At 57.7% G+C, this 114,039-nt stretch carries 107 protein-coding genes, 1 tRNA gene, 1 other RNA gene and 1 other annotated feature (1 of these 110 only partly in view); of the genes, 43 read left to right on the top strand and 66 right to left on the bottom strand.

Annotated elements, in window-relative coordinates:
• Nucleotides 1–422 precede the first annotated feature (422 nt).
• From ABLX76_RS07620 to iolE, 3 genes are read right to left on the bottom strand one after another with little or no spacing between them, the layout of a single operon-like run.
• Nucleotides 423–1,454 carry a Gfo/Idh/MocA family oxidoreductase gene (locus ABLX76_RS07620; protein ID WP_072420813.1) on the bottom strand — a complete coding sequence of 344 codons (1,032 nt, stop codon included), beginning with the start codon at nt 1,452–1,454 and terminating at the stop codon, nt 423–425.
• Nucleotides 1,455–1,463: 9 nt separating this feature from the next.
• Complete coding sequence (locus ABLX76_RS07625) at nt 1,464–2,636, bottom strand: Gfo/Idh/MocA family oxidoreductase (protein ID WP_023288684.1); 1,173 nt, start codon at nt 2,634–2,636, stop codon at nt 1,464–1,466.
• Nucleotides 2,633–3,553, bottom strand: coding sequence for a myo-inosose-2 dehydratase (gene iolE, locus ABLX76_RS07630; protein ID WP_064157809.1), 921 nt, complete (start codon nt 3,551–3,553; stop codon nt 2,633–2,635). The genes ABLX76_RS07625 and iolE overlap by 4 nt, the downstream gene beginning before the upstream one ends.
• A gap of 573 nt (nt 3,554–4,126) precedes the next feature.
• Between iolE and ABLX76_RS07635 the strand changes: the two genes are divergently transcribed.
• Nucleotides 4,127–4,552, top strand: coding sequence for a hypothetical protein (locus ABLX76_RS07635; protein WP_064157853.1), 426 nt, complete (start codon nt 4,127–4,129; stop codon nt 4,550–4,552).
• Between the two features lie 76 nt (nt 4,553–4,628).
• On the opposite strand, the gene lysS is transcribed toward ABLX76_RS07635, so the two are convergent.
• From lysS to ABLX76_RS07670, 7 genes are all read right to left on the bottom strand, one after another.
• Nucleotides 4,629–6,146, bottom strand: coding sequence for a lysine--tRNA ligase (gene lysS / locus ABLX76_RS07640; RefSeq protein ID WP_004202393.1), 1,518 nt, complete (start codon nt 6,144–6,146; stop codon nt 4,629–4,631).
• A 338-nt stretch (nt 6,147–6,484) separates the two neighbouring features.
• Entirely contained in the window at nt 6,485–7,960 is a 1,476-nt protein-coding gene (dtpD, locus tag ABLX76_RS07645) for a dipeptide permease DtpD (RefSeq protein WP_101993180.1), read from the bottom strand.
• Between the two features lie 59 nt (nt 7,961–8,019).
• On the bottom strand, nt 8,020–10,167 hold the full coding sequence (gene cadA, locus ABLX76_RS07650) for a lysine decarboxylase CadA (RefSeq protein ID WP_023288680.1): 2,148 nt from the start codon (nt 10,165–10,167) through the stop codon (nt 8,020–8,022).
• Nucleotides 10,168–10,249: 82 nt separating this feature from the next.
• Nucleotides 10,250–11,584 carry a cadaverine/lysine antiporter gene (gene cadB / locus ABLX76_RS07655; protein ID WP_348874378.1) on the bottom strand — a complete coding sequence of 445 codons (1,335 nt, stop codon included), beginning with the start codon at nt 11,582–11,584 and terminating at the stop codon, nt 10,250–10,252.
• A 365-nt stretch (nt 11,585–11,949) separates the two neighbouring features.
• Nucleotides 11,950–13,518 carry a lysine decarboxylation/transport transcriptional activator CadC gene (gene cadC, locus ABLX76_RS07660; RefSeq protein ID WP_348874380.1) on the bottom strand — a complete coding sequence of 523 codons (1,569 nt, stop codon included), beginning with the start codon at nt 13,516–13,518 and terminating at the stop codon, nt 11,950–11,952.
• Nucleotides 13,519–13,808: 290 nt separating this feature from the next.
• Complete coding sequence (locus ABLX76_RS07665) at nt 13,809–14,081, bottom strand: DUF1471 domain-containing protein (protein WP_002892402.1); 273 nt, start codon at nt 14,079–14,081, stop codon at nt 13,809–13,811.
• Between the two features lie 100 nt (nt 14,082–14,181).
• Nucleotides 14,182–15,102: a Kdo(2)-lipid IV(A) acyltransferase gene (locus ABLX76_RS07670; RefSeq protein ID WP_065882796.1), complete on the bottom strand. Its 921-nt coding sequence runs from the start codon at nt 15,100–15,102 to the stop codon at nt 14,182–14,184.
• Nucleotides 15,103–15,610: 508 nt separating this feature from the next.
• Here ABLX76_RS07670 and ABLX76_RS07675 point away from each other — a divergent pair.
• Nucleotides 15,611–16,477, top strand: a complete 867-nt coding sequence (locus ABLX76_RS07675) for a GNAT family N-acetyltransferase (RefSeq protein ID WP_218810298.1) — start codon at nt 15,611–15,613, stop codon at nt 16,475–16,477.
• A gap of 72 nt (nt 16,478–16,549) precedes the next feature.
• On the opposite strand, the gene ABLX76_RS07680 is transcribed toward ABLX76_RS07675, so the two are convergent.
• A complete protein-coding gene (locus tag ABLX76_RS07680; RefSeq protein WP_348874383.1) occupies nt 16,550–17,854 on the bottom strand; it encodes a citrate synthase in 1,305 nt (434 codons plus the stop codon).
• A gap of 45 nt (nt 17,855–17,899) precedes the next feature.
• Nucleotides 17,900–18,040 carry a hypothetical protein gene (locus ABLX76_RS07685; protein ID WP_032428644.1) on the bottom strand — a complete coding sequence of 47 codons (141 nt, stop codon included), beginning with the start codon at nt 18,038–18,040 and terminating at the stop codon, nt 17,900–17,902.
• Between the two features lie 324 nt (nt 18,041–18,364).
• Here ABLX76_RS07685 and ABLX76_RS07690 point away from each other — a divergent pair, with 324 nt between their 5' ends.
• Nucleotides 18,365–18,535, top strand: a complete 171-nt coding sequence (locus tag ABLX76_RS07690; RefSeq protein ID WP_348874385.1) for an ATP-NAD kinase — start codon at nt 18,365–18,367, stop codon at nt 18,533–18,535.
• Nucleotides 18,536–18,613: 78 nt separating this feature from the next.
• On the opposite strand, the gene uraH is transcribed toward ABLX76_RS07690, so the two are convergent.
• From uraH to ABLX76_RS07705, 3 genes are all read right to left on the bottom strand, one after another.
• On the bottom strand, nt 18,614–19,015 hold the full coding sequence (gene uraH, locus ABLX76_RS07695; protein ID WP_086075296.1) for a hydroxyisourate hydrolase: 402 nt from the start codon (nt 19,013–19,015) through the stop codon (nt 18,614–18,616).
• 393 nt (nt 19,016–19,408) lie between these two features.
• Nucleotides 19,409–19,702 (bottom strand): hypothetical protein, encoded by a 294-nt coding sequence (locus ABLX76_RS07700; protein ID WP_101978185.1) that lies wholly within the window; start codon nt 19,700–19,702, stop codon nt 19,409–19,411.
• A gap of 370 nt (nt 19,703–20,072) precedes the next feature.
• Nucleotides 20,073–20,149 (bottom strand) — tRNA-Arg (locus ABLX76_RS07705).
• A 340-nt stretch (nt 20,150–20,489) separates the two neighbouring features.
• Here ABLX76_RS07705 and folD point away from each other — a divergent pair.
• Complete coding sequence (gene folD, locus ABLX76_RS07710) at nt 20,490–21,356, top strand: bifunctional methylenetetrahydrofolate dehydrogenase/methenyltetrahydrofolate cyclohydrolase FolD (protein ID WP_004143017.1); 867 nt, start codon at nt 20,490–20,492, stop codon at nt 21,354–21,356.
• Nucleotide 21,357: 1 nt separating this feature from the next.
• The gene (gene ybcJ / locus ABLX76_RS07715) at nt 21,358–21,570 is read left to right on the top strand and encodes a ribosome-associated protein YbcJ (protein ID WP_004143016.1); all 213 of its coding nucleotides are present in this window, start codon (nt 21,358–21,360) and stop codon (nt 21,568–21,570) included.
• Between the two features lie 45 nt (nt 21,571–21,615).
• Here the strand turns inward: ybcJ and cysS are convergent, their stop codons facing one another.
• Nucleotides 21,616–23,001 carry a cysteine--tRNA ligase gene (gene cysS, locus ABLX76_RS07720; protein WP_348874388.1) on the bottom strand — a complete coding sequence of 462 codons (1,386 nt, stop codon included), beginning with the start codon at nt 22,999–23,001 and terminating at the stop codon, nt 21,616–21,618.
• Nucleotides 23,002–23,176: 175 nt separating this feature from the next.
• Here cysS and ppiB point away from each other — a divergent pair, with 175 nt between their 5' ends.
• The 6 genes from ppiB to mnmH all read left to right on the top strand — a co-directional run bounded on the left by ppiB (nt 23,177) and on the right by mnmH (nt 27,701).
• On the top strand, nt 23,177–23,671 hold the full coding sequence (ppiB, locus tag ABLX76_RS07725; RefSeq protein WP_004151319.1) for a peptidylprolyl isomerase B: 495 nt from the start codon (nt 23,177–23,179) through the stop codon (nt 23,669–23,671).
• A gap of 3 nt (nt 23,672–23,674) precedes the next feature.
• On the top strand, nt 23,675–24,397 hold the full coding sequence (gene lpxH, locus ABLX76_RS07730; protein WP_086075293.1) for a UDP-2,3-diacylglucosamine diphosphatase: 723 nt from the start codon (nt 23,675–23,677) through the stop codon (nt 24,395–24,397).
• 107 nt (nt 24,398–24,504) lie between these two features.
• Complete coding sequence (locus ABLX76_RS07735; protein ID WP_348874390.1) at nt 24,505–24,843, top strand: hypothetical protein; 339 nt, start codon at nt 24,505–24,507, stop codon at nt 24,841–24,843.
• A gap of 96 nt (nt 24,844–24,939) precedes the next feature.
• Nucleotides 24,940–25,449 carry a 5-(carboxyamino)imidazole ribonucleotide mutase gene (purE, locus tag ABLX76_RS07740; protein ID WP_004151322.1) on the top strand — a complete coding sequence of 170 codons (510 nt, stop codon included), beginning with the start codon at nt 24,940–24,942 and terminating at the stop codon, nt 25,447–25,449.
• Entirely contained in the window at nt 25,446–26,513 is a 1,068-nt protein-coding gene (gene purK, locus ABLX76_RS07745) for a 5-(carboxyamino)imidazole ribonucleotide synthase (protein ID WP_348874392.1), read from the top strand. Before purE ends, purK begins: the two co-directional genes overlap by 4 nt.
• Before the next feature lie 111 nt (nt 26,514–26,624).
• Nucleotides 26,625–27,701: a tRNA 2-selenouridine(34) synthase MnmH gene (mnmH, locus tag ABLX76_RS07750; RefSeq protein WP_348874394.1), complete on the top strand. Its 1,077-nt coding sequence runs from the start codon at nt 26,625–26,627 to the stop codon at nt 27,699–27,701.
• Between the two features lie 117 nt (nt 27,702–27,818).
• On the opposite strand, the gene ABLX76_RS07755 is transcribed toward mnmH, so the two are convergent.
• Nucleotides 27,819–28,964: a porin gene (locus ABLX76_RS07755; protein WP_243805484.1), complete on the bottom strand. Its 1,146-nt coding sequence runs from the start codon at nt 28,962–28,964 to the stop codon at nt 27,819–27,821.
• A gap of 91 nt (nt 28,965–29,055) precedes the next feature.
• On the opposite strand from ABLX76_RS07755, the gene ABLX76_RS07760 reads away from it, so the two are divergent.
• Nucleotides 29,056–29,169, top strand: a complete 114-nt coding sequence (locus ABLX76_RS07760; RefSeq protein WP_032428640.1) for a hypothetical protein — start codon at nt 29,056–29,058, stop codon at nt 29,167–29,169.
• Here the strand turns inward: ABLX76_RS07760 and ybbP are convergent.
• Together ybbP and ybbA are read right to left on the bottom strand one after the other, a co-directional pair.
• A complete protein-coding gene (ybbP, locus tag ABLX76_RS07765; protein WP_348874396.1) occupies nt 29,146–31,560 on the bottom strand; it encodes a putative ABC transporter permease subunit YbbP in 2,415 nt (804 codons plus the stop codon). The two genes, ABLX76_RS07760 and ybbP, sit on opposite strands and share 24 nt — an antisense overlap.
• Nucleotides 31,557–32,243: a putative ABC transporter ATP-binding protein YbbA gene (gene ybbA, locus ABLX76_RS07770; protein ID WP_032454210.1), complete on the bottom strand. Its 687-nt coding sequence runs from the start codon at nt 32,241–32,243 to the stop codon at nt 31,557–31,559. The genes ybbP and ybbA overlap by 4 nt, the downstream gene beginning before the upstream one ends.
• On the opposite strand from ybbA, the gene tesA reads away from it, so the two are divergent.
• The 3 genes from tesA to ABLX76_RS07785 are packed head-to-tail and all read left to right on the top strand — an operon-like array spanning nt 32,214 to nt 34,549.
• Nucleotides 32,214–32,837, top strand: a complete 624-nt coding sequence (tesA, locus tag ABLX76_RS07775) for a multifunctional acyl-CoA thioesterase I/protease I/lysophospholipase L1 (RefSeq protein WP_348874441.1) — start codon at nt 32,214–32,216, stop codon at nt 32,835–32,837. The two genes, ybbA and tesA, sit on opposite strands and share 30 nt — an antisense overlap.
• Nucleotides 32,827–33,636, top strand: coding sequence for an SDR family oxidoreductase (locus ABLX76_RS07780; RefSeq protein ID WP_072096484.1), 810 nt, complete (start codon nt 32,827–32,829; stop codon nt 33,634–33,636). The genes tesA and ABLX76_RS07780 overlap by 11 nt, the downstream gene beginning before the upstream one ends.
• Nucleotides 33,637–33,694: 58 nt before the next feature.
• Complete coding sequence (locus ABLX76_RS07785; protein ID WP_023288662.1) at nt 33,695–34,549, top strand: co-chaperone YbbN; 855 nt, start codon at nt 33,695–33,697, stop codon at nt 34,547–34,549.
• A gap of 81 nt (nt 34,550–34,630) precedes the next feature.
• Here the strand turns inward: ABLX76_RS07785 and fetB are convergent, their stop codons facing one another.
• Together fetB and fetA are read right to left on the bottom strand one after the other, a co-directional pair.
• Complete coding sequence (gene fetB, locus ABLX76_RS07790; protein WP_348874398.1) at nt 34,631–35,413, bottom strand: iron export ABC transporter permease subunit FetB; 783 nt, start codon at nt 35,411–35,413, stop codon at nt 34,631–34,633.
• A complete protein-coding gene (gene fetA, locus ABLX76_RS07795) occupies nt 35,400–36,077 on the bottom strand; it encodes an iron ABC transporter ATP-binding protein FetA (protein WP_086075287.1) in 678 nt (225 codons plus the stop codon). The genes fetB and fetA overlap by 14 nt, the downstream gene beginning before the upstream one ends.
• Nucleotides 36,078–36,217: 140 nt before the next feature.
• Here fetA and ABLX76_RS07800 point away from each other — a divergent pair, with 140 nt between their 5' ends.
• Entirely contained in the window at nt 36,218–37,135 is a 918-nt protein-coding gene (locus ABLX76_RS07800) for an SPFH domain-containing protein (protein ID WP_004204723.1), read from the top strand.
• Nucleotides 37,132–37,590, top strand: a complete 459-nt coding sequence (locus ABLX76_RS07805) for an NfeD family protein (protein WP_348874400.1) — start codon at nt 37,132–37,134, stop codon at nt 37,588–37,590. The genes ABLX76_RS07800 and ABLX76_RS07805 overlap by 4 nt, the downstream gene beginning before the upstream one ends.
• Here the strand turns inward: ABLX76_RS07805 and cueR are convergent.
• A complete protein-coding gene (gene cueR, locus ABLX76_RS07810) occupies nt 37,587–37,997 on the bottom strand; it encodes a Cu(I)-responsive transcriptional regulator (RefSeq protein ID WP_004204725.1) in 411 nt (136 codons plus the stop codon). The genes ABLX76_RS07805 and cueR overlap by 4 nt on opposite strands.
• Before the next feature lie 106 nt (nt 37,998–38,103).
• On the opposite strand from cueR, the gene copA reads away from it, so the two are divergent.
• The 3 genes from copA to ybaK all read left to right on the top strand — a co-directional run bounded on the left by copA (nt 38,104) and on the right by ybaK (nt 42,211).
• Nucleotides 38,104–40,605 carry a copper-exporting P-type ATPase CopA gene (gene copA, locus ABLX76_RS07815; RefSeq protein WP_044521405.1) on the top strand — a complete coding sequence of 834 codons (2,502 nt, stop codon included), beginning with the start codon at nt 38,104–38,106 and terminating at the stop codon, nt 40,603–40,605.
• A gap of 130 nt (nt 40,606–40,735) precedes the next feature.
• Nucleotides 40,736–41,530, top strand: a complete 795-nt coding sequence (locus ABLX76_RS07820; RefSeq protein ID WP_023288658.1) for a TraB/GumN family protein — start codon at nt 40,736–40,738, stop codon at nt 41,528–41,530.
• A 201-nt stretch (nt 41,531–41,731) separates the two neighbouring features.
• Nucleotides 41,732–42,211, top strand: coding sequence for a Cys-tRNA(Pro)/Cys-tRNA(Cys) deacylase YbaK (gene ybaK, locus ABLX76_RS07825; RefSeq protein WP_004204728.1), 480 nt, complete (start codon nt 41,732–41,734; stop codon nt 42,209–42,211).
• 89 nt (nt 42,212–42,300) lie between these two features.
• Here the strand turns inward: ybaK and ushA are convergent, their stop codons facing one another.
• Nucleotides 42,301–43,953 carry a bifunctional UDP-sugar hydrolase/5'-nucleotidase UshA gene (gene ushA, locus ABLX76_RS07830; RefSeq protein ID WP_348874401.1) on the bottom strand — a complete coding sequence of 551 codons (1,653 nt, stop codon included), beginning with the start codon at nt 43,951–43,953 and terminating at the stop codon, nt 42,301–42,303.
• 369 nt (nt 43,954–44,322) lie between these two features.
• Between ushA and ABLX76_RS07835 the strand changes: the two genes are divergently transcribed.
• Together ABLX76_RS07835 and ybaL are read left to right on the top strand one after the other, a co-directional pair.
• The gene (locus ABLX76_RS07835; protein WP_348874402.1) at nt 44,323–45,543 is read left to right on the top strand and encodes an MFS transporter; all 1,221 of its coding nucleotides are present in this window, start codon (nt 44,323–44,325) and stop codon (nt 45,541–45,543) included.
• Nucleotides 45,544–45,768: 225 nt separating this feature from the next.
• Nucleotides 45,769–47,445 carry a YbaL family putative K(+) efflux transporter gene (gene ybaL, locus ABLX76_RS07840; protein ID WP_023288655.1) on the top strand — a complete coding sequence of 559 codons (1,677 nt, stop codon included), beginning with the start codon at nt 45,769–45,771 and terminating at the stop codon, nt 47,443–47,445.
• Nucleotides 47,446–47,479: 34 nt separating this feature from the next.
• On the opposite strand, the gene ABLX76_RS07845 is transcribed toward ybaL, so the two are convergent.
• The 9 genes from ABLX76_RS07845 to ABLX76_RS07885 form a co-directional block, all read right to left on the bottom strand.
• The gene (locus tag ABLX76_RS07845; protein WP_023288654.1) at nt 47,480–48,784 is read right to left on the bottom strand and encodes an inosine/guanosine kinase; all 1,305 of its coding nucleotides are present in this window, start codon (nt 48,782–48,784) and stop codon (nt 47,480–47,482) included.
• A gap of 63 nt (nt 48,785–48,847) precedes the next feature.
• Nucleotides 48,848–49,810 carry a ferrochelatase gene (gene hemH / locus ABLX76_RS07850; RefSeq protein WP_023288653.1) on the bottom strand — a complete coding sequence of 321 codons (963 nt, stop codon included), beginning with the start codon at nt 49,808–49,810 and terminating at the stop codon, nt 48,848–48,850.
• A 128-nt stretch (nt 49,811–49,938) separates the two neighbouring features.
• Nucleotides 49,939–50,583 (bottom strand): adenylate kinase, encoded by a 645-nt coding sequence (gene adk / locus ABLX76_RS07855; RefSeq protein ID WP_002892184.1) that lies wholly within the window; start codon nt 50,581–50,583, stop codon nt 49,939–49,941.
• Between the two features lie 222 nt (nt 50,584–50,805).
• A complete protein-coding gene (gene htpG, locus ABLX76_RS07860) occupies nt 50,806–52,680 on the bottom strand; it encodes a molecular chaperone HtpG (RefSeq protein ID WP_348874403.1) in 1,875 nt (624 codons plus the stop codon).
• A 111-nt stretch (nt 52,681–52,791) separates the two neighbouring features.
• Nucleotides 52,792–53,397 carry a recombination mediator RecR gene (gene recR, locus ABLX76_RS07865; RefSeq protein WP_002892177.1) on the bottom strand — a complete coding sequence of 202 codons (606 nt, stop codon included), beginning with the start codon at nt 53,395–53,397 and terminating at the stop codon, nt 52,792–52,794.
• Nucleotides 53,397–53,729 carry a YbaB/EbfC family nucleoid-associated protein gene (locus ABLX76_RS07870; protein ID WP_008805448.1) on the bottom strand — a complete coding sequence of 111 codons (333 nt, stop codon included), beginning with the start codon at nt 53,727–53,729 and terminating at the stop codon, nt 53,397–53,399. Before ABLX76_RS07870 ends, recR begins: the two co-directional genes overlap by 1 nt.
• Nucleotides 53,730–53,786: 57 nt before the next feature.
• On the bottom strand, nt 53,787–55,694 hold the full coding sequence (gene dnaX, locus ABLX76_RS07875; RefSeq protein WP_023288651.1) for a DNA polymerase III subunit gamma/tau: 1,908 nt from the start codon (nt 55,692–55,694) through the stop codon (nt 53,787–53,789).
• Nucleotides 54,390–54,454: a sequence feature (DnaX frameshifting element), on the bottom strand. (Overlaps the previous gene by 65 nt.)
• Nucleotides 55,695–55,786: 92 nt before the next feature.
• Nucleotides 55,787–56,338, bottom strand: coding sequence for an adenine phosphoribosyltransferase (apt, locus tag ABLX76_RS07880; RefSeq protein WP_023288650.1), 552 nt, complete (start codon nt 56,336–56,338; stop codon nt 55,787–55,789).
• A 150-nt stretch (nt 56,339–56,488) separates the two neighbouring features.
• Entirely contained in the window at nt 56,489–56,866 is a 378-nt protein-coding gene (locus ABLX76_RS07885) for a DUF454 family protein (RefSeq protein ID WP_004204740.1), read from the bottom strand.
• 68 nt (nt 56,867–56,934) lie between these two features.
• Here ABLX76_RS07885 and priC point away from each other — a divergent pair, with 68 nt between their 5' ends.
• The 3 genes from priC (at nt 56,935) to ABLX76_RS07900 (ending at nt 58,615) form a co-directional block, all read left to right on the top strand.
• Complete coding sequence (gene priC / locus ABLX76_RS07890; protein WP_048296890.1) at nt 56,935–57,462, top strand: primosomal replication protein N''; 528 nt, start codon at nt 56,935–56,937, stop codon at nt 57,460–57,462.
• A 12-nt stretch (nt 57,463–57,474) separates the two neighbouring features.
• The gene (gene rsmS / locus ABLX76_RS07895; protein ID WP_065882808.1) at nt 57,475–57,648 is read left to right on the top strand and encodes a pleiotropic regulatory protein RsmS; all 174 of its coding nucleotides are present in this window, start codon (nt 57,475–57,477) and stop codon (nt 57,646–57,648) included.
• Nucleotides 57,649–57,715: 67 nt separating this feature from the next.
• Entirely contained in the window at nt 57,716–58,615 is a 900-nt protein-coding gene (locus ABLX76_RS07900; protein ID WP_032454012.1) for an Rpn family recombination-promoting nuclease/putative transposase, read from the top strand.
• 35 nt (nt 58,616–58,650) lie between these two features.
• On the opposite strand, the gene mscK is transcribed toward ABLX76_RS07900, so the two are convergent.
• Both mscK and acrR read right to left on the bottom strand, forming a co-directional pair.
• A complete protein-coding gene (gene mscK, locus ABLX76_RS07905; protein ID WP_348874404.1) occupies nt 58,651–61,998 on the bottom strand; it encodes a mechanosensitive channel MscK in 3,348 nt (1,115 codons plus the stop codon).
• A gap of 129 nt (nt 61,999–62,127) precedes the next feature.
• A complete protein-coding gene (acrR, locus tag ABLX76_RS07910; RefSeq protein WP_023288646.1) occupies nt 62,128–62,778 on the bottom strand; it encodes a multidrug efflux transporter transcriptional repressor AcrR in 651 nt (216 codons plus the stop codon).
• 142 nt (nt 62,779–62,920) lie between these two features.
• Here acrR and acrA point away from each other — a divergent pair, with 142 nt between their 5' ends.
• From acrA to maa, 5 genes are all read left to right on the top strand, one after another.
• The gene (acrA, locus tag ABLX76_RS07915) at nt 62,921–64,114 is read left to right on the top strand and encodes a multidrug efflux RND transporter periplasmic adaptor subunit AcrA (RefSeq protein WP_023288645.1); all 1,194 of its coding nucleotides are present in this window, start codon (nt 62,921–62,923) and stop codon (nt 64,112–64,114) included.
• 22 nt (nt 64,115–64,136) lie between these two features.
• A complete protein-coding gene (gene acrB / locus ABLX76_RS07920) occupies nt 64,137–67,283 on the top strand; it encodes a multidrug efflux RND transporter permease subunit AcrB (RefSeq protein WP_023288644.1) in 3,147 nt (1,048 codons plus the stop codon).
• Between the two features lie 483 nt (nt 67,284–67,766).
• Entirely contained in the window at nt 67,767–68,141 is a 375-nt protein-coding gene (tomB, locus tag ABLX76_RS07925) for an Hha toxicity modulator TomB (RefSeq protein WP_002892066.1), read from the top strand.
• Nucleotides 68,142–68,167: 26 nt separating this feature from the next.
• A complete protein-coding gene (locus ABLX76_RS07930) occupies nt 68,168–68,386 on the top strand; it encodes an HHA domain-containing protein (protein WP_002892050.1) in 219 nt (72 codons plus the stop codon).
• Nucleotides 68,387–68,544: 158 nt separating this feature from the next.
• Nucleotides 68,545–69,111: a maltose O-acetyltransferase gene (gene maa, locus ABLX76_RS07935; RefSeq protein WP_023288643.1), complete on the top strand. Its 567-nt coding sequence runs from the start codon at nt 68,545–68,547 to the stop codon at nt 69,109–69,111.
• Here the strand turns inward: maa and ABLX76_RS07940 are convergent.
• Nucleotides 69,083–69,214 (bottom strand): hypothetical protein, encoded by a 132-nt coding sequence (locus ABLX76_RS07940; protein ID WP_032428629.1) that lies wholly within the window; start codon nt 69,212–69,214, stop codon nt 69,083–69,085. The genes maa and ABLX76_RS07940 overlap by 29 nt on opposite strands.
• 33 nt (nt 69,215–69,247) lie before the next feature.
• On the opposite strand from ABLX76_RS07940, the gene ABLX76_RS07945 reads away from it, so the two are divergent.
• Nucleotides 69,248–69,718 (top strand): YlaC family protein, encoded by a 471-nt coding sequence (locus ABLX76_RS07945; protein WP_023288642.1) that lies wholly within the window; start codon nt 69,248–69,250, stop codon nt 69,716–69,718.
• Here the strand turns inward: ABLX76_RS07945 and ABLX76_RS07950 are convergent.
• On the bottom strand, nt 69,687–71,144 hold the full coding sequence (locus tag ABLX76_RS07950) for a PLP-dependent aminotransferase family protein (RefSeq protein WP_348874405.1): 1,458 nt from the start codon (nt 71,142–71,144) through the stop codon (nt 69,687–69,689). The two genes, ABLX76_RS07945 and ABLX76_RS07950, sit on opposite strands and share 32 nt — an antisense overlap.
• A 100-nt stretch (nt 71,145–71,244) precedes the next feature.
• Here ABLX76_RS07950 and ABLX76_RS07955 point away from each other — a divergent pair, with 100 nt between their 5' ends.
• Nucleotides 71,245–71,943 (top strand): GNAT family protein, encoded by a 699-nt coding sequence (locus ABLX76_RS07955; RefSeq protein WP_348874406.1) that lies wholly within the window; start codon nt 71,245–71,247, stop codon nt 71,941–71,943.
• Here ABLX76_RS07955 and ykgO read toward each other — a convergent pair.
• The 3 genes from ykgO to ABLX76_RS07970 form a co-directional block, all read right to left on the bottom strand.
• Nucleotides 71,940–72,080 carry a type B 50S ribosomal protein L36 gene (gene ykgO, locus ABLX76_RS07960; RefSeq protein ID WP_002892018.1) on the bottom strand — a complete coding sequence of 47 codons (141 nt, stop codon included), beginning with the start codon at nt 72,078–72,080 and terminating at the stop codon, nt 71,940–71,942. The genes ABLX76_RS07955 and ykgO overlap by 4 nt on opposite strands.
• Nucleotides 72,080–72,343 (bottom strand): type B 50S ribosomal protein L31, encoded by a 264-nt coding sequence (locus ABLX76_RS07965; protein ID WP_004204754.1) that lies wholly within the window; start codon nt 72,341–72,343, stop codon nt 72,080–72,082. The genes ykgO and ABLX76_RS07965 overlap by 1 nt, the downstream gene beginning before the upstream one ends.
• Nucleotides 72,344–72,459: 116 nt before the next feature.
• Entirely contained in the window at nt 72,460–73,530 is a 1,071-nt protein-coding gene (locus ABLX76_RS07970; RefSeq protein WP_023288639.1) for a LacI family DNA-binding transcriptional regulator, read from the bottom strand.
• Nucleotides 73,531–73,800: 270 nt separating this feature from the next.
• Here ABLX76_RS07970 and ABLX76_RS07975 point away from each other — a divergent pair, with 270 nt between their 5' ends.
• Nucleotides 73,801–75,072, top strand: coding sequence for a maltoporin (locus ABLX76_RS07975; protein WP_023288638.1), 1,272 nt, complete (start codon nt 73,801–73,803; stop codon nt 75,070–75,072).
• 136 nt (nt 75,073–75,208) lie between these two features.
• On the opposite strand, the gene ABLX76_RS07980 is transcribed toward ABLX76_RS07975, so the two are convergent.
• The 6 genes from ABLX76_RS07980 to ABLX76_RS08005 form a co-directional block, all read right to left on the bottom strand.
• Nucleotides 75,209–75,523, bottom strand: coding sequence for a glucose PTS transporter subunit EIIB (locus ABLX76_RS07980; protein WP_023288637.1), 315 nt, complete (start codon nt 75,521–75,523; stop codon nt 75,209–75,211).
• Between the two features lie 65 nt (nt 75,524–75,588).
• The gene (locus ABLX76_RS07985) at nt 75,589–77,646 is read right to left on the bottom strand and encodes a beta-galactosidase (protein WP_348874407.1); all 2,058 of its coding nucleotides are present in this window, start codon (nt 77,644–77,646) and stop codon (nt 75,589–75,591) included.
• Between the two features lie 30 nt (nt 77,647–77,676).
• Nucleotides 77,677–78,879 (bottom strand): arabinogalactan endo-beta-1,4-galactanase, encoded by a 1,203-nt coding sequence (locus ABLX76_RS07990; protein ID WP_048296878.1) that lies wholly within the window; start codon nt 78,877–78,879, stop codon nt 77,677–77,679.
• 4 nt (nt 78,880–78,883) lie between these two features.
• The gene (locus ABLX76_RS07995; RefSeq protein ID WP_004204761.1) at nt 78,884–79,735 is read right to left on the bottom strand and encodes a sugar ABC transporter permease; all 852 of its coding nucleotides are present in this window, start codon (nt 79,733–79,735) and stop codon (nt 78,884–78,886) included.
• 10 nt (nt 79,736–79,745) lie between these two features.
• The gene (locus ABLX76_RS08000; RefSeq protein ID WP_023288634.1) at nt 79,746–81,053 is read right to left on the bottom strand and encodes a sugar ABC transporter permease; all 1,308 of its coding nucleotides are present in this window, start codon (nt 81,051–81,053) and stop codon (nt 79,746–79,748) included.
• Between the two features lie 62 nt (nt 81,054–81,115).
• Nucleotides 81,116–82,348 (bottom strand): maltodextrin ABC transporter substrate-binding protein, encoded by a 1,233-nt coding sequence (locus ABLX76_RS08005; RefSeq protein WP_044521281.1) that lies wholly within the window; start codon nt 82,346–82,348, stop codon nt 81,116–81,118.
• A gap of 355 nt (nt 82,349–82,703) precedes the next feature.
• On the opposite strand from ABLX76_RS08005, the gene ugpC reads away from it, so the two are divergent.
• A complete protein-coding gene (ugpC, locus tag ABLX76_RS08010) occupies nt 82,704–83,813 on the top strand; it encodes a sn-glycerol-3-phosphate ABC transporter ATP-binding protein UgpC (protein WP_023288632.1) in 1,110 nt (369 codons plus the stop codon).
• Between the two features lie 235 nt (nt 83,814–84,048).
• On the top strand, nt 84,049–85,608 hold the full coding sequence (locus tag ABLX76_RS08015) for an EAL domain-containing protein (RefSeq protein ID WP_348874408.1): 1,560 nt from the start codon (nt 84,049–84,051) through the stop codon (nt 85,606–85,608).
• 62 nt (nt 85,609–85,670) lie between these two features.
• On the opposite strand, the gene ABLX76_RS08020 is transcribed toward ABLX76_RS08015, so the two are convergent.
• Complete coding sequence (locus ABLX76_RS08020; RefSeq protein WP_004204767.1) at nt 85,671–85,943, bottom strand: metal-sensing transcriptional repressor; 273 nt, start codon at nt 85,941–85,943, stop codon at nt 85,671–85,673.
• A 164-nt stretch (nt 85,944–86,107) separates the two neighbouring features.
• On the opposite strand from ABLX76_RS08020, the gene ABLX76_RS08025 reads away from it, so the two are divergent.
• On the top strand, nt 86,108–86,950 hold the full coding sequence (locus ABLX76_RS08025; RefSeq protein ID WP_087776320.1) for a nickel/cobalt efflux protein RcnA: 843 nt from the start codon (nt 86,108–86,110) through the stop codon (nt 86,948–86,950).
• Nucleotides 86,951–86,994: 44 nt separating this feature from the next.
• Here ABLX76_RS08025 and ABLX76_RS08030 read toward each other — a convergent pair whose 3' ends face one another.
• Nucleotides 86,995–87,609 (bottom strand): membrane protein, encoded by a 615-nt coding sequence (locus tag ABLX76_RS08030; RefSeq protein WP_032453862.1) that lies wholly within the window; start codon nt 87,607–87,609, stop codon nt 86,995–86,997.
• Nucleotides 87,610–87,697: 88 nt separating this feature from the next.
• Between ABLX76_RS08030 and ABLX76_RS08035 the strand changes: the two genes are divergently transcribed.
• The gene (locus ABLX76_RS08035; protein WP_348874409.1) at nt 87,698–89,125 is read left to right on the top strand and encodes a PLP-dependent aminotransferase family protein; all 1,428 of its coding nucleotides are present in this window, start codon (nt 87,698–87,700) and stop codon (nt 89,123–89,125) included.
• A gap of 134 nt (nt 89,126–89,259) precedes the next feature.
• On the opposite strand, the gene ABLX76_RS08040 is transcribed toward ABLX76_RS08035, so the two are convergent.
• From ABLX76_RS08040 to ffs, 3 genes are all read right to left on the bottom strand, one after another.
• Nucleotides 89,260–89,475 carry a hypothetical protein gene (locus ABLX76_RS08040; RefSeq protein ID WP_004142688.1) on the bottom strand — a complete coding sequence of 72 codons (216 nt, stop codon included), beginning with the start codon at nt 89,473–89,475 and terminating at the stop codon, nt 89,260–89,262.
• Nucleotides 89,472–89,729 carry a hypothetical protein gene (locus tag ABLX76_RS08045; protein WP_023288627.1) on the bottom strand — a complete coding sequence of 86 codons (258 nt, stop codon included), beginning with the start codon at nt 89,727–89,729 and terminating at the stop codon, nt 89,472–89,474. The genes ABLX76_RS08040 and ABLX76_RS08045 overlap by 4 nt, the downstream gene beginning before the upstream one ends.
• A gap of 309 nt (nt 89,730–90,038) precedes the next feature.
• Nucleotides 90,039–90,135: signal recognition particle sRNA small type (ffs, locus tag ABLX76_RS08050), an RNA gene on the bottom strand.
• A gap of 241 nt (nt 90,136–90,376) precedes the next feature.
• Between ffs and ABLX76_RS08055 the strand changes: the two genes are divergently transcribed.
• A complete protein-coding gene (locus ABLX76_RS08055; protein ID WP_017898905.1) occupies nt 90,377–90,784 on the top strand; it encodes a hypothetical protein in 408 nt (135 codons plus the stop codon).
• A 65-nt stretch (nt 90,785–90,849) separates the two neighbouring features.
• Nucleotides 90,850–91,161, top strand: coding sequence for an MGMT family protein (locus ABLX76_RS08060; protein ID WP_023288626.1), 312 nt, complete (start codon nt 90,850–90,852; stop codon nt 91,159–91,161).
• Nucleotides 91,162–91,197: 36 nt separating this feature from the next.
• Here the strand turns inward: ABLX76_RS08060 and ABLX76_RS08065 are convergent, their stop codons facing one another.
• Nucleotides 91,198–91,689 carry a YbaY family lipoprotein gene (locus ABLX76_RS08065; RefSeq protein ID WP_023288625.1) on the bottom strand — a complete coding sequence of 164 codons (492 nt, stop codon included), beginning with the start codon at nt 91,687–91,689 and terminating at the stop codon, nt 91,198–91,200.
• A gap of 216 nt (nt 91,690–91,905) precedes the next feature.
• Here ABLX76_RS08065 and tesB point away from each other — a divergent pair, with 216 nt between their 5' ends.
• A complete protein-coding gene (gene tesB / locus ABLX76_RS08070) occupies nt 91,906–92,769 on the top strand; it encodes an acyl-CoA thioesterase II (RefSeq protein ID WP_032453859.1) in 864 nt (287 codons plus the stop codon).
• 51 nt (nt 92,770–92,820) lie between these two features.
• Here the strand turns inward: tesB and amtB are convergent, their stop codons facing one another.
• The 5 genes from amtB to ABLX76_RS08095 form a co-directional block, all read right to left on the bottom strand.
• Nucleotides 92,821–94,107, bottom strand: coding sequence for an ammonium transporter AmtB (gene amtB / locus ABLX76_RS08075; protein ID WP_004204781.1), 1,287 nt, complete (start codon nt 94,105–94,107; stop codon nt 92,821–92,823).
• A 33-nt stretch (nt 94,108–94,140) separates the two neighbouring features.
• On the bottom strand, nt 94,141–94,479 hold the full coding sequence (gene glnK / locus ABLX76_RS08080; protein ID WP_002891893.1) for a P-II family nitrogen regulator: 339 nt from the start codon (nt 94,477–94,479) through the stop codon (nt 94,141–94,143).
• A gap of 243 nt (nt 94,480–94,722) precedes the next feature.
• Nucleotides 94,723–96,501 carry a SmdB family multidrug efflux ABC transporter permease/ATP-binding protein gene (locus ABLX76_RS08085; protein ID WP_072413907.1) on the bottom strand — a complete coding sequence of 593 codons (1,779 nt, stop codon included), beginning with the start codon at nt 96,499–96,501 and terminating at the stop codon, nt 94,723–94,725.
• Complete coding sequence (locus ABLX76_RS08090; RefSeq protein ID WP_023288622.1) at nt 96,494–98,266, bottom strand: SmdA family multidrug ABC transporter permease/ATP-binding protein; 1,773 nt, start codon at nt 98,264–98,266, stop codon at nt 96,494–96,496. Before ABLX76_RS08090 ends, ABLX76_RS08085 begins: the two co-directional genes overlap by 8 nt.
• Nucleotides 98,267–98,309: 43 nt before the next feature.
• On the bottom strand, nt 98,310–98,768 hold the full coding sequence (locus ABLX76_RS08095; protein ID WP_048296864.1) for an Lrp/AsnC family transcriptional regulator: 459 nt from the start codon (nt 98,766–98,768) through the stop codon (nt 98,310–98,312).
• A 115-nt stretch (nt 98,769–98,883) separates the two neighbouring features.
• On the opposite strand from ABLX76_RS08095, the gene ABLX76_RS08100 reads away from it, so the two are divergent.
• Nucleotides 98,884–99,936: a PLP-dependent cysteine synthase family protein gene (locus ABLX76_RS08100; RefSeq protein ID WP_023288621.1), complete on the top strand. Its 1,053-nt coding sequence runs from the start codon at nt 98,884–98,886 to the stop codon at nt 99,934–99,936.
• 44 nt (nt 99,937–99,980) lie between these two features.
• Here ABLX76_RS08100 and cof read toward each other — a convergent pair whose 3' ends face one another.
• Nucleotides 99,981–100,799 carry an HMP-PP phosphatase gene (gene cof, locus ABLX76_RS08105; protein ID WP_044521268.1) on the bottom strand — a complete coding sequence of 273 codons (819 nt, stop codon included), beginning with the start codon at nt 100,797–100,799 and terminating at the stop codon, nt 99,981–99,983.
• Between the two features lie 127 nt (nt 100,800–100,926).
• Here cof and ABLX76_RS08110 point away from each other — a divergent pair, with 127 nt between their 5' ends.
• Nucleotides 100,927–102,624 (top strand): SgrR family transcriptional regulator, encoded by a 1,698-nt coding sequence (locus ABLX76_RS08110; RefSeq protein WP_048296861.1) that lies wholly within the window; start codon nt 100,927–100,929, stop codon nt 102,622–102,624.
• 66 nt (nt 102,625–102,690) lie between these two features.
• Nucleotides 102,691–103,392, top strand: a complete 702-nt coding sequence (gene queC, locus ABLX76_RS08115; RefSeq protein WP_023288618.1) for a 7-cyano-7-deazaguanine synthase QueC — start codon at nt 102,691–102,693, stop codon at nt 103,390–103,392.
• Nucleotides 103,393–103,520: 128 nt separating this feature from the next.
• Here the strand turns inward: queC and ABLX76_RS08120 are convergent, their stop codons facing one another.
• The 9 genes from ABLX76_RS08120 to bolA all read right to left on the bottom strand — a co-directional run.
• Complete coding sequence (locus ABLX76_RS08120; protein ID WP_086075206.1) at nt 103,521–103,922, bottom strand: YbgC/FadM family acyl-CoA thioesterase; 402 nt, start codon at nt 103,920–103,922, stop codon at nt 103,521–103,523.
• Between the two features lie 111 nt (nt 103,923–104,033).
• Nucleotides 104,034–104,402, bottom strand: a complete 369-nt coding sequence (locus ABLX76_RS08125; RefSeq protein WP_023288616.1) for a helix-hairpin-helix domain-containing protein — start codon at nt 104,400–104,402, stop codon at nt 104,034–104,036.
• Between the two features lie 148 nt (nt 104,403–104,550).
• A complete protein-coding gene (gene ppiD, locus ABLX76_RS08130) occupies nt 104,551–106,425 on the bottom strand; it encodes a peptidylprolyl isomerase (RefSeq protein ID WP_348874410.1) in 1,875 nt (624 codons plus the stop codon).
• A gap of 214 nt (nt 106,426–106,639) precedes the next feature.
• On the bottom strand, nt 106,640–106,912 hold the full coding sequence (gene hupB, locus ABLX76_RS08135) for a nucleoid-associated protein HU-beta (RefSeq protein ID WP_002444653.1): 273 nt from the start codon (nt 106,910–106,912) through the stop codon (nt 106,640–106,642).
• A 209-nt stretch (nt 106,913–107,121) separates the two neighbouring features.
• Nucleotides 107,122–109,476 carry an endopeptidase La gene (gene lon / locus ABLX76_RS08140; RefSeq protein ID WP_023288614.1) on the bottom strand — a complete coding sequence of 785 codons (2,355 nt, stop codon included), beginning with the start codon at nt 109,474–109,476 and terminating at the stop codon, nt 107,122–107,124.
• A 183-nt stretch (nt 109,477–109,659) separates the two neighbouring features.
• Entirely contained in the window at nt 109,660–110,934 is a 1,275-nt protein-coding gene (gene clpX, locus ABLX76_RS08145; RefSeq protein WP_002891807.1) for an ATP-dependent protease ATP-binding subunit ClpX, read from the bottom strand.
• A 249-nt stretch (nt 110,935–111,183) separates the two neighbouring features.
• On the bottom strand, nt 111,184–111,807 hold the full coding sequence (gene clpP, locus ABLX76_RS08150; protein WP_002891804.1) for an ATP-dependent Clp endopeptidase proteolytic subunit ClpP: 624 nt from the start codon (nt 111,805–111,807) through the stop codon (nt 111,184–111,186).
• A 309-nt stretch (nt 111,808–112,116) separates the two neighbouring features.
• Nucleotides 112,117–113,415 (bottom strand): trigger factor, encoded by a 1,299-nt coding sequence (tig, locus tag ABLX76_RS08155; protein ID WP_023288613.1) that lies wholly within the window; start codon nt 113,413–113,415, stop codon nt 112,117–112,119.
• A gap of 345 nt (nt 113,416–113,760) precedes the next feature.
• Nucleotides 113,761–114,039, bottom strand: partial view of a transcriptional regulator BolA gene (bolA, locus tag ABLX76_RS08160; protein ID WP_002891649.1) — the 3' portion only. 39 nt of this gene lie beyond the right edge of the window; only the last 279 of its 318 coding nucleotides appear in the window; the start codon falls outside the window, past its right edge; it ends in the stop codon at nt 113,761–113,763.

Consider the following 114,039-nt stretch of genomic DNA (forward strand, 5'->3'; position numbering starts at 1 on the left):
GCATGATAACCATCAATATCAAATAGTTGCAGTGACATCCCAGGCCCGCGCAAGCGCCGCGCCGCGGGCAAGGACAGCCGACGCGGAGCCGTTTTATGCCGGGCGGCGGCGACGCCTTGCCCGGCCTACGGGCATGATAACCATCAATATCAAATAGTTGCAGTGACATCCCAGGCCCGCGCAAGCACAGCGCCGCCGGGCAAGAACAGCCGACGCGGAGCCGCTTTTATGCCGGGCGGCGGCGACGCCTTGCCCGGCCTACGGGCATGATAACCATCCATATCACACAGTTGCAGTGACATCCCAGGCCCGCGCAAGCGCCGCGCCGCCGGGCAGCAGATATCCGGTACCGTGCGCGTCCCGGTGCCGGGCAATGGCGTGCACGCTCGCGCTGTCTGCAAAACCAAAGCCCGTCCGGCCCCTTAACGTTCTTCGTTAAACACCGCGCCCACCTGGCGCCGCACCTCATCCATCACCTGCAGATTCTGCAGCACCTGACTGAGCGGCCGCAGCGGCGAGTCCCGCAGCCCCTGACCGATGCACCAGGCAAAATGCTCCGCCTGCCAGAACAGCTGGTCGTAGCGATTGCGCGGCTCTTCCCAGCGCAGCGCCTGCCCGCCCTGGCTGGCGGCGAGCGTGAACCCGCCGGGGGCGTAAAACTGACCGTCGATCGTCAGGGTCGCCTGGCGTCCGGCCACCACCGCCCCGCCCGGCGTGTTGCTGAACAACGTCGTGTTTAACAGCCCCTGCATCCCGTTCCGCCAGCTGAACAGCATTGACGTCTGGCCGTTAAGCCCCTCCGCCGTCGCGTGGCCGCGGGCGACAATCTCCTGCGGCATGCCGCCCACCATCAGCGCAAACGAGGTCAAATAGCTGCCGAGATCCATCATCGGCCCGCCGGCAAGGTCGGCATTAAAGATGCGGTGATCGGTAGTGAAATACTCGCCGTGATCGGCCAGCAGGGTATGCAGGTCGCCGAGTACCCCATCCTCCAGCAGCTGGCGGATCACATCATACTTCGGCGCGTAATCGCACCACATCGCCTCCAGCGCCAGCTTCCCCTGGCGGGCGGCTTCGGCCTGCAGTTCACCTCCTTCGCCGAGGTTGAGCGCGAAGGGCTTCTCTATCAGCACATGTTTGCCCGCCTTCAACGCCTGCATGCCGTCGGGAAAGTGATGGTTGTGCGGCGTCGCAATATAAACCGCATCAATATCCGGACGCGCCAGCATCTCCTCCACCCGGCCGTAAGCCTGGGGGATCCCCCATTCCGCGGCTACCCGGTCGGCCTTCGCCTGGCTGCGGGAGGCAACGGCCACCACCTGCTGCCGGCTCTGGGTTTTCAATGCGTGCACAAAGCGCTCGGCGATCCAGCCCGGACCGATGATGCCCCAGCGCAGGGAGGGAATGCTCTGCGCCGCCGGGCGGCGCGGGGTCGGTAATTGTGAGGGAAACATAGCGGCTCCTTAATCCTTAACCACGTTAACCCAGCGACGGCTGACCATCGAGGCTTCAATCGCCGACAGCACGCGCTGATTCTGTAAACCAAATTCAAAGCTGGGATAGCAGTCGTCGTCCCCACAAATCCCCTGCACCAGGTCATGCACTTCCATCACCTTGACGTCAAAATAGCCCAGCCCGCCGCCGCCAAAATCGAAGCCGAAGAAGCCGGCATAGGCCGGGATCTGGCTCCCGGCATACAGCGTTTTAAAGCCGCGGTCGTGTTTGTCATCGCGGAAGCGATACACCTGCAGTTCGTTAAAGCGCTCCCCGTCCATATACAGCGTGCCTTCGGTGCCGGAGACCTCCCAGAACACGCCGAAGATGCGCCCGGCGGCGATGCGCGAGGCCTCAATCACCCCCGCGGCGCCGCTGTCGAAATTGACCAGGCACTGAACCTGATCGTCATTTTCCACTTCCCGCCACTCGGCATCGGCCGCGACCCGGCTGGCATACCCGGCATCGGTCTGTGGCACCGGACGCTGGCGCAGGCAGGTTTGCGCGCTGGCGGTCACTTCACGGATACCGCCCATCAAAAACTGGGCGACGGACAGGGTATGGGCGCCGAGGTCGCCAAGCGCCCCGCTGCCGCCGAGGGTTTTCGAGCAGCGCCAGGACCAGGGCAGGTTCGGGTCGTTATAAAACCCCTGATCAAAGGTGCCGCGGAAGCGCACCGGTTCGCCAATATCGCCCCGGGCGATAAGCTGCTTTGCCAGCAGCGCCGCCGGGGTTTTAATGTTGTTAAAGGCCACCATGGTCTTCACCCCCGCGCGCCGGGCCGCCTGCGCCATCTCCTGCGCCTGCTGCTCGTTAACCGCCAGCGGTTTCTCGCAATAGACATGTTTACCCGCCGCGATCGCCGCCATCGCCATCGTGTAGTGCAGATGGTTCGGCGAGGTAATATCCACCACGTCCACCAGCGGATCGTTCACCAGTTCGCGCCAGTCACCATAAGCTTTCTCCGCCCCCAGCTTCACCGCATGACGTTCAGCCAAAGCCTGATCCTGATCCGCCAGCGCGTAAAGATAGGGGCGCTTCGGCAGATCGGGATAGAACATGGCCGCGCGACGGTAAGCGTCGGCGTGCGCCTGGCCCATAAAACCGGAGCCGATAAGACCAATATTTAACCGCGCGCTCATGATGCGTGCTCCTCTGATGATGACGGGGACGAAAAGTGGTGCGCCAGCCAGGCGAAGGCGCGGCGGGCGGTGGCAAACGGCGGCGCCATCGCCGGGTCCTGCTCGGCTTCGATAATCAGCCAGCCGCGGTAGTCGCTGTCCCGGGCAAAGTTGAGGATCGGCGCATAGTCGATGCAGCCGTCGCCAGGGATGGTAAACAGCCCGGCGCGCACCGCCTCGTTAAAGCTCAGGTTTTCGCGATACAGACGCCCCAGCACCTGCGGACGGACGTCTTTCAGATGCAGATGGCGGATACGGTGGCCATATTTCTCCAGCACGCGCGGGATATCGACCCCGGCGACGAAGGCGTGTCCGGTATCAAACGCCAGCCCGACGTTGTCATGGGTCTGGGACAAAAACCGCTCCAGCTCGTCGTCGTGCTCCACCAGCATCATCAGATGATGGTGATAGGCCAGCCGGAGGCCGTAGTCCCGCAGCAGCAGGTCGGCAAAGGTATTTAGCTTATGGCAATACGCCGTCAGGCTGACGCGGCTTAACGGCGGCGAGAGCGAGATCGGCTCATCAAGCGGCGTTTCACCGGGCAGTTGCCCGCACTCGCCATAGACCATTACCCTGGCGCCGAGCTGCTGCAGGAGCTGCGCGTGGCCCCGCACCGCCTCCAGCTCCGCTTCCACGCTGCGGTCGGCCAGCAAGCCGCTGTACCAGCCTGACGCCAGGCGCAGGTCAGCCGCCGCCAGCAGAGGCCCCAATGTCTCCGCCTGGCGGGGAAACTTCCGCCCTAACTCAATTCCCTGAAACCCCGCCTCCCGCGCCTCGCGCAGACACGTGTCGAGAGGGATATCGCCGCCTAAATCCTCCAGCACATCGTTGGTCCAGCACAGGGGGCTAATGCCCCACTGCAGGTGCTCTGTCGCCATGTTTATCTCCTTTTCAGCCAGTCGTCTGGTGTGCCGTCACTATAAGCAGGCGACGACCAGCGATGAAAACGGAGAAATGATGGAAATCCATCATTGCCGCGGACGAAATATCCGCTGGCGTGAGTAGCCCTGAAAAATAAATGGAAATAATGCTTGCCGCAGGCTTATTTTGCAGATAAAAATTACTGGCTTAATAACCCGCTTCAGAGGTTATCCCTTTCATTCGAAATATGATGATAGCAATATGAAAAAATCTCAACACCGCAGCGGCGCGGGCTTTAGCCCTGCGCCCAGGCCTGGCCTGCTGTTATTTGCGTAAGTGACAAATAGTCCCTTTTAAAACATCAATTACTTAACATTCTCTCTGCAATAATATGACATGCAGCGGGAAGGTACGGTGATAAATAAGATCAGGGTAATGATGTTTTTACAAATAAATAACCCTTCTTCTTTCTGCTCGTTATTTATCAGGAATGGCTGCGGTTATATTTATTCGGACGCCCCTGGAGAATGCACCAATGTATATCAACCTTTATGACAATGCGCGCCGCTATCGCGATGAGAAACAATAAGATGAATAAGACCTGGCTTTTCACCACCCTCACCCTGGCGCTGGTCGCCGCCGCGCCGGCCCACGCCATTAGCGCGAAATACCGGGAACAGCTTGAACGCTCCGGTTGCACGCAGATGACCGACGGAACCACCTGCGATATTCATAAAACCAAAGCCGAGAATGCCGCCGCCGCGCAGCAGGCCAGCAGCGGCTTCGGCCCCTGGGTGGGCACCTGGTATGTTTATACTGACTATGGCAATAAAATTGATGAGATTACCGTCACCGCTAAAACGGTGAAAACCCATGGTCATCTGGTCGAGGATGCGAAAGCCAGCCAGGGTAAATTGACGTTCCGGGTGAAAAGCTCAGCCTTTACCCTCAACGACGCCTTTAACGGCGTATGGGCAAACGGCAGCCAGCGCGGCACGTTGCAAAAAGTCCTGTAATAACATTGCCCTGCCGACAGGATGGGGATAATGCAGGAAGAACCTCCCGGCGCAGGCCGGGAGGGAGTGCAACGGTTTACTTCTGCGGACGCATCGCCGGGAAGAGGATCACGTCGCGGATGGTGTGGCTGTTGGTAAACAGCATCACCATCCGGTCGATACCGATGCCCAGACCGGCGGTCGGCGGCAGGCCGTACTCCAGCGCGGTGACGTAGTCTTCGTCATAGAACATCGCTTCGTCATCGCCCGCCGCTTTGGCGTTAACCTGATCCTGGAAACGCTGCGCCTGGTCTTCGGCGTCGTTCAGCTCGCTGAAACCGTTACCGATTTCGCGGCCGCCGATGAAGAACTCGAAGCGATCGGTGATTTCCGGGTTGACGTCGTTACGGCGCGCCAGCGGGGAGACTTCCGCCGGGTATTCGGTGATGAAGGTCGGCTGGATGAGGTGCGCTTCCGCCACTTCGTCGAAGATTTCGGTGACGATGCGCCCCAGACCCCAGCTTTTCTCTACCTGAATACCGAGAGATTCCGCCAGCGCTTTCGCCGCGTCGAAGTTATCCAGATCCGCCATGTTGGTTTCCGGACGATGTTTTTTGATCGCCTCGCGCATGGTCAGTTTTTCAAACGGCTTGCCGAAGTCAAACACCTGGTCGCCATATGGCACCTCGGTTTTGCCCAGCACCGTCTGCGCCAGGGTGCGGAACAGCGACTCGGTCAGTTCGATCAGGTCTTTGTAGTCCGCGTACGCCATGTACAGTTCCATCATGGTGAACTCTGGGTTATGGCGTACCGAGATCCCTTCGTTGCGGAAGTTACGGTTGATTTCAAACACGCGTTCGAAGCCGCCGACCACCAGACGTTTCAGATACAGTTCCGGCGCGATGCGCAGGTACATATCGAGATCCAGCGCGTTGTGATGCGTGATAAACGGACGGGCGGAAGCGCCGCCGGGGATCACCTGCATCATCGGGGTTTCCACTTCCATAAAGCCACGGGCTACCATGAACTGACGCATGGTCGCGAGGATCTGCGAGCGGATGCGGAACGTATGGCGCGACTCTTCGTTAGCGATCAGATCCAGATAGCGCTGGCGATAGCGGACTTCCTGATCCTGCAGGCCGTGGAATTTATCCGGCAGCGGGCGCAGGGCTTTGGTCAGCAGGCGCAGCTCGGTGCAGTGGATGGAGAGTTCGCCGGTTTGCGTTTTGAACAGCTTGCCGCGGGCGGCGATGATGTCGCCAAGGTCCCATTTCTTAAACTGTTCGTTGTAGACGCCTTCCGGCAGGTCATCGCGGGCCACGTACAGCTGGATACGGCCGCCGACGTCCTGGAGGGTGACGAAGGAGGCTTTGCCCATCACGCGGCGGGTCATCATCCGGCCGGCCACCGCAACTTCAACGTTCAGGGAAGCGAGTTCATCGTTATCCTTCGCATCGAATTCAGCGTGCAATTGGTCAGAGGTATGATCGCGACGGAAATCGTTGGGGAAAGCTACGCCCTGCTCACGCAGCGCAGCCAGTTTTTCGCGACGAGTTTTCAGTTCATTATTAAGGTCAATGGCCTCATCGGCACCTTGTGCTTGTTGTTCAGACATATGGGTTCCTCATAACCTTGCTTTCAAACTAGCTTCGATAAATTGAACCAGGTCACCCTTCCGCGCGGCCTGTCTCCGGCTTTACACCGAAGAACAAGAGTAACGAATCTGGCTTCTCTTCAAGCTGATCTCACTCAGCTATGCCTTCACTAACGGTATTTTTTATCGTTGGCTTCCGCGCCTGCCAGAATATCCTCCTTCTGCTCACTACGCTGTGCAGGAGCGGCTTTGCGCTCCGCTGTGGATGGAATGCCCCGGTCGCGCTGCGCGTACCGGGGCGATAATTGGCGCTGGCCGATAGCCCGGCGGAGGCGGTTACGCCGCAGCCGGGACGCGCGTCAGGCGCCGCCGCCGGGAAGCTCGCCAGCCGCCGCGCGGCGTTTGCCGACGCTACAGGCTGCGGCAAAGGCGATAACCACCATCACCGCCACGCAGCCGAGGGTCCATTCCCCCATCTGCGAGAAGAAATGCTGATAGGCGGCAATCGCCGTATCGCTGATTTGCGATTCGGTGGTCTGCTGGGCGACCACGCCGGCCAGCCAGTTGGCCACCGCGCCGGTGGCCAGCATATAAATACCGGTCAATACCCCGGTGACGCCGGGCATGTTCAGGCGGGTGATTTGCGCCATCGCGACCGGGTCGATAAACAGTTCGGCAAAACCCATCATCGCCAGTCCAGCGACCATCATGCCCATCGAGGCCTGACCCTCAGCGGCGCCGTGGCGGGCGTTGAGCGCCAGCAGCATAAAGCCGCCGCCCATCAGCAGCAGGCCAAAAGCGAATTTCAACCAGACGCGCAGCACCGAACGCGCGCTGCCTTCCGGGCGCATCAGCCACGCCAGCGCCACGCCGGCCGCCATCACCGCCACCGCGTTAACCGACTGGAACAGCGCCGTCGGCACGTCCCAGTTCAGCAGGCGGCGGTTAACAAAGTGATCGATAAACAGGCTAATCGAGCTTCCCCCCTGCTGCGCCAGCACCCAGAACAGCGTCCCGGCAAGCATCAGCAGGACGATCTGCCACAACGCGCGACGATGCTCCGGGGCTTTGATCATGATCCGCGCCACCATCTGGGCGGCGAACAGGCAGACGACCGCCAGCAGATAGCCGGACCAGTTGTTTTGCAGCAGCAGCGTGAAGAACACCGGCGCCAGGCAGAGCATCACCAGCAGCCAGCCCCAGGTCGGCAGCAGGAATTTCACCGCCCGCAGCGCCGGTTTATCGACGCCGCGGGTATGCCGGAAGTGGCGGCTGCCGCTTAAGAAAATCATCAGGCCGATGAACATCCCGATCCCCGCCAGGGCGAAGCCGATATGCCAGCCGTACCACTGAGCCGCCAGCCCGCAGGCGATGGGCGCGGCGATGGAGCCGACGTTGCCGGCGGCGTACAGCAGCGAGAAGCCGCCGTCGCGACGCGGATCGTCGTGGGCGTAAAGTTCGCCAAGCAGGCAGCTGATATTGGATTTGAACAGGCCGTAGCCGCAGATAATGATCGCCAGCGCGACGTACAGGCTCCATGCGGAGGTCGACTCAACGCCCAGCACCACGTGGCCGAGGGTCATCAACAGCGCCCCGGCAATCACCGCCGTGCGGTTGCCGAGCAGGCGGTCGGCAAGCCAGCCGCCAAGAATAGGGGTAACGTAAACCAGAGAGGCGTAAGCGCTGAACAGGCTGATGGCGTGGCTGTCGTCGAAGCCAAGCTGGTGGGTGAGGTAGAGGATGAGTAAGGCGCGCATGCCGTAAAAGCTGAAGTACTCCCAGATCTGGATCGCAACGATGTAGTAAATCGCGCGCGGCTGTGAGGGTGTTTTCATGTGTTCTCCTTGCAGCGTGAAAAAGGGAAGTGGCAAGCCACTTCCCTGGTGTGCGTCTATTACTTGTTATTCTCTTCTTTCAGCACTTTAACGGTGTAACGACCATCCGCCTGACGATAGGCGCCGTGGATATCGGTTTCGAAGCCCGGATAGTGGGCGCCGATTTCGCACAGCATCTGCAGGAACTCCAGCACCGGACGGCTCTCTTCGGTGATCATTTCACCCGGCATCACCAGCGGCACTCCCGGAGGATACGGCAGGATCATGTTGGCGTTGACGCGGCCGACCATCTCTTCGAGGTACACTTCTTCCGTCTGACCGTGCAGCTCTTTCTGGAACGCGGCATACGGGGTCATCACCATGGATGGCAGCACTTCAAACGCGCGGAACATCAGGTCCGGCAGGTTGTGATGCTCAACCAGTTTGTGAATATTCTGCGCCAGGTCCTGAATACGCATGTTTTCATAGAATTCAGGATCTTCACGGTACAGCGACGGCAGCATGTTTTTCACCCGCAGGTTCAGGTCGAACGCGCGTTTGAAGTCGGTCAGCGCACGCAGCAGGCTCAGCGCTTTGGTTTTGTCGATACCGATGCTGAACAGGAACAGCAGGTTGTACGGACCGGTTTTCTCCACCACGATGCCGTGTTCGTCGAGATACTTCGCCACGATGCTGGCCGGAATACCGAACTCATCCATGGTGCCGTCTTTCTTCATCCCCGGGGTCAGCAGAGTGACTTTGATCGGGTCGAGATACATGTGCTCGTTGTCGATGTTTTTGAAACCGTGCCATGCGCTGTCGGAGCGCAGCGGCCAGCATTCAGGACCGTCGATATGTTCCGGCTGCCATACGTCGAAGAACCAGCCGTCAGACTCGCCTTTCAGACGTTTGATCTCTTTACGGAACTTGATGGAACGTTCGATAGAGCCGTCGATCAGGCGCTTACCGGCGTTGCCTTTCATCATCGCCGCCGCGGTTTCGGTGGACGCCACGATCCCGTAGTGCGGGGAGGTGGTGGTGTGCATCATGTAGGCTTCGTTAAAGGTCTCTTCGTTAACATCGCCTTTCACGTGGATCATCGATGCCTGGGAGAACGCCGCCAGCAGTTTGTGCGTGGACTGGGTTTCGTAAATCACCTTCCCTTCGACGCGGCCGCCGCTCATCCCGCATTTGCCTTCATAGATCGGCGAGAAGTTGGTGTAAGGCACCCATGCGGAGTCAAAGTGGATGGATTTCACATCCAGGGTTTTCTTGATGAAGTCAGTGTTGTACAGCAGACCATCGTAAGTCGAGTTGGTGATAACGGCGTGTACCGGCCAGGTCGCGTTCGGCGTCTCTTTCACACGCTTGGCGATAGTCGCGTGCTGGAATTCGCTCTGCGGGATACCGCCGAGGATGCCGTAGGCGTTACGGGTCGGACGGAAGTAGATCGGCGTAATGTCGCTCATCATCATCAGATGGGTCAGCGATTTGTGGCAGTTACGGTCAATCAGCACGGTGCTGCCGGCCGGCGCGGAGTACATACCGACGATTTTGTTGGCGGTCGAGGTGCCGTTGGTCACCATGTAGCTGCGTTCGGCGTTAAATACGCGAGCGATATACTCTTCCGCTTCTTTGTGCGGGCCGCTGTGGTCCAGCAGGGAACCGAGCTCAGAAACTGAAATCGAGATATCGGATTTCATGGTGTTGGAGCCAAAGAAATCGTAGAAGATGCTGCCTACCGGGCTTTTCTGGAAGGCGGTACCGCCCATGTGGCCCGGGGTACAGAAGGTGTATTTGCCTTCACGCACATATTTGAACAGCGCTTTGGTCAGCGGCGGCAGAATGGTGTCGATGTATTCGTCAGTGTTCTGTTTGATTTTGTTCGCGATATCTTCCGCAGCGCCCAGCGCATATTCGAAGAAGCGAACCTGCATGCGCAGATCGTTCAGGCTAACGTCCAGCGTGGAGTAGGTGTTAGCGAACGCATACAGCGGCATGTACTCGTTCATTTTGCTGATTTCTTCGCACAGCTCGAGATTGTATTTATCCCAGTCGAAGATCACGCCGCACAGACGAGAGTTGTTTTCGATCAGTTTTAATAAGTCGTCACGGTCGTTCGGGTAGACAATGCGGAAGTCCAGGCGTTCGAGAGCACGATGCAGTTCACGGATGGGTTCTTCTTTGAAGTAAACCCCCATGTGATTCATGATTGCAATAACGTTCATAGTCAAATCTCCAGATGTAGAAAGCCCCTCCCGTCGCGCTATGACAGGTGATGGAAGGAGCCTCAGGAAAAAGGGTTACTGATTAGTGCGCGTTAGCGGGCCTGTTGCTATCCGATGCGTTGCTCTGGCGCTGGTGCATTTTGCGGCCGTAGAACATCAGGATAATCAGGCTAACGATAAAGGTGCCGGCCAGTTCGAAGGAGCTTGCGCCCATCAGCGCGATGAAGCAGAACACGCAACCCAGTACCGAACAAATCAGGCTGACGAAGTTACGGATGTTGATGCCTTCGAAACGAATCAGGTCAACACAGGAGTAGAAGTAAGGCAGCATGGTCAGCAGTACCGCGATACCGGTCAGTTCGCCGAACAGGTCAGAGGCTTTACCACCGGCGGAGTTCATCAGGGTAATCAGCACCATCAGCGCGGTCATTTTCACCGCGGCCAGCAGCAGGCCTTTTTTCGGGATACCGTTGCTATCGACTTCGCCATACACTTTCGGGAAGTTGCCATCGTTGGCGGCACGCACACCCGCCTGGCCAACCAGCATCATCCACGAGCCCAGAGAAGTCAGGCAGGCGAAGGCGGTGAAAGCGGATACCATCGGCGCAGCCCAGCCGCCGAGGATGGTGGAGGCGCTAATCGCGAACGGCGCACCGGACGCTGCCATCTGAGAAGCAGGATACATACCGGCGATAACCTGAGTCGCGGCGATGTAGACGATACCGGCCATCGCGGTACCCAGCATGGTGGCCAGCGGCACGGTACGTTTCGGGTTTTTCACCATCCCGGTACTCACGGCGGCGGATTCTACGCCAACGAAGGCCCACAGGCAGAGCAGGATACTTTTGATGACCGCGTGGCTATCGGTGGTGCTGGAGGTGTTCCAGTTCGCCTGATAGGTAGCGACATCAAACCAGTGCCAGCCGACGACCGCGGTCATGACTACCGGAATAAGCACCAGCACCAGACCAATGGTGGTCAGACGGCTGACCCAGGTCCCGCCGAGCATATTAACGAAAGTAAAGATCCACACGATGGCAATACAGGCAATCCCTGCTGGCACCGGGTTATTTAAAATAGGGAAGAACGTAGACAGATAAGAAACTGCGGTAATCCCGATAGCCAGGTTACCAATCCAGTTTGCGTGATAATAAAGTACACCGGTCTGGAAACCGAATGCCGGAGATATTTCCCCTGCGTAAGCAATGGGACCACCCTGCTGCGGGTTTTTAGTGGCCAGTCGGGCATAAACATAAGCCAGAGACATCGCACCAATAATTGAAATTACCCAGCCCCAAATGGCAATACCACCGATGCTGGCCAGGTTCGCAGGTAATAATGCAATACCGCTCCCCATCATATTACCGGCGACGACACCGGTACAGGCAAATAGCCCGATCTTCTTGGCAGAACTCATGGTTGTTTTTCTCCTAAGTTTATTTGGGAGGTACAGATCATGATACAGAACCATTAATTGACCCGACCAACTGCCAACAAGATTACTGATTTGTACGAGATAAGTCCTAAAGATAAAGTGAAATAACAACAAACATCAGACAAATGATATTTTGACCTTTTTCGCTTAACATATAAACATGACAACAGGGTGTCAGAAAAAGATAAACATTGTTGTTTTACATGAACTTAGATGAGATATGACGTGTTACTGAACTGTTATTCAAAGCCTCCTGAATGCTAAATATAAATAACAACAGGAGGCTTCATGAGAAACATAAATTTAACCTCATCACACCAAAAACCTTTCACATGATGAGGGTTTACTTATTCTGAAGAGAGGAAATTATCGAGATACGGAACAACCCGGTTGACCGACGTCTGGAAAACTCCGTTTTCAATCCAGTACAATGTGTCTCCACCGGGTCGTAAATTAAACGCCGTAATGTAAGAATCCGCTGCCAGCCGGTTCTCACCTTTCATCTCATAGACTTTGCCTAACAGCACATAATTCAGCCACGACATCTCTAAATCGATCGCATGGTTAATCGCTGTGTTCGCTTCGTCAACTTTTCCCTTTCCCAGCAAATCCACTGCGTTTATTTGATAATAAATCGCCATATCTTTTATACCCGGCATCTCCCCTACCCGCTCAACTTCGCTGTAGAGGGCTGCCAGCTGTTTATCATCCAGCGGCTGTTGCGAATGGCGTAATACATCCACCAGCGTTTTTTCGGCATACGCGTAAATAAAATCAGGCGCCCGCTTAATCACATCATCCAGCAGGCTGCTGGCCTTGCTTAATGAGTCAACATCGCCCTTCATTAACAGCTGATGCGACTGGTAGAAATAGGTTAACGCCACGCTTTGCGAGGGCTGATATTGCCTGAGCATCGCCTGCATTCGCGCCGGCCACGGCTGCGCCAGCGCGTCCGACAGGCTGTTCATCAGATCGTTCTGGATGGTGAGCTGGTTGTCATTGGTCACAAAATAGCGCTTATCGAGCATCGTCGAGCTGTCGGCGTTATCCACCAGCTGGACCGACATAAAGCATTGCTGCGCCCGGTAGTGGCGCTGATTGACGAATTCAATGGTCAGCGTTTTACCGGAACTGCTCGGCTCATTGATGTTGTAGTCTGTTTTGTCATGCACCATAAAGGTCGAGAAGGTGTTCAGCGAGGTGGTGATCAGGCTGGCCAGGCCGACCGCGTAGGAGTGCTGCGAAGACCAGTTGGTGCAGGAGTTACCATTGACCAGGTGGATATCGATATCGCGCGGGTTGAGTAGCAGGCGCGCCTTGTTGACCGGCGGCCGCGATTCCATGCTCGACAGCGCCACCAGCGCCACGCAGGTGCCCAGCGCCAGCAGAAACAGCCCCCACACCAGGGCGGTGGTGAGCCGTTTACGCACTGACGGCGCGCTGGCACCTGTCGGCGCGGGAGCTGGCACGGCGGGATCGGCGGTGGAGACGGGCGCGTCCGGCGGCGCACCGGCAGCCGGCGGCGCGGGAGCGGCGACCGATGGCGAAGGCGTCAGCGCCTCCATCTGCGGGGTGAGTTCCTCCCCCTCTTCGGTGCACCAGATCACCGGCACCGTGAGCTTATACCCCCGTTTGGGTACCGTCGCGATGTACTCAAGGCTAACGTCGTCGCCGTCTTTGAGCGACTTGCGCAGTTCGGAAATACTCTGCGTGACAACGTGGCTGGTCACAACGTTCCGGGTCCAGACGTTTTCGATAAGCTCGTCCCGGCTAAGCACTTCCCCCGGATGGCGAGCAAAAAAGACCAGGAGGTCGATTAAACGCGGTTCAAGGGTAAGCTGGCGCCCCTTCCTGCTGATTTGGTTTACAGAGGGGGTTACCAGCCATTCACCGACGCGAACAACAGGTTGTAGCATACAAGAAAGCCCCAGACAAAAAGGGAAAGGCGCGATGATAACACATTTGTCCTACCTATTTTTGCCAGGGGTCACTCCCTCAGGCATTAGGCGGGAATTCGCCTTTTAGCGACAATAAAAAGCAATATTTCATTAACATCGTGATCATCAAAACTATATATAGCGATAAAAATGCGTTTTCGCTGTCGCTTAGCCGGTGGAACGCGGGCGGCGGAAAAAAAATAAGCCCGGAGGCGTAACGCGCTCCAGGCTCAGTCAGTGGCGTGCCGCTACGGCAGCGGCACAATCGATTATTTATACACTTCCGCTGTGGCTTCAAAGTTAGGGCCATGCTCACGCGCAGCAGTAATCACGTAGTACTTTCCGCCTTTCTCATCGGCCAGCTTAGAGAGCTGATCGTGCAGATCGGAGGGCGAAGAGAACTCACCGCCGGACGGCCCCACCGAGATCGGTCCGACCTTGGTCAGTTTGAAGTGTTTCACTTCTTCTTTGGTGATCAACTGCGCGGCGGAGGCGCCAAATGCAACGGCTGAAAGGGCTAACGCGACTATCACTTTTTTCATCCTAAAATCTCCTTGGAATAGGCCTTCAGTCAGGCCCTTTCAGTATAGACGGCGATTTACTAAGCGTGCTACCGATGCGCTGATTTTTTGGCCGCAGCGTTTAGTAACGCGGCGGTACCCCTTCCGGGCGGGTCTTAAAACGCCGGTGCAGCCACATATATTGCTCGGGCGCCATCAGGATGCACTGTTCGATAATCTGGTTCATCCACGCCGCCGTCGCCTCGGCGCTTGCCAGCGGCGGCGTGCGCTCCGGCGTCAGGGAGATCAATTCATATCCCCTACCGTTGGGCTTGCGTCGGGGAACAAACGGCACAATCGTCGCCCCGGACATTTTCGCCAGCATCCAGGTGCCGGTGGTGGTCGCCGCCTGCTCGACGGCAAACAGCGGCGCAAAAACACTGCTGGCCGGGCCGTAATCATGATCCGGCGCGTACCAGAGGATCTCCCCCTCTTTTAGCGCCCTGACCATCCCTTTCAGATTTTTTCGATCCAGCATGGTCTTGTTCGAGCGCAAGCGTCCCCAGGTCTGCAGCCAGTCAATCAGCGGGTTATCATTGGGCCGGTAGACGCCGATGCCCGGGGTAAACATGCCATACATCCGCGCCCCCATCTCGAGGGTGAGAAAATGAATGCCGATCAGTAAGATGCCCTGCTTTTGTTCGAGGAGGTCGACCACCTCGTTCACGCCGCTGGTCTCGGTCCAGCGCGCCACCCGGTGCGTCGGCCAGAACCAGGCCATGCCGGTCTCCATCAGCCCCATGCCCAACGATTCAAAGTTTTTCACCAGCAGCGCCTCACGCTCGGCGACGCTCATCGCGGGAAAACAGAGTTCCAGATTACGTCTGGCAATCCGCGCGCGACTTTTCATCACCCGCATTGCCAGCCGCCCGAGCGCCGTGCCCAGTCGGTAGATCACCGGATACGGTAATTGCACCAGCAGCCATAACAAGCCAATTCCCAGCCATAATAGCCAGTAACGCGGGTGCAATAGCGCGCGGGAAAATTTGGGTAAATTTGACATAGTAATCCTGTTAATTCACTCAATAATAGCTGAGCAAAAATCGCGAAATAAAGTAGCGGATCCTGCAGGTTATATTTTTCCAATTCGTGCGGTAATACTCAGTCACAAAGCGCGTTATTATAAGCCGATTCCATGATAATTTCAGCCCTTGCGCTGGGGTTACTCTCGTATTAGACACTTAGCGTAAAATTTCCTGATTTGTGCATAAATAAATAAACCTAACCTCTACGACGCGGCCGATTGCCGATAAAATCGCCAGTGTCTTATCCTCAGCCTCTCGCCCAATGCCTTTTTACTCACGCTTTATTATGGCGATAGCCAACGCAAACAGGCCGTTTCGCCCGGTCTAACATGGTCAGCATGCGGTTATTTGTGACTCGGGCAAAGGTTAAGCATCACCAATGCGGATCCTTTTCCCAGATATGCTACGTTTACAGCGCTCATTCGACGCAAGTGCCTTTGCCGACGTCGTCGCTTTCAGAAGCCATAGTGAGAAGGAACTATGACAATGAATTATCAATTAGTGAAGCAAGTCAGAGAAAATAACACATTAAGAAAAAGCTTCATTGACCTTGCCGTTAAGACTTTCGACCTGTCTTTTGAAGAGTGGTATCAACAAGGTTACTGGACTGACGCCTATATCCCCTACGCCTTTGTCGAACGTAATAAAATTATCGCTAACGCCTCGGCCAACATCATCGATCTGCGCTGGCAGGGCGAACCCCGGCGTTATATTCAGATTGGCACCGTGATGACCGAACCGGACCACCGTAATAAGGGATTAGCCGGTCAGCTTATCCATCACATCCTGCAGGACTGGCAGCAGGAGGCAGACGCCTTCTTTTTATTTGCCAATCCCACCACGGTGGATTTTTACCCCAAATTTGGTTTCACCCGCAGCGAAGAGCATCAATATATTATGCCGGTCTCTCCGCGCGCCGGTGATTTTCGCAAGCTGGATATGGACCGCGCGGACGATGTCACCCTGCTCCGCCATTACTATGAAAAATCCAACCCGTTCTCACCGCTGCGGGTGGAGCACAACTTTGGCCTGCTGATGTTTTACTGCTCCGCCTTTATGAAGCATTTCGTTTACTATTCGGCAAAAAATGAGGCGGTGATTATCGCCATGCAAAACGGCCCGGTGCTGATCTGCTTTGACCTGTTCTGCGACACGGGCAAAAGCCTGTCGACGCTGGTCAACGAGCTGGCCGATGACCATGTTTACCAGGCCATCCTCGGTTTTACCCCCAATGAAGACCGGCTCGGCGAGTACGAGAAGATTGAGGGGGAAGATATCCTCTTTGTCTATGACCACAAGGAAAACCTGTTTAAAGACAGGAAGTTGATGTTTCCTTTACTGGCGCATGCCTGACGGCGCCGCGCCGTCAGGCCGATCAGTTATAGGTCACCACGAAGGTCGCGCTGGCGTTCGCCTCGCCCGCTGTCAACGCGAGCCGGTCGGCGGCTCGCCGCGCCGTGAGACGTAATCCCGATAGTCCTCGCCAACATAAATCTGCCGTGGCCGGTAGATGGTCAGCGGCGCCTGGTGCATCTCGTTCCAGTGCGCCACCCAGCCGACCGTCCGTCCGACCGCGGTGACCACCGCAAACATCGACGAAGGCAGATTCATCGCCTTGAGGATCACCGCGGTATAAAAATCCACGCTCGGCGACAGGCCATTTTCCACAAAGTAGGGGTCGGTCAGCGCCACGTCCTCAAGGGCCATCGCCACCTGCAGCAGACGATCGGACATTCCTACCTCCGCCAGTACCCGATGGCTGGTTTCACGCAGGATATCGGCGCGCGGGTCGCGGTGACGGTAGCGTGAGTTGCCAAAACCGAGGCGGCGAAATGCCTGCGGGTCGCGTTTTGCCTGACGCAGAAACGCCGGAACCTGATCGACGCTTTCAATCTCTTCCAGCATCCGCATGCTCGACTCATTGGCGCCGCCGTGCATCGGTCCCCACAGCGACGCTAGCCCGGCGGCGACGCAGGCGAATAAGTTCGCCCCGGAGGAGCCCGCCGCGCGCACCGTGGTGGTGGAGGCGCACTGCCCGTGATCGGCATGCAGGACCAGGATCTGGTTCATCGCCTGTTCGATGACCGGATTGAGGACGTATTTCTCGGCCGGGATAGCAAACAGCATCTGCAGGAAATTGCCGGCATAGGAGAGATCGTTGCGCGGATACGCGGCGGGTTGTTCAATGGAGTACTTGTAGCTCATGGCGGCGATAGTGGGCATTTTCGACAGCAGCCGCGTGGCGGCCAGCGCCCGGTGCTCCGGATTTTCCACATCCAGGACATCATGATAGAACGCCGCCAGCGCCCCCACCAGGGCGCACATCAGCGCCATCGGGTGCGAATCGCGACGAAAGCCGCTGCACATGCGGGCTATCTGCTCATGCACCAGGGTATGGCGGGTGATGGTTTCGCGAAACGTTTGATAGCTGGCCTCATCCGGCGCGTCGCCCCGCAGCATGATGTACGCCACCTCGAGAAAATCACACTGGCGGGCCAGCTGGTCCACCGGATAGCCGCGGTGCAGCAGCACGCTGTTTTCCGTATCGATCCACGAGATCGCCGACTGGCATCCGGCGGTGTTGGCGAAGCCGGGGTCGTAGCTACAGAATCCGGACTGATTCAGCTCGCGTATGTCGACCCCCACATGGCCCCGGCTTCCCGGCACCTGCGGCAGGGTGATGGGCGTCGGTTGCCCGGCAATAGAAAGCGTTAACGGTGTGGTGCTCATCCTGTCAGTTCCCCCAGCAGCTTATCAGCGACCTGAAGTCATTCTTCAGGCGGAAAGACCAACATAACCAATGTGATGCAGCTTATTCATTGATGTCATCACTATAACGCTGACAAAGAGGATATTTTGCTGGCCTTCCCGGGGAAACAGGCCGTCTTTCCCCACCCCACCGCTGGATAGCGGCACAAATCGCCAAGGATAAAGGCGATCAGCGCTGTCAAAATTTACGCTGAGTAAAGAAAGGATGAAGAGGAGCTACCATGAATTTTGTGCTGTCGATGACCCTCATCTGCATCGCTATCGCCTGGCTGATGATGAGCCTGCTGCCGGTATAGACGCAGCGCTAACCGCCACGCCAGTGGCCTGGATAACGCCTCATTCAATGGATTTCCGCCGTGGTCTTCGCCTCTGAAGTTTCAGCAGAGTCATACAAGAAGTACTGGTCGCATATCAGGCTGTTGCGGTTTCCCGGCGAGGGGTAGGCTAAAGGCCCACTGTTAAGGAGGTGATATGTCTGGACTGATCAACCCACATGCGGCCCCGGAAGAAGCAGCCTATGCGCTGATAATTGAGCTCGTTCGCGCCCAGCGCGTGCCGCAATATGAAGGCGATATTTCCGGCCTGCTGGCGATGTACGACGAAGCCGTTAACCATTTTAAAGAAAAAGAGACCGAGCGTTAGGCGTGGGCGTCGTTGTGCAGGGAAAGGGTGACGCCTGCGGGAGACGCGCAGGCGTTGGCTGGATAACGGCTTGAGTTATCAGCTGCCGCGGTAGGTAGAGTATCCGTACTGACTGAGCAGCAGCGGGATATGCAGTTTTTGATTTTGCTTTGTGACATTGAAAATAACCGGAACCACCGGGAAGAACGTATTCATGTTTTGGCTTTTAAAATAGTCACCGGTTTTAAATGTCACTTTATACACCCCCGGCTCCATATTTTCCGCCTGCGGATAGAGCGATTTAATCCGCCCATCGGCATCCGTTTTGCCGGTGGCGATATGCTGCCAGCTGTCCCCTTGCTGCTTATCCAGCTCAATCTGCACCCCCGGCGAAGGGAGCCCGGTTTGCTGATTAAGAATGTGTACGCTGAGCGTGCCCTCTGGCGCCGCCAGCGCGCTGAAGCTGAGCAGGGAAATTACGGAGGCGATAACTAATTTCATAATCGTGACCTTTTGGGCAAGTGAAAGTGCCCTAACTATAGTCAGCGCGGCGGGGAAAAAAATTAAACTTTTTGTTATCAGATTGCGGTGATGGGGACTGTCCCCATACACAACACGCCGAACCGGTTTTGTCGTGAGAAGAGGAAGTGTCTTATGTGTGAGTAACCCCGTGCTCTGCGTAACAGGATACGGGACACTTAAACTGTCAGAGAGGGGAAATAGATTAGCTCGGGTCAAATATCACAAGGTTAAAGAATATATGCCGTGGCCTCTCCCCCCTCTAACAGAACAGTGCTCACTGAAAATGGCCTGCCGTATTCGAAATAATCATTTAACATTATTTAAACGACTATTCCAGTGGAAGTAATCACCTGGTGCAGATATTAATTATTATCATTGATTCTCTTGTCGCCACGCCTTCACCATCTCCTTTGTTATCTCTTTCTTGTAGCAAATGGGTGAATACCCACCCGCTTTGCTCCAGGCACTGCGGCCACCGCACGAGCTGCCGTTCCGCGCGGTATTGAAGGGACAGGCACAGGTGCCGGGGTAGGATGCGACAGAGTCATCAATAATTCTTTGCCTGACCTGATCATCGCTTAAGGCATTCGATTTGGCGATAGAAATATCTGATGCAAAGACAAACACAACAGCGAATACGGAGATGGTGACGAATTTGATGTTCATTTGGATCTTTCCAGGTCGAAGATGAACATCGAGGGTATGCTTTCAAAAAGCATTGAATATTGATCTTTAGCAACTGTCATTCGCGCCAGCTTAAAATGCGATACCTAGCCCCGGTAGCATAAATTAAAGTTATGAAGAGTGTTAGCCTGTTTATTATTTGCCTGCACACATTTTAATGCAGAGGAAATATTTTTCAGAAAATGAAATTAATCAATAAGGCGACCAGATTACGGAAAATCGCTATCCAGGATAGTAACGTGTGAGACGCTAGCTCCAAGACAATGACGCCATTTTTGCCGCCAGCGACACAAAGACGACACAGAGAGGAAAATAGTCTGGATGAAGATTGGTATAACGTTTTGATTCAAAATGGCACGCCCTACAGGATTCGAACCTGTGACCTACGGCTTAGAAGGCCGTTGCTCTATCCAGCTGAGCTAAGGGCGCCCTGAGAAGCGAGTGCTTCGCGGAGTGAAACGCCTGGAATTATACGGTCCACGTCGGTTGAGTCAATCCATTTTGCCAGGAAACTGCGGGGCTTATACGAGGCTGGCGAAATATCCTCCGCCAACTGTACAAGAAGCATACCACCGGGGCTCTTACGCCAGTAAATCGACTGAGTGGCCAGGCGCAACACACCAATAACCATGCAATGAAAAGGGTCAAAAACTGGCTAAATTTGCCCCAGACAGGATAAAACAGCAAACGAGGACTGACAGCGAGGCCGGCTTCTGACAAAATATCCTCATCCCCCTTTCGTAAAGATACAGATGGAATCCTCTCTCTGATGGCAGCAAAAATTATTGACGGTAAAACGATTGCGCAGCAGGTACGCTCTGAGGTTGCGGAAAAAGTGAAGGCTCGCGTTGCGGCCGGAAAACGCGCCCCTGGGCTGGCCGTCGTGCTGGTCGGCAGCAACCCGGCCTCGCAGATTTATGTCGGCAGCAAGCGCAAAGCATGTGAAGAAGTGGGCTTCGTCTCCCGCTCTTACGATCTCCCGGAAACCACCAGCGAAGCCGAGCTGCTGGAGCTTATCGACACCCTGAATGCCGATAAGACCATCGACGGTATTCTGGTTCAGCTGCCCCTGCCGGCAGGGATCGATAACGTCAAAGTTCTCGAGCGCATCGCGCCGGATAAAGACGTCGATGGCTTCCATCCTTACAACGTTGGCCGCCTGTGCCAGCGGGCGCCGCGCCTGCGTCCGTGCACCCCGCGCGGTATCGTGACGCTGCTGGAGCGCTACAATATCGACACCTACGGCCTGAATGCGGTGGTCATTGGCGCGTCCAATATCGTCGGCCGTCCGATGAGCATGGAGCTGCTGCTGGCCGGCTGCACCACCACCGTCACCCACCGCTTTACCAAAAACCTGCGCCATCATGTCGAAAACGCCGACCTGCTGATCGTCGCGGTGGGTAAACCGGGCTTTATTCCTGGCGAATGGATCAAAGAAGGGGCGATTGTGGTCGATGTCGGCATTAACCGTCTGGAAAGCGGCAAAGTGGTCGGCGACGTGGTGTATGAAGATGCCGCTGAACGCGCATCCTACATCACCCCGGTTCCCGGCGGCGTTGGCCCGATGACCGTCGCCACCCTGATTCAGAACACGCTGCAGGCGTGCGAAGAGTACCACGACGTTGAGGAGGCCTGAGATGGCGACATTTTCCTTAGGAAAACACCCGCACGTTGAGCTGTGCGATCTGCTGAAGCTGGAAGGCTGGAGCGAAAGCGGCGCCCAGGCGAAGATCGCCATCGCCGACGGGCTGGTAAAAGTCGACGGCGCGGTGGAAACCCGCAAACGCTGCAAAATCGTCGCCGGTCAGACGGTGAGCTTTGAAGGCCAGAGCGTAACCGTCACGGCCTGACCGCGAAAAGGAAAACGCCCGCTTAAGCGGGCGTTTTTTTATGACTTACTTCCGGCGCCAGGTGGTGCCCTGTGGGCCATCTTCCAGCACGATCCCCATCTCGTTAAGACGATCGCGCGCCGCATCCGCCGCCGCCCAGTCTTTCGCTTTACGCGCGTCCAGACGCTGCTGGATAAGCGATTCAATTTCCGCTACTTCCGCGTCGTCAGCCTGCGCGCCGCTCTGCAGGAAGGCGTCCGGCTCCTGCTCCAGCAGCCCCAGCACCGACGCAAGCTTACGCAGGTGGGCCGCCATGGCGTTCGCCGCGGCCGTGTCCTCGGTTTTCAGGCGGTTTACTTCGCGCGCCATATCGAACAGCACCGAGTAGGCTTCCGGGGTGTTGAAGTCATCGTCCATCGCCTCGATAAAGCGTGCTTCGAAGGCTTCGCCGCCCGCCGCGTCGACGGATTTGTCGGTACCGCGCAGCGCGGTGTACAGACGCTCCAGCGCCGAGCGCGCCTGCTTGAGGTTCTCTTCGCTGTAGTTCAGCTGGCTGCGATAGTGGCCGGACATCAGGAAGTAGCGAATGGTCTCCGCATCGTAATACTTCAGCACGTCGCGGACGGTAAAGAAGTTGCCCAGCGATTTCGACATCTTCTCGCGGTCGACCATCACCATGCCGGAGTGCATCCAGTAGTTAACGTACTCGCCGTCATGGGCGCAGGTGGACTGAGCGATTTCGTTTTCGTGATGCGGGAACATCAGATCGGAACCGCCGCCGTGGATGTCAAAATGGTTGCCCAGCTGTTTGCAGTTCATCGCCGAGCACTCGATATGCCAGCCCGGACGGCCCGCGCCCCACGGCGACGGCCAGCTTGGCTCGCCCTCTTTCGACATCTTCCACAGAACGAAGTCCATCGGGTTACGCTTGACGTCAACCACGTCGACGCGCGCCCCCGCCTGCAGCTGATCGAGATCCTGACGCGACAGCAAACCGTAGTTCGGGTCCGTCGGCACATCGAACATCACGTCGCCGTTATCCGCCACATAGGCATGGCCTTTGGCGATCAGCTGCTCGGTAATCTCGATGATTTCCGCAATATGATGCGTCGCGCGCGGCTCGCTGTCGGGACGCAAAATATTCAGGGCGTCAAAATCCTTGTGCATTTCGGCGATCATCCGATCGACCAGCGCGACAAAGCTTTCGCCGTTTTCATTAGCGCGCTTAATGATTTTGTCATCGATATCGGTGATATTGCGCACGTACTTCAGCTTATAGCCGAGAAAACGCAGATAACGCGCCACAACGTCAAAGGAGACGAAGGTACGCCCATGGCCGATGTGACAGAGATCGTAAACGGTAATACCACACACGTACATGCCGACTTCCCCGGCATGGATAGGTTTAAATTCCTCTTTCTGGCGCGTCAGTGTATTAAAAATTTTTAACATCGAAGATTCCGTGTAGACGTGTGTGGGTAATGAAGCCTCTATAATACCCATAATTCACACAGGACGCAGCACACATTGCAAGGTGCATCGACCCCCGCGGTTATGCTATAACACCCCCCTATATCTCACCCGACACCGGGTGCTGGCACCACACTCATCGGAACAGGATGCAAAAATGGTTACTTTCCACACCAATCATGGCGATATCGTAATCAAAACGTTTGACGACAAAGCGCCGGAAACAGTTAAAAACTTCCTGGACTACTGCCGCGAAGGTTTCTACGACAACACCATTTTCCACCGTGTTATCAACGGCTTCATGATTCAGGGCGGCGGTTTTGAACCTGGCATGAAACAAAAAGCGACCAAATCTCCGATTCAGAACGAAGCGAACAACGGTCTGAAAAACACCCGCGGCACGCTGGCGATGGCCCGTACTCAGGCGCCGCACTCTGCAACCGCGCAGTTCTTCATCAACGTGGTTGACAACGACTTCCTGAACTTCTCCGGCGAAAGCCTGCAGGGCTGGGGCTACTGCGTCTTCGCGGAAGTGGTTGAAGGCATGGACGTGGTTGACAAAATCAAAGCGGTTGCCACCGGCCGCAGCGGCATGCACCAGGATGTGCCGAAAGACGATGTGATCATCAAAAGCGTCACCGTCAGCGAGTAATTCGTGGCGACACTTTTTATTGCAGATTTGCACCTGCAAACAGAAGAACCGGCGATCACCGCCGGTTTTCTGCGTTTTTTACAGGGGGAAGTCCGTCAGGCGGACGCCCTGTATATCCTTGGCGATCTGTTCGAGGCATGGATCGGCGATGACGATCCGAACCCGTTGCATCAGCAAATCGCTACGGCAATCAAAGCCGTCGTCGACGCCGGCGTGCCCTGCTACTTCATTCACGGCAACCGCGATTTTCTCGTCGGCCAGCGCTTCGCCCGCCAGAGCGGGATGATCCTGCTCGCCGAAGAAGAGCGACTGGACCTCTATGGCCGTGAAGTCTTGATTATGCATGGCGACACGCTGTGCACCGATGACCCGGGCTATCTGGCGTTTCGCGCGAAAGTCCACACCCCGTGGATCCAGCGCCTGTTCCTCGCCCTGCCGCTGTTTATCCGCCGCCGTATTGCCGCCCGCATGCGCGCCGACAGCAAAGCCGCCAACAGCAGCAAATCAATGGAAATTATGGATGTGAATCCGCAGGCGGTGGTTGACGCGATGGAGCGGCATCACGTGCAGTGGCTGATCCACGGCCATACCCATCGCCCGGCGGTCCATGACCTGATGGCCAACGGCCAGCCCGCATGGCGCGTGGTGCTTGGCGCCTGGCACAGCGAAGGATCGATGGTCAAGGTGACACCGGACGACGTCGAACTGATCCACTTCCCGTTCTAATTCCTGCGCGAGCATAATTCCGAAACCGCCTTTTGCCCGGGCGGAGGTATGCGCCTCCCGGCATTCCGCATGCTAGTCTTCCTCGACATCACTCTCAAGGAACGAGCATGAACAGGAAAAAGTGGAGCCAGCCGCTGATCTGGGGAATGATCCTCGCGCTCCTCAATCCGTTAGGGATAAGCTATATCGCCTTAATCGGCGTCGCTCTCGGCAACACGCTGACGTTTGTCTGGTGCGCCCTTCTGGCGTGGGCCATCTATTTCTATGCCATTTATTTGCTCTGCACCCGCCCTCACGAGAGCCGGTCAGTACAGATCTTTTTACTGATGATGGGCACCCTGATGCTCCCCTGGGGGCTCGTGCTGCTTATCACCTGTATCATGAATGAGAGAAGTGTCGATAAGCCGCGATCGCCGTCCTCGATAAGCGAGACAAAAGACGGCTAACCATGCACACGCAACCGTTTTCCTTGCCGGCAGTTCATGCTATTCTCTGTGGCCTCTAAAGCAGTGTGAAACACACCCACAGGAGTTTTAAGACGCATGTCTTCCCGCAATAATTCGGCGCGTATCGCCATCGTGATGGGGTCCAAAAGCGACTGGGCTACCATGCAGTTTACCGCAGAAATCCTTGATGCCCTGAACGTTCCGTACCATGTCGAAGTGGTCTCCGCCCATCGCACGCCCGATAAGCTGTTCAGCTTCGCTGAAAGCGCCGAAAGCCACGGTTATCAGGTGATTATTGCAGGGGCAGGCGGCGCGGCGCATCTGCCGGGCATGATTGCGGCGAAAACCCTGGTGCCGGTGCTCGGCGTACCGGTTCAGAGCGCGGCCTTAAGCGGTGTCGACAGCCTCTACTCCATTGTGCAGATGCCGCGCGGTATTCCGGTCGGTACCCTGGCCATCGGCAAAGCCGGGGCTGCAAACGCCGGTCTGCTCGCCGCGCAGATCCTCGCCCAGCATGATGCTGAACTCCACCAGCGCCTGAGCGCCTGGCGTCAGGCGCAAACCGATGAAGTGCTGGATAACCCGGACCCGCGGGGTGCGGCATGAAACAGGTATGCGTGCTCGGTAACGGCCAGTTAGGCCGTATGCTGCGCCAGGCCGGCGAGCCGCTGGGTATCGCCGTCTGGCCGGTGGGGCTGGAAGCCGACCCGGAAGCGGTGCCGTTCCAGCAGAGCGTCATCACCGCAGAAATTGAACGCTGGCCGGAAACCGCCCTCACCCGCGAGCTGGCCCGCCACCCGGCGTTTGTCAACCGCGACGTCTTCCCGATTATCGCCGATCGCCTGACGCAAAAGCAGCTGTTCGATAAGCTGGGCCTCGCCACTGCCCCGTGGCAGCTGCTGGCGGATAAAAGCGAGTGGCCGGCGGTGTTTGCCCGCCTTGGCGAACTGGCGATTGTTAAGCGTCGCGTTGGCGGCTACGACGGCCGCGGCCAGTGGCGTCTGCGGGAAAACGAGATCGATCAGCTGCCGGACGATAACTACGGCGAGTGCATCGTCGAGCAGGGGATTAACTTCTCCGGCGAAGTGTCGCTGGTAGGCGCCCGCGCCCAGGACGGCAGCACCGTCTTCTACCCGCTGACCCGCAACCTGCATCAGGACGGTATTCTGCGCGCCAGCGTCGCCTTCCCGCAGGCCAATGCCCGCCAGCAGGAGCAAGCGGAAAGCATGCTGACGGCGATCATGAACGAGCTGAACTACGTCGGCGTGATGGCGATGGAGTGCTTCGTCACCGCCGAGGGGCTGCTGATCAACGAGCTGGCGCCGCGCGTACACAACAGCGGCCACTGGACGCAAAATGGCGCCTCCATCAGCCAGTTTGAGCTGCATCTGCGAGCAATGACCGACCTTCCGCTGCCGCCGCCGGTGGTTAACAGCCCGTCGGTGATGATCAACCTGATCGGCACCGATCTCAATTACGACTGGCTGAAGCTGCCGCTGGTCCACCTGCACTGGTACGATAAAGATGTGCGCCAGGGTCGTAAAGTCGGCCACCTGAACCTGACCGACAGCGATACAGACCGTCTGAGCGCGACGCTGGAAGCGTTGAAGCCGCTGCTGCCAGCGGAATACGCCAGCGGTATCGTCTGGGCGCAGGCGCAGCTCAGCTAAGCCCTTCGTGCCGGGGATTTGATCTATCCCCTTCCCCGGCACACCTTGAGGCGCGTACAATCCCCCCCTTGCTGTAAAGCCCATTTCTGTTTTGACTTCAGAGGATACCCCATGACCAATGGGACGGATTATCGCGCCATTCTCGCCAGCGATACGCCACTGATTGACGTGCGCGCCCCGGTGGAGTTTAGCCAAAGCGCGATGCCGGCGGCGATCAACCTGCCGCTGATGAATGATGAAGAACGCGCCGCGGTTGGCACCTGCTACAAGCGCCAGGGGCCGGAAGCGGCGCTGGCGCTCGGCCATAAGCTGGTCCAGGGCGACCTGCGCGCCAGCCGGATCCAGGCCTGGCTGGAAGCGTGCGCCCGTTACCCGCACGGTTTCCTGTGCTGCGCTCGCGGCGGCCAGCGCTCGCATATCGTCCAGCAGTGGCTGAAAGAAGCTGGTGTGGATTACCCCCTGATCGTCGGCGGCTATAAAGCGCTGCGCCAGGCGGCGATCCAGGCCATCGACGCGCTGGTACAGCGACCGATCGTGCTGATTGGCGGCTGCACCGGCAACGGCAAAACCCAGCTGGTTTGCTCGCGCCCGGACGGTATCGATCTGGAAGGCCATGCCCACCACCGCGGCTCTTCGTTTGGCCGCACGCTACAGCCGCAGCATCCGCAGGCCACCTTTGAAAACCATTTGGCGGTTAGCCTGCTCAAAAAAGCCGAACAGCAGACGCGCTGGGTGCTGGAAGATGAAGGCCACATGATCGGCGCCAACCATCTGCCGGAGTGCCTGCGCATCCGCATGGCGCAATCGCCGCTGGCGGTGGTGGAAGATCCGTTTGACGTTCGCCTCGAACGGCTGCGCGAGGAGTATTTCGATCGCATGTATCGCGACTTTATCGCCGCCTATGGCGAAGAGAAAGGCTGGCAGGCATATGGCGAGTATCTGCATCACGGCCTGTTCGCCATCCGCCGTCGCCTGGGACTGCAGCGTTTTGCTCAGCTCACTGAACGCCTCGATGAGGCGCTGGCGCAGCAGCAGCGCACCACCAGCACCGAGTCGCACTTCGCCTGGCTGGTGCCGCTGCTGGAAGAATACTACGACCCGATGTATCGCTATCAGTTGGGGAAAAAAGCCGGGAAGATTATTTTTCGCGGCAACTGGCAGGAGGTCGCTGCCTGGCTGGCGGAGTAATCACACCCTCTCTTGTCCCGGCTTGCGGCGTAAACGCCTTAGCCGGGCTACGGGTCCGCAGACGGCGGTGAACCTGTAGCCCCGGTAAGCGCAGCGTCACCGGGGAATGGTTACCGCTTAGAAGTCGTAGCGCAGACGCACCAGGTTCATATCGCCCAGGTTGTCGGTGCTGGAGGTAAACACGTGCTCGTAGTCAACGCGGAAACCATAATCCAGCTGGAAGCTGATCCCCAGACCGTTATCAATACGCTGGTAGTTACGGCCGTTCACATATTCCAGGCGGTCGCCCATAAAGTACGGCTGAATAGATTTAACGGCATATTGATTGATCGGGAATTTATAGCCCGCAAAATATTCAATCCCCCAGGCGTCGCCGGCGAAGTAATTATGGACATCGGTTTTTTTGGTAGTGAGGAAGTTCTGATACCAGCCGCCGCCGAAGGAGAAAGTCCAGTTATCCGGGGTCCAGCTCAGCGCGGTACCGACGATGTTCTGGTCATAGGTTTTGCTGTCGGAACTTGACGGGTCGCGCATTTCGGCGCGGGTGTAGTTCCACGCGGTCCCCCAGGTCAGATCCTTCATGATGTGGTAGTCCGCGCCAATAGAACCGCCGCCTTTACGTTTATAGCGCAGACCATTACCCGGCAGGTATTCGCTGTCTTCGAACAGATAGGAGCCGTAAAGATCGACATCGCCAACGGTTTTCTTATATTTCAGCATATTACGTGAACGATAAGAACCATCATAATCGCCGTTAATACCGTTGCCCGGCGCCTGGGCAATCATATCGTAGTCCCAGATATCGGTTTTCACCCCGACCACATCATAGTAAATACTGTTTTGCTGACCGTAGGTTAACGTCCCCCAGGTATCGCTTTTCAGGCCGGTATACAGCATGCGGCGGGTGGTATTGTTCGCCCCTTCCGCGTAGTGATTATCCCAGTCGAACAGCGCCGGAATATTCACCCCCAGCTCGTAGTAGCTGATCCAGCTAATATCATCGAACAGATAGTAGTCCGCGGCGAAACGAAAGCGGGTGCCGCCGTCAAAACCGTTGCGCTTATAGGAGCCTTTATCCCCGTCGCCGGTCATCATATTGAACTGCGGGCGGATACTTCCGCCGACGGTAAAGTTAAGCCGGCTTAACGGATCCCCCGCCTGCGGATCCTGTTTTAGCAGGGTGATCTCCGCGTGGGCAGCCAATGACGTTAACGCTAATGCTGCGCCGATCGAGATCGCCAGCGTTTTTATTGTGTGTGCCATAGTTTTTCCTTGATTAATAAGCAACCTTATATTTTCCAGTTGAATATTAACCGCGAATCAGCACAGCGTGTTGCTGGGTTTTTAATGTTTCGTGCGCTTAAAAATCAATGGTTTATCAATTTGTGCGCTTAAAATAAAAGCGCCGCCAAAAACGGCGGCGCATCATCAACATGTAATATTCTTACTGGCTAAACTGACGGAATAGCGCTTTCCCTTTTAATAAACGCAGCCCCAGCCCGCCGCCGCACAGGGATAACAACACCGCTCCCGTCAGCGGCAGCATCACCCACAGCCGCCAGTCCGGCGCCCAGGGAAAATCAAAGACTTTAGTCTGCAGCATCGCCAGCGCCACTTCGGCGCCTATCGCCGCCACCAGGCCGGAGACCAGCCCCAACAGGGCAAACTCCGCCCACAGCGTGGCGCGCAGCAGCGATTTCCCGGCCCCCAGCGTGCGCCAGACCACCAGCTCCTGATGACGCTGACGCATACCGACCTGCACCTGCGCCAGCAACAGCAGCACGCCGCAGGCCGTCACAAGGCCTACCATCACCTCCAGCGCCCGGCTGACCTGGGAGAGCACCTGGCCGACCTGGCGCAGGATAGCGCCAATATCCAGCAGACTGACGGTGGGAAACTCGCGGTTCAGCTGGGTCAACATCGCAGGACCGTTATCCCAGCGGAAGCTGGTGAGCCAGCTCTGCGGCTGCCCGTCCAGCGCCCCGGTGGGGAAAATAAAGAAGAAGTTTGGCCGCAGGCTCTCCCAGTCGACTATGCGCACGCTGCTCACCTTCGCGCTGAACTCCTGCGTATCGCCGGTAAAGGTCACCGTATCGCCGATTGTCACTCCCAATCGCTGCGCCAGCCCCTCCTCAATCGATACCTCGCGCTGCTTCGGCGGCCAGCTGCCGGCCACCAGCGGATTATGATCCGGACGCTGTTCGCTCCAGGTGAGATTAAGCTCGCGATTCAGCGCTTCGTCTTTATTCCCGTCCGTGGACTGGCCGTTGATCTGCGTCAGACGAGCCCGGACGATCGGATAGAATTCCGCCGCCCGCGTCTGATGTTCGGCGAGGAAGGTCTTCACCGGCATTATCTGCTCAGGGGCGATATTGATCAGGAAGTAGTTCGGGCTCTCCGGGGGCAGCTGCTGCTGCCAGCGGTCGAGCAGATCGCCGCGCAGCACCAGCAGGAGCGCCAGCAGCATAAACGACAGGGAAAACGCCGCCAGCTGGCTGAGGGTCGACCACGGCTGGCGAAGCAGGCGATTCACCGCCAGACGCAGCGGCAAGGCTCTGAGCGTCAGGCGTTTGAGCAGCCACAGCAATCCCCAGCCCACCAGGCCGCACAGCAGCGCCAGCACTACCGCCCCGGCCAGCACTGACCACAGCAGCGGACTGCCGCCCATCAGCCACGCCAGCAGGCCCACCACCACGGCGCTGACCGTCGGGATCCAGATCTTCAGCGGCCAGACGCTGGCCACCACGTCCTGGCGCAGCACTCGCAGCGGCAGGGTCGCCAGCAGCAGCCGATACGGCCGCAGGCCCACCAGCAGGGAAATCACGCCGGTCGCGCCCACCGCCCACAGCCACGGCCAGCCGCTGGCCGGCGGGAGCGCGGCGGGCAGAACCGGTTTGAGCACCAGCAGCAGCAGGCGCTCCAGCGCCAGCCCCGCCACCCCGCCGGTTATCACCGACAGCGCCAGCAGCAGCAGCCACTGACCGACAATCAGCTTGCGCAGCTGCGCCCGTCCGGCGCCCAGCGTCTTGAGTATGGCGACCAGATCGTAGCGGCTGCGGCAGTAGTGGCCCATCGCCACGGCCACCGCCGCGACGGCCAGCAGCAGCGTCAACAGCGCGGATAACAACAGGAATTGCTGCGAGCGTTCGAGGGATTTGCCCAGCGCGCTGTCGTCCTGTTCAAGACCAATCCAGCGATGCTCCGGGCCGAGTTTCGGCAGCAGCCACTGCTCATAACGGGCCAGCTGTTCAGCGTCGCCGGCGAACTTATATCGCCATGCGACGCGACTGCCGGGCTGCACGGCGCCGGTTTTTGCCACGTCGGCCATATTCATCATCAGCCGCGGCGCCATCTGGAAGGGGTTAAACCCCGCATCCGGCTCCTGAATCACTTCCCCGGCAATGCGCAGCGTGGCGTCGCCAACGTCAATCGTATCGCCGTTTTTCAGGTTCAGCAGCGCCATGAGCCTTGGCGCCAGCAGGACGCTGCCCGCCCGGGGCTTCAGCCCCGGCGGCTGCGTCTCGAGAGTGCCATACAGCGGATAGCGGTCATCCACTGCCTTGACGTCCGCCAGCTGCGGCGTATCGCCCGCAAAGGTCATGGTGGCGAAGCTCAGCTGTTCGCCGACGCTCAGCCCTGACTTCCGCGCTTGCGCGATCCACTCAGCGGGCACCTCGCGCGAACTGCGCAGCGTCCGGTCGCCCGCCATAAACTCACGGCTTTGCTGACTGAGACCTTTCTCCATTCGATCGCTTATCGACCCCAAGGCCAGCACGCAAGCCACGGCGAGGCTTAACGCCAGCCAGACGATCAGCAGCGACGGCGAGCGCCATTCGCGCCAGAACCAGCGGGCGATCATGCTTCCTCCCGCAGCTGGCCATCCACCAGGCGCAGACGGCGGTCGCAGCGCGCCGCCAGCAGCGGATCGTGAGTGACGAGGATCAGGGTGGTGCCGTGTTCGCGATTAAGCGAGAACAGCAGATCGGCAATTTTGTCCCCGGTCTGGCGATCGAGGTTGCCGGTGGGCTCATCGGCGAACAGAATGGCCGGACGCCCATTGAAGGCCCGGGCCAGCGCCACCCGCTGCTGTTCGCCGCCGGAGAGCTGCGCCGGCAGGTGGTGCAGGCGTTTGCCAAGCCCCAGCTGCTCAAGCAGCGCCCGGGCATCGCCCCGGCTCTGGCTATCGCTGGCGCCGCGCAGCAGCGCCGGCAGCTCGACGTTCTCCAGGGCGTTGAGCGTTGGGATCAGCATAAACGACTGAAATACAAAACCGACGTGCTGCGCCCGCAGCGCCGCCCGCGCCTCCTCATCCATTCGATGCAGCGGTTTGCCCAGCATCGATACTTCCCCGCTGCTGCCATCGTCCAGGCCGGCGAGGATCGCCAACAGGGTCGATTTACCGGAGCCCGACTCGCCGATCAGGGCGATGGTCTGCCGCGGTTTGACAACCAGCTCAACTCCGGTAAGGATGGTGAGCTGATGCTCCCCCTGACCGACGGACTTCTTAAGATGATGAACTTCAAGTATGTTTTCCGCTGGCATGTGCCTTTCCTGTTTTTGTTCCTGTTTACCTGCCGCGCGATGGCGGCGGACACGCTGCTGATCCTCGGCGACAGCCTGAGCGCTGGCTATCGGATGGCGGCCAACACCGCGTGGCCTGCGCTGCTCAATGATAAGTGGCAGGCGAAAACGCCGGTGGTGAACGCCAGCATCAGCGGCGATACCTCCCAGCAGGGACTGGCCCGTCTGCCAGCGCTGCTTAAGCAGCATCAGCCGCGCTGGGTGCTGGTTGAGCTCGGCGGCAACGACGGGCTGCGCGGCTTTCCGCCGCAGCAGACCGAGCAGACGCTGCGCACCATCATTCAGACGATCAAAGCGGCCAACGCCGAGCCGCTGCTGATGCAAATTCACCTGCCGGCGAACTATGGCCGCCGCTATAATGAAGCCTTCGGCGCGATTTACCCGGCCCTGGCCAAAGAGTTCGCTATTCCTCTCCTGCCCTTTTTTATGGAGGAGGTGTATCTGAAACCCCAGTGGATGCAGGACGACGGCATTCACCCGAATCGCGACGCGCAGCCGTTTATCGCCGACTGGATGGCGAACCGGCTGGCTCCCTTAGTTAATCATGACTCCTGAACGCCAGGGGTCGCTGACAGGTAAAGTTATGCAAAAAACGGTTTTAGTGACAGGCTGTTCCAGCGGAATTGGTCTGGAAAGCGCGCTGGATTTAACCCGCGAGGGCTTTCGCGTGCTGGCGGCCTGCCGCAAAGCGGAGGACGTGGCGCGAATGCAGGAGCTGGGGCTAACCGGTATTTTGCTCGATCTGGACGACCCGCAGAGCGTGGAGCGCGCGGCGGCGGAGGTGATTGCGCTGACCGATAATCGTCTCTACGGCCTGTTCAATAACGCCGGATACGGCGTCTATGGCCCGCTGAACACCATCAGCCGCCAGCAGATGGAACAGCAGTTTTCCGCCAACTTTTTTGGCGCCCATCAGCTCACCATGCTGCTGCTGCCGGCGATGACCCCGCACGGCGAAGGGCGCATCGTGATGACCTCCTCGGTGATGGGGCTTATCGCCAGCCCCGGCCGCGGCGCCTACGCCGCCAGCAAATATGCCCTTGAGGCATGGTCCGATGCGCTGCGCATGGAGCTGCGCCACAGCGGTATTCAGGTCAGCCTGATTGAACCGGGCCCGATCCGCACCCGCTTTACCGATAACGTCAACCAGACGCAAAGCGACAAGCCCGTTGAAAACCCGGGCATCGCCGCCCGTTTTACCCTCGGGCCGGAGGCGGTGGTGGAAAAAGTACGCCACGCTTTTACCAGCGATAAGCCGAAGCTGCGCTACCCGGTCACCCTGGTCACCCACGCGGTGGCGCTGCTCAAACGCCTGCTGCCAGCCCGCGCGATGGACAAAATTATCCACGGCTGAGTTGAAGCGCGGAATGCCGCCCCCATGTAAAACAGAAATCGACTAACGAGAAATGCCCATGTCCGAACAGAATATTGTCAACATTAGCGAAGCGAACCTGCAGCAGACGCTACAGCAGTCTATGAACGTCCCGGTGCTGTTTTACTTCTGGTCTGCCCGCAGCCAGCACTGCGAACAGCTGACCCCGGTTCTTGAGCGTCTGGCCGCGCAATACAATGGCCAGTTTACGCTGGCGAAGGTCGATTGCGACGCTGAGCAGATGCTCGCTTCACAGTTTGGTCTGCGCGCCATCCCTACGGTTTATCTGTTCCAGAACGGCCAGCCGGTGGACGGTTTTGAAGGCCCGCAGCCGGAAGAAGCGATCCGCGCCCTGCTGGATAAAGTCCTGCCCCGCGAAGAGGAGCTGAAAGCTCAGCAGGCGCTGGCCCTGATGCAGGAAGAAAAATACGCCGATGCCCTGCCGCTGCTGAAGGAAGCCTGGCAGCTGTCGAATCAGGAGAGCCAGATTGGCCTGCTGCTGGCGGAAACGCTGATTGCCCTGCACCGTTCCGATGAAGCGGAAAGCGTGCTGAAAACCATCCCGCTGCAGGATCAGGATACCCACTATCAGGGTCTGGTGGCGCAGATTGAGCTGCTCAAACAGGCCGCCGACACGCCGGAAATCCAGCAGCTGCAGCAGCAGGTGGAACAGAATCCGGAGGATGCGCTGCTGGCCTCCCAGCTGGCGCTACAGCTGCATCAGGTCGGGCGTAACGAAGAAGCGCTGGCGCTGCTGTTCAGCCATCTGCAGAAGGATTTAGGCGCCGGCGACGGCCAGGCGCGCAAGATGCTGCAGGAGATCCTCGCCGCCCTCGGTACCGGCGATGCGCTGGCCGCCAAATACCGCCGTCAGCTCTATTCGCTGCTGTACTAATTCGTTGCCTGCCCCGGATAGCGCTGCGCTATCCGGGCTATGCGAACGAGGCGCAACGTAGCCTTAGCAACCCGGGATCGTTCACGGGCGTTTTTTCAGCTGCGTCACCACCAGCTGATGGCGGGCGTTGAAGAACTTCCGGTAGGTCAAATAGCCGGCGATAATCGTCGACAGGCTGGCGGTCGACAGCAGCATAAAAGTTACCATGATCTGGTACTTAATCGCCTTCACCGGGTCAATACCGGCAAAAATTAGTCCCGACATCATCCCTGGCAAACTCACCAGGCCGACCGTTTTCGCTGAATCGACGGTGGGAATCAATGACGCGCGGATGCTGTCGCGGATCAGCCGCGCCGAGGCCATCTTCGGCGTCGCGCCGAGGCTGAGCTTCTCCTGAATCTGCTGCTGCTCGCTGCTGAAGCGCTGGCCCATATTGTTGTAGCACAGCCCCACCGCCACCATGGCGTTCCCGGCCACCATCCCGGCAATCGGGATCACCTGCATCGGCACGAAGGCTATCGAGCCAGAGAACACCAGCACCGCCAGCGTCAGCCCGGCGCCGGTGGTGATGGCGATAAATGACGAGACAAACGCCTTATCGATATATTTACTGCGCTTTTTGGCATTCCACGCCGCGTTAAAGCAGATAAACAGCACCATCAACAGCGTCAGAACCGCATGGTTGACGTTAAAGATATATTTCAGCACATAGCCGACGATAATCAGCTGCACGATCGCCCGGCCGATGCTCCAGAGAATATCTTTTTCCAGCGCCAGCTTTTCCCGATAGCTCACCAGAATAGCGATCAGCACCAGCACCATCGACAGCGCCAGCGATTCGTTCGTAATGTTATGCCCGTTCATGCTGTGCCTCCCGCATGTTTCCGCCGGCAGGTTGCAGCGTAATTACTTCATCGGCATGCGAAATTTCATTGCGATCGTGGGTGACCCATAGAACAGCGACCTGTTTTTCCGTCGCGTAGCCATGAATAATGTCATTCACATTCTGTTTATTACTGTCATCCAGCGCGCTGGTAATTTCGTCCAGCAGCAGCACGCGCGGCAGAAATTGTAAATTGCGGATCAGCGATACGCGCTGCTTTTCACCGCCCGACAGTTCGTTAATCGATTTTTCCAGCATATTTTCGCCAAGACCAAAGCGCTGCAGATCGGCCACCAGCGCCTGCGGATCCGGTTGTTTATTACGGATCTGCCACGGAAAAATCAGGTTATCGTAGACTGAATCCCCGAACAGCGCCGGCGTCTGCGCACAATAAGAGACCTGCTGGCGATACCTTTCCGGCGACAGCGTCGCGACATCGGCATCATCGAAAAACAGACGTCCGGAGGTCGGGCTGAGCAGCGAGGCGATAATTTTCAGCAAGGTGCTTTTCCCGCAGCCGGAAGGCCCGGTAATCAACTTGAATTCCCCGGGTCTGAGCTGAAGGTTGATATTATGTAAAATAACTGCGTCGTCGGTCTTAAATCCCACATCCTCGAGACGCAAAAGCGCGTTATTTTCCTTCATGAGTCTTCCTGATTATTTTCTGAAACACCGCTAGTTTACCCCACTTTCCTTTCTCCAGGATGAGGAGAAAGATATACTCAATTTAAACATGCGCTATTTCCTTGTAGCGCCCCACCAGGCAACAAGACAGGAGGTTTTTGATGCTGATTTTTATTCCTATCCTTATTTTCGTCGCGCTGGTCATTGTGGCCGCGGCGGTGAAAATCGTCCCGCAGGGCTACCAGTGGACGGTGGAGCGCTTCGGGCGTTTTACCCAGACGCTGCAGCCGGGATTAAGCTTAGTCGTGCCGTTTATGGACCGCATCGGCCGCAAAGTGAACATGATGGAGCAGGTGCTCGACATCCCGTCACAGGAGGTGATCTCCCGGGATAACGCCAACGTCACTATCGACGCCGTTTGCTTTATTCAGGTGGTTGACGCGCCGAAGGCCGCCTACGAGGTCAGCAATCTTGAGCAGGCGATCGTCAACCTGACGATGACCAACATCCGTACCGTGCTCGGCTCGATGGAGCTGGACGAAATGCTCTCCCAGCGCGACAGCATTAACACCCGCCTGCTGCATATCGTTGACGACGCCACCAACCCGTGGGGGGTGAAAATCACCCGCGTCGAAATTCGCGACGTTCGCCCACCGGCGGAACTTATCGCCTCGATGAACGCCCAGATGAAAGCCGAACGAACCAAGCGCGCTTATATTCTCGAGGCCGAAGGGGTGCGTCAGGCGGAAATACTGAAAGCGGAAGGGGAAAAGCAGTCGCAGATCCTCAAGGCGGAGGGCGAGCGGCAGTCCGCGTTCCTGCAGGCGGAGGCCCGCGAGCGTTCCGCTGAAGCGGAAGCCCGCGCCACCCAGATGGTCTCCTCGGCGATCGCCTCAGGCGATATTCAGGCGATCAACTACTTCGTGGCGCAGAAATACACCGATGCGCTGCAGCAGATTGGCGCCGCCAACAACAGTAAAGTGGTGCTGATGCCGCTGGATGCCAGCAGCCTGATGGGATCGATCGCCGGGATCAGCGAGCTGATCAAAGAAGGCGCTGGCGATCGGAAAAAATCATGATCGACCTGATCCTCGCCCCCCCCCATCTGTTCTGGCTAAGCCTCGGCGGGCTGCTGCTGGCGGCCGAGATGCTGGGCGGCAGCGGATACCTGCTATGGAGCGGCGTCGCCGGCGTGGTGACCGGCGCCCTGACCTGGCTCCTGCCGCTGAGCTGGGAATGGCAAGGCACGCTGTTTGCCGTCCTCACCCTGCTGGCGGCGTGGCTGTGGTCGAAGTGGCTGCGCAAGCGCGTCAAACTGCAGCATTCTGCCGATGCTCAACTCAACCAGCGCGGGCTACAGCTGATTGGCCGCCGTCTGACGCTGGATACCCCCCTGGTAAACGGCCGCGGCCACGTGCGCGTGGGCGACAGCTCCTGGCCGGTGATGGCTGACGAGGACCTCGCCGCGGGCAGCAAGGTCGAAGTGGTCGCCGTGGAAGGGATTACGCTGCGGATCAGACCCGTTGTTCGTTAAGCCTGCGCCTTGCGATGACAGCAGCCGGAAAGATTATCGATAATCGGGCACTCCGCGCTGTCGTCGCCGGGGCAGGATTCAGCCAGCGCCAGCAGGTGCGCGCGCATATTTTGCAGCTCGCGGATATGGTTCTCGATATCCGCCACTTTCTCCAGCGTGCGTTTTTTCACATCGGCGCTGTGCCGTGACGGGTCGTTGAATAGCGCCACCAGCTCGCGGCACTCTTCCAGATTAAACCCCACCTGCCGCGCCTGACGCAGCAGCGTGAGCTCATCGAGATGCTGCTGACCGTAGGTGCGGTAGCCGTTTTCGCTCCGCAACGGCGGCGTCACCAGCCCCTTCTCTTCGTAAAAACGAATCGCTTTGCTGGTTAAACCGGTTTTTTTCGCCACATCGCTGATATTCATTTTTTCTCCTTGACCTTCCCCTTGCTGGAAGGTTTAACCTTCTTAATACTCGATGAAAGAGTGGTTCTGGTCAATCGTTGACCGGAAAATTATTCAGGAGTTATTTATGTCTAACACTATCGACCTGACGCTGGATGGCCTCTCCTGCGGCCACTGCGTTAAACGCGTGAAAGAGAGTCTGGAGCAGCGTCCTGACGTTGAGCAAGCGGAAGTCACCCTCACTGAAGCCCATGTGACGGGCAGCGCCAGCGCACAAGCGCTGATTGAAACCGTTAAACAAGCCGGATACGGCGCGGAGCTCAGCCACCCAAAGGCTAAACCGCTGGCAGAATCATCAATCCCGTCGGAAGCACTGACAGCGGCCACTCCTGAGCTTCCGGCAGCCCATGACGAAGATGACAGTCAACAGCTGCTGATCAACGGCATGAGCTGCGCCAGCTGCGTCTCCCGGGTACAGAACGCGCTTGCCGCGGTGCCGGGCGTCTCACAGGCGCGGGTTAACCTGGCGGAACGCACGGCGCTGGTGATGGGCAGTGCGTCCGCCGCAGAATTAGTGCAGGCGGTGGAGAAAGCGGGCTACGGCGCGGAGGCAATCGAGGACGATCTGGAACGCCGCGAACGGCAGCAGGAAACCGCCATCGCCACCATGAAACGTTTTCGCTGGCAGGCGATTGTCGCCCTGCTGGTCGGCGTGCCGGTGATGGTCTGGGGCATGATCGGCGATAACATGATGGTCAGCGACGACAACCGTTCGCTGTGGCTGGTCATCGGCCTCGTCACCCTGGCGGTGATGGTCTTCGCCGGCGGCCACTTCTACCGCAGCGCGTGGAAAAGCCTGAAAAACGGCACCGCCACCATGGATACGCTGGTGGCGCTCGGTACCGGCGTCGCCTGGCTGTACTCGATGAGCGTCAACCTGTGGCCACAGTGGTTCCCGATGGAAGCCCGCCATCTCTATTACGAAGCCAGCGCAATGATTATCGGCCTGATTAACCTCGGCCATATGCTGGAGGCCCGCGCCCGCCAGCGCTCCTCAAAAGCGCTGGAAAAACTGCTCGACCTGACGCCGCCTTCGGCGCGGGTCGTTACGCCCGAGGGCGAGAAAGATCTGCCGCTCGCTGAAGTTCAGGCCGGCATGACGCTGCGCCTGACGACCGGCGACCGCGTCCCGGTCGACGGCGTGATAAGCCAGGGGGAAGCCTGGTTTGATGAAGCGATGCTCACCGGCGAACCGGTACCGCAGCAAAAAGGCGACGGCGACGCCATTCACGCCGGCACCGTAGTGCAGGACGGCAGCGTGCTGTTCACCGCCAGCGCCGTCGGCAGCCAGACAACGCTGGCACGTATTATCCGCATGGTACGCCAGGCGCAGAGCAGCAAGCCGGAGATCGGCCAGCTGGCGGATAAAATCTCCGCGGTGTTTGTCCCGGCGGTGGTCGCCATTGCGCTGATTAGCGCTGCGATCTGGTACTTCTTCGGCCCGGCGCCGCAGATCGTCTATACCCTGGTGATCGCCACCACGGTACTGATTATCGCCTGTCCGTGCGCCTTAGGCCTGGCGACGCCGATGTCGATTATCTCCGGCGTTGGCCGGGCGGCGGAATACGGCGTGCTGGTGCGCGACGCCGATGCTCTGCAGCGCGCCAGTGAACTCGACACCCTGGTGTTCGATAAAACCGGCACCCTGACCGAAGGCAAGCCGCAGGTGGTGGCGGTGAAAACTTTCGCAGACGTTGATGAGATGACCGCGCTGCGTCTTGCCGCCGCGCTCGAGCAGGGTTCAAGCCATCCGCTGGCGCGAGCGATCCTTGATAAAGCCGGAGACAGCCCGTTGCCGGAAGTGAGCGGCTTCCGCACCCTGCGCGGCCTTGGCGTCAGCGGCGAAGCGGAAGGCCATCGCCTGCTGCTCGGTAACCAGGCGCTGCTCAACGAGCAACATATCGCCACCGGCGATATAGAAAGCGAGATGATGGCGCAGGCCTCGCGCGGGGCTACGCCGGTGCTGCTGGCGGTAGATGGTCAGGCGGCCGCGCTGTTCGCCATCCGTGACCCGCTACGCGAAGACAGCGTCGACGCTCTGGCGCGCCTGCATCGTCAGGGCTACCGCCTGGTGATGCTCACCGGAGATAACCCCACTACCGCGAATGCTATCGCCAAAGAAGCCGGCATTGATGAAGTGATTGCCGGCGTGCTACCGGACGGTAAAGCCGACGCCATTAAGCGTCTGCAGAGCCAGGGGCACAAAGTGGCGATGGTGGGCGATGGGATTAACGACGCCCCGGCGCTGGCGCAGGCGGATGTCGGGATCGCCATGGGCGGCGGCAGCGATGTCGCCATTGAAACGGCGGCGATCACCCTGATGCGCCATAGTCTTCACGGCGTGGCCGATGCGCTGGCGATTTCGAAGGCGACCTTACGCAATATGAAGCAGAACCTGCTGGGGGCCTTTGTCTACAACTCGCTGGGCATCCCGATTGCCGCCGGGATCCTCTGGCCGCTGACCGGCACGTTGCTCAATCCGGTGGTCGCCGGCGCGGCGATGGCGCTGTCGTCGATTACCGTGGTGAGTAACGCTAACCGCCTGCTGCGCTTTAAACCAAAAGCATAAGCGCTGTCCAGGAAAGCGGGCGCTGAAAGGGTCGGCGCCCGCTTTTTTACCGGGACAAGAAAAGCCCGCCGGAAGGGTGACGTGTATCACCATATGCGCTAGCATGAATGCCTCACACTTCGGAGCGCGTATGGGCCTGTTAAACCGGATAAAAATGCTGTGGCGAGCCGCCGTCGGCTCGTCTTATTCCTGGCCTGCGATGGATATCGTCCTGCCCGGCGAACGCTATCTGCACCTCGTCGGCAGCATCCATATGGGCACCCGCGATATGGCGCCGCCGCCAGCGAAGCTGCTGAAAAAAATACGCCAGGCCGATGCGTTAATCGTTGAGGCCGATATCAGCGGCAATGAAACCCCGTTTAGCCATCTCCCCGCTTATCCGCCGCTGGCGGAGCGCCTGAGCGACGCGCAGCTGAGCGAGCTACAGACGCGAGCCGGAGAACTCGGCCTGTCGGTCGCGCTATTCGACAGCCAGCCGCTGTGGCAGGTGGCGATGGTTCTGCAGGCCACCCAGGCGCAGAAGCTGGGGCTGCGGCCGGATTACGGTATCGATTATCAGTTGCTGATGGCCGCCCGCGAGAGCAACATAGCGGTGATGGAGCTGGAAGGCGCCGACAGCCAGATCGCGCTGCTGCGCGACCTGCCCGATGGCGGAATGGCGCTGCTGGAGGATACGCTGACCCACTGGCGCACCAACGCCCGTTTACTGCAGGTCATGATCGGCTGGTGGCTGGAGCAACCGCCGTCGCGCGGCGCGGTATCGCTGCCGACGACCTTCAGCCAGTCTTTATATGATGTGCTGATGCACCAGCGCAATCTCGCCTGGCGCGAGACGCTGCTGGCCCTGCCGCCGGGGCGCTACGTGGTCGCCGTCGGCGCGCTGCATCTGTATGGCGAAGGGAATCTGCCGGATATGCTGACATAAAAAAATGGCCAATATTGCTATTGGCCCGTCAAAGAGGAATTTCATCATTATTATTATCCCGGGATTTGCATCCCGGATCGTCTGATTGTCGCTCAAAGTGACCATCACTGCCAACACTATTGCGCAAGATGGTACTATTTTTTAGACAACCTGCGGGCGTATTCTGACGTCACGCAAAACCGGTTGGTAAGAAGGATAGCTATGACTCCCGCCGTTAAATTACTCGAAAAAAACAAAATCCCCTTTCAGATCCACAGTTACGATCACGATCCCAATGAGACCAACTTCGGTGATGAAGTGGTGCGCAAGCTCGGCCTCAATGCCGACCAGGTTTACAAGACCCTGCTGGTCGCCGTAAATGGCGATATGAAGCATCTGGCGGTCGCCGTCACCCCGGTCGCCGGGCAGCTGGATTTGAAGAAAGTGGCGAAAGCGCTGGGCGCCAAGAAAGTCGACATGGCCGACCCGATGGTGGCGCAGCGTATCACCGGCTATCTGGTGGGCGGTATCAGTCCGCTGGGGCAGAAGAAGCGCCTGCCGACGGTGATTGACGCCCCGGCGCAGGAATTTGCCACCATTTACATTTCCGGCGGCAAACGCGGGCTGGATATTGAGCTGGCGGCCAGCGATCTGGCGCAGCTGCTGGATGCGAAGTTCGCCGATATCGCCCGCCGCGATTGATGACGCGCCCCGTGCCCGGTAAGCGCAGCGCCACCGGGAAAGCGCCCGGATAGCGACGCAGCGCGCTTTATCCGGGCTTCCCCTCAGGGTTACTGCCAGCTCACCTCGCCTTTCGGCTCATAGGCGGCGGCATCCAGCGGCGAGTTCTTCTCGATATACTCTTTCAGCACTTCGGCATCGATAAAGCCGGTATTCACATACCCGGGTTTATCGGCGATGTTCGGATAGCCATCGCCGCCGGTGGCGTTAAAGCTCAGCGTCGCCATCCGGTAGGTCTTCGCCGGATCCACCGGTTCGCCTTTGATTTTCAGATCGTTCAACTTGCCGTCTTTGGCCACAAAGCTGACGTTCGCAAACTGCGGATAGGCGCCGGAATCCGGCTTCATCTGCGCGACGGCGGTCAGGTAATCCACCACCTCTTTGCCGCTCATATCGACATAGGTCAGCACATTGCCGAACGGCTGGACCTTCATCACATCCTTGTAGGTGATATCGCCCGCCTCGATGGAGTCGCGGATCCCGCCGCCGCTCATCACCGCGAAATCCGCGTTACTGCGCGCCATCTGCGCCGCCAGCAGCAGGTGGCCCATATTGGTCTGTACGAAGCGCACTTTACTGCGATCGCCCTCCAGATGACCATTCACGCTGCCGATCTTGACCTGCAGTTGCGCCTTACCTTTGTTCTGGAACGGCGTCAGCAGCGACATCATCTGCGGGTTCTCCGCGATCTGCGGCGTATACAGCACCCGCTCGCTTTGGCCGTTATCGTATGTCACTTTTTTCTTCAGGTTGACCGGGATCAGCTGATAGTGCACCAGCTTTATCTCACCGTTGCGGAACTCAAAATCGGCGCGGCCGACGTATTTGCCCCACTCATGCGCCTGGACGATCCAGATACCGTTCTGGCGATCCGGGGCGCACGGCGTCCCTGGCACATAGTCGACCTGTTTTTTATTTTCCGACGCCATGCACACCGGATCCTGTGAGTGACCGCCGACGATCATCGCCAGCGAGCCCGCGGGTAAACTGCGGGCCATCTCGACATCCCCCGGCGCGTTAGACCCGTGGTTGCCGTTGTCATAGTGGCCCATATGGGTGGTGGCCAGGATCACGTCCGGCTTTTCATTCTGCTGCAGCTCCTGGATCACCAGCTTCGCCTCTTCCGCCGGTTTGCGGAATTCGATATCGGTGAAATATTCCGGATTGCCAATCTTGGCCGTATCGTCAGTGGTTAAGCCAATTACCGCGATTTTTAACCCGCCGCGTTTAAACAGCGCCCAGGGTTTGAACAGCCGTTCGCCGGTGCTTTTCTGATAAATATTGGCCGACAGGAACGGAAACTTCGCCCACTTTTCCTGCTGGCGCAGCACGCTCAGCGGATTATCAAACTCATGGTTCCCCACCGCCATCGCGTCGTAGCCGATCAAGTTCATGCCGCGAAAATCGGGCTCTGCATCCTGTAAATCAGACTCCGGCACCCCGGTATTGATATCCCCGCCGGACAGCAGCAGAACGCTACCGCCTTCGGCCGCCACCTCTTTACGAATACCGTCCACCAGCGTTTTTTGCGCCGCCAGGCCATATTCGCCGTAGTCATTGCGCCAGAAATGGCCGTGGTGATCGTTGGTGTGCAGGATGGTAATTTTATAGGTTTTATCCTGCTCATAGGCCTGCGCGGACAGGCTGCCCAGCGATAAAGCGGCGAATAACGCCAGCGCCACGCTGTGTTTGAAATAATGCATGCTTCACTCCCTGACTTAATCCCAAGTGCCGAAAGTATAGCGAGTTAGCCGCGTTGACAAATATGTTTTCAGAATTGCGACTTCCTTCAAACCTTATCAACAGGTATGTTAGTCGGATAATAATTCTACCCGTCATACTTCAAGTTGCATGTGCGTTGGCAATAACTCGGCCCATCCCTGGGCCTCGCCCTTACGGGCGCAGTGAACTGCGTTCAAATTCGTTCCTGACGAATTTGTCCTCGCTCACCCCAGTCACTTACGAGAGTAAGCTCCTGGGGATTCGCTGCGTCGCCGCCTGCCTGCAACTCGAATTATTTAGGGTAACAACCTGCATTCTCTACAACAAATCGAACTCGCTGAAGTGAACCTATGACAACCAACCAATCCGCTCAGACCTTACCCAGTACCGACGCGCCGCCGCAAAAAGCGCGCACCTCGTTTGGCATCTTAGGCGCGATCAGCCTGTCCCATTTGCTTAACGATATGATCCAGTCGCTCATACTCGCTATCTACCCGCTGCTGCAAGCCGAGTTCTCCCTTACCTTCGTGCAGATTGGGATGATCACCCTCACCTTCCAGCTCACCTCATCGCTGTTCCAGCCGGTGATTGGCTACATCACCGATAAACGATCGATGCCGTGGTCGCTGCCGGTGGGCATGTGCTTTACCCTCTGCGGTTTGATCCTGCTGGCGCTGGCCGGTAGCTTCGGTATGGTGCTGCTGGCCGCCGCGCTGGTGGGTACCGGCTCCTCGGTTTTCCATCCGGAATCATCCCGCGTGGCACGGATGGCCTCCGGCGGCCGTCACGGCCTGGCCCAGTCGCTGTTCCAGGTCGGCGGCAACTTCGGCAGTTCGCTTGGCCCGCTGCTGGCGGCGGTGATCATCGCCCCGTATGGTAAAGGCAACGTCGCCTGGTTCGTGCTGGCCGCCCTGCTGGCTATCGTCGTGCTGTCGCAAATCAGCCGCTGGTACGCCGCGCAGCACCGGATGAATAAGGGCAAACCGAAGCCGGCGATCGTCAATCCGCTGCCGCGCAATAAGGTGATTCTGGCGGTAGGTATTCTGCTGATGCTGATTTTCTCGAAATACTTCTATATGGCGAGCATCAGCAGCTATTACACCTTTTATCTGATGCATAAGTTCGGCTTATCGGTGCAAAACGCCCAGCTGCATCTGTTTGCCTTCCTGTTCGCGGTGGCCGCCGGGACGGTGATTGGCGGGCCCGTTGGCGATAAGATTGGACGAAAATATGTTATTTGGGGCTCTATCCTCGGCGTGGCGCCTTTCACCCTTGTTTTACCCTATGCCAACCTGGAATGGACCGGGATTTTAACGGTGATCATTGGTTTTATCCTCGCCTCGGCCTTCTCCGCTATTCTGGTCTATGCACAGGAGCTGCTGCCGGGACGTATCGGCATGGTTTCAGGCCTGTTTTTCGGCTTCGCCTTTGGTATGGGCGGCCTTGGCGCCGCGGTCCTGGGCCTGCTGGCGGACCATACCAGCATCGACCTGGTGTATAAAATCTGCGCCTTCCTGCCGCTGCTGGGATTCCTGACGATATTTCTTCCTGATAACCGGCAAAAAGCCTGATTAACCGGCGGCCAAAGTGTAACGCTGGCCGCCGTTACCCCTTGCGCCATCGGCCTGATGCGCGCATTCCTCCCTCGATTTTCCCTTCTGTGCCTTTTTATCCCCTAATTGCATTTTTTTGCACAATTCAAGAATTATTCATAAACAAAGTGAACGTTTTTGTCATAAACTATTACGCGGACAGGGTAGCAAAATGGACCGATTTACCACTGGAAAGGAGACGGAATGCACCACGCAACACCGCTAATCACCACCATTGTCGGCGGCCTCGTGCTCGCCTTTATTCTCGGCATGATTGCCAATAAGCTACGTATTTCTCCTCTGGTGGGATATCTCTTAGCGGGCGTGCTGTCCGGACCTTTCACCCCTGGCTTTGTTGCTGACACCAAACTGGCTCCGGAACTGGCGGAGCTCGGCGTGATCCTGCTGATGTTCGGCGTCGGCCTGCATTTCTCCCTCAAGGATCTGATGGCGGTAAAGTCGATCGCCATTCCCGGGGCCATCGCCCAGATAGCCGTGGCGACGCTGTTGGGTATGGCGCTCTCCGCCGCCCTTGGCTGGTCGCTGATGACCGGCATCGTCTTTGGTCTGTGCCTCTCCACCGCCAGTACCGTGGTGCTGCTGCGCGCCCTGGAGGAACGACAGCTGATTGACAGTCAGCGCGGGCAGATCGCCATCGGCTGGCTGATTGTGGAAGACCTGGTGATGGTCCTGACGCTGGTCCTGCTGCCGGCGGTGGCCGGTATGGCGGAGAAAGGCAACCTCGGCTTCGCTTCCCTGGCCCTCGACCTCGGGATCACCATTGGCAAAGTGGTGGCCTTTATCGCCATTATGATGCTGGTCGGCCGGCGGCTGGTGCCGTGGATCATGTCGCGCAGCGCGGCCACCGGCTCGCGCGAGCTGTTCACCCTGTCGGTGCTGGCTCTGGCGCTGGGCATCGCCTTCGGCGCCGTGGAGCTGTTTGATGTCTCCTTCGCCCTCGGCGCCTTCTTTGCGGGTATGGTGCTTAACGAATCCGAGCTAAGCCACCGCGCCGCTCATGACACCCTGCCGCTGCGCGACGCCTTCGCGGTGCTGTTCTTTGTCTCCGTCGGCATGCTGTTTGACCCGATGGTGCTGGTCCAGCAGCCGCTGGCGGTGCTGGCGACGCTGGCGATCATTATCTTTGGTAAATCCGCAGCCGCCTTTTTCCTCGTGCGTATGTTTGGCCATTCGCCGCGTACCGCACTGACCATTGCCGCCAGCCTGGCGCAGATTGGTGAGTTTGCCTTTATTCTCGCCGGCCTGGGGATGGCGCTTAACCTGCTGCCGCAGGCCGGGCAAAACCTGGTACTGGCCGGAGCGATCATCTCGATTATGCTCAACCCGGTACTGTTCACTCTGCTGGAGAAATATCTCGATAAAACCGAAACCCTCGACGAGCAGACCCTGGAAGAGGTGCTGGAAGACGAGAAGCAGGTGCCGGTCGATATCTGCAACCACGCGCTGCTGGTCGGTTTTGGCCGCGTCGGCAGCCTGCTGGGCGAGAAGCTGATGGCCCAGGGGATCCCGCTGGTGGTGGTTGAAACCTCGCGCACCCGCGTGGATGAGCTACGCGAGCGCGGGATCAGCGCGGTGCTGGGCAATGCCGCCAATGAAGAGATCATGGAGCTGGCGCATCTCGACTGCGCCCGCTGGCTGCTGCTGACCATTCCCAACGGCTATGAGGCCGGCGAGATTGTCGCTTCCGCACGGGAAAAATGTCCGCATATAGAGATTATCGCCCGCGCCCATTATGATGACGAAGTGGATTACATTATCGACCGTGGGGCCAATCAGGTGGTGATGGGCGAGCGGGAAATTGCCCGCGCCATGCTGCAGCTTCTGGAAACGCCACCCGCCGGTGAAGTGGTCACCGGCTGATGTTCTGCCCTCTCCCGTCGGGAGAGGGACTCGCTTACCGATCCCAGTACGCCTCTTCCAGGCTGTCCTCACGTTCCGGCAGGCCGCGGGTTAAGCGCGGCGAGTGCTGGTTCAGCACCTGATAGCTCACGCGGTTGGCATATTTACACACCTGCGCCAACGAGGAGTAGGTCAGCCATTTGCATTTGTGTTTGCTGGAGTTGGGGACGTTATTGCGATGGTAGTTATTGGCGGTGATGTCATGCAGCAGCGCCGCCAGCGCGCCGTCCCCTGCGCCGTTGGTGTTCATGATCTTCTCCGGGCCGCCCATATACGGCGCAATGTGCGAATAAATCCGCAGCGGATTGACGCAGTCCTGGTGACGCATCGCGCGACTGAATTCGAACTGGTTAAATTCCGGGATCGCCCCCGGCAGCAGCGGATGCTGGGTCTTACGCTTCGCCTCTTCTTCAGTGAAGCCCGCCATATACAGCCCCGCCGGTCCGGCGGTGCACAGCACCAGGTCGACCCAGTCCAGCGCTTTATCCGCCGCCGTCAGCGGATCGGCAAAGCCGGTCAGTGCTTCCCCTTCCTCTTCATTCATCGCCAGAATCGAGACATGCTCCTGCAGGAACTGCTGCCACCACGCCGGGTTATCGGCAATCACGTATTTGGTTCCAAGAGTTAACACCACCGGCACATCATGCTTTTTGGCATACTCGATGGCTTTCATCGTCGCGTCCGGCATCGGCTCGCCCGGCTTGCAGCGTACCAGGTAGGAGGTCAGCACCAGCGCCGAGGCGCCGGCGATCACCGCTTCCGGAATGCTTTCCGGGCGCAGCTTGTTCATATGACCCGGGCTGATGGCGAAGGTGCGCTCGCCGCTGTCGCTGATCAGGGTGAAGCAGCGGCCAATGGCGCCGTCGACGCCCTGCAGATAGTTCAGATCGGTACGGCTGGAGGTATTGCACAGGTAGCGATAGGCATAGCCGCCGATTTCGATATTGCTGCACATGACGCCAAGCAACACCGAGCGATCGTCCGCCAGCACCGAGTAGTTGTGCATGGTATTGCCGATCGTGCCGCCGGCAAACTGATGGGTAATAAGATTATTGCGCACCAGCTCCTGGTACAGCGCCTCGGCGACGTCATCTTCAATCACCAGCGAGTGGCCCGCGCTCAGGCCGTAGCGCACGATAAACGCCTCATCCACTTTCGCTTCGATATCCACCAGCGTCTGGTCGATACCCACCACCCAGGAGACGCTGGATTCATTCTCCGGCTGAATTTGCTGCAGCAGCGGGTCGCGGGCGTTAACGGGAAAATAGTGTTTGGATTTGCGTTTACCGGGAAATTTCATAGTGGCGCTTAAATAACAGGGAACAAGCGGGAAATAGTAGCATATTCCCCGCCCTGCGCGCGATCAGCGATAAGGCGCCGTCAGGTTGACCATCATCTCAATATGCGCGGCGTCCGCGTTAAGCGCCGGAATGTATTCATATTGCTTTCCGCCCGCTTCGAGGAATATTTCCCGGTTCTGGACGGCGATCTCTTCCAGCGTTTCGAGACAGTCGGCGGCAAACCCCGGGCACAGCACCTGAATATGCTTCGTCCCTTTCTCGCCGAGCATCTTCAGCGTCTCATCGGTGTACGGCGTCAGCCAGGGTTCCCGACCAAAGCGCGACTGGAAGGTCATCATCACCCGCTCCGGCGGCAGCCCCAGCGCGGAGACCAGTTCCCGCGTGGTATCGCGACAGCGCTGAGGATAATCATCCCCCTGATTGGCATAGCGCTGCGGGATCCCATGATAGGAGAGCAGCAGCAGATCCGGTTCCCCATGAACGGCAAACGAGGCGCGCACGCTGGCCGCCAGGGCATGGATATAGTCCGGGTGCCCGGCGTAATCGCGAATAAACGAGATACCGGGAATGGCGCGTTTCTTCGCGAGGATCCGCGCCAGCTCATCCCAGACGGCAGCCACCGTCGAGCAGGAATATTGCGGATACAGCGGCAGCACTACGATGTGCCCCACCCCCTGCGCCAGTAAATCATCCACCGCGCTGGCCAGCGACGGCGATCCATAGCTCATGCCCAGCGCCACCGGGGTATCCGGCAGTCTGGCGGCCAGCGCCTGCTGCTGGCGACGGCTGTATACCATCAGCGGCGACCCCTCTTCCATCCAGACGGACTGATAGAGTTTAGCCACGCGGGGAGAGCGAATCGGCAGTATGACGCCGCGCAGCAGCGGCCACCATAGCAGACGAGACGTATCCACCACCCGTTTGTCGCTGAGGAATTGTCGCAGATAGCGCTTCACCGCACCGGGGGTGGGCGCATCGGGAGTGCCTAAATTGGCCAGCAAGATACCTGTTTTCGTCTGATGCATTACCGCCTCTTAACCATTTGAATCGCAGCCAATTGTAGCTGAAATGGCGCTAAACGGAACCAATCATAGCAAAAGGTAGGAATGAGAGAAGTTCTCATCCTGCCGCAGCAGGATGAGAAAAGGCTTTATCAGCCGAGGATTTTTTCCAGTTCGGCGCGCACGTCAGCCACCGCTTTGGTGCCGTCGACTTTGGCGTATTTGGTGTTGCCCGCCTGCGCTTCTTTGGTGTAGTAGCCGATCAGCGGCGCCGTCATCTGATGATATTCCACCAGACGCTTACGCACGGTCTCTTCCTGGTCGTCTTTACGGGTGGTCAGCTCTTCGCCGGTCACGTCGTCTTTGCCTTCCACCTTCGGCGGATTAAATTTGATGTGGTATACGCGACCGGATGCCGCGTGAACGCGACGGCCAACGATGCGGTCGACGATCAGTTCGTCCGGCACATCGAATTCCAGCACGTAATCAACGGTAATGCCCGCTTCTTTCATGGCGTCAGCCTGCGGAATAGTGCGCGGGAAGCCGTCCAGCAGGAAGCCGTTACGGCAATCTTCCTGGGCGATACGCTCTTTAACCAGCGCGATAACCAGCTCATCGGTCACCAGCTTGCCGGCGTCCATGATGTCTTTCGCTTGCTTACCGAGCTCGGAGCCGGATTTTACCGCAGCGCGCAGCATATCGCCGGTGGAGATTTGCGGAATACCGTATTTCTCCATGATGAACTGAGCCTGAGTTCCTTTACCCGCGCCCGGAGCGCCAAGCAGAATAATACGCATTACGAAAATCCCCTCAAAAGTCGATTCAATTTTTCAAAAACGCTAAACCATACCACCAGAACGGCGATGGCTCAAGGAAGGCGGTGCGGCTGAAACGGTTAATGGTGAGATATTTTATGCCATCCAATGTGAAATGCCCCGCCGGAGCAAATCGCTCAGACGGGGCATTTATCCCGTTCCCGGCGTCGCGTCGCTCGGCCGGGCTACTCGTTCAGGTTCGCGTCAGGAAGCCAGCAGCTGGTTCATACGGCGGATAAACTGGTTCGGATCTTCCAGCGTGCCGCGCTCGGCCAGCAGCGCCTGATCCAGCAGCAGTTCCACCCATTCGCCGAACTGCGCGTCATCCTGGGTATCGGCTGCGCGTTTCACCAGCTGATGCGCCGGGTTCAGTTCGAAGATGTATTTCACTTCCGGCGCCGCCTGGCCCGCAGCCGCGAACAGCTTCGCCATCTGGGTGCTCATCTCGTCGGCATCGGTGGTGACAATCGCCGGGGTATCGGTCAGACGATGGGTCAGACGCACCTCTTTGACCCGGTCGCCAAGCAGGTTTTTCACACGCTCAACGAACGGCTCCAGCGCTTTTTCGGCTTCTTTGGTGGACTCGTCCACTTCGTCCGCCAGTTTGTCCAGCGACTCGTCGGCTTTAGCGACAGACTGGAACGCTTTGCCGTCGAATTCGGTCAGGTAGCTCATCATCCACTCGTCGATGCGATCGGAGAGCAGCAGCACTTCGATCCCTTTCTTACGCAGCAGTTCGAGGTGTGGGCTGCTTTTCGCCGCCGCATAGCTGTCGGCTGTGATGTAGTAGATCTTCTCCTGACCGTCTTTCATACGCGAGACGTACTCTTCCAGCGACACGGTCTGCGCGGAGGAGTCGGTATGGGTGGTCGCGAAGCGCAGCAGTTTGGCGATCGCCTCCTGGTTGCTCGGTTCTTCCGCCGGGCCCTCTTTCAACACCAGGCCGAACTGTTTCCAGAAAGTCTGATATTTTTCGGCGTCGTCTTTCGCCAGCTTATCCAGCATCTGCAGCGCGCGTTTGGTCAGCGCGGTGCGCAGGTTACGGGTCACGCTGCTGTCCTGCAGGATTTCACGGGAGACGTTCAGCGGCAGATCGTTGGAGTCTATCAGGCCGCGTACGAAGCGCAGGTAGTTCGGCATAAACTGCTCGGCGTCGTCCATAATGAACACGCGCTGGACGTACAGCTTCAGGCCGTGTTTATGATCGCGGTTCCACATATCCCACGGCGCCTGCGACGGGATATACAGCAGGCTGGTGTACTCCTGCTTACCTTCCACGCGGTTGTGGCTCCAGGTCAGCGGGTCGCTGTAGTCATGGGCAATGTGCTTATAGAACTCTTTGTACTCGTCGTCGTTAACTTCAGACTTGCTGCGGGTCCACAGGGCCTGCGCCTTGTTGATTTTTTCCCAGCTGATAACGGTTTCGCCGTCTTTCTCTTCCTGTTTTTCAATCTCAACCGGCAGCGCGATGTGGTCGGAATACTTGCTGATGATGGAGCGCACGCGCCAGTCGTTGAGGAAATCGTCCTCACCTTCGCGCAGATGCAGGGTGATTTCGGTCCCGCGATCGGCTTTGGTGATGTCGGCCACGGTATATTCCCCTTCGCCGGCGGATTCCCAGAACACGCCGTTTTCAGGTTTATCGCCTGCCGCACGGGTGCGCACGGTCACTTTATCCGCCACGATGAAGGCCGAATAGAAGCCGACGCCGAACTGGCCAATCAGCTGGCTATCTTTTGCCTGGTCGGAACCCATGGATTCCAGGAACGCTTTGGTGCCGGATTTGGCGATGGTGCCGAGATGATCGATAACCTCTTCCCGGTTCATGCCGATACCGTTATCGGCGATGGTCAGGGTACGGTTGTCTTTATCAAACGAAACCCGCACGCGCAGCTCGCCGTCTCCCTCATACAAATCCGGCTGCGACAGCGCGCGGAAACGCAGCTTATCGGCCGCATCAGAGGCGTTGGAAATCAGCTCACGCAGAAAGATTTCTTTGTTGGAATAGAGGGAATGGATCATCAGGTGCAGAAGCTGTTTTACTTCTGACTGAAAACCACGAGTTTCTTGTCCTTTCATCTGATTCAACCTCAACAATGCCATTTTAAATGGGTAAAAAACCGTTGAGTGGGAGATGGGGACAGCGGGGAAATTTTTCAAGCGGAGGCGGCGATGGCCGCCTCCATTTGTTCAGAAAGTAATCTTGTGGCGACCGGCCAGCGAGTGGGACAGCGTGGTGCCGTCGACCATCTCCAGCTCGCCGCCCACCGGCACGCCGTGGGCGATTCGGCTGGCGTCGACGCCATACTGCGCGCACAGCTCTGCGATGTAGTTGGCCGTCGCCTCGCCCTCAACGGTCGGGTTGGTGGCAAGGATCACCTCGGTGATCGACTCCGCCTCCAGCCGTTGTTCCAGGCGATCGAGCCCGATGTCGTCAGGCCCGATGCCGTCGAGCGGCGACAGGTGCCCCATCAGCACGAAGTAGCGGCCGGAATACTGCCCGGTCTGCTCAATGGCGTAGATGTCCGCCGGACTCTCCACCACGCAGATTTGGCCGTTTTCCTGGCGACGCGGGTTGCTGCAGATATTGCACACCTCCTGCTCGGTGAAGGTGCGGCAATCGGCGCAGTGGCCGATCTCCGACATCGCGCGCGTCAGCGCCTGCGCCAGACGCATCCCGCCGCTGCGATCGCGCTGCAGCAGGGTAAACGCCATGCGCTGCGCGGACTTCGGGCCGACGCCCGGCAGACAGCGCAGCGCTTCCATAAGCTGAGTTAACAGCGGGCTGGTTTGCATCAGAACGGCATCTTGAAGCCTGGCGGCAGCTGCATACCGGCAGAGACGGAAGCCATCTTCTCTTTCTGGGTCTCTTCGATACGGCGCGCGGCGTCATTGAACGCGGCAGCCACCAGATCTTCCAGCATCTCTTTGTCATCTTCCAGCAGGCTTGGGTCGATCTCCACGCGGCGGCAGTTGTGCGCGCCGTTGATGGTCACTTTCACCAGACCCGCGCCGGACTCGCCGGTCACTTCCAGCTGAGCGATCTCTTCCTGCATCTTCTGCATTTTGTCTTGCATCTGCTGGGCCTGCTTCATCAGGTTACCCAGGCCGCCTTTTCCACCAAACATAGGCTTCTCTCTCAGTCAGTCATCATTAAAGGTACTGACTGCAAGTCAAACTTGCAGTCAAATGGGGCGGATACTCTCTTCATCCAGATCGGCGTCGAAGAAACGACGCAGGGTCTGAATGTTATTATCCGCAATAATCGCGTCGCGCGCCTGCGCGAGCTTCTCTTCATAAATAGCCTGCCGCCACTCCAGCGGCGTGCGCATCGCGGGATTATCGTCTTCCACGATGGTCAATTCAACCGGCGTACCGTACAACACCCCCAGCGCTTCAGCCAGCTTTTGCTGCGCGCCGGCGGAATTGAGGTGGCGCTGACTGGGGCGCAGATGCAGACAGACGCGATTGCCCTCCTGCTCTTTCCACGCGTTGAGCGCCACCTGCTCGACCAGCTTCGGTACCGCCAGCTGGCTCACTTCCGCCGCCCAGCTGTCGCGCTCGACCGCTTCAACGGCAAGCTTAGCCGCCAGCTCCGGCGTTTTTTCATGCTCCAGCGCTTTTTTCAGCGCTTTAGGCGTGGCGACTTCGACTTTGGTCTCTTCAACCACCGTCGTCGCCTTCCAGCGATAGGCCTCTTTCTTCGCCGGGGCCTGCTCCAGCGCCGCCGCGGCCGGACGAGCCTGGACGCGCTCGGTAATCGAACTCAGTCGCTCCAGCGCAGCGTTATTCACCGGCCGCGCGCGGGAAGCGGCTGCCGGTTCACTCTTTTTTGGGGTGGTTGCTCCCTGGCTGCGCTGCAGGTGGCTGCGGGCCGCCAGCACCTGGCTGGTGGTCGGCGGCAAACTCTGCGGCGGCTGCGGCGGCGGCGCTGCGGGGGAAACCGGCTGGCGCGGCGCGGGCGCGGCGGCCTGTGCCGGCTGCACCTCCGGCTCGGGCAGCGGCTTACGCGGATGAAACGCCAGGGCGCGCAGCAGCGTCATTTCGACGCCCATCCGCCGGTCCGGGGCATAGGGCAGCTCTTTGCGGCCAATCAGCAGCGTTTGGTAGTAGAGCTGAACGTCGCCCGGCGGTACGGTGCGCGCCAGTTCGCGCATTCGCACTTCGACCGCGGCCATGTCGGCGCCCAGCGCCGAAGGGGACAGCTGAACCATGGCGATGCGGTGCAGCAGGCTCTGCATCTCCACCAGCAGCGCCTCCCATTCAACGCCGCGCGCGGCGGCGTCATTGACGCCCGCCATGACCCGCTCGCCATCGGCGGCGACCAGGGCTTCAATCAGCGACAGCGCCTGATCGTCATCGAGGGTGCCGAGCATGGCGCTCACCGACGCCGCCGTCAGTTGCCCTTCTCCACTGGCAATAGCCTGATCGGTCAGACTTAAGGCATCACGCAGGCTGCCGTCGGCGGCGCGCGACAGGAGCTGCAGCGCGCGGGGCTCGGAGGCAATCTGCTCTTCGCCAAGAATATGCTCCAGCTGATGGCGGATCTGTTCAACGTCCAGCGCCTTCAGGTGGAACTGCAGGCAGCGGGATAAGATCGTCACCGGCAGCTTCTGCGGATCCGTCGTCGCCAGCAGGAATTTGACGTGCGCCGGCGGCTCCTCCAGCGTCTTTAATAACGCGTTGAAGCTGTGGCGCGACAGCATATGGACTTCGTCGATGAGATAGACCTTAAAGCGGCCGCGGGCCGGCGCGTACTGGACGTTATCCAGCAGGTCGCGAGTATCTTCGACTTTGGTTCGCGAGGCGGCGTCAATCTCAATCAGATCGACAAAGCGCCCCTGTTCTATTTCCCGGCAGTTATCGCACACGCCGCAGGGGGTGGCGGTGATGCCGGTTTCACAGTTTAACCCTTTCGCCAGCAGGCGGGCGATGGAAGTCTTACCGACCCCGCGGGTACCGGAAAAGAGATAAGCGTGATGAATGCGCCCTAACGACAAGCCGTTCGCCAGTGCGGTCAGCACATGTTCCTGGCCGACGACGTCAGCAAAGGTTTGTGGGCGCCATTTACGGGCTAAGACCTGATAACTCATGGGCTGGCTCTGAAACGCTGGAAGGTGAAATCACGAAGGGGTCATGCTATCACAGCCCCGCCCGATCGGCGAGGCTATGTGGAGGGATTTGCTTAGTGGCCCGGGAACGGCACCAGACTGTAGCAGTGGACCCCCAGCTTCTCCAGGCGCTGTTCGCCGCCCAGATCGAAGAGATTGATAATGAAAGCGGCATCCTGTACTTCGCCGCCGAGACGGCGGATCAGTTTGACCGTCGCGTCGATGGTTCCGCCGGTCGCCAGCAGATCGTCCACCACCAGCACTTTGTCGCCCGGTTTGATGGCGTCAACGTGGATCTCCAGCTGATCGGTGCCGTACTCCAGCTCATAGCTCTCAGCGATGGTTTCACGCGGCAACTTACGCGGCTTGCGTACCGGAACAAAGCCCACGCCCAGCGCCAGCGCAACCGGTGCGCCGAAAAGGAAGCCACGCGCCTCAGTCCCTACCACTTTGGTAATTCCCGCGTCTTTGTAGCGCTCGGTCAGCAGTTCAATGCTGAGCGCGTAAGCTTTCGGGTCTTCCAGTAAACTGGTGACATCGCGGAAAAGAATGCCAGGTTTTGGATAATCCTCGATACTCTGGATGCTGTTCTTCAGATATTCAAGCTGCTGTGCAGTTGCGGTCATAAGTGTATGCCTGATTGAAACGGTGTTACCCACGGGCGTGCAAAAGGGGCCAAAGAAACATTTGTTTAACCTTTGACCAGGCTTACCCGCGCTCGAAAACGCCAGAATTTACTGGCTGTCAGCAACAATTGCAACAGGCATTATTGCGCATCAGTGCTTTTGTTGCTTTGCGTCAACCACCGGAATGCGCCACATAAAGATCAGCAGACAGGCCAGAATGACCAACAGCATAATGCGCACCCACGTAAGCTTAACCAGCCACAGTGAAATAGCAAAAGTCGCCACGATCATGGCAATGGCGCGCGGTTTGGCGCCACGGGGCATGGCGCGGTACTGCTGCCAGTGGCGAAGATAGCCGCCGAACCATGAGCGATACAGCAGCCACTGGTGAAAGCGTGGCGATGAGCGGGCAAAGCACCAGGCGGCGAGCAGAATAAACGGCGTCGTCGGCAGCAACGGTAAGAAGACGCCCAGCGTACCCAGCGCTACCGCCAGCCAGCCGATAATGGTTAAAATAACAGGTGGCATAATGCGAATCGTTATCAACAGATACGGCTACTGTAGCACAGTTGGCTGATGGAAAATGGAGGGGGTGGGTGAAAACAGCTCAACTTTTACAAACGCTGAACAATCAGCTCAGCGAGCTGGCCGCGCTGGTGGCGCCGCTGGCGGAGCACGCGACCCTCAGCCCGCGCTTTGACCGTCAGCTCTTCCACACCCGCAGCACGCTGATGCAGGCCTATCTGGCGGAAGCCCAACACAACTTCAGCCAGCTCCGCCAGGCTGTCGAGCGCCAGCAGCTGCCGCAGGTAGCTTGGATCGCCGAGCGGCTGGCGGCGCAAATCGCCGCGCTGCGTCGCGAAACCGCCACCTGGTCGCTGCGCAGTTGGGACCATGCCTCGCCAACGCTGAGCCGCTGGCAGCGCCGTCGCCTGCAGCATCAGGAGTATGAGCGCCGCCTGCTGGCGATGCGCGACCAACGCCAGCGCCAGCTGACGCAGGCTACCAGCCTTGACGAACAGCAGCGGCTGGCCAGCGAAGTCGAGGTCTACAGCGGACGGCTGGCGCGCTGTCGACAGGCGCTGGACAAGATTGAAAACGTACTGGCGCGGCTGACGCGCTAACAGGAGAGTCCGATGTCGCTGGAAAATGCCCCCGATGAGGTCAAACTGGCCGTCGATTTAATCATGTTGCTGGAGTCGCATCAGATCCCAGCGCAAACGGTGCTGGACGCGCTGGAAATTGTCAGGCGGGATTATGCAAACAAGTTAAAAAACACGGAAAGCGCCTCGCAAACGCCGCAGAAGTAAGATGTTGCCCACGACGACGTGCTGGCAGAGTGCTCCTCTGCGCATGACGCCGATGGAGGCAATATTGATGGAAAAGGTCAGTCAAACCCCGCACGATGCGGTTTTTCGCCAGATGCTGATGCATCAGGCGGTGGCGAAGGATTTCCTGCAGCTGTATCTGCCCGCGCCGTTTCTGGCAATTTGCGAGCTGGATTCACTGCAGCTGGTCTCCGGTAGCTTTGTTGAAGAGGACCTGCGCGCCAGCTATTCCGATATCCTTTACTCACTGCGCACCCGCCACGGACCGGGCTATGTTTACGCGCTGATTGAGCATCAGAGTACCCCGGACAAGCTGATGGCGTTTCGCCTGCTGCGCTACGCGCTGGCCGCCATGCAGCGTCATCTGGACGCTGGCCACGACACGCTGCCGCTGGTGGTGCCAATTCTTTTTTATCACGGCAAGGTCAGCCCCTGGCCCTGGCCCCGCAACTGGCAACAGCTATTCGCCGAACCGGCGCTGGCGAAGGCGCTCTATAGCGGTGATTTTCCGCTGGTGGACCTCACCGTTATGCCAGATAATCAGATCGTCCGTCATCGGCGTATGGCCATGCTGGAGCTGTTGCAAAAGCATATCCGCCATCGCGATCTGGCCGAGCTGCAGGTGCCGCTGATTGCGCTGATGACGCAAGGCTATCTGACAGAAGCGCAGTTAAATACGCTGCTGCGCTATATGTTGCAGGCGGGTACCACGGAACATCCGGGGGCGCTGATCCGCGCGCTGGCGGCGCAGTCGCCCAGACATAAGGAGCTGATGATGACCATTGCCGAATGGCTGGAAGAGAAAGGCCGTAAACAGGGGCAGCAGGAGGGCGAGCAGGAAGCCACTCGCAGCATCGCCGCCAGAATGCTGGCGCGCGGCCTCGAACGTCAAATCGTGCGGGAACTCACCGGGCTTAGCGACGAAGAGCTCGCCGCGCTGACGCCCTGATGCAGCAGGGGCGGCTTTGCGCCGCCCCTTTTCAGTTAAGACGCGACGGAGGGAGCTAAATCGTCACCCTTTCCGTCCCGCTTCACTTCCGTGACCTCGTCGCCCTTTTCATTTCGCAGATGGACTTCCAGCTGGTTAAAGGCAATGTTGATGTCATTCTCCCGGCACAGACGGTCGATGGCGCGGTTGAGCTCATCCACCGTGTAGCTGCGATCGCGCAGTTCACGGACATACAGACGCAGTTCATGATCCAGGGTACTGGCCCCGAAGGTGGTGAAGAAGACCGCTGGCGCTGGCTCCTGCATCACTTTCGGATGATCGTGCGCGACCTTCAGCAGCACCTCCTTCACCTTATCCAGATCGGAACCGTAGGCGACGCCGAGGCGGATCACCACGCGGGTCACGGTGTCGGAGAGCGACCAGTTGATCAAGCGCTCGGTAACGAACGCCTTGTTCGGGATGATCACCTCTTTGCGATCGAAGTCGGTGATGGTGGTGGCGCGAATACGGATTTTGCTTACCGTACCGGAGAAGGTGCCGATAGTCACCGTATCCCCAATGCGCACCGGACGTTCGAACAGAATAATCAGGCCGGAGACGAAGTTACCGAAGATCTCCTGCAGACCAAAACCTAAACCAACCGACAGCGCGGCCGCCAGCCACTGCAGTTTATCCCATGAGACGCCCAGCGACCCGAATACCGTCATCGCCCCGATGGCGATAATCGCATAGTTAAGAATGGTGGTGATGGCGTAGGAAGTCCCCTGGCGCATGTTGAGCCGCGACAGGACCAGCACCTCCAGCAGCCCCGGCAGGTTGCGGATCAGCGCCCAGGCAACCATCGACGCCACAATGGCAAACAGCAGGCTGCCCATCGTGACGCTGCGCACCACGCTGGCCCCTGCCTCGGTGCCGTTGTAATGCCAGAGGGTAATGCTGTCGAGATAGGCGAAAACGGTGATCAAATCCGACCAAATCGCCCAGAACATGACCGCGAACAGCGCGATCATCACCAGCATGGTGATGCGTAACGTCTGCTGGTTGACCTGCTCGAGGGCGATAGTCGGCTCCTCCTGCGGCTCGGCGCCTTCCGCGCCCTCCTTCACCAGATGCTGACGGCGCGCCAGCGCCCGGCGCCAGGCGATGCGCCGCGCCGCCACGCTCAGGCCGCGCAGTACAGTCTGGTACAGCAGGTTCCAGATCATGACCAGATAGACGGTCTCGATCCAGCGTCCCGCCAGGCGCAGCGTGGTGTAGAAGTAGCCGGTCGCCGTTAGCACCATCAGGGCCACCGGAACGATAGACAGCACTGTGATCGTCAGCAGGCGCAGGCTGTGCGACTCTTTATCGCGCCAGCTTTCCCGGCACATCGGCCAGACCAGCACCGCTATCAGCAGTAAGTTGAAGAAAATCACCAGCTGCCCCAGCACGTCGTCCATCAGGTTCAGCGGCGACAGCTCGGAAATCACCGACCAGAAATTCAGCGGCAGCAGCGCCAGGCTGACGCGAACAATCTGCCGCCGCCAGTGGCTGGTCAATTGCGCCGGCATATTAAAGTGGCTGACCGCTACGCCGTTCTTTTCCAGCACTTTCCAGCACAGGCCAAACACCAGCCAGAACATCGCCAGCTTTTTACTGTACGCCCACAGCAGAGCACTGATATTGAGCTGCATGGTGAGTAAGATCAGGCCAATCGCCAGAATCACCAGCACCACCGGTAAGGCGCGGATCAGGTCGATAAGGATCGCCTTCGGCGTATGCAGTTGGGTATCATTTCGCAGCTGGCCTACCTGGGAGGCAAGCTTTGCCTGATAATCCTTGAGCCACTGCAAACGCCAGCGGATCAGGCCGGCAATCAGCAGCAGCGGTAATCCGGCAAGAAAAGCGACAAACGCCGCTGGCCACGCTTTTTCCCAGTTCACGGTGATTTTCATCGCCTTAAACTGACCTTTCAGCGCTTCCGGGAAGGCCTTAATCCACTCCCAGTCCATCGGTTTATTGCTGTTCACCCAGAAAATTTGCTGGGTCAGAATTTCTTTCAGGCTGCTCGAGACGCTCATCAACTGCTGCTGGTTGATCTGCAGGTTGATGGCAATCATCAGCTGATTCCCCAGCTGTTTATTGAACTGGTCGAGCAGCTCCCGGCGCATGTCGATCACTTCCAGCAGCGCGGCGTGCACTTCATCGTTTACTTCATCGCTGTGCCCCTCTTCCAGCTTAGCGACATAGGCATCGCTCTGGAACAGCGCGTCGCGTTTCTGATTCACCTCGAACTGTTCGAGCCGCAGATCGGCAATGCGATTGGTCATATCCTGCAGCTCATCCGCCGACGGCAGCGTCTGCTGCTGCTGGTAGAGAATGCGCGACAGCAGCAGGCTGCCCTTGAGCACGGAAATTTGCTCTTTAATATCCCGCTCAGACTGCAGGGCGCGGTCGAGCCAGTTCTTCACCTGAATATTGCGCTGCACCAGCTGGTTGCCATTCTCCGTCGCCTGAATCAGTTTCTCGCTCAGCTGGTGGTTGATATCCAGCTCCTGCTTGACCAGCGGGTTGGCCTGAATACGCGCCGTTTCGTCGGGCGTGACCGCCTCCTGGGCGGTTTTCTCAGTCAGCGTCAGCCGCTTGCTGTTCACCGCCTCCTGCAGCAGCTGCAGCTGATGCTCCAGCCGGTTGCTCCAGGCGGTGACGTAGTCACGCTGCTTCTGCAGGGTATCCTGCAGCACCGTATTGCCTTCGAGGCTCTTGCGCTGCTGCTCGATCTGCGCGTTAAGCAACGCCTGCTGGGCCTGCAGCAGCACCTGCTGGGTCGGACGCAGAGTCTCATCCCCCACCGAGGTGCCATTCAGACGATTGCGGATCTGCTGCAGCTGCTGGGAGGCTTTGTACATTGCATTTTGCACGCGTTCCGGCTGCGTTTGCAGGGAAACCAACTGGCTGTTGTAGGTCGCCAGGTCGTTTTGCGCATTCTGCAGATCGTCCAGCGTTTGGGTGACGCGCGATTCCAGCTGACGCAGGGAGAGCGTGCTCAGCGTTTTGCGCGTCGCGTCGTCGTTCGGGACATCACTCAGATTGTTAAGGCTGTCCACCGCCTGGCGCAGCTTCGCCGGGGCTTGCTCGACCTGCTGGCGGAGCTGCGTCGTCTCGCTCTTGATGCGATCGATTTTATCCAGCGTTTCCAGGGTCTGGGTCAAATCCTGCTGGACCAGTTTGTCCTGCGGAGTCAGTTCTTTTTGCTTGTTTAATGTATTGAGCTGACTCTGCACTTCCGCCCGGTCAGGGAGGTCCGCGGCGCGGCCCTGAACTGGACTGAAAAGACCAATAAAACAGAGCAGCATAATGATAAAGATGAACGTGGCGCGTTGCCTGGAGATCGTGTGCAGCATAGTTAATATGAATGAATGCAAATGCCGGAGAATACCGGGGGTCGTCGCAAGCGCGAAGAATAGCACTTCTCATCGCTGGCGAATAGCGGCGAACGGCGCTAAAAATTCACGTCCCCCCGCGCGCGACGTTTACGCTGACAGGTTCTCCGGGCCGCGCAGCGTGGGGCAGAACTGATACATCTCCAGCAGGATGGCGACATAGTCGCGCGCTTCCGCATGCAGGTCGAACGAGTCGGGGGCAAACAGCCAGTTCTCCATCAGGCCGGAAAGATAGCTGCGCATTAAAATCGCCGCTCGCCGGGTGAGTAAATTGGCGGGCAACAGCTTCGCGGCGATGCACTCTTTCAAGGTCTGCTCGATGCGTTCGTAGCTCGCCAGGGATAACTGCCGCTGGGCCTGCTGCACCACGGTCATTTCACCGACGAATTCACACTTATGGAAGATAATCTCCATCATCAACCGACGGCGCTCCTCTGTCACCGTCGCTTCAAGAACATAGACTAATATCTCCCTGATAACTGAGAGTGGATCGTTAGGGAATTTTGCCCGATACTCAATTTCGAGATCGCTAATACTGGCGTCTGACAGCTCCCAAATTTCGTTGAATAAATCTGATTTATTCTTGAAATGCCAGTAGATAGCCCCCCTCGTTACACCCGCAGCTTTTGCAATTGTTGCCAACGAGGTAGATGATACGCCTTGCTGCGAAAACAGACGCAGAGCAACATCCAGAATCAGTTGCCGGGTTTCACGTGCCTGTTGTTTGGTTTTTCGTGCCATAGGTTAATGACTTTACAGAGGTTACGTTTACATACATTTGTGAATGTATGTACCATAGCACGACCATAATAGAAAGACTGTAGTGGGTTTGTGGTTGTTTGAGCCACTGAACATTTTGAAATTGGACACTCGAGGTTTACATATGAACAAAAACAGAGGGTTAACGCCTCTGGCGGTCGTTCTGATGCTCTCAGGCAGCTTAGCGCTAACAGGATGTGACGATAAACCGGCTCAACAGGGAGCCCAGCACATGCCGGAAGTCGGTATTGTGACGCTCAAATCCGCACCTCTACAAATGACCACCGAACTGCCAGGCCGCACCAGCGCCTATCGCATTGCGGAAGTCCGCCCTCAGGTCAGTGGCATTATTTTGAAACGTAACTTCGTCGAAGGTAGCGATATCCAGGCCGGCGTCTCCCTGTATCAGATCGATCCAGCCACCTATCAGGCCAGCTATGACAGCGCCAAAGGCGACCTGGCAAAAGCCCAGGCGGCGGCAAACATGGATCAACTGACGGTCAAGCGTTATCAGAAACTGTTAGGCACTAAGTATATCAGTCAACAAGACTACGATACCGCCGTCGCAACGGCGCAGCAGAGCAATGCGGCCGTGGTCGCGGCGAAAGCGGCCGTGGAAACCGCGCGCATCAATCTGGCCTACACCAAAGTCACCTCGCCGATCAGCGGCCGCATTGGTAAATCCGCGGTGACCGAAGGGGCGCTGGTGCAGAATGGTCAGTCAACCGCTCTGGCAACCGTTCAGCAGCTGGATCCGATCTATGTTGACGTCACCCAGTCTAGCAATGATTTCCTGCGCCTGAAACAGGAGCTGGCCGATGGCCGTCTGAAACAGGAAAACGGTAAAGCGAAAGTGGAGCTGGTGACTAACGACGGTCTTAAGTATCCGCAGTCCGGCACCCTGGAGTTCTCGGATGTGACCGTCGACCAGACCACCGGCTCTATCACGCTGCGCGCCATTTTCCCCAACCCGGATCACACCCTGTTACCGGGGATGTTTGTCCGCGCGCGTCTGGAAGAAGGGGTTAACCCTGACGCCCTGCTGGTGCCGCAACAGGGCGTGACCCGTACGCCGCGCGGTGACGCCAGCGTCATGGTTGTGGGTGAAGGCGATAAGGTCGAAGTCCGCCAGGTCACTGCTTCTCAAGCGATTGGCGATAAATGGCTGGTCACTGACGGTCTGAAATCCGGCGATCGCGTTATTGTCACCGGCCTGCAAAAAATCAAACCAGGCGTGCAGGTAAAAGCGCAGGAAGTAGCTTCTGATGATAAACAGCAAGCCGCAGGCAACGCGCCATCAGAACAAACCAAGTCTTAACTTAAACAGGAGCCGTTAAGACATGCCTAATTTCTTTATCGATCGCCCCATATTTGCATGGGTGATCGCCATCATCATCATGCTGGCTGGGGGATTATCGATCCTCAAATTGCCGGTGGCGCAATATCCGACGATTGCGCCGCCAGCAATTTCCATTACCGCCATGTACCCCGGTGCTGACGCCGAAACCGTGCAGAACACCGTGACTCAGGTTATCGAACAGAATATGAACGGTATCGATCACCTGATGTACATGTCCTCGAATGGCGACTCCACCGGTACGGCGACCATCACCCTGACCTTCGAATCCGGTACCGATCCGGACATCGCCCAGGTTCAGGTTCAGAACAAGCTGGCCCTGGCCACCCCTCTGCTGCCGCAAGAAGTACAGCAGCAAGGGATCAGCGTTGAGAAAGCGTCCAGCAGCTTCCTGATGGTTGTCGGCGTCATTAACACCAACGGCACCATGAACCAGGACGACATTTCGGACTACGTGGCGGCCAACATGAAGGACCCGATCAGCCGTACCAGCGGCGTCGGCGACGTTCAGCTGTTCGGTTCCCAGTACGCGATGCGTATCTGGATGGATCCGAATAAACTGAATAACTTCCAGCTCACGCCGGTGGACGTGATCAGCGCGCTGAAAGCGCAGAACGCCCAGGTAGCCGCTGGTCAGTTAGGCGGTACGCCGCCGGTGAAAGGCCAGCAGCTCAACGCCTCCATCGTCGCACAGACGCGTCTGACCAATACGGAAGAGTTTGGCAACATTCTGCTGAAGGTGAACCAGGATGGTTCCCAGGTTCGTCTGCGTGATGTCGCCAAAATTGAACTGGGTGGCGAAAGCTATGACGTGGTGGCGAAGTATAACGGCCAGCCTGCGTCCGGTCTGGGTATTAAACTGGCTACCGGCGCGAACGCGCTGGATACCGCCAACGCGATCCGCGCTGAACTGGCGAAGATGGAGCCGTTTTTCCCGTCGGGGATGAAAATCGTTTACCCGTATGACACCACCCCGTTCGTGAAAATCTCTATTCACGAAGTGGTTAAAACGCTGGTGGAAGCGATCATCCTGGTCTTCCTGGTGATGTATCTGTTCCTGCAGAACTTCCGCGCCACCCTGATCCCGACCATCGCGGTGCCGGTGGTCCTGTTAGGGACCTTCGCGGTGCTGGCGGCGTTTGGCTTCTCGATAAACACCCTGACGATGTTCGGGATGGTGCTCGCCATCGGCCTGCTGGTGGATGACGCCATCGTGGTGGTCGAGAACGTCGAGCGCGTCATGGCCGAAGAAGGCCTGCCGCCGAAAGAAGCGACGCGTAAATCGATGGGGCAGATTCAGGGCGCGCTGGTAGGTATCGCCATGGTGCTGTCGGCGGTATTTATCCCGATGGCGTTCTTCGGCGGCTCAACCGGGGCCATCTATCGCCAGTTCTCCATCACCATCGTTTCCGCGATGGCGCTATCGGTACTGGTCGCGCTGATCCTGACGCCGGCGCTGTGCGCCACGATGCTGAAGCCTATTCAGAAAGGCAGCCATGGCGCGACCACGGGTTTCTTCGGCTGGTTTAACCGCATGTTCGATAAGAGCACGCACCATTACACCGACAGCGTAGGCAACATTCTGCGCAGCACCGGTCGTTATCTGGTGCTGTATCTGATCATCGTGGTGGGTATGGCGTGGCTGTTCGTTCGTCTGCCGAGCTCGTTCCTGCCGGACGAAGACCAGGGGGTGTTCCTGAGTATGGCCCAGCTGCCTGCCGGCGCCACCCAGGAGCGCACGCAGAAAGTGCTGGATGAGATGACGAATTACTATCTCACCAAAGAGAAGGACAACGTGGAATCCGTGTTTGCGGTTAACGGCTTCGGCTTCGCCGGCCGCGGCCAGAACACCGGTATCGCGTTCGTCTCGCTGAAAGACTGGAGTCAGCGTCCAGGCGATGAAAACAAAGTTGAAGCGATCACCGGTCGGGCGATGGGCTACTTCTCGCAGATTAAAGACGCGATGGTCTTCGCCTTTAACCTGCCGGCTATCGTTGAACTGGGTACCGCGACCGGCTTTGACTTCCAGCTGATTGACCAGGGCGGCCTGGGACACGAAAAACTGACCCAGGCACGTAACCAGCTGTTTGGCATGGTGGCGCAGCATCCTGACGTGCTGACCGGCGTGCGTCCTAACGGTCTGGAAGATACACCGCAGTTCAAAGTCGATATCGATCAGGAAAAAGCCCAGGCGCTGGGCGTCTCCATCAGCGACATTAACACCACGCTGGGCGCCGCCTGGGGCGGAAGCTATGTCAACGACTTCATCGACCGCGGCCGCGTGAAGAAAGTGTACATCATGTCCGAAGCGAAATACCGTATGCTGCCGGAAGACATCGGCAAGTGGTATGTTCGCGGTAGTGATGGCCAGATGGTGCCGTTCTCCGCCTTCTCCACCTCGCGTTGGGAATACGGTTCGCCGCGTCTGGAACGCTACAACGGTCTGCCATCAATGGAAATTCTTGGCCAGGCAGCGCCAGGCAAGAGTACCGGTGAGGCGATGAGCCTGATGGAAGAGCTGGCGGGTAAACTGCCGTCGGGTATTGGCTACGACTGGACCGGGATGTCTTATCAGGAGCGGCTGTCCGGTAACCAGGCCCCTGCCCTGTATGCCATCTCGCTGATTGTCGTCTTCCTGTGTCTGGCAGCGCTGTATGAGAGCTGGTCGATTCCGTTCTCGGTCATGCTGGTCGTACCGTTGGGTGTGGTCGGTGCGCTGTTAGCCGCCACCTTCCGCGGTTTAACCAATGACGTTTACTTCCAGGTTGGCCTGTTGACCACCATCGGCCTGTCGGCGAAGAACGCGATACTGATCGTTGAATTCGCCAAGGACCTGATGGAGAAAGAGGGCAAAGGGCTGATTGAGGCGACGCTTGAAGCGGTACGTATGCGTCTGCGTCCAATCCTGATGACCTCCCTGGCGTTTATCCTTGGGGTTATGCCGCTGGTTATCAGCTCCGGAGCGGGCTCCGGTGCGCAGAACGCCGTAGGTACAGGCGTAATGGGCGGGATGGTGACCGCGACGATCCTGGCAATCTTCTTCGTGCCGGTGTTCTTTGTGGTGGTGCGACGCCGCTTTAGTAAGAAATCGGAAGATATTGAGCACAGCCATCAGGTTGAGCATCATTAATCTGCACTGATGAACAAAGGGCCGCTACTGCGGCCCTTTTTTTGATCATTACCCACAGGGCACATATTGCCATTGTTTATTTTTCGCGCTGCCTTTAATATATATTGATGTGTTCCCGGCTATATCTATCACGCTGTTTAGCCCTTAGGATCTTCTTACGCTCATTTACCAGGAATAATCCTAATATCATCATCACGGCCGGCGGTTTCTGAACGCGACGACTGCCTGCCTTAAGCCAATGATTGATAAGGCATCTCTATTTTTCAGGTTGCGCGCCCGGGCCGGAGAAATTAATTCGTCTCTTTTTAAGATAATTTCTCTCTGATAATTGTAATTTTTCGTAATAGCACGATGAAATCTGTTGGAGAGTGGATTATAGTTAAATCAGCAGGATTACTCAGTTAGTGTCAGGTCAGTTAGTCGTGTTCATCCCACAACGGTGTTTGTTAGTCGTCGTTTAAACCACTCAAAAGGGGATGCGTTATGGACGAATACTCGCCAAAAAGACATGATATCGCACAACTACGCTTTCTCTGCGAAACGCTGTATCATGACTGCCTTGCAAACCTGGAAGAGAGCAACCATGGCTGGGTCAACGACCCGACATCGGCTGTCAATCTCCAGTTAAATGAACTGATCGAGCACATTGCCACATTCGCCCTTAATTATAAAATTAAGTACGCTGAGGATAATAAGCTGATCGCTCAGGTTGACGAATATCTGGACGATACATTTACGTTGTTCAGTAACTACGGCATTAACTCTACGGATTTGCAAAAGTGGAAAAAATCCGGTAATCGGTTATTTCGTTGTTTTGTCAACGCCAGCCGGGAAAATCCGGCCAGTCTTTCGTGTTAGGATTATTACAATCAAAAGGTGGAATTATGTCTGATAAGCCATTAACTAAAACAGACTATTTGATGCGCTTACGCCGTTGCCAGACAATTGACACGCTGGAGCGCGTCATTGAAAAAAACAAATATGAACTTTCTGATAATGAGCTGGCGGTATTTTACTCAGCCGCCGATCATCGTCTGGCTGAACTGACCATGAATAAGCTGTACGATAAGATCCCGACGTCCGTCTGGAAATTTATCCGCTAATTACCGCGCCCGACGCGGTCTGCTGACCGGGCGGTCATCGCCAGCCTCAGCAGGGTATCTTTGTGATAGTCATCACATCATTTAGCCAACAGCAAACCTGTAACCGGTTTCTTTTTTATACTGCTTTGGCCATCTAACGTCAGGTATAAGGAAGACCAATGAGTGAAGAAAAACGCAAAATGATCGCCGGTGAGCTCTATTTATCTGGCGACCCAACGCTACGCGCCGATCGCCTGCGCGCCAGACAGCTGCTGCACCGTTATAATCATTCCGCCCCGGATGCGCAGGAAGAACGTCAGCGTATTCTCGCCGAGCTGCTCGGTCGCGCTGGCGATGCGTATATCGAGCCAAGCTTTCGCTGCGACTACGGCTACAATATCTTTCTCGGCGCCGGTTTTTACGCCAATTTTGACTGCGTGATGCTGGACGTCTGCCCTATCCATATTGGCGATAACTGCATGCTGGCCCCGGGCGTCCATATCTATACCGCCACCCATCCGCTGGATGCTGAGGCCCGAAACAGCGGCCAGGAATATGGCAAACCGGTGACCATTGGCCACAATGTGTGGATTGGCGGTCGGGCGGTGATCAATCCCGGGGTGACCATTGGCGATAATGCGGTCATCGCGTCCGGAGCGGTGGTCACTAAAGACGTCCCCGCCAGTACCGTTGTCGGCGGCAACCCGGCGCAGATCATCAAGCGCCTTCCGCCGCCAAATGCGTAACTGTTATGCTTTTCTGTAACTGATCTGTTACTTTCTCCGCAGAATACTGCAACATAAAATAGCCTTCAGGCTGAGCCTGCCACGCCCGAGCCACCGGGCGCACGGGGCAGGCTTATTGCAGAATTCGGGGACCAAGATGACAGAAATACAACGCCTGCTAACTCACACCATTGACGAACTGAACGTGCAGGAAAAACGCGATAATCGCCCGCGTTTTAGCATCAGTTTTATCCGTAACCATCCGGGCCTGTTTGTTGCCATGTATGCCGCGTTTCTGGCGACGCTGGTGGTGATGCTGCGCTCTGAAACGCTGGTGGATTCGGTCTGGTTGTTGGTGGTGCTGTTCATCCTGTTCAACGCTTTTTTCTTCTTTGACGTCTATCCACGCTATCGTTACGAAGATATCGACGTCCTCGACTTTCGCGTGTGTTACAACGGCGAATGGTACAACACCCGCTTTGTCCCCCGACAGCTGATCGACCGTATCCTGCAGTCGCCGGACGTCGATAGCGAGCAGAAGGCGCAGCTTAAAAAAATGGTCGACACCAAAGGCGATCTCTCCTTTTACGATGTCTTTACGCTGACCCGAGCCGGTACTGCGCAATAAGACGATTCAGCGTCCGCAGCGCCAGCGGATAGCGGGAAGCAGAAGTATTGCCATACCCCAGCACCAGCCCGCTCCGCCCCCGCCGTGGGTCGAGATAGAAATGACTTAGCGCAGCGGGCGCCAGCTGAAACTGACGCGCCTGCTGCGCTATCGCGCGATCGTCGATCCCCTCGATGGCCAGCGTCAGATGGAGCCCCCCTTCCCCACCAAGGACTTCGCACGGCACGGTGATCGCTTGCGCCAGCGCCTCGCGCAGTTGCTGCTGACGTTTGCGGTACAGACGACGCATCGCCGCCAGATGACGCGCATAGTGCCCCTTCTCGATAAAGCTGGCCAGCGCCCGCTGTTCAGCGCGGTGTCCCCCGCGCAGCAGCGCGCCAATGGCCTCCTGAGCGGCATCCGCCAGCGCGGGCGGCATTACCATAAAACCGATACGCAGCGCCGGAAAAAGGGTTTTGCTGAAGGTGCCGAGATAGACCACCGGGGCATCCGGGACCATTCCCAGCATCGCCGGGATCGGCTCTCCGCTGTGGCGAAACTCGCTGTCGTAGTCATCCTCCACAATCCACGCGCCGTGCCGATGGGCATACTCCACCAGCGCCAGACGCCGCGCGGCGCTCATAACGCTCCCAAGGGGATACTGATGAGAGGGAGAAGTGAAAATCAGCCGGGGTGGCTCTGCCGCGCCGTTGGCCATACACATCCCTTCATGATCGACGGCCATCCCGCAGACCTGCAGCCCCGCCCGCTGGAAACCACTCCTGGCGCCCAGGTATCCCGGCTCTTCCTGCCACACGGTGTCGCCCGGGTTGGTCAACAGCGAGGCGCATAAGTTGACCCCTTCCAGCGCCCCCTCGGTGATGACGATCTGCCGGATATCGCACTGAATACCTCGGGAGAGCGCCAGATGGCGAGCGATCGCCTCCCGCAGTTGGGGATCGCCCGCGGCCTCACCGTAACCCAGCAGCGTGCTGCCCTCGTCGCGCAATGCTTTATCCATTAATCGCCGCCACAGCGGCAGCGGGAAATAGTTCACCGCCGGCATGCCAGGCGTAAACGGCAGCGCCGGCGAGTCACGGCGCATAGCGGCTGGCAGTCCCTGCAGCCGCTCAGACAGCACAACGGGAGGCGCGTTTACCTCCTGCCGGCGGCTGGCGGCGAGCGGCACAACCTGCGTCCCCTGACGGCTTCGCGTCAGGTATCCCTCCAGCGTCAGCTGCTCCAGTGCGGCATTCACCGTATTGCGCGATAGATGCAGTCGACCGGCAATCACGCGCGATCCTGGCAAACGGCAGCTGGCTGCCAGAGTTCCCTGCAGGATGGCATGGCGCAAAGTGTGGTAAAGGGCGCGCTGCAGGGTTTCGTCCGTTCGCTGCCGCATCCCCTGCGTCACCAATCCATAAAACGCATCGTCCGGTATGTTCATGTCACCTCCTCGTGGATCCATAAGAACATACTCTGGTGGCACTTTTTATGGAACCAGCCAGCGCGTACCCTGCCTGTACATCCCCAATAAGGAAACCGCAATGTGTGAATACAATCAGTTTGGACAGGCGCTCGGCGCCGCGCTGCCCGACTGGCAACCCCGCCCCTGGCCAACGCGGCAGGTACTTCAGGGCAGCCGCTGTCGGCTCGAACCGCTCACCCTCGCCCACGCCAGCGATCTGTTTGCTGCCCACCAGCTGGCGCCCGACGCCCGCAGCTGGACGTGGCTGCTGCGCGAACCGGAAACCAGTCTGGCTAAATTTAGCGCCTGGGTGGCGCAGGTTGCGATGCTGACAGATCCTATCCATTTCGCCGTCGTTGACCAGCAGCGCGGGACGGCGGTCGGGTCGCTGGCGTTAATGCGCATCGATGCCAACCACGGCGTGGTCGAGGTGGGGCATGTCCATTTCTCTCCGTTGCTGAGCCGAACGGCTATGGCCACCGAAGCGCACTGGCTGTTGATGCAGTATGTTTTCGGGACGCTCGGCTACCGTCGCTATGAATGGAAATGCAATAGCCTCAATACGCCGTCAGGCCGGGCGGCAAGGCGACTGGGATTTCAGTACGAAGGACGTTTTCGTCAGGCGCTGGTGAGCAAAGGACACAACCGGGACACGGACTGGTTTTCAGTGATTGATGGCGAATGGCCGCAGCTGGATAGCGCCATGCGCCAATGGCTGGCCGCCGACAATTTTACCGCCGACGGCCAGCAGCGCCGTCCCCTGGAAAGCTTCCGTTAACGACGTTTTTTGCGCCCCTGCACCGCTTTAAAGCGGGGGTTGCTCTTACAGATCACGTACAGCCGCCCTTTGCGTTTGACCAGCTGGCAATCCGGGTGGCGCTGTTTGGCGCTGCGTAATGAGTTAACGACCTGCATCATGCCTTCCTTTTTGCATCAATAAAGCCGCCGAAGCGCTGGCGGAAACGGGCCGCGCTACCCTCGCTGGCGAACGTTTTTTGTTTGCCGGTGTAGTAAGGATGCGATTTCGATGAGACATCGATCGTCACATACGGATACGTCTCACCGTCGAGCTCAATCACGCGTTCGGTGCGGATGGTTGAGCCAACTTTAAAATATTCATTGGCGCTGGTGTCGTGAAACACCACCGTGCGATAGGGAGGATGGATATGGGCTTTCATGATGACCTCGTTATTATGTTATAACATAACAATTAAGTTACGCCGTTCCACGACAAAGATCAACCATGGTTATAGCAGGGGTAATAACAAAGAGGCGAGTTTCCTCGCCTTTGGCTTCAGGGCGCCAGACGGTGAGCGATTGCGCGAAGTTGCTCCGCGATAGCCTGCAGATCTTTCCCCTGCTCAACTCTGGCGCCGCTGGAATGGCGAATCACCAGGCGCGCCGGCAGGATGGATGAGGTATGCGCCGCGCCGCTGGTACTGGCGAGGATCCGCCGCACCGCCTCTTTACCCTGCAGGTCGAGGTCCAGCGATACCGTACTCAATGCCGGATAGAAAAAGGAGCTTTCGTAGGTATCGTCATAGCCAATCACCGATTTCTCTCCCGGCACCGCCACCTGATGCTGATGGAAGGCGCTGAGCACCCCCAGCGCCATCTGGTCATTGCCCACCAGCACAGCGCTGAAGTTCGGCGTTTCACGCAGCATCTGCAGCGCGCCGGCGTAGCCGCTTTGCGCATCCCAGTTGCCGTGCAGGACGGTCACCGGCTTCAGACCGTAGCCATCCAGGGTCTCCAGCCAGCTTTTCAGCCGCAGTTTGGCCGATACGGAGCTGTCCGGCCCCGCCAGCAGCGCGATCTCCCGATGCCCCATCTCGTAGAGATATTTGACGCTGGCCCGGGTGCCGTCCGCCGGGTTAAACGAAACGTTAAACACGGAGCTGTAGGGATCAACATCGAGAAACAGGCAGACGATATCATCGTTGTCAGCGGCGATTTTCTGCGCCTGTTCGGTCTCCAGCGGCACGTTGATAATGACCTTATCCACCCGCTGAGACTTCAGCTCATTGATGGAATCCTGGATGCTTTGGTTGACGCTCTCATCGATCATCGAAATCAGGACCTGGTAACCTTCCAGATTGGCATAGCGTTTTACCGCCGCCGCTACCTGGGAGGGGGCATGCCAGGCCAGCGAAATCGTCACCAGCCCCACCGTCTGGCTCTCCTTCCCCACCAGCTGCTGCGCCAGCCGGTTGGGCACATAGCGTAGAGCCTCTATCGATTTCTCCACCTTGCGGCGCGTCGCTTCGGATACATTGGCAGATTTGTTGAGTACCCTGGACACGGTCTGGTAAGAGACACCCGCATGACGTGCGACGTCTTCCAGAGTAGCGCTTTTAGACTTCATGGTCCGGTTCCTTATGTTGTTATCCCATGATTGTAACAGGGGCCATTTGAAAAAACGCTCACCGCCACTTCTCACCGCAAAATTAGACCACAAAAAGTATTACGTTCACAACTTGGTTAATTGTGAATCACCTCACTCATCACAACAAAAACCAGCGTTATTATTTGCAGTTAGTCACACAATAATCATATCTCGTTTGCCTGAAGTTACATTTAGGCATTTTATGACATCAGTTATGTGAACGTAATACAAAACAATAAGAGGATAGAGATGAATACGACACTGCGCGCCCTTTCTACAGCATTAGCCGCTGCGCTAATCACCCCTTCCGCCTTTGCGGCTACCGCTGCGATCCCGACCGTTGATTTTCATGGCTATTTGCGCGCCGGGGTTGGGGTCTCCGGCGACGGTAGCGAAGCGGAATGGCAAAAGAACAAGCTGGGCCGGTTGGGGAACGAATCGGATACCTATGGCGAACTGGAATTGGGCTCCGAGGTCTACAAAAAAGATGATGTCAGTTTCTATCTCGACAGCATGGTCAGCATGGTCTCCGATGGCTCTAACGATAATGAAACCACGTTGAACGATGACGCGCAGTTCGGCTTACGTCAGCTGAATCTGCAGATCAAAGGGCTGATCCCGGGCGATCCGAATGCGGTGATCTGGGGCGGCAAACGTTACTATCAGCGTCACGATCTGCACATCATCGATACCAAATACTGGAACATTTCCGGCTCCGGGGCCGGGGTGGAAAACTACACCCTTGGCCCGGGCGCCGTCTCGCTGGCGTGGATCCGCGGCGATGCCAACGACGTTGACTATCGCGTCGATGGCGACAGCAACGTCAATATCAACTATATCGATTTACGCTATGCGGGATGGAAGCCGTGGTCCGGGTCGTGGACCGAATTCGGCATCGACTACGCCATGCCGAACACCACCAAAAAACAGGACAGCTACGGCGGGCTGTACGATGCCGAAAATGGCGTGATGCTAACCGGTGAAATCAGTCAGGATATGCTGGGCGGCTATAACAAAACCGTGCTGCAGTATGCCAACAAAGGGCTGGCGCAGAATATGGTCTCCCAGGGCGGCGGCTGGTACGATATGTGGAACTACGTGAATGACGCCACCGGCTATCGCGTGATTAACACCGGTCTGATCCCCATTACCGAGAAGTTCTCCATCAACCACGTTCTGACCTGGGGCTCGGCGGATGATATTACCGACTACACCGACAAAACGCGGATGCTGTCGCTGGTCGCCCGCGGGCAGTATCAGTTCACCGACTACGTGCGCCTGATTGGCGAAGTCGGCGGTTTCTATCAGAAAGACAGCTACAACAATGGCACCAGTTACAAACAGGCCGGTGAGAAATATACCATTGCGCTGGGCCTGGCGGACGGGCCGGACTTTATGTCACGTCCGGAATTACGTATTTTCGCGTCGTATCTGAATGATTCCGAAGATGGTAAACCATTTGAAGACCAGACGGCGAATAATACCTGGAATTTCGGCGTGCAGGTTGAAGCCTGGTGGTAATATCGCTCTGGTAAGAAAAATACGTTATTGATATCTCCAACGCTAAGGTCATTAATTACCCTCCGGTAATCATTATTGCCACTGCTGTCTTTGTCTTATTTTCGGGATAACCTATTTTCAGGTTATCCCATTTTATTTATTTCCGCGCGGCAAAATGGTCATCCAGCAATTGACGTAGCGCATCGGACTGCTTACCGAAAATAGCATGAACCTGCTGACCAAGAATAATGACGCCCAGCGCGCCCTGCTGCTGTAATGCGTCAGAGTCCACGGCCGCCAGATGACGAACCGTTACCCGCAGACGGGTAATACAGGCGTCCACTTGGGTAATATTCGCTTCACCGCCGAAGGCCTGAATCAGCGCCTCGATTTGCTGTTTTTCCGCTTCGCTTAACGGCTGTGCCGGACGCGCAGGCGAGAAATAGTGCAGGAAAGATTTTAAACTCACCATCATAAACTCCAGGGTAATAGATAAAAAAAAGCCTGCTCGGCAGAGCAGGCGTGGAGAAAAAAGGATTACGCGTGGCGACGGAGAATACGGCAATCCCATGCTGACAGGGTCAGCGGGTCCGACACCGCCGCGTCGGTCAGGCAATCCCGATACCCTGGCGGCAGGCCCAGGGTATGGCTTTGCGCGCTGTAGTTCTGCAGGAAGACAAATGTACTCTCACCGTCGGTGCGCGCGGTGGCCACCACTCCGGGCGGTAAATCCGCCGCGATCGCCCGCGGCAGCGCCAGCTCCTTGCTCAGGGCGGCAAAGAAGTCGCGCTGGAAGGCCAAATCGTTGCGGGAGGCCACATGCCAGGCTTTACCTTTCCCGAAGCCGTTCACCGTCACCGCTGGCCTTCCGGCATAAAAATCATCCCGGTAGGTGGCCAGCGTCTGCGCGCTTTCGGTATGGATCAGTTCACAGAGATGGCGCACCTGATAGGGGCCCTGAAGACCGCACTGATTCCCGGCCAGGCCCTGCACCAGATTAAACTCGCCGTCATTCAGACAATCGATCTCCTCCGCCCAGATGCCCAGAAGATTGCGCAGCGGGCCCGGGAAGCCGCCGAGATAGCAGAGATCGGACTCGTTGACGATGCCGGTCCAGTAGGTGGTCAGCAGATGGCCGCCGCTGGCGACGAACGCCTCCGCCCGCCCGGCAAAGCCGTCGCGCACCATGTATAACATCGGGGCAATCACCAGCCGGTACGGCGTTAAATCAGCGTCGGCGTCAATCACATCGACGGCGATGCCCTGCTCCCAGAACGGACGGTAGTGCTCATTGACCGTCTTCTCATACTCCATACCCAGATTGCGCGGCCCCTGGGCGTCATCAAGCGCCCAGCGGTTCTGCTGGTCGAAGATAATCGCCACTTTCGCCTCGGTGCGACACCCCCTCACCGCCGGCAGCTTGCTGAGGATCTCGCCGAGCTGGCTGACTTCACGGCCAATGCGGGTATCAATATGCCCAACGTGGTCGACCACCGCGCCGTGGAATTTCTCAACCGAACCACGGCTCTTGCGCCACTGGAAATACTGCACCGAGTCGGCGCCATGCGCCACCGCCTGCAGCGAAGAGAGAATATGCATCCCCGGTTTCTTCAGTTTGCTGGTCGGCTGCCAGTTGGTGGCGCCCGGCGTGGACTCCATCAGCACAAACGGCTGGCCGCCCTTCAGGCTGCGCATCATGTCGTGATACATCGCGGTATAACAGGCCAGCGCGGTTTCGTCTTTGTCGCGGTGCCACATCGGATAGCTGTCCCAGGAGATAAAGTCCAGCACCTCCGCCAGCTGCCAGTAGTCGTAATCGTAAAAATACTCCATAAAGTTGGTGGTCACCGGCAGGGCGGCATTCGCCGCCTTCAGCGGGGCGATTTCATGGCGGCAGAAATCGGTCACCTGGGCGGTATTAAAGCGATGCCAGTCCAGATTCAGGCCGTGGATCGACACCTCGCCCTGCGGCGCAGGCGATTCAATCTGCGACCAGTCGCTGTAGGTATGGCTCCAGAAAGTGCTCCACCAGGCCTGGTTGAGATTCTCCAGGGTCTGGTACCGCGCCTTCAGCCAGTCGCGAAAGCGAGTCTGGCAGCGCTCGCAATGACATTCGCCGCCATATTCATTGGAAATATGCCAGCCCAGCACCGCCGGATGCGCAGAATAGCGCTCCGCCAACAGAGTATTGATTTTAAGGGTCTTCTCACGATAAACCGGCGATGACATACAGTGGTTGTGACGGCCGCCGTGCAGGGCTGGCACCCGATCGCGCCCCACCCGCAGAACCTGCGGATAGCGCTGTGACATCCACGCCGGACGCGCGCCGCTCGGCGTGGCCAGAAAAACATGAATGCCGGCGGCATACAGTTTATCGAGGATAGTATCCAGCCAGGCGAAATCAAATACCCCTTCGCGCGGCTCAAGTTTCGCCCAGCTAAATATTCCCACCGACATCACATTACATTTTGCCTGCTGCATCATGGCAATGTCTTTATCAATAATATCGGGGTCATTCTCCCATTGTTCCGGGTTATAATCTGCGCCATGCAGCAGCGTATTAACCTTTGGATGTAAAGGTGCAAATTTATTCATAATAAACTTCCTGAAAAGAACGACAAAAAATTAATTAAATACTTTTACCGACGGCAATACTTTTCCCTGGCAATCAAATAGCGCCTGATTTTCACGCGCATTGCCCTCTTTCCATTCGTCATGGATATATTTCATCCCCGCCGGGGTGGCCCAGGTATTTCCCGGAACGGCAATCCACGTGGGCTCCCAGTAAAAAATCCCTTTGCCGCGCTGGTCGGGAACATCGATGACCGCCTGCATCAGATCGTGGATATAGCGATATTGTCCCTGCACGCTGGCGGGATATCCCCCGTCCTTTTCCTCTTTGGCCTGGAAACTATTTTCCGCGTTATCGCAATTGGCCAGGGTATAGGCATAGGCCGCCTCGACGACAATAACGTCTTTGTTATAGCGTTTGCTGATGTCATCCATATTGGCCTTCAGGGCGCTGATCGGCCCGTTCCAGTAGGTGTACATCGACAAACCGATCACGTCATACGGCACATGGCGTTTCTCTATTTCGTCAAACCACCAGCGGAAGGTATCGTTTTTGGTCCCTTCAGCCAGATGCAGCATGATTTTCACCTGCTCGCCGTTGTGCAGGTTCGCCTTCAGGCCATCAATGGCCGCGTTCAGCAGACCAGCCAGCCGGTCGAACTCTCCGCCCCCCTGCCCCCAGCTTTTCCCTTCCGGCCACAGCATACCGCCATTGATCTCATTGCCGATCTGCACCATATCCGGCAGGACGCCCGCCTGCTTAAAGCGGGCGATGGTATCCCGGGTATAGTCATGAATCGCCGTTTTCAGCTGCGGGTAATCCATCTTTTCCCAGGCCTTCGGTTTGAACTGCTTGCCGGGATCGGTCCAGAAATCGCTGTAATGAAAGTCGAGCAGCAGCTTCATTCCCTGGGCTTTCGCGCGTTTCGCCAGCGCCAGGGTCGTGGCCAGATCGTTATTCCCGCCGCCATAGCCCTCGCCGCTTGCCGATTGCGGATCCACCCACAGGCGGAGGCGAACATAGTTGACGCCGTTCTCTTTCAGAATGGCGATCGGATCCTTACGCTGGTTATTCTGGTCGTAGAAGGTCGCCCCGTGCTTTTCAGCATCCAGCAGCGTGGAGATATCCGCGCCTTTAATAAAGTCCGCCGGCATGCCCTGAAAGGCGCGGGTTTCAAGCGCGTCCGCCGCCAGCGAAGGGGGGGAAAAACTGCATGCCAGACAAACCGCAAGCCATGCGGGTGTAAATCTTTTCATGTGCTTATCCTTTAGTACTGCCCGAGGTCAGGCCGGAGACGAAGTATTTTTGTAACGCCAGATAGAGGATCGCGACCGGCACGGCAATCAGCACCGCCCCCGCCGCGTAGGTGGTGTAGCTGGCCCCCATTTTTTGCGCCACCAGGTTATACAGACCGATAGGCAGGGTGTATTTATCCGGGGTACGCAGGATGGTGCTGGAGAGGATGAAATCCCCCAGCGGGCCGGTGAAGGAGAACAGCGCCACCACCGCGAGGATCGGCCTCGACAACGGCATGATGATCTCGATAAAGATGCGAAAGCTGCTGGCGCCGTCCATGCGGGCGGACTCATCCAGATCTTTTGGGATCGCGTCGAGATACCCCTTCATCAGCCAGGTGTTCATCGGGATCATTCCCCCGACGTAGATCAGCACCAGCGCCAAATGGCTGTTAATCAGGCCAAGCAGTTGCGACAGCACAAAGATGGCAATCAGCGCGGAAAACTGCGGGATCATCTGCAGCAGCAGGAACAGCATCAGCCCGTTCTGCCGCCCTTTAAAGCGGAAGCGGGAGAAGGCGTAGGCGGTAAAGCTGACGCTAATCAGGGTCAGCACCATAGTCAGGAAGCTGATTTTCATCGAGTTCCAGTACCAGGTAAGGTAATTCACATTGCCATTGAACAGATCGGCATAGTGCTGGAACGACAGATTTTCCGGAATGATCGAGGTACTCAGCAGGCTATTGCCGGCGTTCAGCGACGCCCCGACGGTCCAGACCAGCGGATAGATAATCACCACCGAGACCAGGATAACCACCAGCCAGGTGAGAGAGAGTCGGATCCACTTTTCGCGTTTAATACTGGGTGATTGAGCCATGTTGCTTCCCTTACGCCATGTCGTCATTTTTGAAGGATTTGGTGGCGCGGAACTGCCACAGCGCCAGGCCGACGACGAAGATCGACAGCAGGATAGTGATGGTCGCCGCGATGGCGTACTGCGACGAGGACATCGTCAGCTTATAGATCCACGACACCAGAATATCCGTCCCGCCGGCGTTAGATCCCGCCACCGCAGGGCCGCCGTTGTTAAACAGATAAATGATGTTGAAATTATTAAAGTTGAAGGTGTACTGGGTGATGATGATCGGCGCGATCGCGTACAGCACCAGCGGCAAGGTGATGGTGCGCAGGCGGGTAAAGGCGCTGGCGCCGTCCATCGTCGCCGCTTCATACAGATCGTCCGGGATCGCCTGCAGCACGCCGGTGGTCATGGCAAAGACAAACGGGAAGCCAAGCCAGGTCTGCATCATGATCAGCGCAGTTTTGGTCCAGAACGGGTCGGTCAGCCATGCCTTTGGACTGATGCCGAAGAATGACAGGATCGCGTTGTTAATCACCCCGAAGGAGTCATTGAACATCCCGGCAAAGACGAGGATGGTGACAAACCCCGGCACCGCCCACGGCAAAATAAAGATAGTGCGGATCAGCGGCTTAAAGCGCAGATCTTTTTGGTTCACCAGAATCGCCAACAGCACGCCCACCGTACACTGCAGGGTGGTCGCCAGCAGCGTCCACACCACGGTCCACTGCAGCACATCCAGGAAGGTGGAGCGCCAGATGGAGAGGGTGAAAATATTGACGAAGTTTTTCAGGCCCACCCAGTCCACCAGCTTCGCCGGCGGCGTGTGGTACAGGTTATAGTTGGTGAAGGCGATGGCGAAACCAAACAGAATGGGAAAGATCACCACAAAGACCAGCAGAATAAAGCCTGGCGTGATCATCAGGTACGGGAAGCCGTCGCTCAGCAGCATCTGGTACTGCTTACGCACGCTGTTCAGCGCGCCCCCCTCATCGCGTTTTTTGCCGTTCAGCCACGCGTCCCGCAGCGAGAGAAAATAGATCAGCACGCCAAAAGCGACGATCAGCACGCTGATAATCCCCTCCGCTAACAGGAAGATAGAGTTATCCCGGGGCACCTCTTCACCCAGGGTATAGAGCCCCCACAGCCCCTCGCGCAGGAAGTCATAAAAAATACCCAGAAAGCTGCTCAACAACACCAGGAAGACCAGCCCCTTCAGCCACTGGCGATGATAAAACTGGCCGAAACCCGGCACGATTGCCAGCAGCAGGCCGCACCACGCATGGCGCCCGGGCCCGCGCGCGTCGCTATAATTTTCGCTGGAATGGATGCTCACACTCGACTCCTTCTACAAACGGGAGGTCCCCCTCCCGCTCGGTGACTTCACGTGACGGTAAATTACTGATTGCTGGCCTGCATCGCTTCGATCTGCATCTTGATCTGTTTCACCGCGTTATCGAGCGCGGCCTGCGGCGCCTGCTTGCCGGTGAGGCTCAGTTCAAGCGCGGCATTAGCCGGCCCCCACACTTCCCCCATCTCCGGAATGCCCGGCATGGCCATCGCCCGCGCCGACTGTACGGCGACGGCGCTGGCCTTTTCGTCATTTTTAATCACCGGGTCGTCAATCATCGCCTTCAGCGGCGGGATTTCGCCGGTGGCGACATAGCGGGCTTTTACATACTGCGGCTGGTTGATGAACTCGATAAACTGTTGCGCCAGCGCCTTGTCTTTACTCCAGGTCGATACCACGTAGCCCTTAACGCCGAGGAAGGAGCTCATCGGCTTGCCGTCCGGCAGGGTCGGCAGCGGCACCACGCCATAGTTGATACCGGCGGCTTCATACGGCTGGAAGGCCCAGGGGCCGTTGATCACCGCTGCCGCTTTTTTCTCGGTAAACAGCGAATCAATGGCGTTCAGCCCGTTATCGCCGAGGATCCCTGCAGGGAAAGCCTTCTCGGCATAGAATTTTTTCAGGAAGGTCACGGCTTCCACGGCGCCGGGAGTATTGAGCCCCACCTGCTGCGGGTTGAAACCGCCGCCGTCGTTCTTCGCGAAGATATAGCCGCCCATCGGGCCAATGGCTCCCCAGCTGTAGTAGATCTGATCAAACTTCGCCAGCAGGCCGTATTTGTTCTGCTCGCGCTGGGTCTTCGAGTAGTCCAGCCAGGCCTGCAGGCTGTCCAGCGGCTTGTCGATCAGGTCCTTGTTGTAGATAAGCACCAGGGTTTCCACCGCTTTCGGGATGCCGTACAGCGCGTTGTCCATGCGGAAGGCATTGATAGAGGCTGGCGTAAAGGCATCCTGTTTCGCCTGCTCGACGTTGAGCGGCGAGAGAAGCCCCTGAACGACGGCGCCGCCGAGCTGGTCATTCGGGATCACCAGCACGTCCGGCCCAATGCCCGCCGGGCCGTCGAGGCGCAGCTTTTCCAGCTGCTGGGCATAAGGCATCTCCTGCAGATTGACCTTCACGTTGTACTGCTTCTCAAAATCGCTGACCGCGGTTTTGATGCCAGTGGATTTTTTAATGTCTTCCCAAACGTTGAGCTGCCCGGCGGCCTGCGCCTGCAGGCTGGTAAGTTGCCCCGCCGCGAGGGTGGTAAGGATCAGTGCAGCAAGCGTGTTCTTTTTCATTATCAACCTCATGTGAAGGTATAACAATTTATTGGTTTTTATTTGAATTACGTCTGTCAGCTAGAAAAAAAAATCATTTCAAACTGCGTTGTTAGATAGAAAACAGACGCTGATTCGCTTTTGTTATACGCTACGCTTTGATTGGGGATAAAACTACCATAAGCTGCCAGTTGTGTGATCATCCTTGCAGAAATGAAACGCCGCTGTATGGCGCAAAAAACGCGGAAGTTATAGTCAGGACATGATTTTAGCGCTGTTGAATATCGTCACGCTGTTTTGTTACACGTAATACAAATTTAATCAACTCAGCGACACGCCAACGGCAAACAACGGCTACTCACTTCGGGGAATGTGGATGTCCAATATACGACTGAGGAATGTCACCAAAAGGTTCGGCAGCACGGTGACGCTGCACCAGGTCAATCTCGATATTGAAGATGGCGAGTTTGCGGTCTTCGTCGGCCCTTCCGGCTGTGGAAAATCGACGCTGTTACGTATGATTGCCGGGCTGGAAGAGGTTAGCGACGGGGAAGTGCTGATCGGCGATGAGGTGATGAACGATGTGGTCCCCGCCCGCCGCGGCGTGGCGATGGTTTTTCAGTCCTATGCGCTCTACCCGCACATGACGGTGGCGGAGAATATGGGCTACGGGCTGAAGGTGAATAAAGTGCCGAAAGCGGAGATCCGTCGCCAGGTGGAAATGGTGGCCAAAACGCTGCAGCTCTCTCACCTGCTGGACCGTAAACCGAAGCAGCTCTCCGGCGGCCAGCGGCAGCGCGTAGCCATAGGCCGCGCTATCGTGCGTAATCCCCGGGTGTTTATGTTCGATGAGCCGCTTTCTAACCTCGACGCGGAACTGCGCGTCGATATGCGCCTGCATATTGCCCGCCTGCACCAGGAGCTGAAGACCACCATGGTGTATGTCACGCACGATCAGGTGGAGGCGATGACTCTCGCTGATAAAATCGTGGTTATGAACTACGGAAAGGTTGAACAAATGGGTTCGCCGATGGCGCTGTACTACAATCCGGTCAACAAATTCGTCGCCGGTTTTATCGGCTCGCCAAAGATGAACTTTTTACCCGCCACCGTCAGCGACTGGCAGCCAGAGCGTTTAACGGTCACCCTCGCCCAGGATCATCAGCTCACCCTGAACGTTGCCACCCAACCGCTTAACCCCGGCGCCGCGGTAACGCTGGGGATCCGGCCAGAGCATCTCACGCCTGAAGTCTCCACCGGTACCGTGGTGGAGTTTCAATGTGAAGTGGTGGAACGTCTGGGCAACAATACCTACTTGTTCGGCCAGTGCTATGGTCACGATAACGTCAAGGTTCTGCTGCCCGGCGACGTCCATTTCCGCCCGTGGCAGAAGATTAATCTGGCCTTCGATGACCGCTTCTGCATGGTGTTTGATGAGAACGATCTGCGCATCAGCGCCGATATCACGGCGCCAGACGCGCATTAAGCCAACATATTGCTGTCATCTGCGCAGCGTATGCTGCGACTGAATGCCGGAATACATCCTGCCCGGCATTCACACCCTCATTTTTATTCTGCTGCATCGGAATCATCCTTCTCTCCCGGCATCGCAGGCTATTGTGATGCCGGTTTTTTTCCCCGCACAGCGCGATTTCTCCCACTGCGCCCGGTTTATCTTTCGCATATACTGATGACACCCGGCGAACGATAAGGACACAGGCATGAGGACCCGGCATCTGATGGCGCTGTTTACAGGGGTGCTGATACTGGCCATCATCCTGCCCATCTCGCTCAGCATCTGGCAGGCGGCGCGGCAGGCCAAAATGCAGTTCTATCGTGAACTGGATGATTATTCCAACCGCATCGTCGCCCGCACGCTGCAGGTCGCCGATCAGGCCCGGGAAGCGCTGCGGGAGGCCGATGCACATACAGCCTCGTCCTGTAGCCCTGAACATCTGCTCATGCTCCGCCGGATCGCCTATACCCACCGCTACGTTCAGGAAGTGCTCTGGCTGCAGGATTCCGTGCCGCAATGCTCCTCGCTGGAAGACCATAGCGTCGCGGTGACCTTCCCGCCACCGGACCACATTGCCTCCGACGGCTATCGCACCTGGCTGACCTCGATTAACGATCTTGGCCTCAATCACCAGATGACGGCCATGGCCAGCCAGCAGCATATGGTAATGATCGATCCCATCTCCTTCATTGATGTGGCGCCCGTCAGCGAGGAGAAGATCCATAGCATGCTGTTTGGTTTGGACCATCTGAAAATGGTGATCAGCAGCCAGCCGCTGCCGGCGAAGGCCTGGCAACGGATTAAAGACCCGCACCTGAATATGCTTAACCTGGATAATACGGTCTACCGGATCCAGCGCATTCCCGAGCTGGGATCCGGCATTGTGACCTGGTCATCCACCCTGCCCCTGCAGCAGCACATACGGCAGCAGTTGATCTTCTGGCTCCCGGCCGGCATCTTCACCAGCCTGCTTGCCACCTGGCTGCTGCTGCGCCTGCTGAGACACCTGCGTTCACCGCGTAACAGTATGCTGGACGCCCTCCATTCCCAGGCGATTCAGGTTCACTATCAGCCGATTATTTCATTGCAGGACGGGAAAATCGCCGGAGCCGAAGCGCTGGCGCGCTGGCAGCAACCCGACGGTACCTATTTATCGCCGGATATCTTTATTCCCCTGGCCGAGCAGACCGGACTGATCACCCAGCTGACGGAAGATATCGTCAGGAAAATTTTCGCCGATCTGGGCCCCTGGCTGAGGCAGCGGCCGGAAGTGCATATCTCCATCAACCTGTCGGTGGATGACTTACGCTCTCCCACCCTGCCCACGCTGTTACACGATCAGCTGCAGCACTGGGGGATCGCCGCCGAACAGATCATCCTTGAGATCACCGAGCGCGGGTTTGTCGACCCGGAGACCACCATGCCGGTGATCGCTCACTACCGTCAGGCTGGCCATCGGATCTCGATTGACGATTTCGGTACCGGCTACTCCAGTCTGAGCTATCTGCAGAAGCTGGACGTCGACACGCTGAAAATCGATAAATCCTTTGTCGATACCCTCGAGTACCGGCCGCTGACGCCGCACATTATTGAAATGGCCAAGGCGCTCAATCTGACCACCGTCGCCGAAGGGGTGGAAACCGAAAGCCAGCGCGACTGGCTGCGACAGCATGGCGTTCAGTACGCCCAGGGGTGGCTGTACAGCAAAGCGCTGCCAAAAGAGTCATTTATTCAGTGGGCGGAAGATAATCTCCATGCGCATTAAGCGGCAGGCAGCCTGCGCAGAAGGTCAGCGGGCGCGGCCTCTTCGCCGCCCTCTGCCGGAGGCTACTTCAGATAGGATTTAATCACCTGCATCACCGTCTCCAGATCCGCTTCACGCTGCGTCTCATCTGGCTCTTTCACCACATGGTCGGTCAGATGCCCCTGGATAACCTGCAGCATCATGCCATTGACCGCGCCGCGGATCGCCGCCAGCTGCTGTAGCACCTCAGCGCACTCATGCTCGCGATTAAGCATTTTCTCTAATGCGGTACTCTGCCCCTGAATTTTCTTCAGCCGGGTCAGTAACTTCTTTTTGTCTCTCACTGTGTGTGACATTGCGCGATCCACCGTTTTATTCTGCCGTCATTGCCCGACCTTCGACGCCGGCAACGCCTGCCAGCATAGCATGATCCCTTTTATCAGCCTCTTTTTCTACTGGGGAGTAGTATTTTACTACTGGGGGGGAGTAGCATAGAGCCACTTTTGGCAAGGATCCCGATATGAACGATTTCACTTCCCTTCTGCAGCAGGGCAATGCCTGGCTGTTTATTCCCAGCGCGATACTGCTCGGCGCGCTGCACGGCCTTGAACCCGGCCACTCAAAAACGATGATGGCCGCCTTTATCGTGGCGGTACGGGGAACCTTAAAGCAGGCGGTTCTGTTGGGGCTGGCGGCGACGGTCTCGCATACCGCGGTGGTCTGGCTGATCGCCATGGCCGGCCTGTGGTTTGGCCGCGGCTGGAACGCCCAGACTTCTGAGCCCTGGTTTCAGCTGATCTCGGGGGTTGTCATTGTGTTGATTGCCTGCTGGATGCTCTGGCGCACCTGGCGCGAATCGCGGCCCCACGCCCACCCCCATCATCATCAGCACGGGCACGACCATGACCATCACCATGACCATCATCATCATGAACATCATGACCACCATCATTCTCACTCCCCTGGCGCGCCGCTGGTGGCGGAGGAGTGGCAGGACGCGCATCAGCGGGCCCATGCTCAGGAGATTAACCGGCGCTTCGATGGCCGCCAGGTGACGACCGGGCAGATTGTGATGTTTGGCCTGACCGGCGGGCTGATCCCCTGCCCGGCGTCCATTACCGTGCTGCTTATCTGTTTACAGCTGAAGAAATTCTCGCTGGGCGCCACGCTGGTACTCGGCTTTAGCGTCGGTCTGGCGCTGACGCTGGTGGCTTCCGGGGCTATCGCCGCCCTGAGCATGAAACATGCCACCCGCCGCTGGCCGTGGCTTAACGACATCTCGCGCAAAGCGCCCTGGATCTCAGGCTTACTGATTATTGTGGTGGGGATCTACATGATGCTTCATGGCCTGAGTGGCCTGTAAACCACAATGCGCCCTCTTCTTGACGACGAGGGCGCGGGTTCCCTTCAGGAGACGCTCTCCCGGGGAGTGCTGACCGCCCGGCGGCGGACGGGCTGGCTGAACCACGGCAGGCACAGCTGGATCAGCGGCCCAATCGACAGCGCGTAAATGACGGTTCCGACGCCAAACTTGCCCCCCAGCAGACAGCCAATCAGCAGTACGGAGAGCTCGATCGCCGTACGGATACCGCGCAATGACCAGCCGGTACGAGCGTGCAGGCCGGTCATCAGGCCATCGCGCGGTCCCGGGCCAAAGCCCGCGCCAATGTACATCCCGGTGGCGATAGCGTTCATCACAATCGCCACCACCAGCAGCGCACTGCGCGCCACCAGCGACTCCAGCGGAGGCAGGACGGCCAGCGTGGCGTCCGCCGCCAGCCCCAGCACGATAACATTACTCACCGTGCCGAGCCCCGGCATCTGCCGAATCGGGATCCATAGCAGCAGCACCGCGGCGCCGGTCAGGATAATCACGGTCCCGAAACTGATCCCCAGCTGTTTAGCCACCCCAAGATGAAAAACGTCCCACGGATCGGCGCCGAGATTAGCATGCACGAAGAGCGCCGTGGACACGCCGTAGAGCACCAGACCGATATATAACTGCAGCAGGCGACGAAGCATATTTTTTCCTCAACATCATTGCGAATGCCCTCATCATCAGCAAAAATGGACTGATAATTAATGGCCAGTTTTGGAAAAGTGGATCGCTATGTCAGCCCGACGCTTTGGAACACAGTCCCTGGTACGCCTGCTTGGCAACTGGCAGGAGTCCAGTTCCCGCACACCGCTATGGCGCCAGCTGGCGGAAGCGCTCCGCCTGCTGATCCTCGATGGCCGTCTGACGCTACAGACGCGCCTGCCCGGCGAGCGCGAGCTGGCGGCGGCCCTCAACGTCAGCCGGACGACCATCGCCAGCGCCCTCGGTCAGCTGCGGGAGGAGGGGTTTCTCCATAGCCGCCAGGGGAGCGGGTCGCGCATTGTCCTGCCGGAACGCCCTGCCGATCTGCCGCCGCCCTCTGCGACCCCCTCGACGATCAATCTCTCTACCGCTGCCCTCAGCGCCGGTCCGGAGCTCCATCAGGCCTTCCAGCACGCCATGACCCTGCTGCCGCCCTATCTCACCCAGACCGGCTACGATCAGCAGGGGCTCCCGGTGCTGCGGGAAGCGATTGCCCGGCGCTACAGCGAACGTGGCCTGCCGACGCGGCCCGATGAAGTGATGGTGGTCAACGGCGCGCTCAGCGCCTTCGCGCTGATCCTGCGTCTGTTCACCGGCCCCGGTGACCGGGTGGTCATTGACGCCCCGACCTATCCAATGGCCATCAGCGCCATTCAGGGCGCCTCCTGCCGGCCCGTCGGGGTCGCACTCCCCCAGCAGGGATGGGACTGTGATGGATTAGCGGCGACCATTGCGCAGACCGCGCCGCGTGTGGCATGGCTGATGCCGGATTTTCACAACCCTACCGGGCGCTGTATGGATGCCCCTACCCGCCAGCGGGTCGCGGACATCGCGGCCAGGACGCGAACAACGCTGGTGATCGATGAGACCATGGTCGACCTCTGGTATAACGCCCCGCCCCCGCCGCCGCTGGCCTGCTTTAATCCCGACGCCGCGGTGATCACTATCGGTTCGGCCGGGAAAAGTTTCTGGGGGGGACTGCGCATCGGCTGGGTCCGCGCCAGCGCGCGAACGATCGCCTCGCTGATTCAGGCCCGCGACTCTCTGGACCTGGGTACGCCGCTGCTGGAGCAGTTGGCCTGCAGCTGGCTGCTGGCAAACGCCGCCACACTGCTGCCGCCGCGACGGGAGATGCTGCAGGCGCGCCGGGACATGTGCGAAGTGCTGATGAAAGAGTATTTTCCCCGCTGGCGCTTTACGCCACCGGAAGGCGGACTCTCTTTTTGGGTGGAACTCCCTGACATGCTGGCCACCCTGTTCTCTGCGCGGGCGGAAAGCCAGGGGATCCATATCGGCACCGGGACGCGGTTTGGTCTGGAGGGCGCGTTCGATCGCTATTTACGTCTGCCGTTTACCTTGCCGGACGAAGCATTACGCCAGGCCTTCTCCACGCTACAACCATTGTGGCATAGCCTTGCAGAACAGCGGGAAAATACGCGTTTGCGGAAAATAATATAAGAAAATATCGACGGGCTGGCTTCAGCCCGTCAAAAGTCCGTCATCCATGAGGTATATGAGATGTTTTTATAAAATTGCCTGAGTATCCTGTCATCTGGTTATGGCAACCCGGTGACGGAAATAAGGCAATTTCATTAATGCTGGCGCGGAATAGGAAACCCTTTCAGGGAAATAATAAAGCCATCTTCATCTTTTTTAATTTTAGCGCCGGTGTCACACCAGTCGGATGCAATGCGAAAGAACTCATCACTACCGATATTCCAGTTCAGGCGAACGTGTTTTACGTATCCTGAGCGCAACATATCGCAGGCTTCGCTATAGTTGCTGGCTGTAGAGAATTGTTGTTTCATTTTTTCTTCTTCAGAAGTTTTCTTAATGCTTTGATTTCTTTAGGGGTTAATGGCGTCGCCTCCTCTTCGGTATGCTGGCTGTCAATGTCCTCTTCCGTCACCCCCGCCTCACCTGCTGATGCCTCCAGCTGAAAAGCCAGCTGCAGCAGCTTTTCCGTTGCCGTACCCAGGTTCTCGTTATTCACTTCCGCATAATGACGCAACTTCTCTTTTAACTCAGCGTCAATTTTTACATTCAAAACCACTGTGGTCATAGCTACGCTTCCCGTGCAATAAAATCATCATAATTAATACACGAAGTTAACATGCTGATCCAGAAATATATTTTATAGCATGGATCTGGCAACAAATTCCCAGTAATAAGATGCTCTTTATTTATGACACGAAAATGACATTAATATTGCAGTAGCATTTCAGATTTATGACAAGTCAATATTATGGAATAAAAACGGGTTGTTTTAGCAACAAAAAATAATATGTGATCTGTATCAGGTATTAAATATAGCAGGAATACAGACCGGGAAAATATAAGGGATATATCATGAGGGCGAGATGGGTGGGGGCCCTGCCAGCTACATCCCGGCACACACGTCGTCTGCTCTGGCTGCTTCCTTCCGGACCTGACCTGGTAAACAGAGTAGCGTTGCGGGAGAACCAACAGAGCCCCCATTGAGAGCGTTGTTACCCAACGCGCTGGCGCATTATCCCTGCTGACCTGGTGAATTGCAAGCGCGCCCCGACTGCCTGCTGGTTTATTGCGCAATAACGCGAATAAAACCAGTCACTCACGCTCAATCTGTGAGAGTGAGAGCGTGCGCTCAGCACACTGCCGGGATATCCACCATACTTATCCACCTTATGTTCTCTTTTATCATCAGCGCATTGTCTCTACGGTAATCGAATGACTGACTCATCACCACAGACCATCACTCTGCCTTTGCCCGCCATTGAAGGGATGACCATCGCCTTTCAGGGGGTGAATTATCTGCGCCCTGAAAAAATGCTCGACTTCGTGACTATCAGTCAGGCGCCGGTGCGGGCGGTCACGCCGCTGGCGCTGCTCTATTCCACCGTCGGCGTGCTGCGTCAGGTGGAACTGCGCAAGCTACCGGTCTACATCAGCGGTCGGGTGGTCTACCCCATCTCGTCGCTGACCATGCCGGGCCTGCGCGCGAAGCTGATCATCAACGCCACCTCGCAGCGGTTAAAATTCCTGGAGAGCCTCATCGCCAGTTCACCTTCCGACAATGTCCATGGCATGCAGATCCTCGGCCTGGCCCTGACGTTCACCGTCGAACAGCCCGCCTGATATGCAGGCTGTACAGCCTGCAGATCAGCGCTTATGCTGGCGTTTTTCGGGTAACAGGACTGAATATGGATCCGCTCGATACATTTCCCCAACGTGTCTGGCACATTGTGGCGTCAATACCGGAAGGGTATGTCACGACCTATGGCGATGTCGCCAGGCTGGCCGGTTCTCCGCGCGCGGCGCGCCAGGTGGGCGGTGTGCTGAAGCGTCTGCCGGAAGGGTCCACTCTGCCCTGGCATCGGGTGGTCAATCGCCATGGCGATATCTCCCTCACCGGCCCCGATCTGCAGCGGCAGCGTCAGGCATTGCTGGCCGAAGGGGTACAGGTCTCCGGCAGCGGCCATATCGATCTCCAGCACTATCGCTGGGTTTACTGAAGACAAAAAAAGCCCCCATCCGGGGGCTCATCGAGCTTACTGTGCGACAGGTACGGCGGTCTGCTGAACCGGAACCAGCGTCAGGTCGGCATGGGTGCCCCCCTGATTGATCACCGTCTGCACGGTATCGGTAATGAACATCAGCTGGCCATTAACCGTAATCGCTGCACTCAACAGAATGCGGGCGTTCGGTTGAATATCTGCCGGGTTGTAAGGCAGGGCAAAGTTAAATGGCGCCTGCTTGCCTTCGGTACGCACCGCTTTTTGCGACAATACGCGGGCTGGCGCATCTGCCAGAGAAGCATCCGACAGGGTCACCGTCAGCACCGCATCCGGCGGTAATGCGATTCTCTGGCGGATATTAATCGTCCCCGTGACGCTCGGCTGCTGCTGCGCCACGCTCAGCGTCGCAATACCGTAAGGGTCGGGTGCGGCTGCCTGAGCGGAAGAACTGGTGGAGTGGTGATTAGCACAGGCGGTCAGCGTCGCGGCGACGGCTAAGGCACTAAACATATAGGCAAATTTCATGATGTTCTCCTTATCATCCCTTTATACCCAGGAGGATGTTCCGCCGCTTCGCCGGCAGGAACTTTCGTGTCGTCAATAAGTGTGGCACAGATCTCAGATTTCTTCCTGTTGACCGGTTGTTATTCAGATTATTACACCCATCGGACCACTTGCGATTCCAGGTTATACTTTGCCACATTACGCGCACGGCGCCGCCATTGTTAATTGAGGATAAGTATGAGTCAGGCACTCTCTAACCTGCTGGCATTATTAGATCTGGAAAAAATTGAGGAAGGGTTGTTCCGTGGACAGAGCGAAGACCTGGGATTGCGCCAGGTTTTTGGCGGCCAGGTGGTGGGCCAGGCGCTGTATGCCGCAAAAGAGACCGTGCCCGTTGAACGTCTGGTGCATTCGTTTCACAGCTACTTTCTGCGCCCCGGCGACAGTCAAAAACCGATCGTCTACGATGTGGAGGTCCTGCGCGACGGCAACAGCTTTAGCGCCCGCCGGGTCGCCGCTATCCAGAACGGGAAGCCGATCTTCTATATGACCGCCTCCTTCCAGGCGCCAGAGCACGGCTATGAGCATCAGAAAGCGATGCCGGACGCCCCCTCCCCTGACGGACTGCCTTCGGAAACCGACATCGCCCGCAAGCTGGCGCATCTCCTGCCGCCGCAGGTGAAAGACAAATTCCTCTGCGATAAGCCGCTGGAGATCCGCCCGGTGGAATTTCATAACCCGATGAAAGGCCATATCGCCGAGCCGGCGCGCCAGGTCTGGCTGCGCGCCAACGGCGCCGTTCCCGACGATCTGCGCATTCATCAGTATCTGCTGGGCTATGCCTCGGACTTTAACTTCCTGCCGGTGGCGCTGCAGCCGCACGGCGTTGGTTTCCTTGAGCCCGGCATGCAGGTCGCCACCATCGACCACTCAATGTGGTTCCATCGGCCGTTTAATATCAATGAGTGGCTGCTGTACAGCGTTGAAAGCACCTCGGCCTCCAGCGCCCGCGGCTTCGTTCGCGGCGAGTTTTACACGCAGGATGGCACGCTGGTTGCCTCAACGGTCCAGGAAGGGGTAATGCGCAACCGCAACGCATAAAAAAAGCCTCCCTGACGGGAGGCTTTTTGCTACATGGAGAAGGGTTTTCTGTCAGGCGTTGTAGGCGTTTTCGCCATGGCTGTTGACGTCCAGCCCTTCGCGCTCCTGCTCTTCCGGTACGCGCAGCCCTACGGTCATATCCGCCACTTTGTAGCCGATGAAAGCGACGACGCCGGACCAGACCACGGTAATGCCGATACTTTCCAGCTGCACCAGCAGCTGATGGCCCATGGTGACGCCTTCCGCATAACCGACGCCGCCCAGAGAAGTCGCCGCGAAGATACCGGTCAGGATACAGCCGACGATGCCGCAGACGCCGTGGACGCCGAAGACGTCGCAAGGGTCATCCACACGCAGCCAGCGTTTCAGCGCAGTCACGCCCCAGATACCCGCCAGGCCAGAGGCGATACCGACGATCAGCGCGCCGCCGACACCGATATAACCACACGCCGGCGTAACGCCAACCAGACCGGCAATTGCCCCGGAGCAGGCGCCCAGCAGTGAAGGTTTGCCGCGCAGAGCCCATTCGCCAAAGGTCCACGCCAGGATAGCCGCGGCGGTCGCCACGACGGTGTTAACGAACGCCAGGGCCGCGATTTCATTCGCTGCGCTGGCAGAGCCGGCGTTGAAGCCGAACCAGCCCACATAGAGGATAGCGGTGCCGGTGAACACCATCGGCAGGTTATGCGGTTTGAACGCTTCTTTGCCGAAGCCCACGCGTTTGCCCATCATATAGGCGCCCACCAGCCCGGCGACCGCGGCGTTGATGTGCACAACGGTGCCGCCGGCGAAATCCAGCGCGCCATGGGTCGCCAGCAGACCGCCGCCCCAGACCATATGCGCAATCGGCACGTAGGAGAGCGTCATCCACACCACCACGAAAATCAGCACCGCGGAGAAACGGATACGTTCAGCCAGCGCGCCGACGATCAGCCCGACGGTGATGCAGGCGAACGAGCCCTGGAAGGCGACGTGGATATACTGATAGAAGGTGCCCATCAGCGCTTTCAGTTCAATATTTTTCAGCATTACCCAGTCAAAGCTGCCGAAGAAGCTGCCGCCTGTGCCGAAGGCCAGGGTATAGCCATAAATGACCCACAGTACGCAGACGAGGCCAAAGGTGACAATCACCTGCGTCAACATGGAAAGAACGTTCTTACCGCGGATCAGCCCGCCGTAAAACAGCGCAATCCCCGGGATAGTCATAAACAGAACCAGCGCGGTGCAAATCATCATAAACGCATTATCGGCTTTGTCCGCCACCGCAGGCGCGGCCATCGCCAGCCCCGGAAGAAGGGCTAACGCCCCCAGACCCGATTTCATTGTTGCCATTTTCATTGTTTCGTTCCCCATCACTGTGTGGTCTGGAAATTACAGTGCCGCTTCGTCAGCTTCGCCGGTACGGATGCGAATGACGCGCTGCAATTCAGCGACAAAAATTTTGCCGTCGCCAATTTTTCCGGTGTAAGCCGCTTTGCTGATGACATCGATAACTTCATCCAGCTGATCGTCGGCGATCGCCACATCAATCTTCACTTTTGGCAGAAAGTTGACGCTATACTCGGCGCCGCGGTAGAGCTCCGCATGACCTTTCTGACGGCCAAATCCTTTGACTTCAGTGACCGTCAGGCCCTGAATGCCGATGGAAGACAAGGCTTCACGCACGTCTTCCAGTTTGAATGGTTTGATTACCACGGTAACCAGCTTCATAAGTCCCCTCCAGTCAGTATTCGGTAATGGCCGCAGCTAACACGATGGATATAAAGCAAGGGCTATGCCAGAAATGAAAAAAGGCCGCTGAGCGGCCCTTTGATGGCAAAAAACAGGCGAGAGGTCAGGCATTAGCCTGCGTAAAGGCGTTTAACGGGCAAAAATGCACCACGGCGGTGCATTTGATGTAACGTTTTTGCACCACGACAGGCCGACCCGCCTTCGCTGCCTGCTGGTGGTGCATCAGGCGCTGAGCGACTCTTCTCTGGCGCTGGCCGCCAGCTCTTCACCAGCCAGCTGTAGCTGATACATCTGCCAGTAGCGGCCTTTCGCCGCCAGCAGCTGCTGATGGTTGCCCCGCTCGACGGCCTGACCGCGATGCAGGACCAGAATGGTATCCGCCTCAACGATGGTCGACAGACGATGGGCGATAACCACCAGGGTGGTATGCTGGCGAACCTTCGCCAGCGCCTGCTGGATCGCCTGCTCGGTGCCGGAGTCGATGTTCGCCGTCGCCTCATCCAGAATCAGAACCTGCGGGGTCTCCACCAGCACGCGCGCCAGCGCCAGCAGCTGCTTCTGTCCGACGGAGAGATTATTGCCCTGCTCGCCCAGCTGGGTGTACAGGCCGTCGCGCATGCTGCGCGCCACCGCCGCCAGCTGCACCGCCTCCAGCGCTTCCCAGACCTGTGTTTCGCTGATGTCCCGGCCCAGCGCGACGTTGGCGTAGAAGGTATCCGCCAGCACCACCGGATCCTGTTGCACCATCGCGATGCCCCGACGCAACGCGCTGTGGCTGAGAGAAGAGAGCGGCCGGCCATCGATGCGGATCTCCCCGTGGGTTAACGGGTAATAGCCCATCATCAGACTGGCGAGGGTACTCTTCCCACTGCCGGTATGCCCGACCAGCGCCACAAAACTGCGGGAAGGTATATCCAGCGTGATATCCTGGAGGACCAGACGATCCCCGCGGTAGGCAAAGGAGAGATGGTCGATTTCCACCCGACCGCTGCTCAGCGGCGCGTCATCGGCGCCCCACGCCTGGCGCGGACGGTCCATCAGTTCGAAAACGCGTTCGCCGGCGACCACCGCCTGCTGCAGCATCGACTGCTGGGTGGTCAGCTCAATGAGCGGCTCGTTGAGGCGTCCGAGATAGCTGATAAACGCGTACAGCACCCCGACCTCAATCGTGCCCGCCGCGCTAAAGCCGAACAGCATCAGCAGCCCGCACAGCACCAGCGAGGAAAAGAGGCTCAGCAGCGGACGCAGCAGAAAACCGTCCAGGCGCAGCGTCTGCATCCGCGCCAGGTAGTGGGCGTAGCTGGCCTCGCGCATCCGTTCGCCAAAACGCGCCTGCTGGCGGAACTGCTGGATGACCCCCATGCCGTTGATCACTTCGTTAAAGCCATCGTTGATGTCGGCAAGCCAGGCGCGCACCCGGCGCACGATCGGCGTGCTATAGCGCTGATAAATGATCATCACGATCAGCACCGCCGGGAAAATCGCGATCGCCACCAGCGCCATCCGCCAGTCGAGGCTAAACATCGCCACCAGCATCGCGCCGATCAGCGCCGCGCTGCGCAGCACCGTTGCCACTACCGTCACATACAGGTCACGAATGACTTCGGTATCGTTGGTCACGCGTGAGATCAGCTGCCCGACCGGCTGAGTATCAAACTCGCTGAGCGGCTGATGCAGGGCGGCATCCATCACATCGCTGCGTAACTGCTGGACCACGCCGACCGCGGCGCGGTTAAACAGCAGCGACTGGTTATAATGCAGTAGCGCCGCCAGCAGCTGCAGACCGATATAGGCTGCCGCCAGGCCTGCCACCAGCTTCAGCGGCAGAGTCTGTTTCGCCACCATATTGTCAATGAAATAGCTGATAAGCAGCGGGCCGCTCACCTCCGCCGCCGCCGCGATCCACATCATCGCCACCGCGATGGCCAGCGGCTTACGCCACGGTGAACCATAGGCCAGCAGGCGTTTAAGCGTCGGCCAGAGTTCGGTAAAGCTACGCATCCAGGGCCTCCTCTTGCTCCTGGGGAACCTCGTCGAGCGCGGCTTCCAGCTGCTGATACCGATACATGTCGCGGTACCAGCCGGGCTGCACCGCCAGCGCCTCATGGCGGCCGCGCTGGGCGACATGCCCATGCTGCAGCACCAGGATTTCGCTGGCCTCAGTCAGCGCCGACAGGCGGTGGGCGCTGATGATCACCGTCCGCCCCTCTCCCCACTGGCGCAGGTTATGCAGGATCTGGTGTTCGGTGCGGCCATCCACCGCGGATAAAGCATCATCAAGGATCAGAATTTCGGCCTCCAGCAGCAGGGCGCGGGCAATCGAGATGCGCTGTTTCTGGCCGCCGGAGAGCATCACGCCGCGCTCGCCCACTTCGGTATCGTACCCCTGGGGCAGACGCAGAATGTCGTCATGCACGCTGGCCAGCCGCGCCACCCGCTCAATCTGTTCCGGCGTCGCGTCCGGTTTTCCCAGCGCGATATTATTGGCGACGGTATCGGAGAATAAAAACGGCGTCTGATTGACCACCGCCAGCCGCTCGCGCCAGCTGTCGAGCTGCAGACGCGGTAGCGGCAGATCGTGAAAGCGGATCTCGCCGCTGGTGACGTCAAAATGGCGCTGCAGCAGGGCCAGAATGGTGCTTTTGCCAGCGCCCGTCGGCCCGCAGATGCCCAGCATTTGCCCCGGCTGCAGGGTAAAATTAACCTGTTCCAGCGAAGGTTTGCTCGCCTGCGGATAGATGAAATCGCGGATAGCGACCTGCAGGACGCCGCGGCCAGCCGGTACCGTCTCGGTCCCGTCGTCCACCGCCGGCGCCTCTTCGAGCATGGTGCGAATACGACCATAGGCCGCGCTACCGCGCTCCACGATGTTAAACATCCACGCCAGCGCCAGCATCGGCCAGATCATCAGACCAAGGTACATCACAAAGCTGGTGAGCTGACCCAGCGTCAGGCTACCGTGGATCACCATCCAGCTGCCGCCGCCGATGGCCAGCAGATTCGCCGCCCCGATGGCGATATAGATAGTAGGGTCGAAGCGAGCGTCAATGCGCGCCACGCGCATATTTTTCGCTCCGGTATCGGCCGCATCGGCGGCAAACTGCGCCGACTGGCGATCCTCCAGCCCGAACGCCTTAATCATGCGGATGCTGGTCAGACTCTCCTGCGTGCGATCGTTGAGGCTGGAAAAGGCCGCCTGGGCAACGCGAAAACGTTCGTGAAGGGCATCGCCGTTGCGTTTGATCGCCAGGGCCATCAGCGGCATCGGCAGCAGCGCCAGCAGGGTGAGCTGCCAGCTAATCTGCGTCGACATCACAATCAACACCGCACAGCCCATCACCAGGGAATCCACCAGGGTTAACACCCCTTCACCGGCGGCAAACACCACCCGGTCCACGTCGTTGGTGGCGCGGGCGATCAGATCCCCGGTGCGATGGCGCAAATAGAACGCCGGATGCTGGCGGCTCAGCTGCCGGTAAAAGTCTTCCCGCAGTTCAACCGCCAGCTGGTAAGAGGCGCCGAACAGCAGCACGCGCCAGACATAGCGCAGCAGGTAAACCATCACCGCGATCAGCACCAGCGCGCCGATCCACATCCACACCTTCTCCGCGGTGTAATGTTGTTGCGTCACGCCGTCGACCACAATGCCCACCACCTTCGGCGGAACAAGCTGCAGGACGGCAATAATGGCCAGCAGGGCAATGGCGCCAAGATAGCGGCGCCACTCCCGGCGGAAATACCAGCTGAGTTGTGCAAATAATCGCAAGCAGTAAGATCCTGATTTTGTTATGGGTTACGGCGCAATACCGTTATTCGACAGGCAAGGCGGTGGTGTATTTTATCTGTTCCATGGCAAAACTCGAAGTGACATCCGACAGCCCCGGCACGCTGTTCACCAAACGTTTATAAAAGTCGTCATAGCGCTTCATATCGGCCACCTGCACCCGCAGCAGATAGTCATACTCCCCCGCCATCCGCCAGAAGCCGAGCACTTCAGCCATCTGCGTCACTTCGCTCACAAAATGGCAATACCAGTCGCTGCTGTGATGTTGGGTCTTGATCAGGACAAACGCCGTCAGCCCCAGCCCCACCTTTTCCGCATCCAGTAAGGCGACGCGCCCGCGGAGAATACCGTCATCCTCGAGTCGTTTCAGGCGTTTCCAGCAAGGGGTCGTGGTCAGATTAACGGCATCAGCCAGCGCCTGCAAAGAGAGGGTGCAATCTTCCTGCAGCAGCGCCAGCAGCTTACGGTCAATTTTATCTAACATAAGGCCACCAGAGAGAATAATTTACTCCCGCAATTGTAATTGAAAGGCTAAATAGCAACAATTTTTCCCGCACAATCCGCTAAGCTGGGCACAAAATGACAAACAGGAATCCGAGATGAATAGCGCCTGGGTAAAACACGCCATTAGTGAAATTAACGCCGACTATCAGCGTTCCGCCGATACACACCTGATTCGCCTGGCGCTGCCTGGTTTTCCCGGGATCCCGATTTATCTGAAGGATGAAAGTACGCATCCGACCGGTAGCCTCAAACATCGTCTGGCGCGGTCGCTGTTTCTCTATGGCCTGTGCAACGGCTGGATCAAAGAAGGCACCACGATTATCGAATCGTCTTCGGGTTCGACCGCGGTTTCTGAAGCCTATTTCGCCCGCCTGCTGGGGCTGCCGTTTATCGCCGTGATGCCCTCCTGCACCGCCAGACGCAAAATCGAACAGATCGAGTTCTACGGCGGACGCTGCCATTTTGTGCAGAACGCCTGCGAAATCTACGCGGCTTCCGAAACGCTGGCGCGCGAGTTGAACGGTCACTATATGGATCAGTTTACCTTCGCCGAGCGGGCCACCGACTGGCGCGGCAATAACAATATCGCCGACAGTATTTTCCGCCAGATGAGCCATGAGCCGCACCCGCAGCCATCGTGGATCGTGATGAGCGCCGGCACCGGCGGCACCTCAGCGACCATTGGCCGCTATATTCGCAGCCAGGGCTACGAGACGCAGCTGATGGTTGTCGACCCGCAAAATTCGGTGTTCCTCGATTACTGGCAGACTCGCGACGCCAGCCTGCGCAGCCCGGTCGGCAGCAAAATTGAAGGCATTGGCCGCCCGCGCGTCGAACCATCGTTTATACCCGACGTTGTCGATGAGATGCTGCGCGTGCCGGATGCGGCGAGCGTGGCCACTGCTTTGTGGCTGGAAACGCAGCTTGGACGGAAAGTCGGCGCCTCGACCGGAACCAATATGTGGGGGGTGCTGCAGCTGGCCGCGCGGATGCGCGAGGAAGGACGCACGGGTTCCCTCGTGACCCTGCTGTGCGACAGCGGCGAGCGTTATCTGGAAAGCTATTACAACCCACAGTGGGTGGCGGCCAACATCGGCGATATCGCCCCCTGGCAGGCGGAGCTCGCCCGGCTGGTCGGCAGAACATAAAAAAAGCCAGATAGAATGCTATCTGGCTTGCTGGAAGGGTCTCTCTATTCGGGGGAATAAGGAAGATCAGGATTATCCAGCCAATGCGTTAAAAAATGGGAGACCGCCTGATGCCGGCAGTCGCCGATAACCGGGAGATGCGGCAGCTCGGCTTTCAGCTGCGGCATCGCGTTGCCCATGATGAACCCCCGCCCGACGCTGCGAAGCATCTCGCGATCGTTCATCGCATCGCCGAAGGCCATGCACTCCTGTAGGGTGAGGCCCAGGTGCTGGCTCAGCCTCGCCAGCGCCGCGCCTTTATTGCAGCCAACCGGCAGCACTTCCAGACAGTCCATCGCCGAGAAGCAGAGAAACGCGCGCTGGCCCAGCGCCTCATTCAGTTGGATCCGCAGGCGGCGCAGATCGTCATGATCGCCGCAGAAGCAGATCTTGGTGACATGATGCGCCGACATACGTTTCGGATCGCACAGTTGATAGCGAAACCCGCTAAAGACATGCGCCTTCAGCAGCTCAGGCCTTGCCTGGCCGGTGAACCAACCGCCGTCATTAAACACGTGCATGCTGGCCCGGGTATCCCATCGACTATGCAGCACTTCTTCCGCTACCTCGGGATTGAGATCCTGGCGGTACAGCTCCTCCCCTTCCAGCGAGTGGATGCGCGTCCCGTTGCCCGTGATCAGAAAGGCGTCCAGGGAAAACTCACCCATCACATGGTGCATCTCCAGCGCATGGCGGCCGGTGGCGAACGTCAGGGTGATATCGCGTTCCCGCAGCCGTTTCAGCGCGGTGAGCGTCTTTTCTCCGAGACGATGGTCCGGCATCAGCAAGGTGCCGTCCATATCAAATGCTGCCAGTTTTGCCATGGTATTTTCCCCAATGTGTGATGGGCTTCGCTTGTGCTGCAGTATCACCTGGGATATACGGAAGTAATAGTGAATAGATAATATAAATTGTTCCGGGTTTATTACGGCCCGGTGGACGACAGCGCTTATGCGACTCTTACACCGTTTAAATCAGTACCAGCGGCTGTGGCAACCCTCAGCCGGGGCGCCGCAGCAGGTCACCGTCGGCGAACTGGCGGAACGCTGTTTTTGCAGCGAACGCCACGTCCGTACCCTGCTGCGTCAGGCGCAAGAGGCCGGATGGTTAAGCTGGCAGGCCCGCTCCGGGCGCGGCAAGCGCGGACTGCTCTCTTTTTACAAAACGCCGGAACGTTTGCGCAATGAGATGATGGAGCTGGCGCTGCATAAAGGTCAGCAGCAAAACGCGCTGGAGCTGGCGCAGCTGGCCCCGGTGGAGCTGAAAGCCCTGCTCCACCCCTTTCTGGGCGGTCAGTGGCAAAATAATACCCCGACGCTGCGTATTCCATACTATCGCCCGCTGGAGCCGCTACGCCCCGGCTTTCTGCCCGGACGCGCCGAGCAGCATCTGGCCGGGCAGATCTATGCCGGGCTGACGCGCTTCGACGAAGGCGACACTATGCCGATCGGCGATCTGGCGCACCACTGGCAGGTCTCCCCTGACGGCCTGCGCTGGCAGTTTTATATCCGCTCCACGCTGTGCTGGCACAACGGCGATGCGGTGGAAACCGCACAGCTGCGGCAGCGCTTACTGCTGCTGCTGGATCTGCCCGCCTTGAGGACCCTCTTCGCCAGTATCAGCCGCATCGATGTCACTCACGCCCAGTGCCTAACCATCACGCTGCATCGTCCTGACTACTGGCTGCCGTTCCGCCTCGCCAGCTATTGCAGCGTGCTGGCCCATCCTGACGATCCGGCCATCGGCTGCGGACCGTTCCGCCTGAAGCGGTTTAGTCCGGAACTCGTCCGCCTGGAGAACCATCCCCGCTACCATCTGCGGCATCCGCTGATCCAGGCGGTGGAGTACTGGATCACCCCCCAGCTCTTCGATCGCGATCTCGGCACCAGCTGCCGCCACCCGGTGCAGATCACGATTGGCGATCGCGAAGAGCTCCATAACCTGCGCCAGGTCAGCAACAGCATCAGTCTTGGCTTCTGCTATCTGACCCTGCGTCACAGCCCTCGGCTTAGCAAAGCGCAGGCCCAGCGGCTGGTATCGATAATTCACCGCTCATCGTTGCTGGAAACGCTGCCGCTCGACGAGGATCTGATTACGCCAAGCCATGAGGTGTTGCCGGGATGGTCCATCCCGCAGGGGCCGGAAAACAGCGCGGTGCCGCTGCCGGCCAGGCTCACGCTGCTCTACCATCTGCCGGTCGAACTCCACGCCATGGCCGAACAGCTGAGACAGCGGCTGGCTGTGCTGGGCTGCGAGCTGACGCTTCTGTTTCATGACGCCAAAAACTGGGAGGGCTGCCAGCATCTGGGGCAGGCCGACCTGATGATGGGCGACCGCCTGATCGGCGAAGCGCCAGAGTATGCCCTGGAGCAGTGGCTGCGCTGCGATATGCTGTGGCCCAATTTGCTGACCGGGGCGCAATATGCCCATCTGCAGGCGACATTAGACGCGGTACAGGCGCAGCCGGAAGCCCGCAGCCGCAACGATGCGCTGCGCAACGTATTCAACAACCTGATGGAAGACGCCATCATGACGCCGCTGTTTAAATACAACTATCGGATCAGCGCCCCGCCGGGTGTCAATGGCTTGCGCCTCAACGCCCGCGGCTGGTTCGACTTCGCCAGCGCCTGGCTGCCGGCGTCGACGTGAGAGAGCTGGTGGTGGCGGGCGTCTGGCGCTACCATATCGCCTTTACTCATTAAGTCAGGAATTGCCATGAAACGCGCCGTAGTTGTCTTCAGCGGAGGACAAGATTCAACCACCTGTCTGGTGCAGGCTCTGCAACAGTATGATGAAGTGCATTGCGTCACTTTTGATTATGGCCAACGCCACCGCGCGGAAATCGACGTTGCGCGCGAACTCGCCCTGAAACTTGGCGCCGTCGCGCATAAAGTGCTGGACGTTACCCTGCTCAATGAACTGGCGGTCAGCAGCCTGACCCGCGATAACATTCCGGTACCGGACTATCAGCCTGATGCCGAGGGCATTCCCAATACTTTTGTCCCGGGGCGCAATATTCTGTTTTTAACCCTGACGGCAATCTACGCCTATCAGGTAAAAGCCGACGCTATCATCACCGGCGTGTGCGAGACCGATTTCTCCGGCTACCCGGACTGCCGCGATGAGTTTGTCAAAGCGCTGCACCACGCCGTCAGCCTTGGGATGGCGAAAGACATTCGCTTTGAAACCCCGCTGATGTGGCTGAACAAAGCCGAGACCTGGGCGCTGGCCGACTACTGGGGTCAGTTGGATCTGGTGCGCCGGGAAACCCTCACCTGCTACAACGGCATTAAGGGCGATGGTTGCGGCCAGTGCGCCGCCTGCAACCTGCGCGCTAACGGGCTCAACCAGTATCTGGCCGATAAGGTCGGGGTAATGGCGGTGATGAAGCAAAAAACCGGCTTGACACAGGCATAGCCTCCGAAGAGGTATCTGCCCGAAGCTTCAGTTCAAATTCCCCGGTGGCGCTACGCATACCGGGGCAAGGGGTTGATCACCTTCCGGAGGTCGAGGCGCGCCATCACCCGGCACGCACGCGACGGTTGTCAGCGCAAGTTCATCTGGTCGAGTTTCTCACGCAGTTCCCCTTCCAGCGGCAGCGCCTTCTGGGTTTTCAAATCAATACAGACGAAGGTGATCAGCGCATCGGCCACCACCTCGCCATTGGGGTTGAGGGTGACCACCTGGCTGAGCGTGCCGCTTTTGCCGTTGAGTTGCTCCAGTTTGCTGCGCACCGTCAGCACATCGCCCAGGACCGCCGGACGGCGGTAGTTGATATTAATATTCACCACCACGAAGGCGATGTTTTTCTCGGTCATCCACTGAAACGCCGGACTATTTTCCAGACCGTCCCAGCGGGCCTCCTCAAGGAACTCCAGGTAGCGTGCGTTATTCACATGCTGGTAGACGTCCAGATGATAGCCGCGAACTTTAATTTGTGTCTGCATAGCATCAATGCCTTTCTGTTATTGTTGTTTATGAGGTAAGAGGTCACACCACTTAATGCAACCTCTTTATCCTGGCAAAAAATCACCGCTGTGCAAGCGCTGGCATAAAATTTACAGCGTCAGATGGGCTAAATTCCGCTCCACCAGCGCACTGCCCATCCCCGGGACCTGCTTCAGGTCATCAAGGGTTTTGAATGGCCCATACTCCTCACGGTAGCTGACAATCGCCTGGGCTTTTTTCAACCCCACGCCATTCAGAGCCTGCGCCAGCTGCTCGGCGCTGGCGTGGTTAATGCTGACTTTGGTCGCCCCGTTGTCGGCCTCGCCGGGTTCCGCTTTCGCTTTCGCCGAAGAGGACGCCGGGACATGCTCTTTGGTTACCACCGCTTTGCCGCTGGCGGGGGCGGCCAGCGCGCCCTGTGCGCCTACCGCGAAAACCAGAACGCCCGCGGCCATCAGTGCTTTTATTCCATATTTCATGCTGATATCTCCTTGTGTGTAGACAGCAAGGCTACGATAGCGTCAGTGCGGATGGACGACAAAAGGCAAATCACAGAAATGGAAAGGGCCGCGAAAGCGGCCCCTGAGGATTACATGGTGTTGCGTATTTTTGCGAAACGACGCGAAATTACTGCTGCTGGTCGATGCTGTCGCCCAGCTTAATTTTCGCCGCCTTGCGCAGGTTGCTCATCAGCGCTTCGAAAGCGATTTGGGCATTGTTCTGGGTAATCCCCTGAACCATAGCCTTCTTCTGCTCTTCCGGCATGCTGCCTGCTTTCACTTCATCCAGCGCCACCAGCACCACATCGCCTTGCATGTTGCTGCCAACGCCATAGACCGGTTTGCCCTGCTGCGGCAGCGGCAGAGTGAATGCCAGCTGGCTCAGCGGATCCTGGCCGGTACGGGAAAGCGTCTGCGGCGCGCCAAAGCTCAGGCCAGCCGCCTTCATCGCCTCATCGCCTTTGCCGTCTTTCAGCGCCGCCAGCAGCTTATCGGCATCCAGCTTCGCCTGCTGTTCCGCTTTATTGTGCTTAACGATATCGCTGACCTGCGCCTTCACTTCGGCCAGCGGTTTCACCGCCTCGGCTTTGTGCTCGCTGATACGCAGAACAAAAGCGCGATCGCCATCAACGGTAATGATGTCAGAGTTGCTGCCCGGCGCGCCGTTCGCACCGACCAGACCGCCGTTGAAGATAGCGTCAGCGACCGGTTTAAAGTTCAGCTCTTCCGGCAGGTTATCGCGGCCAAACCAGCCGGTTTCCACCACCTGCACTCCGGCGACCTGCGCCGCGCCCGCCAGCGATTCATTATCGTTGCTGGCCGCATCGCTCACCTTCTGCTGCAGCGCATAGTAAGCATCCAGCGCTTTCTCCTGCTTCACTTTCGCCGCAATGTCATTGCGCACGTCAGCCAGCGGCTTGACCTGCGCCGGCTGGACGTCGTCCAGACGGGCCACCAGGAAGCCAACCGAGGATTTGATCACTCCGGAGAGCTGGCCTTTCTCTTTCAGGCCGGCCTCTTTCAGCTCAGGCACGGTAGAGGCATCTTCCATCCACCCCATATCGCCGCCGTTGCGGGCAGAAATAATATCGGTCGATTTTTCTTTTGCCAGCGTGGCGAAATCAGCGCCTTTTTGCAGCTCGGCCAGCACCGCTTTCGCGTCGGCTTCAGTTTTAGTCTGAATCACGCTGTAGCGATTACGCTGCGGCTGAGTGAACTGATCTTTATGCTGGTCATACCATGACTGGATTTCTTCGTCAGAGGCGTTTTCCTGCATGCTGGCGGCATCCATCTTGATGTAGCTCACGCGGAACTGCTCCGACGCCATAAAACGGGCCTGATTCTGCTGCCAGAAAGCGTTGATTTCCTCATCGCTGGCGGTCTGTTTTGCCGCCAGGGCGTTGACGTTGATGGTCGCTTCGCGGACGACACGCTGCTGAGACACCAGCGCCGCCAGCTGATCGGACTCACCCGGCAGCATGAAATCGGTACCCGCAATGGCGTTAATCAGCTGCTGCGTGGTCAGCTGGTTACGCAGCGCCTGGGCGTACTGATCGGTGGTCATTCCCATCTGGGCGACAATACCACTGAAACGCTGGTTGTCGAACTTACCGTTCGTCTGGAACGCCTGGGTCTGGAAGATCGCCTGCTTCACCTGCTCATCGCTGATGCTGAGGCCCAGCTCGCGGGCATACTGATCCAGAAGCGACTCATCGATCAGGCGGTTCAGCACCTGCTGGCGCATGGTTTTCATGTAGTTTTCGTTCGCCGCCAGCTCGGAGAACTGGTCGCCAAGCTGCTGCTGCATACGGTTACGTTCGCTGGCGACGGCGTTTTCAAACTGCCCACGGCCAATCTCCTGGCCATTCACTTTTGCGGCATAGTTTTTGCCACCGCCAATCAGGTAACCACTCACCCCGGTCAAAATGAACGAGACGATAATGATACCGAAAATAATCTTGAGCACGACGCTGTTGGCGGCCGTGCGTAGGTTGTCCATCATGGTGTAACAACGCTCCGCTGTAGATGACTTTAGCTCGCGCAGCATAGCACGTGATGGCCGCCGCGCGTGAGGACGTATTTTGACAAGAAAATAGGGTGATTGTCAGCCCACAAGTGGCGATAAACACACATAAAGTGGTCTGAAAAGGCAATAAAAAAGGCACATCTCACGATGCGCCCTTGTACTTCGTCACATTCCCTGACGGGAAAGCCGATCAGTTCACCGCGTCTTTCAGCGCTTTACCAGCACGGAAGCCCGGCACTTTTGCGGCAGCGATAGTAATTTCTTTACCTGTTTGTGGGTTGCGACCAGTACGGGCGGCACGTTCTTTAACAGCAAAGGTACCGAAACCTACCAGCGCAACGTCATCCCCAGCCTGCAGAGATTCAGTAACAGAAGCGATTAAAGCATCTAACGCACGTCCAGCTGCAGCTTTAGAAATGTCCGCACCCGCAGCAATTTTGTCAATCAGTTGAGATTTATTCACTGTTCTCTTCCTCTCTTTATAATTTATATCGCACCAGAGTCCTTCATAGTGCGACCGCGCAGCAGTTATATCAGGACTGTCATGCCCTTACAACAGCAGTTGTCGATGACCCCCCTGCCAGCGATCTAAGTTAGCTACACAAAAAAAGGCTGGCAAGTCCGAAATGACTTACCAGCCCTATTTTTATTAGCGCAATTTGCGCAGAATCACTATTTCGCGGTCACAACCTGCATGCCGAACGGTTCGTTCTGCAGCGCAAGTGTCAGAACTTCCTCGATTCGTTTCACCGGATGGATATCCAAATCGGCGATAACGTTATCCGGAATTTCTTCAAGGTCGCGTTTGTTCTCATCAGGAATCAGAACAGTCTTAATACCGCCGCGATGCGCCGCCAGCAGTTTTTCCTTCAAACCGCCGATCGGCAGCACCTGACCACGCAGCGTAATCTCCCCGGTCATCGCCACATCGGCGCGTACCGGGTTGCCGGTCAGGCAGGAGACCAGCGCCGTACACATGGCGATACCCGCGCTCGGGCCATCCTTCGGCGTCGCCCCTTCCGGTACGTGGACGTGAATATCACGCTTCTCGTAGAAGTCGGCGTTAATGCCCAGCTTGTCCGCCCGCGAACGTACCACGGTCAGCGCAGCCTGAATCGACTCCTGCATCACCTCGCCCAGCGAGCCGGTGTAGGTCAGTTTGCCTTTACCCGGTACGCAGGCGGTTTCGATGGTCAGCAGATCGCCGCCCACTTCCGTCCACGCCAGACCGGTCACCTGACCGACGCGGTTCTCACTATCGGCGCGGCCATAGTCGAAGCGCTGTACGCCGAGATAATCATGCAGATTCTCACCGTTAATTTCGATGTGTTTCAGCGTTTTATCCAGCAACAGCTGCTTAACGGCCTTACGGCACAGCTTGGAGATTTCACGCTCCAGGCTACGAACGCCCGCTTCACGGGTGTAGTAACGAATAATGCCGATAATGGCGCTATCGTCGACGGTCAGTTCGCCTTTCTTCAGCGCGTTGCGTTCGATCTGCTTCGGCAGCAGGTGACGCTTGGCGATGTTCAGTTTTTCATCTTCGGTGTAACCCGAGAGGCGAATCACTTCCATACGGTCCAGCAGCGGCGCCGGAATGTTCATGGAGTTGGACGTCGCCACGAACATCACGTCGCTGAGATCGTAATCCACTTCCAGATAGTGGTCGTTAAAGGCCACGTTCTGTTCCGGATCCAGCACCTCAAGCAACGCGGAAGCCGGGTCGCCGCGCATGTCGGAAGACATTTTGTCGATCTCATCCAGCAGGAACAGCGGGTTTTTCACCCCCACTTTCGCCATTTTCTGGATCAGTTTGCCCGGCATCGAGCCAATATAGGTCCGACGATGACCGCGAATTTCCGCTTCATCGCGTACGCCGCCCAGCGCCATGCGGACGTATTTCCGGCCGGTCGCTTTGGCGATAGATTGACCCAATGAGGTTTTACCTACCCCCGGCGGTCCCACCAGGCAGAGGATCGGCCCCTTGATTTTGTTCACCCGGCTCTGCACCGCGAGATACTCAAGGATGCGGTCCTTCACGCGCTCCAGACCATAGTGATCGGTATCGAGGATCTCCTGGGCCTGACGCAGGTCTTTCTTGACCTTACTGCGCGCATTCCACGGCACCTGCACCATCCAGTCGATGTAGCCACGCACGACGGTCGCTTCCGCAGACATCGGCGACATCATCTTCAGCTTCTGCAGTTCCGCTTCGGTTTTCTCTTTCGCCTCTTTCGGCATTTTCGCCGCGTCGATCTTGCGCTTCAGCGCTTCGTTTTCGTCCGGGGCGTCGTCCATCTCGCCGAGTTCTTTCTGAATCGCTTTCATTTGCTCGTTCAGATAGTACTCGCGCTGGGATTTCTCCATCTGCTTTTTGACGCGGTTGCGAATGCGCTTCTCAACCTGCAGCAGATCGATTTCCGATTCCATCATCGCCATCAGATATTCCAGACGTTCGTTGACGTCGGACATCTCCAGCACGGACTGCTTGTCCGCCAGCTTCAGCGGCATATGCGCCGCGATGGTATCCGCCAGGCGCGCCGGATCGTCGATGCTGTTCAGCGACGTCAGCACTTCCGGTGGGATCTTTTTATTCAGCTTGATATAGCCTTCAAACTGGCTGATAGCGGTACGAACCAGCACTTCCTGCTCACGTTCGTCAATCGCCGGCGAGTCGAGATACTCCGCTTTCGCCGAGAAATGTTCGCCATTATCAGACAGCGCAGAAATGCGTGCACGCTGTAGCCCTTCGACCAGCACCTTCACGGTGCCGTCCGGCAGCTTCAGCATCTGCAAAATAGACGCCACGGTTCCAACGGTGAAAAGATCGTTTACACCCGGCTCATCCGTCGACGCTTCTTTCTGCGCAACCAGCATGATTTTTTTATCATGGTCCATGGCCGCTTCGAGGCAACGGATAGATTTTTCCCGCCCTACGAACAGGGGTATGACCATGTGCGGATAAACCACCACATCGCGCAACGGCAATACGGGGATTTCAATGCGTTCAGAACGCTCAGGATTCATAGAGCTCTCTCTTAGTTTAAAGTCCGCCAGGTAGCCGACGACGCCACACTCCACTGCATCGTCGTTAATATGTAATCCAGTATATGGGGATGTATTCCACACATTCAACGGCGGGAATGCAGGAAAAATAAAAGGGGAGATAAAATCCCCCCTTTTTGTTAACTGCTTGAGTGAAATGGCTAATTATTCGCCAGATGCCTGCTGAGCTTCCGGTTTGCCGTAGATCAGCAACGGTTTGCTCTGCCCGGCGATAACCGACTCATCAATGACCACTTTTTCGACATCTTCCATCGAAGGCAGGTCATACATGGTGTCCAGCAGCGCCGCTTCCACAATGGAACGCAGGCCACGGGCGCCGGTTTTACGCGCCATCGCTTTCTTGGCGATGGCATCCAGCGCTTCGTCGCGGAATTCAAGCTCTGCGCCTTCCAGGCTAAACAGCGCCTGATACTGCTTGGTCAGGGCGTTTTTCGGCTCTTTCAGGATCTGGATCAGCGCTTCTTCGCTCAGCTCGTTCAGGGTCGCCACTACCGGCAGACGGCCAATGAATTCCGGAATCAAACCAAACTTGATCAGATCTTCCGGCTCGACCTGGGCCAGCAGTTCGCCTTCGCTCGCTTTGTCGGACTTCGCTTTAACCGTCGCGCCAAAACCAATGCCGGAGCCGGTTTCCACACGGTGGGAAATCACTTTATCCAGACCGGCAAACGCGCCGCCGCAGATAAACAGGATCTTGGAGGTATCAACCTGCAGGAACTCCTGCTGCGGGTGTTTACGCCCGCCCTGCGGCGGAACGGCGGCGACGGTGCCTTCGATAAGCTTCAGCAGCGCCTGCTGCACGCCTTCGCCGGAGACGTCGCGGGTAATCGACGGGTTGTCGGACTTACGCGAAATTTTGTCGATTTCGTCGATATAGACGATGCCGCGCTGCGCTTTCTGCACGTCGTAGTCGCACTTCTGCAGCAGTTTCTGAATGATATTTTCGACGTCCTCACCCACATAACCGGCTTCGGTCAGGGTGGTGGCGTCCGCCATGGTAAACGGCACATCCAGCAGGCGCGCCAGCGTTTCCGCCAGCAGCGTTTTACCGGAGCCGGTCGGCCCGATCAGCAGAATGTTACTTTTACCCAGCTCTACGCCATTGCTGGTATCGCCATTGCGCAGACGTTTGTAGTGGTTGTATACCGCGACCGCCAACACTTTTTTCGCCTGTTCCTGACCGATGACGTAGTCATCAAGGTGGTGGCGAATCTCGTGCGGCGTCGGCAGCGCGCTGCGCTCGCGGTGCGGCGCAACTTCTTTAATCTCTTCGCGAATGATGTCGTTACATAAATCAACGCATTCGTCGCAGATATACACGGATGGCCCGGCGATCAGCTTACGCACTTCATGCTGGCTTTTGCCGCAAAAAGAGCAATACAACAATTTGCCCGATCCATCTTTGCGTTTATCTGTCATGAGTCCAAACCTCTTTTTAAGTTCTTTGTGCCGCACACGACGACGCAAATGCCATTCTCAGGCGCAAGCCGCCATATAGCGTTGTGCCGCCCTTCATTAGTATATACACAAAATCCTTCGCGCTACATCGAGGCGGTAGCGAAGCTACCGGCCGCCTGCCTGCCCGGCAAGCCTCCGGAAAAATGCCAACCGCTTAGCAGACGTGGCGAGAAGGATGCAGCGTAAAGCGGCACCCTTGCGCCTCGGGCATCAATTACGATGGGTCAAAATAGAGTCGACCAGTCCGTACTCCACGGCTTCCGCAGCAGAGAGGAAGCGGTCACGCTCGGTGTCACGCTCAATCTGCTCAAGAGACTGGCCGGTATGATGCGCCATCAGCTCATTCATGCGTCCTTTCACCTTCAGGATTTCACGGGCGTGGATCTCAATATCCGTCGCCTGCCCCTGATAGCCGCCCAGCGGCTGGTGGATCATCACGCGGGAGTTCGGCAGGCAGAAACGCTTGCCCTTCGCCCCGGCGGTCAACAGGAACGCGCCCATGGACGCGGCCTGTCCCATACAGATGGTGCTGACGTCCGGCTTGATGAACTGCATGGTGTCATAGATCGACATCCCGGCGGTGATCACCCCGCCCGGAGAGTTAATGTACAGGTAAATGTCTTTTTCCGGGTTTTCCGCTTCCAGAAACAGCATCTGCGCCACGATCAGGTTTGCCATGTGGTCTTCGACCTGGCCGGTCAGAAAAATGACGCGTTCCTTAAGCAGACGGGAGTAGATATCAAAAGAACGTTCACCGCGTGAGGTCTGTTCAATGACCATCGGCACCAGGGCCATATGGGGTGCAAAGTTGTCTCGTTCGCCACTGTATGACATTTCCGTCTCCTGGAGTAATTTTAAAATACCTGCTGCACTGATTGTAACCTTACGGACGGATTATCAGCCACAGTTTCTATCCGCTGAACGCGTCACCGCCTCTTCAACACGCGTGCAATTGCGGATGCAGTTGCCTCCCCCGGTAATGGGGATGGCGTTGCCATATTTCAAGCATAACAAGCTTTTGCTGTAACGCTATCATGGTAAATGCGTTTTAGCACCGTGCCTGAGGCTGGCATTATCCTAAAAAAAAACCCGCCGCCTTTCGGCAACGGGTTTTTGCCCGAACCTTACACCATCGCGGCGAAATTACGCCTGCTGGTTCATCAGTTCGTTGAAGGAAGTGGCTTTTTCAGACACTTTGGCTTTCGCCAGCACGGCTTCAACAGCCTGCTCTTCCAGCGCCACGTTGCGCATGTTGTCCATCAGCTCTTTGTTCTTGCTGTAGAACTCAACCACTTCTGACGGATCTTCGTAAGCAGAAGCCATCTCTTCGATCAGGCCTTTCACGCGCTCTTCGTCAGCTTTCAGCTCGTTGGTGCGAATCACTTCGCCCAGCAGCAGGCCAACCACTACGCGGCGTTTAGCCTGCTCTTCGAACAGCTCACGCGGCAGTTCCAGAGCCTGTTTCTCGTTGCCACCGAAACGCTGAGCAGCCTGGCGACGCAGCACGTCGATTTCGCTGTCGATCAGGGCCGCCGGAACGTCGATTTCGTTAGCTTTAACCAGACCTTCGATAGCCTGAGACTTCACGCGGTTACGCACAGCGCCTTTCAGCTCGCGTTCCATGTTTTTACGCACTTCAGCGCGCAGGCCAGCGACGGAACCATCTTCCACGCCGAAACGTTTGATGAATTCTTCGGTCAGCTCCGGCAGTTCACGTTCTTCAACTTTCTTCAGGTTGATAACGAACTTAGCCGCTTTACCTTTCAGGTTTTCAGCGTGGTACTCTTCCGGGAAGGTCACGTCGATGGTGAACTCGTCACCCGCTTTGTGGCCTTTGATACCGTCTTCGAAGCCCGGGATCATACGACCCTGACCCATCGCCAGTACGAAGTCAGACGCTTTGCCGCCTTCGAACTCTTCGCCGTCTACGGAACCGGTGAAGTCGATGGTTACGCGATCTTCAGCGTCAACTGCGCCTTCTTTGTCTTTCCAGGTGGCCTGCTGCTTGCGCAGGGTTTCCAGCATGGTGTCAACGTCAGCGTCGGTCACTTCAACAACCGGTTTTTCTACTTCGATCGCTTCCAGACCCTGCAGTTCAACTTCCGGGTACACTTCGAACTCTACCGCGTAGGTGAAGTCTTCGCCCAGTTTGTATTCGCCCGGAACGTAGTTCGGCGCGCCGGCCGGATTGATTTTTTCTTTGATGATCGCGTCAACGAAATGACGGCTCATCAGGTCGCCCAGCACGTCCTGGCGAACGGATGCGCCATAACGCTGAGCAACAACATTCATCGGCACTTTGCCTTTACGGAAGCCGTCAATGCGAACTTTTTTCGCTACGTTGACCAGCTCGCTTTTGACAGCATTCTCGATGCTGTCAGCGGCGATAGTAATCGTTACACGGCGCCCAAGGCCCTGAGTGGTTTCAACTGAAACTTGCATCTTGTTACCTCAAAAAAATCACAGTGCTCGGTCAACTCTGGAAGCGCGTGTAGGTGGCTTCGCAGAACCGGGATGCCCTCTTCAAATCAGAAACACATTCCCTGTCGTCAGAATCATCCCGAAGACATTCATATATAAGACGCGGCATTATAGCGGCATCACTTTTGTGAGTCGAGAACGGTTGTCGCCTGGTGCTGCGGCATTTTTCACATTTCCCGCTCAATTTTGTCCGCAAAAGCGCTGACTTTGCGCATTTTCCAGGCAAAACAAAACGGCCCGTAGGCCGTTTTTGCTAAATCTGCAAGCAACATACTGGAAAAGCGCCAGCGGTTGCAAATGGGATTTCTAGGCGATGCTCCCCGCGCCGCGGCATGGCGGCGAGGCGAAAACCGTATCCTGTAGCGCTTCCCATTCTTTAATCGTGTAGGTGTGCAACGCCAGGGCGTGCACCGTATTCGACAGCTCCTCGGTTAGCGTGCCGTAGATCATACGGTGGCGATTAAGGAAACGCTCGCCAGTGAAGCGATCGCTCACTAACACCACTTTAAAATGACTTTCAGAGCCCGCAGGGACGTTGTGACGATAACTTTCATCCACGACTTCGAGATACATCGGGTCGAACGC

This window comes from Klebsiella sp. JB_Kp004 (assembly GCF_040065795.1).
GTDB lineage: Bacteria > Pseudomonadota > Gammaproteobacteria > Enterobacterales > Enterobacteriaceae > Klebsiella > Klebsiella quasipneumoniae.

Bases quoted from the DNA above. Each gene is read 5' to 3' on its own strand.
- iolE (WP_064157809.1), bottom strand. From the start codon at position 3,553: ATGGCGACAGAGCACCTGCAGTGGGGCATTAGCCCCCTGTGCTGGACC.
- ABLX76_RS07970 (WP_023288639.1), bottom strand. From the start codon at position 73,530: ATGAAGTCTAAAAGCGCTACTCTGGAAGACGTCGCACGTCATGCGGGT.
- ABLX76_RS08065 (WP_023288625.1), bottom strand. From the start codon at position 91,689: ATGAAATTTGCCTATATGTTTAGTGCCTTAGCCGTCGCCGCGACGCTG.
- clpX (WP_002891807.1), bottom strand. From the start codon at position 110,934: ATGACAGATAAACGCAAAGATGGATCGGGCAAATTGTTGTATTGCTCT.
- ABLX76_RS07820 (WP_023288658.1), top strand. From the start codon at position 40,736: ATGGGCCTGTTAAACCGGATAAAAATGCTGTGGCGAGCCGCCGTCGGC.
- htpG (WP_348874403.1), bottom strand. From the start codon at position 52,680: ATGAAAGGACAAGAAACTCGTGGTTTTCAGTCAGAAGTAAAACAGCTT.
- ABLX76_RS08035 (WP_348874409.1), top strand. From the start codon at position 87,698: ATGTCAGCCCGACGCTTTGGAACACAGTCCCTGGTACGCCTGCTTGGC.
- purK (WP_348874392.1), top strand. From the start codon at position 25,446: ATGAAACAGGTATGCGTGCTCGGTAACGGCCAGTTAGGCCGTATGCTG.
- cadB (WP_348874378.1), bottom strand. From the start codon at position 11,584: ATGAGTTCTGCCAAGAAGATCGGGCTATTTGCCTGTACCGGTGTCGTC.
- ABLX76_RS08030 (WP_032453862.1), bottom strand. From the start codon at position 87,609: ATGCTTCGTCGCCTGCTGCAGTTATATATCGGTCTGGTGCTCTACGGC.
- ABLX76_RS07670 (WP_065882796.1), bottom strand. From the start codon at position 15,102: ATGTCAAATTTACCCAAATTTTCCCGCGCGCTATTGCACCCGCGTTAC.
- ABLX76_RS07625 (WP_023288684.1), bottom strand. From the start codon at position 2,636: ATGAGCGCGCGGTTAAATATTGGTCTTATCGGCTCCGGTTTTATGGGC.
- ushA (WP_348874401.1), bottom strand. From the start codon at position 43,953: ATGCATTATTTCAAACACAGCGTGGCGCTGGCGTTATTCGCCGCTTTA.
- ABLX76_RS08100 (WP_023288621.1), top strand. From the start codon at position 98,884: ATGAATAGCGCCTGGGTAAAACACGCCATTAGTGAAATTAACGCCGAC.
- ABLX76_RS07680 (WP_348874383.1), bottom strand. From the start codon at position 17,854: ATGAGCACCACACCGTTAACGCTTTCTATTGCCGGGCAACCGACGCCC.
- ybaL (WP_023288655.1), top strand. From the start codon at position 45,769: ATGCACCACGCAACACCGCTAATCACCACCATTGTCGGCGGCCTCGTG.
- ABLX76_RS07620 (WP_072420813.1), bottom strand. From the start codon at position 1,454: ATGTTTCCCTCACAATTACCGACCCCGCGCCGCCCGGCGGCGCAGAGC.
- ABLX76_RS07755 (WP_243805484.1), bottom strand. From the start codon at position 28,964: ATGGCACACACAATAAAAACGCTGGCGATCTCGATCGGCGCAGCATTA.
- acrA (WP_023288645.1), top strand. From the start codon at position 62,921: ATGAACAAAAACAGAGGGTTAACGCCTCTGGCGGTCGTTCTGATGCTC.
- ABLX76_RS07700 (WP_101978185.1), bottom strand. From the start codon at position 19,702: ATGAACATCAAATTCGTCACCATCTCCGTATTCGCTGTTGTGTTTGTC.
- apt (WP_023288650.1), bottom strand. From the start codon at position 56,338: ATGACCGCAACTGCACAGCAGCTTGAATATCTGAAGAACAGCATCCAG.
- cadC (WP_348874380.1), bottom strand. From the start codon at position 13,518: ATGCTACAACCTGTTGTTCGCGTCGGTGAATGGCTGGTAACCCCCTCT.
- ABLX76_RS08045 (WP_023288627.1), bottom strand. From the start codon at position 89,729: ATGACCACAGTGGTTTTGAATGTAAAAATTGACGCTGAGTTAAAAGAG.
- ybbA (WP_032454210.1), bottom strand. From the start codon at position 32,243: ATGCCAGCGGAAAACATACTTGAAGTTCATCATCTTAAGAAGTCCGTC.
- folD (WP_004143017.1), top strand. From the start codon at position 20,490: ATGGCAGCAAAAATTATTGACGGTAAAACGATTGCGCAGCAGGTACGC.
- ABLX76_RS07990 (WP_048296878.1), bottom strand. From the start codon at position 78,879: ATGAAAAGATTTACACCCGCATGGCTTGCGGTTTGTCTGGCATGCAGT.
- ABLX76_RS07675 (WP_218810298.1), top strand. From the start codon at position 15,611: ATGAATTATCAATTAGTGAAGCAAGTCAGAGAAAATAACACATTAAGA.
- cysS (WP_348874388.1), bottom strand. From the start codon at position 23,001: ATGTTAAAAATTTTTAATACACTGACGCGCCAGAAAGAGGAATTTAAA.
- ppiB (WP_004151319.1), top strand. From the start codon at position 23,177: ATGGTTACTTTCCACACCAATCATGGCGATATCGTAATCAAAACGTTT.
- ABLX76_RS07945 (WP_023288642.1), top strand. From the start codon at position 69,248: ATGACAGAAATACAACGCCTGCTAACTCACACCATTGACGAACTGAAC.
- cadA (WP_023288680.1), bottom strand. From the start codon at position 10,167: ATGAACGTTATTGCAATCATGAATCACATGGGGGTTTACTTCAAAGAA.
- ugpC (WP_023288632.1), top strand. From the start codon at position 82,704: ATGTCCAATATACGACTGAGGAATGTCACCAAAAGGTTCGGCAGCACG.
- ykgO (WP_002892018.1), bottom strand. From the start codon at position 72,080: ATGCAGGTCGTTAACTCATTACGCAGCGCCAAACAGCGCCACCCGGAT.
- glnK (WP_002891893.1), bottom strand. From the start codon at position 94,479: ATGAAGCTGGTTACCGTGGTAATCAAACCATTCAAACTGGAAGACGTG.
- mnmH (WP_348874394.1), top strand. From the start codon at position 26,625: ATGACCAATGGGACGGATTATCGCGCCATTCTCGCCAGCGATACGCCA.
- clpP (WP_002891804.1), bottom strand. From the start codon at position 111,807: ATGTCATACAGTGGCGAACGAGACAACTTTGCACCCCATATGGCCCTG.
- lysS (WP_004202393.1), bottom strand. From the start codon at position 6,146: ATGTCTGAACAACAAGCACAAGGTGCCGATGAGGCCATTGACCTTAAT.
- ABLX76_RS08125 (WP_023288616.1), bottom strand. From the start codon at position 104,402: ATGAAATATGGAATAAAAGCACTGATGGCCGCGGGCGTTCTGGTTTTC.
- ABLX76_RS08120 (WP_086075206.1), bottom strand. From the start codon at position 103,922: ATGCAGACACAAATTAAAGTTCGCGGCTATCATCTGGACGTCTACCAG.
- ABLX76_RS07985 (WP_348874407.1), bottom strand. From the start codon at position 77,646: ATGAATAAATTTGCACCTTTACATCCAAAGGTTAATACGCTGCTGCAT.
- ABLX76_RS08110 (WP_048296861.1), top strand. From the start codon at position 100,927: ATGCGACTCTTACACCGTTTAAATCAGTACCAGCGGCTGTGGCAACCC.
- lon (WP_023288614.1), bottom strand. From the start codon at position 109,476: ATGAATCCTGAGCGTTCTGAACGCATTGAAATCCCCGTATTGCCGTTG.
- ABLX76_RS08085 (WP_072413907.1), bottom strand. From the start codon at position 96,501: ATGCGTAGCTTTACCGAACTCTGGCCGACGCTTAAACGCCTGCTGGCC.
- ABLX76_RS08040 (WP_004142688.1), bottom strand. From the start codon at position 89,475: ATGAAACAACAATTCTCTACAGCCAGCAACTATAGCGAAGCCTGCGAT.
- ABLX76_RS07930 (WP_002892050.1), top strand. From the start codon at position 68,168: ATGTCTGATAAGCCATTAACTAAAACAGACTATTTGATGCGCTTACGC.
- rsmS (WP_065882808.1), top strand. From the start codon at position 57,475: ATGTCGCTGGAAAATGCCCCCGATGAGGTCAAACTGGCCGTCGATTTA.
- ABLX76_RS07635 (WP_064157853.1), top strand. From the start codon at position 4,127: ATGAATAAGACCTGGCTTTTCACCACCCTCACCCTGGCGCTGGTCGCC.
- ybaK (WP_004204728.1), top strand. From the start codon at position 41,732: ATGACTCCCGCCGTTAAATTACTCGAAAAAAACAAAATCCCCTTTCAG.
- ABLX76_RS07980 (WP_023288637.1), bottom strand. From the start codon at position 75,523: ATGGTGAGTTTAAAATCTTTCCTGCACTATTTCTCGCCTGCGCGTCCG.
- ABLX76_RS07835 (WP_348874402.1), top strand. From the start codon at position 44,323: ATGACAACCAACCAATCCGCTCAGACCTTACCCAGTACCGACGCGCCG.
- ABLX76_RS07845 (WP_023288654.1), bottom strand. From the start codon at position 48,784: ATGAAATTTCCCGGTAAACGCAAATCCAAACACTATTTTCCCGTTAAC.
- cof (WP_044521268.1), bottom strand. From the start codon at position 100,799: ATGGCAAAACTGGCAGCATTTGATATGGACGGCACCTTGCTGATGCCG.
- ABLX76_RS07805 (WP_348874400.1), top strand. From the start codon at position 37,132: ATGATCGACCTGATCCTCGCCCCCCCCCATCTGTTCTGGCTAAGCCTC.
- tomB (WP_002892066.1), top strand. From the start codon at position 67,767: ATGGACGAATACTCGCCAAAAAGACATGATATCGCACAACTACGCTTT.
- ABLX76_RS07900 (WP_032454012.1), top strand. From the start codon at position 57,716: ATGGAAAAGGTCAGTCAAACCCCGCACGATGCGGTTTTTCGCCAGATG.
- ABLX76_RS08060 (WP_023288626.1), top strand. From the start codon at position 90,850: ATGGATCCGCTCGATACATTTCCCCAACGTGTCTGGCACATTGTGGCG.
- ABLX76_RS08095 (WP_048296864.1), bottom strand. From the start codon at position 98,768: ATGTTAGATAAAATTGACCGTAAGCTGCTGGCGCTGCTGCAGGAAGAT.
- ABLX76_RS07995 (WP_004204761.1), bottom strand. From the start codon at position 79,735: ATGGCTCAATCACCCAGTATTAAACGCGAAAAGTGGATCCGACTCTCT.
- fetB (WP_348874398.1), bottom strand. From the start codon at position 35,413: ATGAACGGGCATAACATTACGAACGAATCGCTGGCGCTGTCGATGGTG.
- ybbP (WP_348874396.1), bottom strand. From the start codon at position 31,560: ATGATCGCCCGCTGGTTCTGGCGCGAATGGCGCTCGCCGTCGCTGCTG.
- ABLX76_RS08025 (WP_087776320.1), top strand. From the start codon at position 86,108: ATGAACGATTTCACTTCCCTTCTGCAGCAGGGCAATGCCTGGCTGTTT.
- ABLX76_RS07975 (WP_023288638.1), top strand. From the start codon at position 73,801: ATGAATACGACACTGCGCGCCCTTTCTACAGCATTAGCCGCTGCGCTA.
- dnaX (WP_023288651.1), bottom strand. From the start codon at position 55,694: ATGAGTTATCAGGTCTTAGCCCGTAAATGGCGCCCACAAACCTTTGCT.
- ABLX76_RS07735 (WP_348874390.1), top strand. From the start codon at position 24,505: ATGAACAGGAAAAAGTGGAGCCAGCCGCTGATCTGGGGAATGATCCTC.
- mscK (WP_348874404.1), bottom strand. From the start codon at position 61,998: ATGCTGCACACGATCTCCAGGCAACGCGCCACGTTCATCTTTATCATT.
- ABLX76_RS07785 (WP_023288662.1), top strand. From the start codon at position 33,695: ATGTCCGAACAGAATATTGTCAACATTAGCGAAGCGAACCTGCAGCAG.
- hemH (WP_023288653.1), bottom strand. From the start codon at position 49,810: ATGCATCAGACGAAAACAGGTATCTTGCTGGCCAATTTAGGCACTCCC.
- tesA (WP_348874441.1), top strand. From the start codon at position 32,214: ATGAACTTCAAGTATGTTTTCCGCTGGCATGTGCCTTTCCTGTTTTTG.
- ABLX76_RS07950 (WP_348874405.1), bottom strand. From the start codon at position 71,144: ATGAACATACCGGACGATGCGTTTTATGGATTGGTGACGCAGGGGATG.
- ABLX76_RS07965 (WP_004204754.1), bottom strand. From the start codon at position 72,343: ATGAAAGCCCATATCCATCCTCCCTATCGCACGGTGGTGTTTCACGAC.
- ABLX76_RS08020 (WP_004204767.1), bottom strand. From the start codon at position 85,943: ATGTCACACACAGTGAGAGACAAAAAGAAGTTACTGACCCGGCTGAAG.
- queC (WP_023288618.1), top strand. From the start codon at position 102,691: ATGAAACGCGCCGTAGTTGTCTTCAGCGGAGGACAAGATTCAACCACC.
- adk (WP_002892184.1), bottom strand. From the start codon at position 50,583: ATGCGTATTATTCTGCTTGGCGCTCCGGGCGCGGGTAAAGGAACTCAG.
- tesB (WP_032453859.1), top strand. From the start codon at position 91,906: ATGAGTCAGGCACTCTCTAACCTGCTGGCATTATTAGATCTGGAAAAA.
- acrB (WP_023288644.1), top strand. From the start codon at position 64,137: ATGCCTAATTTCTTTATCGATCGCCCCATATTTGCATGGGTGATCGCC.
- ABLX76_RS07870 (WP_008805448.1), bottom strand. From the start codon at position 53,729: ATGTTTGGTGGAAAAGGCGGCCTGGGTAACCTGATGAAGCAGGCCCAG.
- tig (WP_023288613.1), bottom strand. From the start codon at position 113,415: ATGCAAGTTTCAGTTGAAACCACTCAGGGCCTTGGGCGCCGTGTAACG.
- amtB (WP_004204781.1), bottom strand. From the start codon at position 94,107: ATGAAAATGGCAACAATGAAATCGGGTCTGGGGGCGTTAGCCCTTCTT.
- ABLX76_RS07690 (WP_348874385.1), top strand. From the start codon at position 18,365: ATGTCTGGACTGATCAACCCACATGCGGCCCCGGAAGAAGCAGCCTAT.
- ABLX76_RS07780 (WP_072096484.1), top strand. From the start codon at position 32,827: ATGACTCCTGAACGCCAGGGGTCGCTGACAGGTAAAGTTATGCAAAAA.
- cueR (WP_004204725.1), bottom strand. From the start codon at position 37,997: ATGAATATCAGCGATGTGGCGAAAAAAACCGGTTTAACCAGCAAAGCG.
- ABLX76_RS08015 (WP_348874408.1), top strand. From the start codon at position 84,049: ATGAGGACCCGGCATCTGATGGCGCTGTTTACAGGGGTGCTGATACTG.
- ABLX76_RS07800 (WP_004204723.1), top strand. From the start codon at position 36,218: ATGCTGATTTTTATTCCTATCCTTATTTTCGTCGCGCTGGTCATTGTG.
- ABLX76_RS08005 (WP_044521281.1), bottom strand. From the start codon at position 82,348: ATGAAAAAGAACACGCTTGCTGCACTGATCCTTACCACCCTCGCGGCG.
- ABLX76_RS07885 (WP_004204740.1), bottom strand. From the start codon at position 56,866: ATGCCACCTGTTATTTTAACCATTATCGGCTGGCTGGCGGTAGCGCTG.
- maa (WP_023288643.1), top strand. From the start codon at position 68,545: ATGAGTGAAGAAAAACGCAAAATGATCGCCGGTGAGCTCTATTTATCT.
- acrR (WP_023288646.1), bottom strand. From the start codon at position 62,778: ATGGCACGAAAAACCAAACAACAGGCACGTGAAACCCGGCAACTGATT.
- purE (WP_004151322.1), top strand. From the start codon at position 24,940: ATGTCTTCCCGCAATAATTCGGCGCGTATCGCCATCGTGATGGGGTCC.
- ybcJ (WP_004143016.1), top strand. From the start codon at position 21,358: ATGGCGACATTTTCCTTAGGAAAACACCCGCACGTTGAGCTGTGCGAT.
- ppiD (WP_348874410.1), bottom strand. From the start codon at position 106,425: ATGATGGACAACCTACGCACGGCCGCCAACAGCGTCGTGCTCAAGATT.
- uraH (WP_086075296.1), bottom strand. From the start codon at position 19,015: ATGAAATTAGTTATCGCCTCCGTAATTTCCCTGCTCAGCTTCAGCGCG.
- ABLX76_RS07665 (WP_002892402.1), bottom strand. From the start codon at position 14,081: ATGAAAAAAGTGATAGTCGCGTTAGCCCTTTCAGCCGTTGCATTTGGC.
- dtpD (WP_101993180.1), bottom strand. From the start codon at position 7,960: ATGAAAACACCCTCACAGCCGCGCGCGATTTACTACATCGTTGCGATC.
- fetA (WP_086075287.1), bottom strand. From the start codon at position 36,077: ATGAAGGAAAATAACGCGCTTTTGCGTCTCGAGGATGTGGGATTTAAG.
- recR (WP_002892177.1), bottom strand. From the start codon at position 53,397: ATGCAAACCAGCCCGCTGTTAACTCAGCTTATGGAAGCGCTGCGCTGT.
- ABLX76_RS07955 (WP_348874406.1), top strand. From the start codon at position 71,245: ATGTGTGAATACAATCAGTTTGGACAGGCGCTCGGCGCCGCGCTGCCC.
- copA (WP_044521405.1), top strand. From the start codon at position 38,104: ATGTCTAACACTATCGACCTGACGCTGGATGGCCTCTCCTGCGGCCAC.
- ABLX76_RS08055 (WP_017898905.1), top strand. From the start codon at position 90,377: ATGACTGACTCATCACCACAGACCATCACTCTGCCTTTGCCCGCCATT.